Origin of the sequence: Spirillospora sp. NPDC048823 (assembly GCF_043198445.1) — a bacterium.
In the GTDB taxonomy this organism is placed as follows: Bacteria; Actinomycetota; Actinomycetes; order Streptosporangiales; family Streptosporangiaceae; genus Spirillospora.
This window is the reverse complement of the sequence record NZ_JBICUT010000010.1, coordinates 1-109932: the sequence shown is the minus strand read 5'-3', so window position 1 is coordinate 109932 and position 109932 is coordinate 1. Positions and strand designations below refer to the sequence as shown.

The following is a 109932-nucleotide window of genomic DNA, read 5'->3' as shown; positions in this document are numbered from 1 at the left end:
GTGGTGGGAGCCCGCGGTACCGGCGTGGTCGAGAGGCTGACCCTGGGGGCGACGAGCGATGCGCTGCTGACGCACGCCCCGTGCACGGTCGCCGTCGTGCCGAACCCGGCCGGATTCTGAAAGGCATGAGCGCGTCGGGGCCGGTGGCCCGGTTGCCCGGACCATCGACTCCTCGTCGGGTTCGCCGCGCCGGAGCGGCGCGATGACTCAGACGGCCGGCTTCGCCGCGGATGCCGGCCCACCGGACGCGAGTTCGCCGGCGACGGCCGACGCCCAGTCCTCGATCTCCGGCCAGTTCCGGTAGTCGCCGTAGCGCACTCCCAGGGCCTTGCAGGCCAGGTGTCCGGCGAAGGACATGTGCTCGCGCAGGAAGACGCCCGAGAAGAGCCGGTGTTGGCGGGCGCCGACCCTCGCATGGAGCTCGTCCGCCAGCAGGGCCTCCTCCTTGGGCCCGTAACCGCGCCAGGGGCCGCGGAGCGCGGCGGGCATCCCGACGCTGAACAGCCACACCGGGCGACCGGCCAGAACGTGGTGATGGCGTGTGACGAAGTCGCGTGCCTCGGGAAGCCACGCGCGGTTGTGGACGGCGCTGCCGAGCACGAATCCCTCGTATCCGCCGGCGTCCTCCACCTCGTCCATGGGGCGGACGTCGGCGCCGATGCCGCGTTCGGCCAGCGCCGCGCCGATCCGCTCGGCGATGCTGCGGGTGGACCCGTGCGTGGTCGCGTATCCGACCAGGATGGTCATGTCCTCACCTCCGGTCGCGGTTCTCACCACCAGGATCGGCCGGGGACACCGGGATCCGCCCCGGTCGTTGGCCCTCTATGGATAAGGACTTCCGGCCCTGAGAACCGGCCCGCTCACGCTCGAAGATGAAGGCCGGGCTCCTGCCTGGCGTCAGGAGCGGACCTGTGAGGAGGTGCGCGATGGCGGGGTCGGCGATCCGGACCGAGAGCCTGACCAAGCGTTTCGGCCGGGTACTCGCCGTGGACGGCCTGGACCTGGAGGTCGGCCGTGGAGAGATCTTCGGTTTCCTCGGGCCGAACGGAGCGGGAAAGTCGACGACGATCCGGCTGCTGCTCGGCCTCGCCCGGCCGACGTCCGGCAGGGCGTGGATCACGGAAGTGCCCGTCGGGGACGTCGAGCGCGCTCACCGCCACGTCGGCTACGTCGCCGGGGATGTGGCGGTGTGGCCGCAGCTGACCGGACTGGAGACGCTGACCTATCTGGGGAACCTTTCCGGGCGTGTCGACGTGCCGTTCCGCGACGAGCTCGTCGAGCGGCTGCGGTTCGATCCCGGGTTGCGGGCCCGTTCCTATTCCAAGGGCAACCGGCAGAAGCTCGCCCTGATCGCGGCGCTGATGACCCGGCCGGACGTGCTGCTGCTGGACGAGCCGACCTCGGGACTGGACCCGCTGATGGAGGCCGAGTTCCAGGCGCTGGCCAGGGAGGCCGCCGGCCGCGGGCAGACGGTCTTCCTCTCCTCCCACATCCTGGACCAGGTCCAGGACGTCTGCCACAGGGTGGCGATCCTTCGGGAAGGGCGGCTGGTGGAGGTCGCCGCACTGGACGACCTGCGCGGGCTGGGCGGCACGGTGCTGGAGGCGATCCTGGAGGGCCCGCCGCCCGATCTCGCCGGGGTGCCGGGGGTGACCGGAGTGGAGCCCATCGACGGCGGTGTGCGGGTGTCGATCACCGGATCGCCGTCCCCCGCACTGTCCCGGTTGAGCGCCTGCCCCCTGGTCCGGCTCCGCAGTCACGAGCCGACCCTCGAAGAGGTCTTCCTGAGCTATTACGAGGCGGAGAGATGAGCAGGACCATGCCGCTGCGCCGGGCCGCGGCGCGACCGCGTCCGGACGTGCGCCGCCACCGGGTGGACGCACGGCTCGCGTGGTTGACGGTCCGGCTGATCCGGCGCGGGGCGGGCTGGCTCGCCCTTGCCGTCGCCGTCTACGTCACGGTCGAGGTCGTCACCTACGAGCAGACGTATCCCGACACCGCCGCGCGGCAGAAGCTCGCGGTGCTGTCGGAGGATCCCGCCGTGCGGATGCTGCAGGGCGTCCCGCACGCCGTCGAGACGACCGGCGGTTTCGTCGTCTGGGACGCCGGCTGGATGCTGGCCGCGGTCGTCGGCATCTGGGCACTGCTGACCGCGGGTCGCCTGCTGCGCGGAGAGGAGGAGTCCGGCCGCGCCGAACTCCTCCTGGTGGCGCCGATACGTCCGTCCCGTGTGGTGCTGGTGCAGGTGGGCGTCCTCGCGGGTGCGGCGGTCGTGGCGGGTGCCGCGGCGGCCGTTCCCCTGGCCTTGATGGGGACCGGTGCGGCGGGCTCGGCCCTGTTCGGACTCGGGCTCGCCGGCTTCGCCGCGACGTTCGCGGCGGTCACGGCGGTGCTCGCGCAGATCTTCCAGGTGCGGCGCCGGGTGACCGCCGCTTCGGCCGCCGTCTTCGGGGCCCTCTTCCTGGTCAGGATGGCCGCCAACAGCGCCGACTCACGCGGGTGGCTGCGCTGGCTCACCCCGTTCGGGTGGCTCGACGACCTTCACCCGTACGGGGACCCGAACCTTGCGGCGCTCGCCGTCTCACTGACGGTCCCCGTCGTCCTCGGCGGCGCCGCCGTCGTGCTGCGGACCCGCCGCGACGCCGGGGGCGCGCTGATCAGCGAACCCGACCGCGCCCGGTCGCGGCTCCGGTCGCTCGGCGGCCCCGCGGCGTTCGCATGGCGCAGTACCCGCGGGATGCTGGCCGGCTGGCTGCTCGGCATCGCCGGATACGCGTTCGTGGCCGGCGCGCTGATCGCGACCGTCCTCGACCTCGTCGCCGACGACCCGACCTACCAGCGGGTCCTGGAGTCGCTCGGCTGGGACGCCGGCGACGTCTCCGACGGTTTCGTCGGCATCATGGGCATCCTCATCGGCCTGCTCATCGCCCTGTACGCGTGCTGGCGCATCGGTGCGGCCCGTGCCGAGGAAGCCGCCGGACGGCTCGACCACGTCCTCACCCGGCCCGTCACACGCCGCCGCTGGCTCGGCGGTCACGTTCTGCCGGCTCTGGCGTCGGCGCTGCTGCTCGCGCTGGCCGCCGCGCTCGCGATGTGGGCCGGCGCCGCCGCGACGGGCGCCGGCGTGAAACTCTCCGATACGCTCGCCGCCACCCTCAACCCGCTCCCGGTCGCCGCTCTGGCCATGGGGCTGGCGGTGCTCCTGTTCGGCGCCCGGCCCCGGCTGACCGTCCCCGGCTCGGTGGCGGCGGCCGTCATCGCCTACCTGATCGAGACGATCGGGCCCGCGCTGAACTGGCCGGACCCGGTTCTCGCCGTCTCCCCGTTCCACCACCTCGCGAAGGTCCCGGCGGAACCGTTCGAAACCGTCGCCGCCGCCAGCATGATCGTTCTGGCGGCGCTGCTCACCATGGCCGGGAACCTGCTCTTCGAACGCCGGGACCTCACCGGCGACTGAGTGGCCGCCGATGACGGCCGCGGCCGCCGATAGTGACATAAAGGTTGATAGTGGTCCAAGCATTCCGCCGTGATGACCTGGTGTCAGGCCAAAGGTCCCGACCACGGTTCGGCCGAGACCTTGGCGCCCGACCGCAACGGCTTCCGATCTGAATTTGACGTGGACCCGATGTCTGGGTAACTCGGGTCGATGACCCCGTCCTGATGGATGACGTTCCTGGCTACGAGCTGAAGCCCGATCCCCTCACGGCTCAGACGCTAGTTCGAGCCGGAGCGTACGCCGGGCGACGTGCAGGGCTTGAGCGCCGGGCCTTTGGCTGAGGCGGTACGGCCTCCGGGCGTTCCGCGATGGCGCCCGTCCGGGTGCGGTGCCGGCGCGGGTGGAGGCCGCTTGTCCCTACGTGGATTCGAGGCGGCCCAGGGTGTCGTCCACCGGTGCCGGCCAGGTGGAGTCCTTGAGGTCGAGGGCGTCGCGAAGGTAGGCCCACGTGACTCGCTGGATCAGTGCGACCCGCTCGGGGCTCTCGTCCGTCGTCTCCTTGGATTCGTGGCCGGTGATGCCGCCGAGCGAGTGCTCCGCGCCGAACAGTGTGAGCAGGCTCTTGCCGCCCGGGCTCAGGCGGTACGCGTCGGTGAACCAGTCCGGCCCCCGGACGGACATCGGGGAGTCGTCCCGGTCGCCCGCGACGACGAGGGCCGGGGTGGTCATGTCCGCGAAGCGCGGGCTCATGAAGGGGAAGTGCTCGGCCGCGAACGGAGAGAGGTCGGCTCCGCCCAGGCCGGTCACGGCCAGCAGGACGCCCGCCTGGACCCGCGGGTCGGACATGTCCTCTCCCGGGTCGCCGTCGGCGTCCAGGACTCGCGCCCCCAGCAGCGTGCTCGCGGTCTGGGCGCCCCAGGAGTGCCCCGCTGCGGCGATACGGCTGCGGTCAAGGCGTTCGGCCAGGCCGGGGACGGACGACTCCAGCAGGTCGAGATGATCGAGGGCGCGTTTGAGGTCCTCGACCCGGGACCGCCAGATCAGCGGCGTGCGGGGATCGTCGGATGGGAGGTTCAACGTCCGCGAGTCGAGGTGGGTGGGCTGGATGACGACGAAGCCGTGGGAGGCCCAGAAGCCGGCGAGCGGGTCGTAGCCGGTCGCCGACTGGCCGAAGCCGTGCGAGAAGACGATGACCGGCAGTTCGCGGCCGGTCGTGGGCGCGGAGACCCGAACCTGCAGATCGTCGCCTCGATCTGGGGCCGGCAGCGTGATGGGGTGCACCGAGACGACGGGCGTGGGGTCTGGCATTGCGTGCATGGCCGGTCCTTCGTTACTTGGCATTGGCCTGCCGTTCTGGAATCCTGTCAAGGCGGAACTTGGTTCCGGTAAATATACGGAACATGGTTCCGCTTTTCAAGGGGGTGACGGCGATGATGGCCGGCAAGGACGGCGAGCCGGGTTCCCCGCGCAAGCGGCGGGCTGATGCCAGGCGCAACGAGAAGGCGCTGCTGGAGGCGGCCGCCGCGGTGTTCGTCGCCTCCGGGGTCGATGCACCCGTGCGCGACATCGCCGCCAAGGCCGGTGTCGGCGTCGGCACCATCTACCGCCACTTTCCGACACGTGCCGAGCTCATCGTCGCGGTCTACCGGCATCAGGTCGAGGCGTGTGCCGCGGCCGGTCCGGCGCTGCTGGCCGAGAGCGCCACACCGCACGCCGCCCTGGCGGGCTGGGTCGACCTCTTCGTCGACTTCCTGGTCACCAAGCACGGCCTGGCCGAGGCGATGCAGTCCGACGATGCCGCCTTCCAGACGCTGCACGCCTACTTCCTCGACCGCCTCGTCCCCGTCTGCGCCCAGTTGCTCGCCGCCGCCGAGGCAGCGGGTGAGATCATCCCCGACATGGACGCCCTCGTCCTGATGCACGGCATCGGCAATCTCTGCATCGGCGCCGGCAACCCTGCCTACGACGCGCGCCGCATGGTCGGGCTCGTGATCGCCGGCCTCCGGCGGCGCTAGGGTTCCGCTCCGGGGCGAATCTTCCTCCATGACCGGGTGGGCGTCATCGCTCGCTCCGTCAGCCGGCAGGACCGAGCAGGTCCCATCGGTTGCCGGCGATGTCGAGAAAGACGGCGACCCGCCCGTACGGCTCGGTGCGGGGCGGAGTGACGAACTCGACGCCGCCGGCCGTCATGCGTTCGCGGGCGGCGTCGAAGTCGTCCACACGTAGAAAGAACCCCACACGGCCGGCGACCTGGTTTCCGATTGCGGCGGTTTGGTGTTGGCCGTCCGCGCGGGCGAGCAGAATGCCGGTCTGAGCGCCCGGCGGACGGACGACGACCCACCGTTTGGGGCGGCCGTCGTTGGTGCGTGAAGGCGAGTCTTCAACCAGGTCGAACCCCAGAGCGCCGGTGAAGTACTCGATCGCTCGGTCATAGTCGTCCACGACGATCGTGATCAGGTCGAGTCGCATCTTCGCGAGCGTATGGCCTGCCCGATGGCCTCGCCGGGGAACGAACCGCTCGTTCGCCTGAAGTTCGGAACTGTGGGAAGGAATGGGGCATGGTGGACGCGCGGCGGGCGATGATCGCGGACGAGTTCGAAATGCGGGGGTCGCCCCTGTGCGATTGCGCGCAGCGGGGGCCCGCGTACAGCCGGACGACGGGTGCGGCGATCGCGCATCACTGCGGCTGCGCGGCGGTGCGGGCGTCCGCTCTGGCGCGCCGCGCCGCGTCCGCCACCCGGCATGCGCGCGAGTGCGGGTGCGATGAGGCCGACCGTGAGGCCGCGCTGTTCTGGGAGGGGGAGTTCGCCGCCCGCCGCCCCGGTGGTCAGGTGCCGGGCTCCGGAGCCTGCTGACCTGCGCGGCCGGCGGCGAGGTGCGGCCCTACCCGGACCGGCTGCTCGACGGGCTCATGTGTCGAGTTCGGAGTTCAGTTTCGTGAGTTGCGCGTCGTAGATCCGCTGGAGGCCCTTGGGGGCGAAGGTCCGTTCGAAGAAGCCTCCGATGCCGCCCGCTCCGTCCCAGGTGGTCTGGACCTGGACGCGTGCGCCCTCGGCCGCGGGGGAGACCGTCCACGTGGTGACCATGGAGGAGTTGGCGTCCTGCTCCACCAGCCGGTCCTTGCCGGGTGTGCGGGCGGTGAAGAGGCAGTCGCGTACGCGTCTGCTGGTGGCCGCCAGCTTCCAGTGCACCACCGTGCCGTCGCCCTGGCCGCCTTCTCGCACTTCGTACTCGCTGAAATGCTCGGTCAGCATGCGGGACCGGACGCCCGTGTAGTCGCCGAGTGCTTCGAACACCCGTTCCGGGTTCGCGTTCAGCGTTCTTTCTGCGGTGACCACGACTTGTCCCATGCCGGTCATCCTTCCATGGCCCGCTCCTCCCCAGGACTTCTGCCCGGAGTCGTGCCCGGGAGTTGCCGATTGGCGGAGATCGCCGGGGTCCTGGTCCTACAATCGGGCGATCGGTACCCAGGCGGGAGGTCTGTCCGTGAGTAGTGAACATCATCCGGAGTGGGTGATAGACCCGGAAACCCCAAGCGTGGCCCGGATGTACGACTACTACCTCGGCGGAAAGGACAACTTCGCCTCGGACCGGAAGGCCGCCGATCAGGTGGTGGCGGCGATGCCGAACGTGCTGGAGTTCACCCGCGCCAACCGCAGGCTGCTCTCCCGGGCCGTGACGATGATGGCCGGACGGGGCGTGCGGCAGTTCCTCGACATCGGATCCGGGCTGCCGACGCAGGAGAACGTGCACCAGGTGGCTCAGCGCGCCGCCCCCGACTCCCGCGTCATCTACGTCGACAACGACCCGATCGTGCTCACGCATGCGCGGGCGCTGCTGGCCGACAACCCGCAGACCACGGTCGTGCAGGCGGACCTGCGCGAACCGGGGAGCGTCCTGGAACATCCCGAGGTCAAGGCCCGGATCGACTTCGACCGGCCGGTGGGCCTGCTGCTGCTGGCCATCCTGCATTTCGTGCCGGACGAGGAGCGTCCGGCCGAGATCGTGGCGAAGCTGCGGGCGCCGCTCGTCCCGGGCAGTTACCTGGTCATCTCGCACGGCCACCGGGGCGCGGTCAGCCGGGAGGTCGAGGAGCAGGTGCGGTCCGCGTACGGCAGGACGGGCGCCGGTGACCTCATCCCGCGCGGGGTCGACGAGGTGACGACGTTCTTCGAGGGCACCGAGCTGGTCGGGCCCGGCATCGTCCAGGTGGCCGACTGGCGGGAGGACGCCGAGCCGTTCGAGTCCGACATGTCCCGGCCCGGCTTCCTCGCCGGTGTGGGGAGAGTCGGCTGATGCTGCCGCTGGAGTTCCTGTTCAGCCGGACGTTCAGCGAAGACCCGTACGCCGCCTACGCGGAGCTGCGGGCGTCGGGGCCGGTCCACCCGATCGACTTTCCCCGCGGGGCCACCGCCTTCCTGGTGGTCGACCACGAGCACGGCCGCGCGGCCCTGAGCGATCCGCGCCTGTCCAAGGACACCGCGCACAGTTCCCTGCCCGTGAACGGCGAGCAGTTCTTCGGCGGGACGATGCTCGCCATGGACCCGCCCGACCACACCCGGCTGCGGGCGCTGATGGCCAAGGCGTTCACCGGCCGGCGGGTCGAGAAGCTGCGGCCCCGCGTCCAGGAGATCGCCGACGGGCTGCTGGACGGCATCGCGGCCCGGGGCGGGGCCGACCTGATCGAGGAGTTCGCCGTCCCGCTGCCGATCCAGGTGATCTGCGAGCTGCTCGGCGTCCCGGCGTCCGACCGGGCCCGGTTCCGGGCGTGGACGGCGGTGCTGACGGTGCCGGCGCTGACCGCCGAGGCCCGCACACGGCGCCGCGACGTCGCGCGGGAGTTCAACGACTATTTGACCGGGGCCATCGCCGAACGGCGGGCCGCCCCCGGGGACGACCTGATCAGCGGCCTGATCACCGCCCGCGACGGGGACGCCGCCCTCACGGGGGCCGAGCTGGTCAACGGCATCGCGCTGCTGCTCATCGCCGGGCACGAGACGACGGTCAACCTCATCGGCAACGGGGTGTTCGCCCTGCTCCAGGCGCCCGCCCAGCTGGAGCTGCTCCGGTCGCGGCCCGAGCTGCTGCCGTCCGCGATCGAGGAGCTGCTGCGGTACGACGGCCCGCTGGAACGGGCGAGCCACCGCATCGCGGTGGAGGACATGGAGATCGCCGGGACGCCCATTCCCAAGGGCGCCTGGGTGCACGTCTCGCTGGGCGCCGCGGACCGTGATCCCGCGGTGTTCGACGCCCCCGACCGGCTGGACGTGACCCGCGCCCCCAAACGGCACGTCGCCTTCGGGCATGGCCTGCACTTCTGCCTCGGCGCGCCGCTGGCCCGGCTGGAGGGCCAGATCGCCATCGGCGGGCTGCTGGAGCGTTTTCCCGGTCTCGACCTGGCCGTGCCGGCCGCCGAGTTGCGCCATCACCGCACCGGTTCGATCGTCCGCGGACTGATCTCCCTTCCCGTGCGGGTGTCGGCTTCTCGGCCGTGAACGTGCCGTCGGCGGCCGGGTTCCGGCCGGTTCGGCCGCGATCGGCCGGGTGACGCGGCGGTGATGCCGACGCCGCCGCGGATTTCGGCCTGGACGAGGACGACCTGCGCTCCCGGTTCGAGTTCTACGAGCCCTTCGTCACGGATCACTGAACGGCCGCCCCGCCGCGCTGCGGGCCGCCCGTGGCGGGCGGACCACCGCCTCCGGCGGTCGCCGGAAATCGGTGGGCGCCGGTGTCCGGTCGGGCCCTCCGCCGTTCGTCTTGCTGGTGAAGAGCGGAACCGTCCACCACCGTAAGGAGCGGGCCATGAACCCGACCCTCAACACCATCGACATCGTGGTGTCCGACATTCAGGCCACGATCGCCTTCTACGCCCGGCTCGGCCTGACGTTCACCATCGACGAGGCCTACCCCGACCACGCCGCCTGCGACCTGCCGGGCGGACTTCACCTGATGCTCGACACCGAGAAGTTCCGCGCCTCCGCGCAGACCTCCGGCTGGAGCCGCCCCTCGGGCGATCCGCGCAATTTCCTGGCCTTCGAGTTCGGCACTCCGGCCGATGTCGACGCCAAGTACGCCGAGCTCACCGGTGCCGGCTTCGCCGCCGTTCAGGAACCGTGGGACGCCTTCTGGGGCATGCGGTACGCCACCGTGCTCGACCCCGACGGCAACGGCATCGACCTGTACTGCCCCCTGCCCGCCGAGCAGGCGTCCGCGGGCTGACTGAGGGGTTGCATCCGGTACCGGGGTACAGGTTTATCGTCGGTGTATGGAACTGGAACAGGTACGACCCGGGCCGGGCGAGGCCGGGTGGGCGCCGCAGGCGTGCACCCTGCCGACGGCCGAGCGGCCGCTGCGGGAGGCCGAGTTCGACGCGCTGTTCGGCGAGGCGGTGACCGAGGTGCGGCCCGCGGGGCCGGGACGCGTCCGGCTGGTGCTGCGGTCCGAGCCGGACGTGGCGGGACGGGCGGCCGAGCTGGCGGTGCGTGAGACCGGCTGCTGCTCGTTCTTCACCTTCACCCTGACCGCGGCCGGCGGCGCGCTGACGCTGGATGTGAGCGTCGCGGGCCGGCACGCCGAGGTGCTGGACGCGCTGGCCGCCCGGGCGGCCGAGCTGGCGGGCCCGGGGAGCCGGCGATGACCGGGCCCGCCGTCACCGGCGGGCCCGGCGCGTCCGGAGGGTTGCGCAGCGGGCAGGTCGCCGAGGCGGCCGGCGTGAACCTGCAGACGCTGCGGTACTACGAGCGGCGGGGCCTGCTCGCCGAGCCCGAGCGGACGCCGGGCGGGCACCGGCTGTATCCGGCGGAGGCGGTGACGCTGCTGCGGGTGATCAAGACCGCGCAGCGGCTCGGGTTCACCCTGGAGGAGGTCGCCGAACTGCTGGACGCCGGGACCCACCGGCACCGCCGCGCCGACGCCGGGTTGCAGGCGCGGGCGAGCGCCAAGCTCGCCGAGGTCGAAGCCAAGATCACCGATCTGCGCACCATCGCCGACACGCTGCGCCGAGCCCTGGACGCCGGGTGCGACGACCTTGTCACGTGCGCCGGGGAACGGGGCTGCCCGCTGCCGTTCGCCGACCTGGCCGCCGGCCCCGGTGCCATGGGCACGAGCCTCTCAGGGCGGCACGGTCAGTCGTCCTGGCCGACGTCGAACTCCCAGTGCCACGGTTCGTACGGGTTGCTGTAGGCCCAGGCCGGGTGGATCCAGCCGTACTTCTCAGAGTTGTCCTCCAGCCACTTGAACTGGGGTGAACCGCCGTCCTGAACGCCGTCGCACAAGTCGACGGAGATGCCGATCCCGTGCTTGCTGTTGCCCGGGCGCGCGGCGTAGCCCGCCGGCATGGTCCGGTACAGCTCCTCCTGCTTCTCGTAGCCGCGGTAGGAGCTCCGCACGCACATCTCGTCGCCGAAGTGCTCCTGGTAGGCGGCGTTGAGCTTGTAGAACGCCACCGCGGCGTCGGCCCGCAGGTGCTCGTCCCGCTGGGGCAGCGGGCAGAGTTCGCCGACCGGAATCCGGCCGTTGGGGTAGCCGTGCTCGGTGGCCTCTGACGGCTTGCAGTCGTCCGGCGGTTCGCTCGGCGCTTCCTCGGCTCGCTGGGAACCCGTTCGTTCGGCACGGTCCGCCGGGTCCTTCGCCGAGACCTTCGCGGAGGCGGGGACGCCGGAGTCGCCCGAACCTCCGTCCAGCGGCATCAGCGCGAGGGTGCCGGCCAGGGCACCGGCGAGGACGGCGCCCATCAGCGGCGCGGGGTACTTGGCGTTCCTGACGTGCCGACCTGTCACGGCATCTGCTCCTTCCATACCGCCTACCGGGTTAGCTGACGGATTCGGACGTGGAAGTCGCCCTACGACGCTCCTCGAACATGGAGGGAAGGCGTCGATTCACCCCTGCGAGGCGGCACAGGCAGGTCGGCCTGGACGTCACTCGCGCTGGTTCCCCGGCTCCGCAGATAGCGGACTCGGCGCGGCCGCCCCCACCCTGGGCCGTGGGCTGAGGATGTGGCGGCTCACTGGTCGATGGCCACGGCGCCTGGCGGGCGCCGAATTCGGACAGAAGGTATCAAAAGCTCAAGAGAATGCAAACATGCCACAAACCGACGGCATCCCAGGTCAGAGCCGGTGAAGACCGGGTCTCCGTCCGACCGACCGTGATCACCGGATCTCACGCCGTGATTACACTTCCGTCACGCCGGGACCGGTCCCGGTGGATGACCCCCGACCATGGTCCAGTGAGTCCGGCGGCGGGAGGGGGACGGCGGTGGAGCCGCTTCGGCGTGGTGATCCGCACCGGGTGGGTCCCTACCGGCTCCTCGGCAGGCTCGGCGAGGGCGGGATGGGGGTCGTCTACCTGGCGCGGTCGGGGGCCGGCCGGCCGATCGCGGTCAAGATCGTCCGGCGGTCGAAGGCGGGGGAGCCCCGGTACGCGGCCCGGTTCCGCCGCGAGGTGGAGGCCGCCCGCCAGGTGTCGGGGGTGTTCACCGCGCCGGTGCTGGACGCCGACCCGGACGCGGCGCCGCCCTGGCTGGTCACCGCCTACCTGCCGGGGCTGTCGCTGCGGGAGGCCGTCGGCGGCTTCGGCCCGCTGCCGCCGGACGCCGTCCGCCCGCTGGCGGCCGGGCTGGCCGAGGCGCTCGCGGACATCCACCGCGCGGGCGTGGTGCACCGCGACCTCAAGCCGGGCAACGTGATGCTGACCGCGGGCGGCCCCCGCGTGATCGACTTCGGGATCGCCCGGCCGGAGGACGCGACGGCCGTCACGCGCGTGGGCACGCCCATCGGCACCCCCGGGTTCATGGCGCCCGAGCAGGTCCGCGGGGAGAAGACCGGGCCGGCGGCCGACGTGTTCTCGCTGGGCGCGACGCTGGCGTACGCGGCGACCGGGGCGGAGCCGTTCGGGTCCGGGCCGGCGCGGTCGCGCGACCTGCGGGCGCTGACCACGCGGGCGGACCTGGACGCGATCACCGAACCCTGGCTGCGCGGCCTGATCGGGGCATGCCTGCACGCCGACCCCGGGCTGCGCCCGTCCGCCGCCGGGGTGCTGGAACGGCTGGGACCACCGGATGCGGAGGGGCCGTCCCTGCTGGGCGCCCGGTGGCTGCCGCCGGCGATCGCGGAGGAGATCGACCGCCGGACCGCCGAGGCCGAGACGCTGACGCGCCCCCCGCCGGGCGACCCGCCGGACGCGGACCCCGCGGTCGGTCAGGCGCCGACGGAGGACCCGGACGATTCCGTCCAGGGCACGGCGCCCCCGCCGCAGGGCGTCACCCGGCGGACGGTCCTGGCCGGGGTGGGCGCGGGCGTCATGACGGCGGGCGGCCTCGGGACGTTCCTCTGGCGCCGGACCCGGGACCGGCAGGGCGGCGGCTCGCGGCCGCCGGAGGGGCGGGGCTCCCGCGCGCCGCAGGGGCCGCCACCCGAGGGACGCTCCCGGTGGACGCGCCGCGTCAGCGATGACTCCCTGGCCCTGGCCGCCGCCGACGGGGTGCTGCTGGCGGACGGGATCGAGAAGGACGGGGACGACAGCACCGGGATCGTCCACGCGCTGGATGCGCGCACGGGCGAGGTGCTGTGGAAACGCGACGGCGGCTTCTCCGCCGCGGGCGACGGCGGCGTGACGTACCTGACCCTGAACGAGGGCAGGGAGATCAGCGCAGTCCGCTCCAGGACGGGCGAGGTGCTGTGGACGCATCAGGTCGACTTCGACAGGCTCCCGACCGGGGAACCGGCGGCCGCCGGCCCGGTGGTCGTCTTCGGGCGCGAGGAGATCACCGCGCTGGACGTCGCCGGCGGCGGGCGGCGCTGGACGTCCGGGGCGTCCGCCCGGTCCGGGCTCTCCGCGGCGGGCGGGCTCGTGCTGGCCCTGTCGCCGGAGGCCCTGGCGGGCCTGGACGCCCGGACCGGGAACACCCGCTGGACGTATCCGCTGGACTACGGCGACTTCCAGATCACCGGCGAGGGCATGGTCTTCGCCTGCGACCGGTTCGGCACGCTGCACGCGATACGCGCCGGCGACGGCGCTCTCGTCTGGCGGCGGCGGAACGTCGGCGGCTGGGGCAGCCAGGTGGGCGGCGGACGCTTCTACGCCGAGGGACGTGACGGCGTCGTGCTCGCCCTGGACAGCACTACGGGGCGGCAGATCTGGTCGCGCACGCTGACGCGGCTGAAGGACGATCCGCGCCGCCAGGCGACGGCCTACCGCCTGTCCGGCACCACCCTCTACGTCATCTGCGCCGACGGAAACCTCTACGCGCTGGACACGGCCGACGGCCGCGTCCGGTGGACCTACGGAACCGAGAAATCCATCCGCGTCCAGCCCGTGAGCGCGAACGGGCTGGTCTTCATCGGCGCCGGGGACGGCAGCGTCCGCGCCGTCGCCGCACCAAGCTGAAGGGAAGGGACCACGTGCGACCCCTTGAGCCGGACGACCCACGCTCGGTCGAGACCATGGGACGGCGGTACCGCGTCCTGGCGCGCATCGGGTCCGGCGGGATGGGCGTGGTGTATCTCGGCCGCTCCGCCGCCGGTCGGGCCGTGGCGATCAAGATGGTGCATCCCGAGTTCGCCGCCGACCACGACTTCCGGGCCCGGTTCGAACGCGAGGCGAAGGTCGCGCGGTCGGTCGGCGGCGGCTTCACCGCCGCGGTGATCGACGCCGATCCGGGCGCGGAGGTCCCGTGGCTGGTGACCGAGTTCCTGCCGTCGGTGTCGCTGCGCGACGCCGTCCACACGGCTGGTCCGCTCGCGGCGGACGCGGTGTGGGCGCTGGCGGCGGGCGTGGCGGAGGCGCTCGTGTCGATCCACGGCGCCGGCGTCGTGCACCGCGACCTGAAACCCGCGAACGTCCTGCTGACCGCGGACGGCCCCCGCGTGATCGACTTCGGCATCGCCCGCGCGGTGGACTCCTCGTCCATCTCACGCCCGGGCGAGCAGGCGGGCTCCCCGGGGTTCATGTCGCCGGAGCAGGTGGCGGGGGTGACGGCCGGGCCGTCCGGCGACATCTTCTCGTTCGGGTCGACGCTGGCGTTCGCCTGCACGGGCCGGGAGCCGTTCGGTGAAGGCCCGTGGCACGCGAAGATGCTCCGCATCCAGTCCGAGCCGCCGCGGCTGGACGGGATCGCCGACGACGGCCTCCGCTCGCTGATCGAGTCGTGCATGGAACTCGACCCGGAGCGCCGCCCCACCGCCCGACGCCTGGTGGAGAACCTGTCGGGCCGGGGGGAGGGCGGCGTCCCCCTGCCGTCCGCCGTCGTGGCCGAGATCGACAGGCGCCGGACCGAGGCGGAGAACCCGCCGCCCGCCCCGCCGCCGCAGCCCGCCCCGGCCCCGCAGCCCGTCCCGCCGCCCTCCGGACCTGACCTGCGCCGCCGCGGTCCGGTGCTCGGCGCGGCGGGCGCGGCCGTCCTCCTCACCGCCGTCGTGATCCCGGTCGCCGGCTGGTACGCGTTCCGCGGGGACGGCGGCGCGTCGGCCGCCCCCGCGCCCACCGCGTCGGCCGCGCCCGCCTCACCGTCGGCGTCGCCCACCTCGACGGCGACGCGGGCCGAGATCACCTTCTCCATCGAGGGCGACGGCAGGATCGGCTCGCTGACCTACATGGTGAACGGGAAGTCCACGAAGCTGGAGAAGGTGCGGCTGCCGTGGCGGAAGACGGTCCCGATGCCCGAATGGCCGCCGCGGATCTCGTGGAAGCTGACGTACCGCGCACCGGCGGGCGGGGCCTCCCACACGGTCGCCGTGGACGGGAACGTGATCATCGCCGGCCGGGGCAGCGCGGGCAGCGACATGGCCGCCGAAGGCCTGTTCTGACGCGCATCGCCACACGGGCGCCGGGCCCCCTCCCGCAGGCCCAGCCCGTCCGGGAGGGGTCCCGCGCGGCCTGCACCAGGATTGCCGCCATGCGGGAGAGACTCAGGACGGAAGTCCACCAGATCGCGGGCGCCATCGCGTTCGAGACCGTGATGCGCTACGGCGACGCCCTCGCCAGATCGCCGCACGCCGAGCAGACCATGGAGACGACGGCGCGCCGCGTGGCCACCGAGGTCGCCGGCGCGATCGCCGACGAGCGCGTCGTTCAGGCCGACGAGGTCGTCCGGGCCGCCGCGACGGCGGCCGGGGACACGGCGGTCCGTGCCGCGCGGAAGGTCGCCGGGAAGACGGCCTCGGCGCTCGCGGCGGAGGCGGAGGCCAGGACGCTGAAGAAGGCGCACGAGGCGGTGGAGGAGGAACTGAAGGACGCGTGGGAGGCGCTGGAGGAGGCGCGGGAGGAGGTGACGCGGTCCGCCGCGCGGTTCGCCCGCGACGAGGCCGTCCGCGCGGTCGCCGAGACCGTCGCCGAGACGGTGCCGCCCGTCGTGGAGGTCAGGGTGGCGGGCACCCCCGGCCCGGTCCGCGTCGGCGGCCACACCCACGCGGTGTTCCCGGACGTGGTGCTCGCGCTCGGCGCCGGCTGCCACGTGCTGCTCGTCGGACCGGCCGGCACCGGGAAGTCGATGATGGCGCAGCAGGCGGCGGAGGCGTTCGGGCAGGAGTTCCACGCCCTGTCCCTCGGGCCGACGACGCCGATGAGCAAGATCTTCGGCTACTACGACGCGCATGGCCGCTACCACGCGACGCCGTTCCGCCGCGCCTTCGAGGACGGCGGGCTGATGCTGCTCGACGAGCTGGACAGCGGCCACCCCGGCCTGCTGGCGGAGCTGAACCAGGCCCTGTCCATCGGGTCCTGCGCGTTCGCCGACGGCATGGTCGCCGCGCACCCGGACTTCCACCTGATCGCCACCGCGAACACCTACGGAACCGGCGGTGACCGGCGTTACGTGGGCCGCCAGGCGCTGGACGCGGCGACGCTCGACCGCTTCATCGTCATCGACGTGCCGGTCGATGAGGAACTGGAGGAGCGCATCGCGCTCGCGCACGCGCCCGACCGGCCCGACGAGGCCCGGCAGGTGATCGGGGAGGTGCGGCGACTGCGCGCCACGGCGGCCGAGAAGCGGCTGCCGGTGATGTTCTCGCCCCGGGCCAGCATCGACGCGGCCAAGCTGCTCCAGGGAGGCGCGAGCGTGGAGCAGGCCGTCACGTGGCGGGTGGTGCGGGGCATGTCGGCGGCCCACCGTTCGGCCCTGGGCATCGCCGAGGGCGGGACATGAGCGCAAGGAGGCCGGTGCCGGGGGACACCGCCCACGCGCTGGACCCCATGTTGTCCTGGCAGGAGTTCGTGGACCGGGCCCGCGCGCCGGACAGCATCCCCGACGGGAGCGGGCGGCACGATGAGGGCGCGTGGTCGGGCGCGTCGTGGGAGGAGGCGCTGCGGCTGGCCGAGGACGGGTGGACGACGGTGCTGCCCGGGGTGGACGCGGAGGTGGCCGAGCTGCGTGAGCGGGCCGCGGCCGATGTGCTGACGACGGCCCTGGCGCCCACCTGGGACGTGACCGGCAGCGAGGTGGACGTCGGCGCGTACTTGAGCGGCGAGCCGGAGTGCATGGTGGACGCGGTGCCGCAGCGGATGTCGGCCCGGGGCCGGGTGGTGACGTTCCTGGTTCCGGCCGGGTACGTCAACACCACCCCGCACTCGGCCGTGCGCCACCGGGGGGTGGCGCTGGCCGCGTTGTGCTCGTCGATCATCTCCGCGGGGCACAGCGTCGAGGTCTGGTCCGGCTTCTGCTCCTACGTCAGCGTGACGGAGCGGTTCGCCGGGGTGGCGCGGGTGGTCTCGGCGGCGGAGCCGCTGGACATGGGGCGGCTGATGTTCGTGATGGCGCATCCGGCCATGCTGCGCCGCCTCTGGTTCGCGGTCTGGGACGGCGGCCCGCGGCGCGCGGCACGCCGCATGTGCGATGAGAACTACGGGCACGCGTCGTACGCCTGCCTTCCGGAGGACCTTCCCGAGGGCGTCGAGGATCCGTACGTCCTGCCGTATCTGTCGCCGGCGGACCCGCAATGGGCGACCGCGGACGCCGCGCTGGGGTGGTGCCGGGAGACGTTCACCAGCCTGGGCCTGCTGCGGTCTTCGTGACGATCGGCCGACGGCGTCAGAGCAGGGAGATCAGGAGGATGAGGCCGAGGACCAGGGCGACCCACAGGACCATGACGTCGGTCGACCACGGCACTCCCAGCCACCCCCGCGCCCGGAAGGGGCGGGAGGCGGCGGTGGAGACACGGCCCCCGTGCCGCTGGAGGGGCTTGGTGACCTCGTTCCGCATGCGCGTCACGCCGTGCAGTCCCATGCGCCAGGCGCGCGGGAGCAGGCGGCGGTAGATGACGTCGGCGTCCAGGTTCACCGAGGGCAGCTCGGCCGGGTAGAGACCGGTCCGCATCAGCACCGTGAAGGCCAGCGAGGCGAGCAGCAGCAGTTGCACCTGGTTGACGACGTGCGGAGTGGTGTAGGCGGAGTAGTCCATGTCGTACGGGAGCAGGCCGTACAGCAGGTTCGGCGCCACCCCGATGGCGATGGAGCCCGCCGCCGCCAGGCCCATGGCGAGACGCATGTTCAGCGGCGCCTCGTCGACCCGGTGCCCCTGGTCGTGGGCGAAGAAGGCGAAGAACGGGATCTTGATCCCGGCATGGTGGAACACTCCGGCCGAGGCGAACAGCAGCAGGAGCCAGACGGCCGTGCGGTGCTCCTCCGCGACCGCCTCCATGATGATCGACTTGGTGGCGAACCCGGAGAACAGCGGGAAGGCCGAGATGGACGCGGCTCCGATGACGCACAGCACCATGGTCTGCGGCATCGATTTGTAGAGCCCGCCCAGTTCCGAGCCCTTGGTCGTCCCGGTGCGCAGCAGGACCGCGCCCATGCTCATGAACAGCAGGCCCTTGAACAGGATGTCGGCGAAGGCGTGCGCGGCGGCGCCGTTGACGCCGAGCGTGCCGCCGATCCCGACCGCGGCGACCATGAAACCGAGCTGGTTGATCATGCTGTACGCCAGCACCCGGCGCAGATCGTTCTCGATCACGGCGTAGAAGATCGGGAAGCACGCCATCACGACGCCGACCCACACCAGCGCCCCGGTGCCGGGGAAGCCGCGAGCCAGGACGTAGACGGCGAACTTGGTGGTGAACGCCGACAGCGCCACGGTGCCGACGACGGTGGCCTCCGGGTAGGTGTCCTGCAGCCAGGCGTGCAGGACGGGGAAGGCGCACTTGATCCCGACCGCGAGCAGGATCAGCAGGCCGCCGGGTTCGGCCGCGCCGATGAAGCCGAACTCCAGGCCGGCCCCGGACTGCACGTGCAGGACGATCCCGCCCAGCATCAGCAGCCCGGAGGCGACCTGCGCGACGAGGTAGCGCATCCCGGCCCGGTAGGCGCGTTCGGTGCGCCGCGCCCAGATCAGGAACACCGAGGACAGCCCGGCCAGCTCCCAGAACACGAACATCGTGATCATGTCGCCGGCGAGCGCCCCGCCGACCGCGGACGAGGCGTAGACGGGGATCACCGCCTGCTGCATCCGGTCCCGCAGATGCAGGGCGTAGATCATCGAGATGAACGCCGCGACGAGGAACGCCGTCGCGAAGACCCGCGCGAGCGCGTCCACCCGCAGCGGCTCCAGCCGGAGGCCGAGCATCCCGAAGCCGCCGTGGACGCCCTCGGGCAGCGTCCACAGCGCCGCCATCGCGGCGGCCGGGAGCAGCATCATCCAGACCGCGCGCACCCGGCCGGCCAGCAGCGGAATGGGCAGCGCGCCGGCGATGAGCAGCAGCGCCGGGTTAATCGTCATCGTCGGTCCGCTCCGGCCGCTCGTAGTAGTCCTCGCGGCGCATCAGCACCCGGCGCAGCTGCTTGGCGGCCAGCACCAGGGTCACGCTGCCGGCGAACCCGTAGAGGGCGTAGAAGCCGAAGAGGTTCTCGAAGTCGAAGAACGGGTGCTTGGTGTAGAGCAGGTCGGCGAAGAACACCAGGGCGCACAGGATGTAGAGGCCGCGGACGACGCGGTCCACGTTGCGGGGCTCGTCCAGCCAACGATGATCGTCGTTCACGGTGACTCCAGGACCTCGTTGAGGGGGGCGATGACCGCATCGACTCCGATGAACAGGGCCGCGCAGGCCACGGCGGTGAGGACGAGGGGGAGCACCAGCGTCCACCGGGCCTCCCCGTCGCCCGGGCGGCCGGTGGGCGGGCGGAAGAACGCCCGCGCCGGGATCGGCATCAGGTACGCCAGCGACAGCAGCGACCCCGCCAGCAGGACCCCGAACATCACCGTCTGCCCGGCGTCGGCCGCGCCCAGCAGCAGCAGCCATTTGCTCCACACGCCGCCCAGCGGGGGCAGCCCGACGATGGACACCGCGGCGACCAGGAAGGCGCCGAACGTCCAGGGCATGGTGCGGCCGAGCCCGTCGAGTTCGCTGACCCTGGTCCGGTTCGTCGCGGTGTAGATGGCGCCCGCGCAGAAGAACAGGGTGATCTTGGCGGCGGCGTGGTTGGCGATGTGCAGCGCGCCGCCCGCGGCGGCGATGTCGTCGGCCAGCGTTGCGGCGAGGACGATGTAGGCGAGCTGGCTCACCGTCGAGTACGCCAGCCGTTCCTTGAGGTCGTCGCGCGTGACCGCGATCAGGCCCGCGCCCAGCAGCGTGACGGCCGCGACCCACATCATCGGCTCCGCGGCGCCGGTGACGTCGAGCGTGTCGATGCCGAAGACGTAGATCGACACCTTGAGGACGGTGGACACGCCCGCCTTGACCACCGCGACCGCGTGCAGCAGCGCCGACACCGGTGTGGGCGCCACCATGGCCCCGGGGAGCCATCGGTGGAAGGGGAACAGCGCGGCCTTCCCGATGCCGAACAGGTAGAGCGCGAACAGCACGGTCAGGGTGGCCGTCCCGGCCTTGCCGCCCAGGATCCCGCCGGGCACGAAGTCCGTGGTTCCGGCGAGGACGGCCGTCCAGACGATGGCCGGGAGCAGCAGGCCGATCGACGTGGTCAGCAGCAGCCCCAGGTAGACGCGTCCGGCGCGTTTGGCCTGTTCGTTGCCCGAGTGGATGACCAGCGGCCACGTCGACAGCGTCAGGACCTCGTACCCGATGAACAGCGTGGCCAGGTTCCCGGAGAACGCGATCCACAAGGTCGCCGCGATGGACAGGGCGAAGAAGAAGTAGAAGCGCGTCTGGTTGCGCTGGAGGTTGCCGCGCATGTAGCCGATCGCGTACAGGGTCGTCACCGGCCACAGCACCCCGGCGACGGACGCGAACAGCAGGCCGAGCGGTTCCAGGGTGAACACCAGCGAGATGCCCGGCAGCCACTCCCACAGGCGCAGGCGCAGCCCGTCGGCGACCGCCGGCCACAGTGACAGGACCATCGCCGCCGTCGCGACCGCGGCGATGAGCGAGGCCGCCTCGCGCAGGTTCGGCCGGCGCCGGAGGGCCATCACCGCGACGCCGCCCAGCAGCGGCACCGCCACCGCGGCCGGGAGGGCGAGCGCGGCGTCGGGGGACGTCCAGCCCGCTGACTGGGCGGTCATTCCGCGCCCCCCACCAGGACGGCGGCGGCGCCTTCGGCCAGGCTCATCGGCCAGTCGGGCGCGAACCCGAACACCAGGGACAGCAGGACGAGGGACCAGGTCGCGGCGGCCATGGACGGCGGCGGCTTCGCGATGGTCACGGGCTCGGCGGGCCGGCGGAACCAGCCGACCTCGATGACCCGCCCCACGTAGACCACCGACAGCAGGGAGCTGACGAGGACCGCCGCGAGGACCGCCCAGCGTCCGTCGTCGATGAGGGCCTCCGCGAGCACCCATTTGCTGACGAACCCGGCCGTCGGCGGCAGCCCGATGAGTCCGAGCCCGGCCAGCACGATCGCGGCGAACGTCCACGGCATGGCCCGGCCGAGCCCCGCCATCGCCGCCAGCCGCGCCGTGCCGAGCCGCAGCACCACGATGCCCGCCGCGGCGAACAGCGCGCCCTTGATCAGCGCGTGGTTGATGATGTGCAGGTACGCGGCGCTCACGCCGTCGGCGGTCGCGAGGCTGAAACCGGCGGCGATGTACCCCACCTGGGCGATGCTCGACCAGGCCAGCAGGTACTTGAAGTCCGACTGGAAGCACGCGACGGCGGACGCGACCAGCATCGCCAGGCACGCCAGCAGCAGCCCGACCTCGGTGACCGGCATCCTGCCGAAGACCAGCGCCGCCCCGAAGACGCCGAACGCGAGGCGCAGCAGCAGGTAGATCGCGACCTTGGTGTTGGTCGCCGACACGAACGCGGCGACGACCGACGGCGATTCGGCGTAGGCGTCCGGCAGCCAGGCGTGCAGGGGGAAGAGCGCCATCTTGATGGCCAGCCCCACGAACACGAAGATGACGGCGGCGGCCAGGGCGCGGTTGCCGTAGATCTCCGGCAGCCGCGCCGCCAAATCGGCCATGTTGAGCGTGCCGGTCACGGCGTAGGCCAGCCCGATGCCGATCAGCACGAACGTGGCGCCGATCGTCCCCACGATGAGGTACTGGAGCGCGGCCAGGAGGGCGCGTTTGCGGCGTCCCATGGCGACCAGCGCGTACGACGACAGCGAGGTGATCTCCAGGAAGACGAAGGCGTTGAAGGCGTCGCCGGTGGCGGTGATGCCGAGCAGGCCCGTGAGGTTCAGGCAGAGGCAGGCGTAGAACAGCGGGGCCTTGGCGTCCTCGATCTCCGACGCGACGCTCCGCCGGCTGTAGACGGCGGCGGCGAGGCCGATCGCCGACACCAGGATCAGCACCGGGACGTTGGCCTTGTCGATCACGTACTCGATGCCCGCCGGCGGCCGCCATCCGCCCATGGCGTAGCGGAGCACCTCGCCCCTGGCGACGTGCCAGGCCATCACGGACGCGCAGGCCAGGGATGCCGCCGCGGCGGTCAGGAACAGCAGCCAGGCGGCCGTCCGGGAGCGCAGCAGCACGCACAGCGGGGCGCACAGCAGCGGGATCACGACCTGCAGCGCAGGCAGATGGGCCGTCACGAGGCCGGCCCGTCGTCGACGTCGTCCCGCTTGATGACCTCGTCCTCCTCGATGGTGCCGTAGGCCTCGTAGATCCGTATCGCGAGCGCGAGGCCCAGGGACGTGGTGGCGACGCCGACGACGATCGCGGTGAGGATCAGCACGTGCGGCAGCGGGTGGGAGTAGGTCTCGACGCCCTCCTCGAGGATCGGCGCGGAGCCGCCCTCGACCTTGCCGAGGGCGATGTAGAACATGAACACGCCGATCTGGAAGAGGTTCAGGCCGATCAGCTTCTTCACCAGGTTGCCGTGGCTGATCACCGTGTACAGCCCGATGACCATCAGGATGAACACGAACCAGTAGATGTAGTGGCCCCCGGTCATCGGCGCGCCCCGCGTGCGGTGAAGCTGTAGAACACCGCGATCAGCACGGCCGCCACCGTGATCCCCACCCCGGTCTCGATGATCAGGATGCCGAGGTGCCGGCCCTCCGCCGGATGATCGGGTGTCAGGGTGCCGTAGTCGAGGAACGAGCCGCCCAGCAGCATGTTCGCGATTCCGAGACCGGCGTAGAGCAGGACGCCGACCGGTATCAGCCCCAGCATCACCGGCCACGGCAGGACGCGTTCGACGCTCCGGATGCCGAACACCAGGCCGTAGAGCACGAAGCCCGCCGCGAAGATCACACCGCCCTGGAACCCTCCGCCCGGGCCATAGTCCCCGTGGAAAAGGACGTAGCACGCGAAGATAAATATGAAGGGCATCAATATCTTGCTCGCCACCCGCAGGATGCGGTACTCGCTCATCACGACCGCGCGCGCCTCGTCGTGCTCGTCGTTCTCGCCGCGCCGCCGCGTCCGCATCAGCAGCAGCGGGACGGTGATGCCCGCGGTGAAGATCACGACCAGTTCGCCCAGCGTGTCGTAGCCGCGGTAGGACGCCAGCACGGCCGCGACCGTGTTCGGGATGCCGATGTCGTCCTGCGATTCGTGGAGATAGGTGTGGCCCACCGGATGGGTCTGGACGGGCGTGTCCGGATCGGCGAACGTGGGCAGGTCCTGGGCCGCGTACAGCAGCGTGGCGCCCAGCAGGACGGCCACCGCGCCGCCCGACCAGAGTTTGCGGCGGGGGGTGACCGCCTCCCGGGAGCGGGTCAGCGCCAGGGCGCCGAGGAACAGCACCGTGGTGATCCCGGTCCCGACGGCCGCCTCGGTGATGGCCACGTCCAGCGCGTCCAGGGACACGAAGAGGCTCGCCGACAGCAGGCCCGCCAGGGCGGTCAGCATGGTCGCCTCGTACAGCGCGCGCAGCCGGGTGACCGCGAGCGCCGTCGCCAGCAGCAGGGCGAACAGCGAGACGTTCATCAGCACCAGCAGGTCCATCAGTGCCGGTCCTCGCCTTCGGCCGGGAGCCGCTCGCCGTCCCGCCGCGCCGCCTGGGCGAGCGCGTGCGCGGCGGTCGGGCCCGTCAGCATCATGAACAGCAGGATCAGCACCAGCCGGACCGCGCTCTCCCAGTTCTCCGCCTGCAGGAGCAGGCCCGCGATCAGCAGGGCCGCTCCGGCGGTGTCGGTGAGGCTGCCGGCGTGCGTGCGGGTGTAGAAGTCCGGGAAGCGCAGCAGGCCGACGCCCCCGGAGACCACGAACACGCAGCCGGCCAGCACCAGCACGCCGCTCGCGACGTCGAGGAGCAGAGAGGCGCTCACCGCGCGTTCCCCTCGTCCGGTCCGGGCAGCAGTTCGTCGATGTGGGCCAGCCGCAGCACGGCGATGGTGGTCACGAAGTTGACCAGCGCGTAGAGCAGCGCGATCTCGAAGATGTACGGCCGCCCCGAGATGGCGCCGACCACCGCGATGAACAGGACGGTCTTCGTCCCGAACACGTTGATCGCCAGAACCCGGTTGTACAGCCTCGGTCCCAGGAACGCCCGGATGAGCGCCAGGGACATGGCGACGAGGAGGGCGACGACGGCCGCGATCAGCATCAGCCCGTCCCCAGGCCCTCGACCCGGGCCCGCATCGCACCGTCGCGCAAGTCGGAGATGCCCTCCCGCTGGATGCTGTGCACCTCGATGTCGTCATCGCGGAAGGAGACCGAGAGCGTCCCCGGCGTCAGGGTGATCGAGTTCGCGTAGACGACCTTCGACAGGTCCGGCAGGTCGGCCGCCGGCACCGTGCCTACGGCGGGACGGATCCTGCTCCGCGGCGACCACACCAGCCGCAGCACCGTCAGCGCCGACAGCACGATCTGCCCGCCCAGCCACAGCAGATAGCGCGGGAGGCGCGGCACGAGCCGCAGCGGAAGGCTTTCCTGATCGACGATCCGCATCCGCCAGACCACCCAGACCACCAGGACCACGGACGTTGCTCCGAGCGTCAGCAGCAGTGGTGTGTAGTGCCCGGATATCACCAGCCAGAAGGCCGCGAGCAGCGGCAGCAGCTTGAGCGCCGCGGCGCGGCGCCCGTCGTGACGGGCCTTGGGAGCGGCGGGCAAGCGCGTCATCGGTGCACTCCGAGAGAGTTCGGGCAGGACTTGCCGACCAGGCTTCCCGGCACACCAGTTCACGACACTAACGGGATTCAGCCCGGATGACCACACGGGCCCCATGTGTGCGCTGCCACATGGCCGGCCGGTTCGCCGCCCGGATCCGTCCCGGCGGGGCCGTGGACCATACGAACGTATTGCAGATTGAACGTTTGTATTGCATGCTGGGAGGCGTGGAAGGCCGGTCACGAGCGGACGAGGATCTGACCGCCCGCGCACGGATCCGCGAGGCGGCACTGAGGGTGTTCGCCGAGCGCGGTGTGAGCGGCGCGACGATCCGCGGGATCGCCGAGGCCGCCGGGGTGTCGGCCGGGCTGGTGCAGCACCACTTCGGGTCGAAGGAGGCGCTGCGCCGCGCGTGCGACGAGTACGCCATCGACGTCCTGACCAGCATGAAGTGGGACGCGCTCAAGGGCGGCTTCGCCACCCCCGGCTTCATGCCGAAGGCGCAGGCCGTGGGCCTGCCGGTCCAGCGCTACCTGGCGCGGGCCCTGGTGGACGGGTCGCCGGCGGCGGCGGAACTGTTCGACCAGGCGGTGGAGTTCTCCGAGGGCATGGTCGTGCTCGGCGCACCCGGCGTGTCCCCGGCGGAGACCTCGGATCCCCGCGCGTACGCGACGGTCCTGACCGCGATGATCTTCGGGGTGACCGTCCTGCACGAGCATCTGGCGCGGAACCTGGGCGCCGATCCGCTCACCCCGGACGGCCAGCCGCGCATGTCGCTGGCCATGCTGGACATCCTGAGCGACGACGTGATGAGCCCGGAGCTGCTGGCGCAGAGCCGTGCCGCGATCGAGCGGATGCGCCCCCCCGCGCCGGACGGCGCGGCCGCCGACCGGGAGCTGCGCATCCCGACCTCGGACGCCGCCGCCCGCAAGACCGATTCGGACCCGCCCGCCTGATCCCGCCGGCCCGCTCCGCGACGAGTCGTCCGACCGTGCGGCCCGCGCGGCCGCCGCACGGCACCTCTTCCCTCCGCATTCCCTTCGCACGCCCTCATGCCGCCACGGCACAGGGCGGCCGCTCCCATCCCTCACACCCTCACAAGGCGTAGCCATGTCCGAACAGACCACGTATCCCATCGAGGTGTCCGGCCTCGTCAAGACGTTCGGCCGGACCCGCGCGCTGGACGGGCTCGACCTGAGCGTCCGCGCCGGGGAGGTGCACGGGTTCCTCGGCCCGAACGGCGCGGGCAAGTCCACCGCCATCCGTATCCTGCTGGGCCTGCTGCGGGCCGACGCGGGCTCGGCCCGGCTGCTGGGCGGCGACCCCTGGAAGGACGCGGTGCGGCTGCACCGCCGCATCGCCTACGTGCCCGGCGACGTCGACCTGTGGCCCAACCTCACCGGTGGGCAGGCCATCGACCTGCTGGCCCGGCTGCGCGGCGGGCTCGACCGGGCGCTCCGGGACGACCTGTGCGACCGGTTCGACCTGGACACCTCCAAGAAGGGGCGGACCTACTCCAAGGGCAACCGGCAGAAGGTCGCCCTGGTGTCCGCGCTGGCCTCCGACGCCGAGCTGCTGATCCTGGACGAGCCCACCGCGGGCCTGGACCCGCTGATGGAGGCGGTCTTCCAGCAGTGCATCCTCGAGGCGAAGGCGGCCGGGCGCACGGTGCTGCTGTCCAGCCACATCCTCGCCCAGGTCGAGACGCTGTGCGACCGGGTGAGCATCATCCGCCTCGGCAGGGTCGTCGAGAGCGGGGCGCTCGGCCGGATGCGGCACCTGACCCGCACGACGATCGAGGCCGAGACCGCGCGGCCGCCCGCCGGGCTGGACGGGCTGCCCGGCGTCCACGACGTCCGCGGCGAGGACGGGCGGGTGCGGTTCGACGTGGACGGCGAGCACCTGGGCGCGGCCGTCCAGCGGCTGGCGGAGTTCGGCATCCGCGGCCTGGTCAGCCGGCCGCCCACGCTGGAGCAGCTGTTCCTGCGCCACTACGGTGAGGAACCGGCCGACCACGGCCTGCCCTTCGAGCGGGCGGCGGACGTCGGCGCCGCGCGGGACGGGAGCGAGAGGTGATGGCCGCCGTCACCGAGGCTCCCGCCACGGCGGCCCCCCGCGGCGACGGCACCCTGACCGGCACGGGGACGCTGGTCCGGTTCATGCTGCGCCGCGACAGGATCCGCATTCCGGTGTGGATCCTCGCACTGACCCTGAGCACGCTGATGACGGCGTCGAACCTGCGGACCACCTACGCCACGGCGGAGGGCCGCCGGTCCCGCGCCGCGCTGGTGGACGGTCCGGCGGGCATCGCCTTCAGCGGCCCCGGATACGGCCTGGACGACTACACCTACGGCGCGATGCTGGCCAACGAGGTCCTCGGCTTCGTCGCGATCTTCGTGGCGCTGATGAGCGTGCTGCTGTTCACACGCCACACCAGGACCGAGGAGGAGGCCGGGCGCGCCGAGCTGGTCCGGGCCGGCGTGGTCGGACGGCACGCGCCCATCACCGCCGCGCTGATCGTGGTCGGCGGCGCCAACGTCGTCCTGGGCGCGCTCATGGCGCTCGCCCTGGGCGGCAGCGGCATCGAGACCGTGACGTGGCCGGGTTCGCTGCTGTTCGGCGCGTCGCTGACCGCCGTGGGGCTGTTCTTCACCGCCGTCGCGGCGTTCACCGCGCAGGTGACCGAGTACGGCCGCGGCGCCGCCGGCATGGCGGGCGCGGCGATCGGCGTCGCGTACGTGCTGCGGGCCGTCGGCGACATCGGCGACGGCGTGCTGTCGTGGCTGTCGCCGATCGGGTGGGCGCAGGCCACCAGGGTCTACGTCGATGACCGGTGGTGGCCGCCGGCCCTCGCCGTGGTGGGGGCCGCCGCACTGCTGGCCGTGGCGTTCGCGGCGACCACGCGGCGCGACGTGGGCGCCGGACTGATGCCGCCGAGGCCCGGACCGCGCACGGCTTCACCGTTCCTGAGCACCCCGCTCGGGTCCGCGCTCCGGCTGCAACGCCCGAGCCTCCTCTGGTGGAGCGTGTCGATGGCCGCGCTCGGGGCCATGTACGGGGCGTTCGCCGGCGACGTGCAGGACGCGGTCGGCGGCAACGAGACCATCCAGGAGTGGATGCGGACCGTCCCCGGCTCCGGCATCACCGAGCGGTTCCTCGGCGTGATCATGGCCATGCTGGCGACGGTCTGCGGCGTCTACGCCGTCCTGGCGCTGCAGAAGCCGCGCGGCGAGGAGACCGCGGGCCGGGCCGAGCCGGTGCTGGCCGCCGCGGTGTCCCGGACGCGCTGGCTCGCCGCCCACCTGGTCGTCGCGCTGGCCGGCAGCGTCGTCGTCCTGCTGCTCAGCGGGCTGGGCGTCGGCGTCACCGCCGCGGTCTCGGCCGGCGACGCCGGGCTGCTGTACGCGATGCCGGGAGCCGCCCTGGCGTACGCGCCGGCCGTGTGGGTCACGGCGGGCGCGGCCGCGGCCCTGTTCGGGCTGGCGCCCCGGGCCGTCGGGCTGGCGTGGGCGGTGGTGGTGTACGCCGTCGTCGTCACCATGTTCGGCGGTCTGCTGCGGTTCCCCGGCTGGATGAACGACCTGTCCCCGTTCGGGCACGTGCCGCGGCTCCCCGGCGCCCAGATGAGCTGGCCGCCGCTGCTGATCCTCACGGCGATCGCCGCCGCGCTCATCGCGGTGGGCCTGGCCGCGTTCCGCCGCCGCGACCTGACCCTGCGCTGAAGGCGTCCGCTGTGACCCTCCCCACGATCAGGGGAGGGTCCGCGGATCCGGGGAAGTGTGGACGAGGTGGAACCGCTGGTGACGTTCGGTCATGGCACCGCCGGGCGGGAGGAGCTGGCCCGCCTGCTGCGCGGCGCCGGGGTGCCGGCCGTGGTGGACGTGCGCACCGCGCCCGGCAGCCGGCGCAACCCCGACGTGCAGCGCACCGCCTTGGAGGAGTGGCTGCCCGCCGAGGGGATCGGCTACCGGTGGGAGAAGCGGCTCGGCGGCTTCCGCCGGGCCGAGCCCGACTCTCCCGACACGTTCTGGCGCAACGATTCCTTCCGCGGATACGCCGCGCACACCCGCGACCCCGGCTTCGTGGCCGCCATGGACGAGCTGCTGGACGAACTGGGGGACAAGGCGAGCGGGGCCCGCACGGCCGTCATGTGCAGCGAGTCGGTGTGGTGGCGCTGCCACCGCAGGCTCATCGCCGACTTCGCGGTGCTGGCACGCGGCAGGCCCGTCCTGCACCTCGCCCATGACGGCCGTCTGACCGAGCATCCGCCCACGCCCGGGGCGCGGCTGCGCGGCGACGGGCTGCTCGTCTATGACGGGGAGTGACGAGCCCGCCCGCCGCGCCCGTGCCGCCCGGTTCGCGCCTTACTCGCCGCGCCAGACGGGCGGGCGCTTCTCGGCGAAGGCGGTGGCGCCCTCGCGGGCGTCGTGGGAGGTGAAGATCGGGCGGATCAGCTCCTCCTGCCGGGTGAACGCCTCGCCGGCGGACCAGTCGGCGGACGCGACGATGATCTCCTTGGTGGTGGCGACGGCGAGCGGGGCGTTGGCGGCGATGCGGGCGGCCAGGTCGCGCGCGGCGTCCAGGGCCTTGCCGGACGGGGTGACCTCGACGACCAGTCCGTGCTTCTCGGCGTCGGCGGCGGTCATGAACTCGCCGGTGAGGGCGAGCTTCATCGCGACGGCGTAGGGGACGCGCTGGGGCAGCCGGATCAGCCCGCCCGCCCCGGCGACGAGACCGCGCTTGACCTCGGGGATGCCGAACTTGGCGTCCTCCGCCGCGATGATCAGGTCGCAGGCGAGGGCGACCTCGCAGCCGCCCGCCAGCGCGTAGCCCTCGACCGCCGCGATCACCGGCTTGCGCGGGGGACGCTGCGTGAGCCCGGCGAGGCCGCGCCCCGGGATGCTGACGTTCTCGCCGGCGACGAACGCCTTGAGGTCCATGCCGGAGCAGAAGGTCCCGCCGGCGCCGGTGATGACGGCGACGGTGAGGTCCTTGCGCGACTCGAACTCGTCCAGTGCGGCGGCGACGCCGTCGCTGACCGCGCGGTTCACGGCGTTGCGGGCCTCGGGCCGGTTGATGGTGATGACGGTGACCCCGTCCGCGTGCTCGACCAGCACCTCGTCTGACATGCCGCCCATGTTAACGATCGCCCGTTCCCGGCCGGTGATGCGGTCTCACCCCGGCCGGTGGCCGCGCCGGACGGCGTCCCGGACCGCACGGCCGAGGCGGAGCGCCGACGGAAGACGGATGTCCGGGAGCAGCGGAGCGGCCGAACGCGCGCGGGCGGCCGCGGCGGTGACCCCGGTCCCGTAGGCGACGTCCTCGGTGAGCCGCAGGACGGTGTAGCGGACGGGGTCGATGGAGGGACGCTGCCGAAGCCATTCCAGCGCGATGGGTGCGAGCATGGCCACGGCGGCGGTGCGGGCGAGTCGGCTGCGCGGGGACGCGGCCAGCGCGAGCAGCCCGGCGGGCCACCATTCGCGGCGCAGCGCGTGCCCGAGACCGGCGGCGTCGGCGACGACGCCCTTGCCGACGAGCGCGACGGCGAGGCTCCAGTCGGCGGGCAGCGGCGCCAGGCGCCTGGCCAGCAGCGCCGCCGAGACGCCCCCGCACGCGGCGGCGGCGCCGGGCCGTCCCCGCGCGAGCAGCCCGAGGACGGCGAGGTTCCACGGGGACGGCCGGGCGGGGGCGAGCCTGCCGGGGTGACGCAGGGCCAGGTCGGCGGCGGACGTGCCGTACTCGTGGCGCCGCCGTGCCCAGTCCGCCGGACGCAGCCGTCCCGTGTGGGTGACGTGGGCGGCGGGCTCGTAGCGGACGTTCCACCCGAGGTCGGACAGCCGCCAGACGAAGTCGACGTCCTCGCCCAGCCGCAGGTCCTCGTCGAACGCGTCGCCCTCCACCGCCGCCACGCGCACCAGCAGCGTCGCGGTGGGCACGAAGCCGAGCCTGCCCCCCGGCCGGACGAGCGCGGACCGTGCCCCCATGTCCAGGGCGGACCGGGCGGCCTCGTAGCGGGCCAGCAGCGGGGAGCCGTGGCCGCCGCCGGGCAGCACCCGCGGGGCGACGGCGGCGACGCGGGGGTCGTCGAAGTGCGGGACGAGGGCGTCCAGCCAGCCGGCGCCGGGCCGGCAGTCGGAGTCCACGAACGCGGCGAGCGGTGTCCCGACGAGCCGCAGTCCGGTGTTGCGCGCGGCGGCGGGGCCCCGGTTGCGGGGGTGCCGGACCAGCCGCGCGCCGTGCGCGGCGGCCGCGCGGCGCAGCGGCTCGGGGTCCGGTGACCCGTCGTCCACGACGATCACCGGCACGTCCGCGATGGCCGCCAGGCACCGCTCCAGCTCGGCGGCGCGCCCGTACGCGGGGATGACGACCGTCACGCCGTGCGGGCCGGGACGCGGTGCTGGGACGGGATGGGCCATGCCGAGGTCGAGGAGGCGGCGGGCCACCGCCCGCCCGGTGGGCGTGGCGTCGGCCAGGCCGCGCGTCCCGGCCCGGCGCAGCGCCGCCAGGTGCGGGCGGGCGGCGTCGGCCAGGCGCACCACCTTCCAAGGGGACCCGCCGGTGGCGACGCGCCCGCCCGACCAGAACGACGTCTCCCGGTCCAGCGCGACGGCGAAATCGGCCGGGAGCCTCATGCCCGCGCCTTCCCGCCGGGGTCGAGGAGGAGGCCGCGGCCGTCCACGCGCCCGGCGCCGATCCGGCGCACGACGGACGCCACGACGGCGTCCACGATTTCGCGGCCCCGCTCCCCGGACGCCCCCGCCGGGTCACCGAGCACACCGGACGGCGACACGGCCCGCACTCCCCGCGCGACCAGCTCGGGCATGATCTCGGTGATCGGACGGGTGTCGCCGGTGACGCCGCCGAAGGGCCGCACCAGGCCGGGAGCCAGGTAGAGCATCACGGACGTCTCGGTGACCCCGGCGTGCGCGTCGCCGCCGGGAACGCCGCAGCCGGCCCAGGCGGCGTCGTGCCCCTCGCGGCGCAACCGCGCCACGGCCGTGTCGAGCGTGGCGACGTTGCCGCCGTGCCCGTTGACGAGGACGACGCGCCCGGCCCACGCCGCGAGCGAGCGCACGGTCTCCACGATCACGGCGTGCAGCGCCTCATGCCCGATGGAGATCGTGCCGGGGAACCCGGCGTGCTCGCCGCTGGCGCCATAGGCGATCGCCGGCGCGACGAACACCTGCCCGTCCGCCACCGGCCGGGCCGGCTCCGCGCGCAGCGCATCGGCCGCCCGCTCGGCGACGGCCCGGGCGATCACCGTGTCGGTGGACAGCGGCAGATGCGGCCCGTGCTGCTCGGTCGACCCGAGCGGCACCAGGACCAGGGGCGCCGCCCCGGCGTCCGGCCAGGCCGCCTCCGCAAGATCACCGCCCCCGGTTCCCGTCACGTCAGTCCGCCGTGTCGCCGCCCAGCGTCAGGCGGAAGCCCGGCGGGACGACGAGGTCGTCGGGGGACAGCTCGTGGACGCCGGCGTGGCCCAGGCCGAGGACGGCGGAGTCGAGGCCGCTGCGCAGGATGTCCAGGACGTTCTCCACCCCGGCCTGCCCGTTGGCGGCCAGGCCCCACAGGTACGCGCGGCCGATCAGCACGGCCCGTGCGCCCAGCGCGAGCGCCTTGGCGACGTCTCCGCCGCGCCGCACGCCACCGTCCAGCAGCACCTCGACCTGGTCGCCGACGGCGTTCGCGATGGACGGCAGGACGCGGATCGTGGCGGGCGTGGTGTCCAGGTTGTTGCCGCCGTGGTTGGACACCGACAGGGCGGTGACGCCGGCGTCGACGGCCTTCCTGGCGTCGTCCACGCGGGTGACGCCCTTGAGCATGAACGGGCCGCCCCACTCCTTGCGCAGCCACGCCACGTCCTCCCAGGTGGGGGGCGGTGTCTGCATCCACTCGCCGTAGGCGCCGAAGAAGGTGGGGGCGGTTCCCTGCGGCGGCTTGAGGTTTGGCGTGGTGAGGTCGGGCAGGCGGCCCGTCCTGGCGAACTTCCACAGCCAGCCCGGGTGGGGCAGGACGCCCGGCGCCAGCTTCGCCATGGTCCTGACGTCGATCTTCTCCGGGATCATGGGGCTGCCCCAGTCCCGGCCGTGGGAGAACGACCAGTCGAGCGTGGCGATCAGCGCCTTGGCCCCGGCGTTCTTCGCGCGTTCCATGCGCTGGAGCATCGCGTCGCGGTCGCCGCTCCAGTACATCTGGAAGAAGACGTTGGGGTTGGCCTCCGCGACGTCCTCCACGGGTTTGCTCGCGAACGAGCTGAGGCCCATGATGACGCCCCGGTTGGCGGCGGCCCGCGCCACGGCGACCTCACCGTCGGGATGGACGGCCTGGACGCCGGTGGGGGAGATGAGCACGGGGAACGACGACTCCACCCCCATGACGGTGGTCGACAGGTCGCGCTCGGCCTTGTGCCCGACGACGCGCGGCGCGAAGCCGAGCTCGCCGAAGGCGCGGGTGTTGTCGCCGACCGTCCGGCCGCGCTCCGACCCGGCGACCAGCGCCCCGTAGACCATGTAGGGCAGCCGCCTCTTGGCCCGGCGCTGCGCCTCGGCCACGGTCTCGAACCACGGGTTCCTGAACATCGTGCTCCTGGATTTCGTTGATCTGGGGCGAGTCGCCCTTGTCGGCGGCCCCACAAGGGCGACGCGCCGCAGGTGGCGTGGGCAGGGCGCCGCCGGTGACCGGTCAGGGGATGCGCAGGCCGGCCAGGGGGTTCTCCTCGCAGGCGCTCACCGGCGGGCGGTCCGGGGGGCGGCTCGACAGCGTCACCGGGACCGGCCTCCGGCGGGGCGGGGCGGTGCGGTGCGAATGGTCGGCGCCCGGCCTGGGGATGCCCGACCGGTCCTCGGGACGCCCGGCCAGCAGCTTCTCGCCGTGCCCCTGGACGCATTCGGGGTCGGGGCCGTCCAGCGGGAGGCCGGTGAAGAACTTGGCGGCCATGCATCCGCCCTTGCACGTGTCGTAGAAGGCGCAGGAGGTGCACGCGCCGCCGTTCTGCGGCTCGCGCAGATCGCGGAACAGCTCCGACTCGCGCCAGACGCCGGTGAAGCCGCCCGGCCGCCGGATGTTGCCCGCGAGGAACTCGTCGTGGATCGCGAAGGGGCACGCGTACACGTCGCCGACCGGGTCGATCAGGCACACCACCCGTCCGGCGCCGCACAGGTTGAGCCCCGGGAGCGCCTGCCCGTAGGCGGACAGGTGGAAGAAGGAGTCGCCGGTCAGGACGCTGTCGCCGTGCGCGACGAGCCAGTCGTACAGCTCGCGCTGCTGCCCGCTCGTGGGGTGCAGCTCGTCCCACACGTCGGCGCCGCGGCCGGACGGGCGCAGCCGGGTCAGCCGGAGCTGGGCGCCGTGCTCGTCGGCGATCGCCTTGAACGCGTCCATCTGCGGGATGTTGTGCCGGGTGCACACGACGGAGAGCTTGAAGTTCTTCATGCCCGCGTCCGCGAGGTTGCGCATCGCGCGCAGGGCGGTGTCGTACGAGCCGGGGCCGCGCAGTGCGTCGTTGACGTCGGCGGTCGCGCCGTCGAGGGAGATCTGGACGTCCACGTAGTCGTTGGCCGCGAGCCGCCGCGCGACCTCCGGGGTGATCCGGACGCCGTTGGTGGAGAACTTCACGCCGACGTGGTGCGCGGTGGCGTAGTCCAGCAGCTCCCAGAAGTCGGGCCGGACGGTCGGCTCACCGCCGCCGATGTTGACGTAGAAGACCTGCATGGCCTCCAGCTCGTCGATGACGGCCTTGGCCTCGGCGGTGCTCAGCTCGCGCGGGTCGCGGCGTCCCGAGCTGGACAGGCAGTGCGCGCAGGACAGGTTGCAGGCGTAGGTGAGTTCCCAGGTCAGGCAGATCGGCGAGTCGAGCCCGTACTCGAACAGGTCGACCAGCCGCGTCCCGGGCCCCGTGGTGGCTGACGCCGTGGTGGCTGACGCCGTGGTGGCTGACGCCGTGGTGGCGGGCCCCGTGGTTGCGGATCTCGTGGTGGCGGTCAAGATGCGGTCCTTTCGACGAGCATCGAGGACCGGACGAGCGCGCCGAGGGCCGCGCGGTACCGGGCCAGGTCGGAGTCCGGGACGCCGGCGGCCGTGCAGGCGTCCCGGGCCGTGGGCGCGTCCTCGAGGGAGCGCACGACGTCCAGCAGGCGGCGGTCCTTGAGGAACGACAGCTTGCGGGTGCCGAAGTGGTAGAGGAGCGCGCCGAAGGGCTCGGGCCGCACCGAGACCTGCGGGTGCAGGTCCCAGGCGCGGTCGAGGTCGATGCCTGGCATGCCGGTCTAGTAGACGCCGCACATGCCGTCGATCGAGACCTCCTCGATGAGGGACTCGGCGACGTCGAACTCCTCGGCCGCGTCGTCGGCCTGGTCCGTGACCTGGGTCTCCGGGGCTGTGGTGTCCATGTGTCCTCCTTTGCCGGGCTTGGTCGGATACTAAATGCATCGAGTGCCAAAAAGATAGGGTCCGACCATGATCCGGCATGCCGACGTGCTCGTGATCGGGGCGGGAGGCAGCGGCGCCGCCCTGGCGGCCAGGCTCAGCGAAGACCCCGGCCGCGACGTCCTGGTCGCGGAGGCCGGGCCGGTCCCGCGCGCCCTGCCGGAGTTCCCGGCGGACCTGCTGGACGCCCGCCTCGTCCCGGGCGCCCGGCCGGGAAGCCCCGCCGTCCGGACGGTCCCGGCCCTCCTCACGTCCGGCCTGCCCTACATGGCGGCGCGGGGGCGCTTCCTCGGCGGTTCGACCACCGTGAACGGCGGCTACTTCATCCGGGCGCGGCGCGCCGACTTCGACCGCTGGTCCGCCGCGGCCGCCGACGACCTCTGGTCCTATGACCGGGTGCTGCCCCTGCTGCGCGCACTGGAGAGCGACCTCGACCACGGCGCCGCCCCGCCGCACGGCGACCGCGGCCCGATCCCCGTCCGCCGGACCGGACTGCGGCATCCCGCCGCCGCGGCGTTCCAGGCCGCGGCCCGCGAACTCCGGCATCCGGACGAGCCCGACAAGAACGCCCAGGGCGCGCCCGGCTTCGGCCCGGTGCCGTCGAACACGGTGGACGGCCGGCGCGTCAACACCGGGATCGCCTACCTCCTCGGCGCGGCGGCGCACCGCCCCAACCTCACCGTCCTCGGCGACTGCACCGCGCTGTCCGTGGTCGTCGGCCGGGGCAGGGCGACCGGCGTCGTGGCCGAGCACGGCGGCCGCCGGACGGTCCTGGAGGCGGGCGAGATCGTGCTGTGCGCGGGCGCCCTCGCCTCACCGCACCTGCTGCACCTGTCGGGCATCGGCCCCGCCGGCGACCTCGCGCGCGCCGGCATCCCGGTCGTCCACGACCTCCCCGCCGTGGGCGCGGCGCTCAGCGACCACCCGCAGGTCGCCGTGGAGTGGGTTCCCAGGCGGCCGATGCCCGAGCCGTCCGGCTCATGGCTCGGCGGCGCCCTGCACCTTCGGTCCACCGGCGGCGCCGAGGCGGGCGACCTGGAGATCCTCCAGTCCCTCGTGCCCGTCAGCGGGCTGGTCACCGGGACGACCACGGTCCCCGGCGCGTCGCTGCCCTTCCTCGTGTCGGTGCTGGCCCCGCGCACCGCCGGCGGGCTGCGCACGGTCTCGGCCGACCCCGGCGTCCCGCCGCACATCGAGTACGGGTACCTGGAGACGGGCGCCGACCGGCGCCGGATGCGCGAGGCGGTGCGCGCGGCCGCGGCCGTGGCGGCGACGGACGCCTTCGGCGAGGTCTCCCGGAGCCTGGCCGAGCCCGCCGCCGGGACTCTGGACGACGACCGCGAGCTGGACCGCTGGATACGCGCCCGGCTCGGCACGTCCCAGCACACCTGCGGCACCGTCCCGATGGGACCGGCCGCCGCCGTCGACGGCCACGGCAGGGTCCACGGGCTGGACGGACTCCGCGTCGCCGACACCTCGATCCTCCCGACGGCCCCGCTGCGCGGCCCGGCCGCCACGGCCGTCCTCATCGGCGAGGTCATCGCCCAGGCCATCCGCAGCGAGCGCTGAAGTCAGGACCCGCGCCGAGTCAGGACCCGCGCCGAGTCAGGACGAGGGCGGGGCCCCGCCGTCGTCCAGCACCGCGGCCAGGCCGGTGCCCAGGTGGCGGATGGCCTCGTCCAGCAGGCCGGACAGCGCCGTCCGCCCCTCGCACGCCAGCCAGTGCTCGTAGGCGGAGACGGCGGCGGCGAGGACGAGGTGGCCGGTGAGGCGGGGGACCGGCGCCGACGCCGGGACGCCGGTGCGCTCCGCCACGAACTCGGTGATGACCGTCCGCCAGGACGCGTACCGCAGGGTGGCGTCCGCCTGGAGGGTCGGCACCCGGAGGATCAGTTCCATGCGCTGCCGGTGCCAGGGCACCTCCTGCGGGTCGAACCGGTTGAACTCGACGACGGCGCGGCGCACCGCGTCCATCATCGGCGCTTCCGGATCGGCGTCGTCCAGCAGTCCGCGCAGCCTGCGCAGCTGACCCTCGAAATCGCCCCACACCAGGTCGTTCTTGGACGAGAAGTAGCGGAAGAACGTCCGCCGCGCGATTCCCGCCGCGGCCGCGATGTCGTCCACCGTGGTCTTGTCGAACCCCTGCCGGGCGAACAGTTCGAAGGCCAGCCGCTCCAGGGCGGCCGGCGAGGTCGCGCGCGGCCTGCCCATCGCCCGGCGGCCACCGGCATCCAAGGTCACGCGCACCAGGCTCCCACGATCCGCGCCGCCCCCGCGCCGGGACCGCGCGCCGCCCTCGCGCCGGGATCGCGCGCCGCCGCCGGGCCGGGAGGGCGCCGCGCGCCCGGGTCAGCGCCAGCCGAGGGCGTGCTTGGCGGCGTCGGTCATCATGTCCGGCTCCCAGACCGGTTCCCACACGAACTCTGTGTCGACGTCGTCCACGCCCGGGGTGCCCCAGAGGGCGGAGCGGATGGTGTCCTCGAAGTAGCCGCTGAGCGGGCAGGCGGGGGTGGTCATGGTCATCCGCACCCGCGCCACCCGGTCGGTCACCTCCACGCCGTAGACGAGGCCGAGGTCGACGATGTTGACGCCGAGTTCCGGGTCGATGACCTCGTACAGCATCTCGCGGAGCAGTTGCGCGTCGGCGTCGCCGCCGAGCCAGGACGCCACCGGCGGGCTTTCCGCCGCCGGGTCTGCGGTGCCGCGCTCAGTCATGGGTGCATGTCCTTCCTTCGGCGGGCTCCGGTTCGATGTGGGCCCGGCAGGTGTGGGGGGTGACGAACGGCTCCAGCCGCGCCGCGCTCTCGGGCGCCCCGAGTTCGGCGAGGGCGCCCTGCATGAGCCCGAGGTGCACCGCGCAGGTCACGTCCGGGTGGTGCTCGGCGACCTCGCGGAACGGGCAGGCGCGCAGTGTGATCCCGGTGCCCGCGGGGTCCGGTTCGGGGGCGAAGCCGAGGTCGGCGAGCAGCGCCGTGACCCGTCCGGCCGCCTGCTGCGGGGTGAGCCGGGTGAAGGGCGCCGGTCTGCCGATCAGGTAGCCGCCCCAGGCGCGGCCGGCCCGTCCGGCGGCGTCCGCGGGGTCGGGGCTGGCGTCGGCGAGGTGGCCGGCGAGGATGTCGGCGAGCAGCCGGTATCCGCCCCCGGGTTCGCCGCCGCCCTGCGGGGGGACGGGGGCGTCGGGCCGCGCCGTGTAGAGCAGCCGGGGCCTGCCGGGGCGGTGCCTGATCTCTGTGGTGCGCGTGACCTGGCCCGCCTCGGTCAGTTGGTCGAGATGCCATCGGACGGTGTTGCGGTGCAGCCCGACCCGGGCGGCCACGTCGGCCACGGGGAGCGGGACCCGCGCGGACCGCAGGGCGTCCAGCACCGCGCCGCGGCTGACCCCGCCCAGCACCGCGCGGCGGCCGTCCGGGTCGGCGGCGGTCGTTCGGCGCGCTGGCTGGTTGGTCCGCACGCTTTACATTTTCACCGAGAGTTCTTATAAAAACAAGAGCTGCCTGTTTAAAAGCCGTATCGTGGTGGTGCGACAAGGAGGGGACACATGGGGAGTGAGGCACTGTCCGCGGCGCTGGAGCGCGAGCACCGCGAGATCGACGAGGGAATCGAGTCCTTCGCCGCCATGGCGGAGGGCAGGGCGGACACGACGCCGCTGAAGCGCGCGATGGAGGGGCTGCGCCGCCACATCTACCTCGAAGAGGAGTTCCTGTTCCCGCCGTTGCGGGCGGCGGGCCTGATGGCACCGGTCTTCGTCATGCTCCGCGAGCACGGCGAGATCTGGCGGACGATGGACGCCCTGGACGCCGCGGTCGCCCGCAACCTGGCGGACCGCCGGGTGCGGGAGCTGTGCACCGAGCTGCTGGAGCGGTTGGACCGGCACAACTCCAAGGAGGAGCCGATCCTCTACCCGCAGGCCGACTCGGTGCTGACACCCGAGGCGACCGGCCGTCTCCGGGAATTCCTCGCGTCGGGCCGGCTTCCCGACGGCTGGGTGTGCCGGCAGATGGAGGCCTGACCCGCCGCCCGCGTCAGGTGGGCGCGGCGCCGTCTTGTTTTTTCACAGTACTTCTTGTAAAAACAAAACGGGGATGCGGAACTGAACAAACGATGCGGAGGCAGGAATGTCCGATGAGGTCGAGGTCGCCCTCGCAGGCGTCCTCATTCTCGCCACGTCCGTGTGGACCGGCGGGTTCGTCGCGATCGCCGTCGTGGCGCGGGTCGCCGCCCGGACGCTCGGCCCCGCCGAGCGGGTCGCGTTCTTCCGCGCCCTCGGCCGCGCCTACGTGGTGGTGGGCGTCGCCGCGCTGGCGCTCGCCCTGGGCAGCGGAGCGGTCCTGGTCTCCGACCGGGCGTGGGACGGTGTGCTCACCGCCGCCGCCGTGGTGGCCGCCGCTCTCGTGGCCACCCTCGCGGTCGGTGTCGTCCAGGCGCGGCGGATGACCCGCCTGCGCCGCAGCGCGCTGGCCGACCCCGATGACGCCCGGCAGGCCGCCCGTGTGCGCCGGGGAGCCCGCGGCGCCGGTGTGCTGCGCGCGTTCATCGGCGCCCTGACCCTCGCGCTGCTGGCCCTCGGGGTCGTCCTGGCGGCCTGACCGCGAACGCGGCGGCGGGCGGATCCGGATCCGCCCGCCGCCACGTCCGATCAGATGACCGGCCCCATCGCGGTCCGCCTCAGCCGGCGGCGTTCTGCACGGGGCGGCCGATGCGCACCCGCCAGGTCTCGGGGCCCTGCTCCAGGTAGTCCCAGCTGAACTCGCCTTCGTGCTCGGCGGCGAACTGGTAGTAGAGCGGCTTCGGGTCGTGGTCGTTGACGAGCACGAAGCCCTCTCCGGCGCCGAGTGCGGAGTAGGTCTCGAAGATGAGGTCGTGGCGGCGCCTGGGCACCTCGGTGCGGACGTCGAGCTGGCGGTCCTCGCTGGGCATGGTGATCTCCTTCGCATGGTCGGCCGGCCGGCCCGCCTGCCCCGCGGGGGCATTGGGCAGGCGGGCCAGGTAGTGCAGGACGCCGTTCAGCCGCTCGGCCTCGGCGGGGTGCGCTCCGCGGAGCGCGACCCAGCCGTCGGCGGCCAGGCGGCTGGCGTCCTCGGCGTGTCCGGCCTGCCCGAGAGCGCGCAGTGCGCGGGCGAGCAGGCGGGTCAGCGGGGGCACGGCGGAGGCGCCGCGGTCTCCCTGTGCCGTCTCGGTCATCGACCCACTCCCACTAATAAACACAACCGTCGATTGTTTATACAAGGAGAGTAGTGCAAAATGGAGGACGAGACAACGGGCCGACCGAGGAGACTGCCGTGACGTACGTGATCGGTGAACCGTGCATCGACGTGATGGACCGCGCCTGCGTGGACGAGTGCCCGGTCGACTGCATCTACGAGGGGGAGCGCGCGCTGTACATCCACCCCGACGAGTGCGTCGACTGCGGTGCGTGCGAGCCGGTCTGCCCGGTGGAGGCGATCTATTACGAGGACGATCTGCCCGCGTCGCTGGAGCCGTACCGGGACGACAACGCCCGGTTCTTCACCGACACGCTGCCCGGCCTGGACGCGCCGCTCGGCACGCCCGGCGGCGCGACCAAGATCGGGCACCTCGGCGTCGACACCGAGCTGGTCGCCGCCCACCCGAAGCCCGAAGAGGCGTCCCGGCCGTGAACACGACGCCCCGACCCCCGGTAACCGGGTAAATCTTGTGGAAAAGGGACGTTCGTCCCTTGGGTGGCCGGAGTTTCCGAGGTTCACTGTCAGTGGGTGAAGGAAGCCCGTCGAACGGCACGGAGAAGTGGCACCACGCACCACGCACCGTGCACCTTGTGACGTCGCCTAAGCGACGCAGGACTTCCTTCACCTTTCTTCTTGCGCGGGCTGGATCTCGTGCTGTGCCAAGTCGCGATCGTCCCGCAGCCCTCACCCGCGCAGGCCGGCGGCCGAGCCGCGGCCCGCGTTCAGGGACCGATGCGGTGGTTGTCGAGACGGGCCCACGCGGCGTCCCAGAGCCGGTCGCGGCGCCGGTCGCACCGCCGCCGCACGAGCCCGTACAGGCCGAACAGCGGCAGCCCCGTCGCCAGGACGACGCCGGTGCCCGCCGCCACCGTGTTGAGGACCGTCTGCGTGTGCGAGTTGGGCGGCATGAACGAGACGCGGCCGGGTCCCACCCAGGCCCGGACCCGGTCTCCGGCGCGGACGCGGCTCCAGGTGGTGAGGTCGCCGGTACGCCGCGTCCCGTCCGGCTCGGTCCAGGTCACGGTGACCTGCCGGCCGCCCCGCAGCTGTTCGGCCTTCACGACGGTGGCGTACACCCGGTGCCAGACGTCCGACTCATGCCGTTCGTTCCGCTTGCCGGAGTCGTGGACGGCCTGCGCGGTGTGGACGCTGAGAGGCGGGGTGACGACGAGGAAGAGCGCGAGCAGGAAGAGGCCGAACCTCCATTGGGTCCGGTCCACGTCCCGGCGCATGTCGTTGGCGTCGAAGCCGAAGGTGCGGCGCCAGCGGTCCGCGCGCGTCGGCATCTTCATGGGCTCCTCCTCTCTCACGCTCGGTGCCTCGCTCCGGTGTCAGTCGCCGAGCAGGAGCAGCTCGTGGGCCTCCCGCGCCGCCCGCGTCGTGCCGCCGCCGTCCGGCGGGTCGAGCGGATTGCCCTCCAGGGCGGCGGCCAGCGTGCGGATCGCGTCGGTCAGCAGCGCGACACGCCGTTCCAGTACCGCGATGCGGTGCTCCAGTACCGGGACGGAAAGTCCCGCGGACGCGGTGGTGATCTGCCTAGGCATCGTGGAGTTCCTTCGACTCGTCGTGCCGCGCGGCGGGCACGGTGGCGGTGCCCCCGGTCGTGGTGGTGCGGCGGTGCGGCCTGCGGCGCGCCTCCCAGTACCCGGCCATGTGGTCGACGCGTGCGCGCAGCCGGGCGCCGGCGAGGCCGACGGCCTCGGGCATCGTGGTGGCGGCGGCGTAGGCGTTGACCGGCCGGCCGTTGAGGTCGACCCGGACCGAGACCAGGTTGGGACGCGGCACGGCGGGGTCCCGCAGCACGTTGAGCGTGACCTTCGCGTACAGGACCGGGAGCCGCGTGTGGGCGAGCGCGCGGGCGACGGCTTCGCGGGCGCGTTCCACGTCGTCCGGCGCCACGTCGTTGATGGTGGTGAACTGGATGTCGAACTGCTCCGGGGCGGTGCCAGGCAACGTGGGCCTCCTTCGACCGGGATGTCCTGCCACCATCCAGCGTGGGCGATCAGCGCACGTCCCATTAGGGACCTTGGTCACTCCACGCCGAGCCGGACGGCCTCTCTTGCGCCGGCGTGAGTTAGAGCCGCCCGGATGGGGACTGTCGCATTGAGGGGTCTACGAGAAGGAGGGCGCGATGTCCGAACCGATCGTCGTCGGCACCGACGGGTCCGGTGAGTCGGACCGTGCCGTGGAGTGGGCCGCCGCCGAAGCCGTCCTGCGCCGGCGTCCACTGCGCATCGTGCACGCCGTGGAGAGCTGGCCGTTCAAGGTGCCATTGTTCGCGCCGCCCGAGAAGGCCGAGCGCCTGGCCCGCGTGGGGAACGCGCTCCTGGAGGAGGCGGCGGCGCGCGTCCGCGAGCGGTGGCCGGACCTGGAGACGTCGACCGCGCTGCTCGCCGAGGAGACGCCGGACGCCCTGCGGCAGCAGTCGGAGGACGCGTTCGAACTGGTGCTGGGCAGCCGCGGCCGGGGCGGGTTCGCCAGCCTGCTGCTGGGGTCGACGAGCCTGTGGGTCGCCTCCCGCTCCACCGTCCCGGTCGTGATCGTGCGCGGGGACGTCACCGATCGCGGCGAGGTCGTCGCGGGCGTCGACCTGCGGCGGGGCACGGACGCGGTCCTCGACTACGCCTTCGACGCCGCGGCGGTCCGGGGCGCGCGGCTGCGGATCGTGCACGCGTGGCAGATGCCCACGACGCTCATCGACGCCGGCTACACGGCCGAGGAAGAGGAGGGGGCCGGCCGGGAACTGCGGGAGCGGATGGCCGCGGCCTGCGACCCGCACCGGCGCGGGCATCCGCAGGTGGAGGTCGCCGACGAGGTCGTCCTGAAGCATCCGGTGACCGCGCTGACCGGCCCATCGCGCGACGCCCGCCTGATCGTGGCGGGCGCCCACGAACGCCGCTGGAACGCGCCGCGGCTCGGGTCCACCGGCCACGGGGTCATCCACCACGCGCAGTGCCCGGTCGCCATGGTCCCGCCCCGCTGACCCCCGTCCACGCCGTCGGAGACGGTAACCGCGGCGCAGAGGCCGGGTAATGCCGGCCGGGCATTCGTAACGTCCTTCCCATGCCGTCCTGCGCCGCCGAGTTCAACGGGGACGGCCGGGCATAGGGCACCCGTGGCCGAGTCGAGAGTGCAGGAGACGGACGGCGGTGACCGGAAGGCGGGCGGGCGAGAGTTGCTGGCGCCGCTGCTGCCCGGCGGTGAGCCGGTGGAGAAGCTGCTGCGCCGGGCGCAGTTCTTCGTTCCGGGCACGCCCTCGGAGGATCACCGCGAGGTGCACCGGAGCGACGGGCGAGGTGCGGAGGAGTTCTACCGGGAGCGCTGGCGCCATGACAAGGAGGTGCGGTCCACCCACGGGGTGAACTGCACCGGGTCGTGTTCGTGGAAGGTCTTCGTCAAGGACGGGATCATCACGTGGGAGACCCAGCAGACGGACTATCCGTCGGTCGGCCCGGACTCGCCCGAGTACGAGCCGCGGGGCTGCCCGCGCGGCGCGTCCTTCTCCTGGTACACCTACTCGCCGTCCCGGGTCCGCTACCCGTATGTGCGGGGCCCGCTGCTGGAGATGTGGCGGGAGGCACGGGACCGGCTCCGGGACCCGGTGGACGCGTGGGCGGAGCTCACCGCCGATCCGGAGCGCGCCGGCCGCTACAAGAAGGCGCGGGGCAAGGGCGGCTTCGTCCGCTCGACGTGGCCGGAGGTCTCCGAGCTGATCGCCGCCGCGCACGTGCACACGGTCAAAACGTACGGCCCCGACCGGGTGGTCGGGTTCTCCCCGATTCCGGCGATGTCGCAGGTGTCGTACTCGGCGGGCACCCGGTTCCTGTCGATGATCGGCGGGACGATCCTGTCGTTCTACGACTGGTACGCGGATATGCCGATCGCGTCACCGCAGGTGTTCGGTGACCAGACCGACGTCCCCGAATCCGGCGACTGGTGGAACTCGTCCTACCTGATGATCTGGGGCACGAACCTGCCGATCACCCGCACGCCGGACGCGCATTTCATGGTGGAGGCGCGCTACAAGGGCCAGAAGGTCGTGGTCGTCTCCCCGGACTTCTCCGACCACACCAAGTTCGCCGACGACTGGCTGGCCGCGCGGCCCGGCACGGACGGGGCTCTCGCCATGGCGATGGGCCACGTCGTCCTGACGGAGTTCTTCCGCGACCGCCAGGTGCCGTACTTCACCGAGTACGTCAAGACCTACACGGACCTGCCGTTCCTGGTAACGCTCAAGCGACACGGCGACGCTTACGTACCGGACGGTTTCCTGACCGCCGCCGACCTGGGCGACGAGAACGAAGGCGCCCCTCACAAACCCGTCCTCCTCGACGCCCGGACCGGCGAACCCGTCGCCCCGAACGGGACGCTGGGCCACCGCTTCACCCCTTCCGGCGAAGGCCGCTGGAACCTCGACCTCGGCGAGACCGACCCCGCCCTCTCCCTCTACGGCCGCCACGACGACGCCGTCCCGGTGGACCTGCCGCGCTTCGACATCGGCGACACGGAAGGCGGCGGCGCGATCCGGCGCGGCGTCCCCGCGACCCGGATGGCCGGACGCCTCGTGACGACCGTCTTCGACCTGCTCATGGCCCAGTACGCCGTCCACCGCGACGGCCTGCCCGGCGAGTGGCCCACGGGCTATGACGACGCCGGCCAGCCCTACACGCCCGCCTGGCAGGAGAGGATCACCTCGGTCCCGGCCGCCGCCGCGACCCGCGTCGCCCGCGAGTTCGCCCGCAACGCCGAGCTGTCCCGGGGCCGGTCGATGATCTGCATGGGCGCCGGGACGAACCACTGGTACCACTCCGACCAGATCTACCGGACGTTCTTCACGCTCACGATGCTGTGCGGCTGCCAGGGCGTGAACGGAGGCGGCTGGGCGCACTACGTCGGGCAGGAGAAGGTCCGCCCGCTGACGGGCTGGCAGACGACGGCGTTCGCGCTGGACTGGCAGCGTCCCACCCGGCACATGACCGGCACCTCGTTCTTCTACCTGCACACCGACCAGTGGCGGTATGAGAGCTTCGGCGCGGGGGAGCTGTCGAGCCCGCTCGGCCGGGGCCTGTTCGAGGGCCGCGGTTTCGCCGACTGCATGGCGCAGGCGTCCCGCCTCGGCTGGACGCCGTCGCATCCGGCGTTCGACCGCAACCCCCTCGACCTCGCCGATGAGGCCGCCCGCGCGGGACGGACGGTCGCCGACCACGTGGTCGACGAACTGAAACAGGGCCGTCTGCGCTTCGCCGGCGAGGACCCCGACGCCCCGGAGAACTGGCCGCGGGTGATGACGATCTGGCGCGCGAACGTCCTCGGCTCCTCGGGCAAGGGCATGGAGTACTTCATGCGCCACCTTCTGGGAACCGACGACGCCGTCCGCGCGGACGAGTCGCCGCCCGGACTCCGCCCGGCGGAGGTGACGTGGCGGGACGAGGCGCCGCGGGGCAAGCTCGACCTGCTCACCACCATCGACTTCCGCATGACCAGCTCATGCACGTACGCCGACATAGTCCTGCCGGCGGCGACCTGGTACGAGAAGCACGACATCTCCACCACGGACATGCACCCGTTCGTGCACTCGTTCAACCCGGCCATCGCGCCGCCGTGGGAGGCCCGCACCGACTTCGACGCGTTCCGCCTCATCGCCGAGGAGTTCTCCAGGCTGGCCGGAACCCATCTCGGCACCCGCACCGACGTGCTCGCCGCCCCGCTGACGCACGACACCCCCGACGAGACGGCGCAGCCGGGCGGCCGGGTACGCGACTGGGCCGCGGGCGACGGCGAGCCGGTGCCGGGCCAGAACATGCCGAAGCTCGTCACCATCGAACGCGACTTCACGGCCGTGGCGGCGAAGATGGCCGCGCTGGGCCCGCTGGTCGACACCCTGGGCACCACCACCAAGGGCGTCACCGTGGTCCCCTCCGGCGCCGTCGACCACCTGCGCCGGGCGAACGGCGCGGTACGCGGCGGCGTCGCCGACGGCCGCCCGTCCCTGGAACGCGACGTGCACCTGGCCGAGGCGATCCTGGCGCTGTCGGGCAGCACGAACGGGCAGGTCGCCCTCCAAGGCTGGAAGGCCCTGGAACGGCGAACGGGCACCACCCTGGCCGACCTCGCCGAAGAACGCGCCGGCGAGCGCATCTCCTTCCGCGACACCCAGATACAGCCGCGGTCGGTCATCACGAGCCCGGAATGGTCGGGCAGCGAAACGGGCGGGCGCCGCTACTCCCCGTTCGTCGTGAACGTCGAACGCAAGAAGCCGTGGCACACCCTCACAGGCCGGATGCATTTCTTCCTCGACCACGACTGGATACACGAATACGGAGAGGCGCTCCCCACCTACCGCCCGCCGCTCGACTACGTCCGCCATTTCGGTGAGCAGGGCCTCCGCGAGGACGGCCGCCCGGAGATCACCGTCCGCTACCTCACGCCCCACTCGAAATGGTCGATCCATTCGGAGTACCAGGACAACCTGCACATGCTGCGGCTGTTCCGCGGCGGCCCGGTGATCTGGATGAGCCCCCTGGACGCCGAGCGGATCGGTGTCCGCGACAACGAGTGGATCGAGGCGTACAACCGCAACGGCGTGGTCGTCTGCCGGGCGGTCGTCACGCACCGGATGCCGCAGGGCACGGTCTTCATGTACCACGCCAAGGACCGGCACCTGATGACGCCGCGTTCGGAGATCTCCGGCTGGCACGGCGGCTCGGACAACTCCCTCACCCGGCTGGTGATCAAGCCGACCCACATGATCGGCGGATACGGCCAGCTGACGTTCGCGTTCAACTATCACGGGCCTACCGGCAACCAGCGGGACGAGATCACCGTGATCCGCAAGCGGCCCCAGGAGGTGCGGTTCTGATGCGGGTGATGGCCCAGACGGCGATGGTGATGAACCTCGACAAGTGCATCGGCTGCCACACCTGCTCGGTCACCTGCAAGCAGACGTGGACCAACCGGCCGGGCACCGAATACATCTATTTCAACAACGTCGAAACGAAACCGGGCCTCGGCTACCCGAGACGCTACGAGGACCAGGAACAGTGGAAGGGCGGCTGGAAACTCGACGGCAAGGGCCGCCTCCAGCTCAGGGCCGGCGGACGCCTCCGCAAGCTCCTGTCCATCTTCTACAACCCGGATCTCCCGCCGATCGACGACTACGGCGACCCGTGGACCTACGACTACCAGACGGTGATCAACGCCCCGCTCGGCACGGAGAACCCCAGCGCGCACTCGATCTCCGCCCTCACCGGCCGCAAGATGGACATGAGCTGGGGCAGCAACTGGGACGACGACCTCGCCGGCTCCGGTGAGCACGCCGCCACCGACCCGGACCTCGCGGGACTCGAAGACCGCGTCAAGATGGAGTTCGAGCAGGTGTTCATGTTCTACCTGCCGCGCATCTGCGAGCACTGCCTCAACCCGTCGTGTGTGGCGTCCTGCCCGTCGGGCGCGATGTACAAGCGGGAGGAGGACGGCATCGTCCTGGTCGACCAGGACCGCTGCCGGGGCTGGCGGTACTGCGTGTCGGGCTGCCCCTACAAGAAGGTGTACTTCAATCACCGCACCGGCAAGGCCGAGAAGTGCACCCTCTGCTATCCGCGCATCGAGGCGGGCCAGCCGACGATCTGCTCGGAGACGTGCGTGGGCCGCCTCCGCTACCTCGGCCTGGTCCTCTACGACGCCGACAAGGTCACGGAAGCTGCCGCGACCCCCGACGAACAAGACCTCTACGAGGCACAGCTCGGCGTCTTCCTCGACCCGCACGACCCGGACGTCCAGGTAGAAGCGGCCCGCGCGGGCATCCCCGCCGACTGGATCGACGCCGCCAAGCGGTCCCCGGTCTACTCCCTCGCGGTGCGGCACCGGGTGGCGCTGCCGCTGCATCCGGAGTACCGGACGCTGCCGATGGTCTGGTACATCCCGCCGCTGTCACCGGTCGCGGACGTCGTCCACGCCGCCGGCTACGACGAGACCGACCCCGACCGGGTCTTCGCCACCATCGACGCTCTCCGCATCCCCGTCGAGTACCTCGCGAACCTGTTCACCGCGGGCAAGGCGGAGACCGTCCGGACGGTCCTGCGCAAGCTCGCCGCCGTCCGGGCCGTCATGCGCGCGGGTCAGCTCGGCCTCGACGTGGCCGACGACCTGCCGGCGTCGGTCGGCTCCGACCTGGACGAGCTGGACGACCTCTACCGCCTCCTCGCCATCGCCAAGTACGACGACCGCTACGTCATCCCGATGGCGCACGCCGAGGACGCCGGACGCCTCCAGGCCCAGCACGAGCAGCTCTTCTGCAGCCTCGACGGCGAGGGCGGCCCCGGCATGGGCGGCACGGGCCCGCCGCCCGGTTCGGTCGAGTCGTTCCATCCCGCGGGCGAGCCCGGCGGCAGCCACCGGTTCCGCGCCGGCGACGGCAGCACACGCTTCAACCTGCTCGGCTGGGACGGACGGGGCAGCGCCCCGGGCCTGTTCCCGGAAGCGGACGAGTCATGACCCGGGACGCCGTCAACCCGTACAAGCTGGCCTCGCTCCTGCTCCAGTACCCGACGACGTCCCTCTTCCAGGGCCTCGGCCACCTGGACGCGGCCGCGGCCGCGACATCTCCCAAACCGTCGGCCGAGGCGTTCGCGAGCTTCCTGGCCTGGCTGCGCGCGACCCCGCCCACCGAGGTCGCGCAGCACTACGTGGAAACGTTCGACCTGCGCCGCCGCTGCGCGCTCTACCTCACCTACTACCGCTACGGCGACACCCGCAAGCGCGGCATGGCGATGCTCACGTTCAAAACGGCCTACCGGTCCGCCGGATTCGCCCCGTCCGAGGAAGAGCTACCCGACTACCTGCCGCTCGTCCTCGACTTCGCCGCGCTCACCCCCCGCGGCGAGAAGCTCCTGCGCGGCCACCGAGCCGACGTCGAACTCCTGCACCGCGCACTGGACGAGGCGGGCACCCCCTACGCCCACGTCGTGGACGCGGTACGCGCACGCCTCCCCAAGCCGGGCCGCCGGGACCTCACCCTCATCCGCCAGGCATGGGAGAAGGGACCGCCCGCCGAGGACGTCGGCCTGGAGCCGTTCGCCCCACCCGAGTACCTCACCGGACAAAGGACACGCCCGTGATCACCGCCTGGTCGTACTTCTGGTGGGTCATCCTGCCCTACATCGCGATGGTGGTGTTCATCGTCGGCCACATCTGGCGCTGGCGCTACGACCAGTACGGATGGACGAGCTACTCGACCGAACTCCAGGAACGCGGCTGGCTGAAATGGGGCGCGCCGCTGTTCCACTACGGGACGTTCGCGGCGATCGGCGGCCATGTCCTCGGCATCCTGGTCCCCCGGGAGTGGACGGCGGCCGTCGGCGTCTCCTCGCACACCTACCACCTGTTCTCCGCCGTCGCGGGTCTGATCGCCGCGGTCCTGGTGCTCATCGGCATGGGAATCCTCGCGTCCCGCCGCCTGTTCGCCCCGCGCGTCCGCGCCACGACGAGCCCCGTCGACTGGGTGGCGCTCGTCCTCCTCGGCATCATGGTCGCGCTCGGCATCGCCACGACGGCGTTCAACGTGCCGCTCGACCACGAGTACCGCGAGACGATCTCGATCTGGTTCCGGGACCTGTTCACCGGCGACCCCGATGTCGCCGTCGCGCTGCAGGCGCCACTCATCTTCCAGGTCCACGCCGTCGCGGCCTGGGCGTTGTTCCTGGTGTGGCCGTTCACGCGGCTCGTGCATGCGTGGAGCTACCCGGTGTGGTACCTGTGGCGGCCGTTCGTCGTCTACCGCTCCAAGCGGGCGACGCCGCCCCCGGAACCAGGAACCGGGGGACGGAAGTGGCGGAAGATCGGAGTACGGTACTGAGGTGATTCTCAGCCGCGCCGGTGCCCATTTCGACGCGGCGAAACAGGCGGTGGCCACGCTCAACCCGGGCTATTTCGCGTTCGTCATGGGCACCGGGATCCTGTCGATCGGGGTCTCCACCCACGGCCTCACCACTCTCTCCACCGTGCTGCTGTGGCTCGCCGCGGCGGGCTACGCCGTCCTGGTCGTCCTGACCGCCTGGCGGGCCGTCGCCTTCCGCGCCGAGCTGAAGACGGAGTTCACCGACCCGAGACGCGGTTTCGGGTTCTTCACGTTCGTCGCCGCCACGAACGTCCTCGGCACCCGCCTGGTCGCCGCCGACCACGAGACGACCGCGTTCGCGCTGCTCGTCGTCGGCTTCCTGGCCTGGGTCGTCCTCGGCTACGTGGTCCCGTGGACGGCGGTGCTCGGGCACGCCGAACGCCCGGTCGTGGCGGGGGCGAACGGAACCTGGTTCATCTGGGTGGTGGCCAGCCAGTCCGTCGCGGTGCTCGCGTCCGTCCTGGAACCGGTGGTCGGTTTCGGCCGCCACGAGCTGTCCGTGCTGGCGGTGGGGTCCTGGTCGGTCGGGATGTTCCTCTACGCGGGGGTCGGCGTGTTCGTCGCCGCCCGCATGCTCCTGTACCCGCTGCGCCCGGCCGACCTCACCCCGCCGTACTGGGTGGCGATGGGCGCGACCGCGATCACCGTCCTCGCCGGCGCCCGGATCGTGCAGATGGCCGACACTCCGATGGTCACCGCCACCCGCGGCCTGATCGCCGGCACGTCCGTCGTGGTGTGGGCGTTCGGCACCTGGCTGATCCCGCCGCTGGTCGCCGCCGGCTGGTGGCGCCACATCACCCACCGGGTCCCGCTGCGCTACGACGCGACGCTGTGGAGCGTGGTGTTCCCCCTCGGCATGTACGGCCTCGCCGGCCACTACCTCGGCACCGCCGACAACCTTCCCATCGTCCGGGTCATCGGTGAGACGGAGATCTGGGTGGCCCTCACCGTCTGGACGGTGACGTTCGCCGCGATGCTCGTCCACCTGGCCGACACCCTGGGACGCCCACGCCCCGCCTCCGGCTGACCGCGCGTCACGTTCGCGTTCTTCGCGCTGCGTCCAGGACTCTGCGCGAAGTTCTGCAACCGGCCCCTGACCAGGGGCGCGATCCTCAACTGACCAGTTCGCGCTCGACCAGGCACGCGAGGCCGCCGGTGACCGCGCCGTCCGCATCGCGGGCGGCGGCGCGACGATCCTGGAGTATGTGAACGCCGGCCTGATCGACGAGTTCTCGATCGCGCTCTCACCGGTGCTGTTCGGCTCCGGAATCCGCCTGTTCGAGGGCGTGGACGCGGGCCGCGTGGCCCTGGAGCAGGTCCGCGCGGAGCCCTCCCCGAGGGTGACGCACCTGACCTACACCGTCCGGGAGCGGTAGGCGCACGACGGCGACCGCGGACGGCGGACGTGATGCGCAAAAAACCGTTGGCGGACCATGGCGGCCACTGCTACCTTGCCGGAGGCCGTGCCGGCAACCGAGGAGGTGGTACCCGTGAACGTTTCGACATGGGTGCTCCCCTCCGGGGTCACGGTCGGGCGATAGGTCGTCGTCCGGGAGCGCCGTTCAAGTGCACTCCCGAAAGGCACGACCATGCAGTTCACCTCCGAGCAGCGCCTCGACGACGGCGTCCTCGAACGCGACTTCACCCTCGGCGAGATCCCCGGCATCCTGTGGACGCCCGCATCCGCCTCCGCATCCGCACCGGCGCCGCTGATCCTGGTCGGCCACCCCGGCGGACTGAACAAGATGCGCCCCCGGCTGGTGGCGCGGGCCCGGGACACGGCGGAGCACGGCTTCGCCGCGGCCACGATCGAACTCCCCGGAGGCGGTGACCGGCCCCGTTGGGCCGCCGTCGAACAGGCCCGCGCCGACCTGCGCCGGGCGCTGGAGGCCGGCGAGCCGGTCGGCGAGGAGATCGTCGACCGGCTCGTCCTGCCGCTGGTCGAGAAGGCGGTCCCGGAATGGCAGGCCGCCCTGGACGCCCTCCTGTCGCTGCCCGAGATCGGCGGCCCGGTCGGGTACTCGGGGGGAGTGATCTCCATCGGCGTGCGGCTGGCGGTGGTCGAGCCGCGCATCTCGGCCGCCGTTCTGTACGCCGGGAGCTTCGTGCCCCGCATCATGTTCGAGGAGGCCCGGCAGGTCACCATCCCGCTGCATGTCCTGCTGCAGTGGGACGACGAAGGAAACGACCGGCAGGCCGCTCTGGACCTGTTCGACGCCTTCGGCGCCAAGGAGAAGACGCTGAACGCCAACATGGGCGGGCACACCGGCGTCCCGCAGTTCGCGGGGGACGCCGCGGCCCGGTTCCTCACCCGGCATCTGAGGTAGCCACCGACCACCGCCGCCGTCCGGCGGGCGGTAGGCGGTGCCGGCCTGGACGCCGCTCATCAAGGGCAGGCCCCGGCCCTCCTCGATCTATCGGATGATGTCACCTGGGCGAGTGGGAGCCGCGCGGCGGGGAGTCGAGGGGCACCTCCCGGCCGCGCGGCGGCTTGTGCGTCACCCGTTCCGCCGCGCCTTGAGGACGGCCTGGATGAGGTCGTCAGGGTCGGGTGCGTTGACGATCTTCCATTGCGTCCCGCCGGGGATGAGTGCCCACCACTCCTTGGTGGAGATGCCCCACCAGCAGACGACGCCGTGGAACCGCTGTTGCAGTTCGGCGATGGTCACTGCGTGAGAGGGGTCCGCCATGGAGGGGATGTCGGGGCAGGTCGCGTCGATCGCCGTTTCCTGGTGGGTCCGTGCGGCGAGGGCGGCGGTGACGAACGGCGTCAGGATGCGGGTGATCCTCGTGGCCGCGAGTCCCGGCCGGTGGTACGGGGCCAGGTTCTCGCCCGCGCTCGACTGGTACCACCATGTGCGGGACGTCGATTCCCGGACGAGGCCGATGCTTTCGCCGAAATGGGGCACGGCGGGATCGAACACGCGGAGAAGTGGACGCGGCCCGTCGTAGCGGGGGAGTGCTTGCCAACCTTCCCGGGTGACTTCGGTTGAGAGCCTGTCGAGATGAGTCGTCACAGAGGAAGTGGGTTCCGAGGTAGAGCGGCCTTGGGGCTGGTTCCATCGCATTACCATCGGTCCCACCTACTGGGCTGGCTCGTGGGTCGATTGGTTACGCGATTGAGTTCGAGGGTTAGCGCCCTGCGAAGTTCTTCTGCGCTGTTGCGTACAAGGGTTGGTTCTACGCCGGCCTTTGGATCGTGCAGAGTGGCGACCCAGTCGCCGAGCTTGCCGTCGTAGCGTGTCGCGCGCCAGATCCGATGTCCTTTGAAGTCCTGGCGGAGCTGATCCAACGCCTGGTCAGCGGGGTTGACGGGCGTGTCCATGATGAGTCCGAGCCTTCAGGTCGATTTCTCTCCGTTATCGCTTCCCATCTTGCTGTGATCGGATATCTTCGGGAAGAGCGAGAAGCCCACGCATAGGAAAGGGCTCTTGCGTCGTCAGAAAGTCACCCCCGCTTTCGATTCCTTGGAGGTCCCTGTGCCTCGTCGCCCCCGCGATCCAGGCGTTCCGTCCTCGCCCGCCGAGTACTTCGGTGTGGAATTGCGTCGTTATCGTGAAGCGTCCGGTTTGTCTCGGCCACAGGCGGCCGAGAGGCTCGGGTACACGCCACAGTGGATCGGGCAGATCGAGTCAGGTAAGAGCGCGCCATCCGAGGACTTCGCCAAGGATTGCGACTCCTTCTTCGAGACGAATGGGACGTTCCATCGCCTTTGGACCTGGAACCAGCAGCTTGATCACATACACGTCCTGCCGCCTGGGTTCCGCCCGTTCATCGAGGTCGAGCCAGACGCGACCTACATGAGGCTCTTCGAACCTCTCCTCATCCCTGGCCTGCTCCAGACGGAGGAGTATGCCCGGAAGGTACTCAATGTCGGCCATCGTCAGGAGAAGATCGACGAGCTCCTCGCGGCGAGGATGGCGCGGAAGGTGATCTTTGAGAAGGAGCATCCTCCGTGGTTGCTGATCGTCCTGGGTGAGACCGCAGTCAGAAGCGTGGCTGCGGGTGCCGAGGTGATGCGCGGACAACTCCAGTACCTGCTTGATCTTGCAGATCTGCAACACGTCACGCTGCAGATCTTCCCTGCTGACGCGCCGGTTTTTCAGGCCGGAGGGATTGTCCTCATGAGCTTGGACGATCGACCCGACGTCGGCTTCGTTGACGCGGCGGGAGGTCATGGCAGGCTGATCGAGGCCCCACGTGATCTTGATGAGCTTGTCGTACTCTTTGATCAAGTGAGGGCGACGGCGTACTCGGCCGAAGAGTCCGTGCGCATCATCAGATCGGTGATAGAGGAGTTGTGACCATGGGGAACACCAACGTCATCCGATGGCGCAAGAGCAGTCGCAGTGACTCGTCCGGTGGCGCCTGCGTCGAGGTGGCGGACTTGAGGGCGGCGGCCTCGGTGGCGGTGCGGGACTCGAAGGACCCGGACGGGCCGAAGTTGATGTTCGGAGCCGGTGCTTGGGAGGCGTTCACGGGCCGCGTGAAGGACGGCGCCCTGGACCTGGCCTGAACGGACCGAGCAGAGCCCCCGAACCGTGAACCGCACGGGCCGGGGGCTTTCGCGTCCCGCGCCCCCCGGCGCCACGTCGGACACTTCTTCCGCAAGGGTTCAGCGGAGGAGGCGGTTCACCATCTGCTCGATGAGGTCGTCGGTCGAGGAGGACTCCAGGAGGGCGGGGGCGGTGAGGTCGTCCAGGATCAGTCCGGACATGGCGAAGTAGAGCAGGGCGACGCCGGTGCGGTCGCCGGGCAGTCCGGCGTTCACGTGGTAGTCGACGATCTCCCGGTTCTCCTCGGTGAGGAAGCCGCTGAGCTCGGCGTCCAGGTCGGCGCGGCGGGTGGCCTCCAGGCGCAGTTCCAGCATGGCGAGGTTGCCGGCGCGGTCGCCGCGCATCCGGGTCAGCAGCTGGCGCATGAGTTCCGCGACCAGCTCGTGGGACGGCGCCTGCTTCATGGTCTCGGCGAGCGCCTCGGGGTCGGGGGTGAGGCGCTCGCGGGTGCGGCGCATCACCTGGGTGAGCAGATCGTCGCGGTTGGCGAAGTAGTTGGAGGCGGTGCCGGTCGGCACGCCCGCCCGCTTGTCGATGGCGCGCAGCGTCAGGCCGCGTGAGCCCTCGCCGGCCAGGACGTCGATGGCGGCGTCGAGGAGGGCGGTGCGCCGGGCCGGGTTCTGCCGCATGGGAGCCTCCACGAGGAACGTTGACACCACTGCAAGTGCAGTACTATGTTCAAAACACTTCGAGCAGAGTACTACGGTTGCAGTCATTAGGAGACGTCTTCATGCGAAAGCTCGTGTACTACATCGCCACCACCCTCGACGGCTTCATCGCCGGCCCGGACGGCGCCGACCCCACCGGCCCGGACGGCTTCTGGCCCATCCCCGCCGACTACATCGAGCACCTCGTGGCCAACTACCCCGAGACCCTCCCCGGCCCGGCCCGCGCGGCCCTGTCGGTCACCGCCGAGGGCACGTGCTTCGACACCGTCGTGGAAGGGCGCCGCTGCTACGAGATCGGCCTGAAGGCCGGGCTCACCGACGCATACCCCCACCTGCGGCACCTGGTCTTCTCCCGGACCCTCGCCGAGAGCCCCGACCCCGCCGTCGAGGTCGTCTCCACCGATCCGGCCGAGAAGGTGCGGGAACTCAAGCGGGAGCATGGCAAGGACGTCTGGCTGGTCGGAGGCGGAGAACTCGCCGGCGCCCTGTACGGCGAGATCGACCGGCTCATCCTCAAGGTGGGCCCGCTGACCATCGGCACCGGGATCCCGCTGTTCTCCCGCACGGCCGCGTTCGACCCGCGCACCTGGGAGCTGACCGACCACACCGTGCTCGGCAGCGGCGCCGCGTTCCTCACCTACGACCGGCCCGCCAACCCCGGCGACACCGGCAGGTGAGGTACCCCATGTCCCCGCCGACCGGCGCGTCCACGTCGCGCACCGAGTACCGGGCTGGGTGCAGCCCATGAACTCGACGAAGGGGGCCACCTCGTCCCACGGGCCCGTGGTCAGGACGGCGAACGAGACGGGTCCGACGACCTCGGCCGTCCCGTCGAACTCCACCATCGGCAACCGGCACGGGCGGCGGCGAGAGCGTCGCCCTCGCGGGTGTGGGCCTTTTCGCGGACCAGGAGCTCGTTCCGGGCTGCCAGGTGGCCGGGTCGACGACGGGCGGGCGGGCGACCGGCGCGGTGGCCGGGTCGTGGGGAGCGTTCGCCATGGCGTCCTCCGCAGTGTGTCGTGGCGGTCAGCGTCGTAGACGTCCTGCGACTCCGGAACAGACTCGACACACGCACCGGCCGAGGCGCTCGGCTCCACGCCGAGGGTCGAGTACGCCGCGGCCGGTCACGAAAGCCGGCGGGCCAGTTCGCCGAGCACGTCCGGCCAGGCCGCCGCGAACTCGTCGCGGGTGGCCGCCGTGGGAAACCCGCGCTGCATCAGGCGGATCCGATGGCCGTCCTCCGCGGCCTCGATCGTGACCTCGACCGTGGTGTCGAAGCCGGCCTCGTCGTCGAACACCGCCGCCATGTCGTAGGCGAGCCGGTGGGGGCACTCCAGCGCCGTGATCACGCGCTCCTCGCTGAACGCCGGGCCGTCCGGCACCTGGAACGCCACCGACCAGCGTCCGCCGCACCGCAGATCGAGCCGGGAGTCGGTCACCCACTCCGGCCGCCTGCTGTCGTACAGCGCGATGAACGCGTAGAAGATCGCGTCCGGTGGGGCGTCGATGACGCGGGCGACGTCGAGTGCGTGCCCGGCACGTCCGCCCTCCGTGGGCCGCCGGTGATCGCTCATGGCATCCTCCTGCCGCTGGGTGTCCGCCGAATACGACCCGGCCGGACGCGCGAGCTCATCGGTGCCCGGCGTGGACCGTCAGCCTTCGGCGATGCAGAGGGGATGCCCCTCGGGGTCGGTGAGGACCGTCCACTCGCCCTCGCCGGGCTGGAACTCGGGCCTGGACGCCCCCAGCGCCCCGACCTCGGCTTCGCCGACCAGGCCCACCTGACCCGCACCGTCCGCGCCCACCTGGGGCGAACCCCCACCGCCCTCCGCCACCTCCTCACCGGCACAGCGCGCAGTGGGTGATCCGCGACGGGCGCGGGGGCGGCGCCGGTGCGACGTACGATGTGGGATGTGACCAGCAGATCCGCCTCGGCGCCGCAGTTGAGCGACCTCGCGCGGCTGCGCCGCGTCCGCGACCGGATCGACCGCGAGTACGCGCGGCCGCTGGACGTGGAGGCCCTCGCCCGCGGCGTGAACATGTCGTCCGGGCACCTCAGCCGCCGGTTCCGCCAGGCCTACGGCGAGTCGCCGTACTCCTACCTGATGACGCGGCGCATCGAGCGGGCGATGGCGCTGCTGCGCCGCGGCGACCTCAGCGTCACCGACGTCTGCTTCGAGGTCGGCTGCCAGTCGCTGGGCACCTTCAGCACGCGCTTCACCGAACTGGTCGGTGTGCCGCCGAGCGTCTTCCGGGCCGAGGGCGCTCAAGCGACGGCGGGGATGCCGCCGTGCGTCGCGAAACAGGTGACCCGGCCGATCAGGAATCGAGAAGCGCCGGCCGGTGGCCCCCGCCTAGCGTGACGGCCATGGAATTCACCATTCATTCGAGCTTTCTCCCGCACGACGACCCGGACGCCTCCCTGGCCTTCTACCGCGACGTCCTCGGCTTCGAGGTCCGCGGCGACGCCGGTTATGGCGGGAATCTGGCCACCGCCGACCTGGACGGCGCCTTCGAGCGGCTGCGGGCCGGCGGCGCGGAGATCGTCCAGGAGCCGACCGATCAGCCGTACGGCGTCCGCGACTGCGCCGTCCGCGACCCGGCCGGCAACCTGATCCGCATCCAGGAACAGCAGCGCTGCTCCGTCCGGTGACGGCTGCCATAACCGTTTCAAGCGGCTGCCTGGAATGGATGGAGGCGCAATGGACACGGGACGTAAGATCGGCGGGTGCCTCGAACTCTAAGGACGAGCCGGCTGGTTCTGCGTCGCTGGGAGGACGGCGACCGGGAGCCTTTCGCCGCGCTCAATGCCGACCCCGAGGTCATGGAGCATTTCCCGGCCCCTTTGACCCGCCGTGAAAGCGACGCCCTCATCGACCGGATCGAGACCCGATTCGACGAAGAGGGCTTCGGCCTCTGGGCTCTGGAAGTCGCCGGCACGGGCCGATTCATCGGGATGACGGGCCTGGCCGTCGTGCGTTTCCAGGCGCACTTCGTCCCCGCCGTGGAGATCGGCTGGCGGCTCGCCCGCTCCGCCTGGGGCCGCGGCTACGCCGCCGAAGCCGCCCGCCGCGCCCTTCGCGCCGCGTTCGACGACTTCCACCTGGACGAGGTGGTCTCCTTCACCAGCACCACCAATCTCAGATCACAGGCCGTCATGACACGCATCGGCATGACCCGCGATCCCGCCGGTGACTTCGACCATCCTCTCGTCGGCGACGGCCACCGGCTGAAACGCCACGTCCTCTGGCGCACGACCGCCGCGCCCGGCAGCGAGGGGTCGGCTTGAGGCAGCTCTTCCCCGGGCCGCCGGTCCGGACGCCGGTGACCGATCCCGGGCCGACATGACCGACAGCTTTCGAGGGCGCAGCGGCATCGCGGTGGCATGGTGTGCCGTGCTCCTCAGCCTCGTCATCGGCTCGGCCGCCCTGCAGATCGCGGAACGCCCGGACACCGGCGTCCGTCCCGTCCGCGCGCCGGTCGTCGTCATCGGCGTCGCCGGGCTGGCGTGGGGCGACATCCGCGCGGACCAGACCCCGCACCTGTGGCACCTCCTCACCGGCGGCGCCGCCGCCGGCGCCGCGACGGTCCGCACCACCGGCGGCCCCGCCTGCGCGTCCGACGGCTGGCTGTCGCTGTCGGCGGGACAGGCCGCCGCGGGACCCCGCACCGACGACCACGAATGCGTCCCGCTCCCACCCGTGCGGGACACCGGCGGCGGAGCACGCGTCGACCGGTGGGACCGGCTCGTCGACGCCCAGCGCCGCTCCGAGTTCTCACCGCGCCCGGGAGAACTCGGCAGGGCACTGTCGGAACACGACGGATGCGAAACCGCCGTCGGCCCCGGCGCCGCCATCGCGCTGGCCCGCCCGGACGGAACCGTCGAACGCTACAGCCCCGCCGTCGGCTCCGCCGCACTCGACTGCCCCGTCACCGTCGTCGACGCCGGGCAGGTCGTCGAATCCGGCTCCGGCCGGCTCGACTCCCTGGCGAAGGTCGACGCGTACGCGGGCCGCGTCCTGGAACGCGTCCCCGCCGGCGGCACCGTCGTGGTGCAGGGCGTCACCGAACCACCGGGCGGCACCCCGCATCTCGCGGTCAGCATGGTCAGCGGCCCCGCGACGGCGCCCCGCCCGGCTCTGCTCACCGTCGCCTCGACCCGCTGGGGCGGGGTGGTGCGCCTCCTCGACGTCCCCAGCACCCTCCTGGACGCGGTCGGCGCGCCCGAACCCGCCGAGTTCAGCGGCGCCCCGATCTCCCTCGGCCGGACACGCCCCACCGACTCGAACAGGACCGTCCACGAACTGGGCGCCGTCACCACCACCGACCAGACGCTGCGGCGCTGGGCCGGGACACTCCTGCTCGTCGTCGCAGGCGCACAACTCGCCCTCTACATCGCGGCCGGGATCGCGTGGCGCCGCCCGGACGCGTGGCGCCGCCCGAGTGCGTGGAGGCGCCGATTCCTCCGCGCGGCGCTCGTGTTCTCGGTGCTGCCGGTGTCGATGTACCTGGTGTCGCTGACGCGGTGGTGGCACGGCCCGTTCCCCGACGCGACCCTCCTGCTCGCCCTGGCGGCCACCGCAGCCGTGGCGACGGTCCCGATCCGGCTGCTGCCCGCACGTCCGCTCTGGCGGGTGCCTCTGGCCGTCAGTCTCCTGACCTTCACCGTCCTCGTGGTGGACGCCGCGAGCGGCACGCTCCTGCACCGCGCCAGCCCGTTCGGCCCGTCCGCCCTGTACGGCGGGCGCTACTACGGTTTCGGCAACTCGACCTTCGCCGTCTTCGCCGTCGCCGCCCTCGTGCTGGCCGGGACGACGGCGGCCGAGTTGACCTCCCGCGGACGCCACCGCGCCGCCACCGCCTCCGTGGTCGCCGTCGGCGCCGTGGCGGTGGCCGTCGACACCTGGCCCGCCTGGGGAGCCGACGTCGGCGGCGGCCTCGCCCTGATCCCCGGAGTCGCCGTCCTGGCCTTCGCCGTCGCCGGGATACGGCTGACCCCGCTGCGCCTCCTCGCCGTCGCCGCCGCGGCCGTGGCGGTGGTCGCCGCCGTGGGAGTCGCCGACTGGACGCGCCCTCCCGACTCCCGCACCCACGCCGGACGCTTCATCCAGGAAATCCTCGAAGGGCAGGCGTGGCAGCTCATCGAACGCAAAGCCGGCTACGCCCTGAGTTCCCTGTCGGGCGGCCCCCTGGCCTGGGGAACGGCGGCCGTCCTGATCCTCCTGATCCTGGCCTTGGCATGGCCGCACCGCTTCTCGCCGCCCTACCTCGACGCGGCCCAACGAGAATGGCCGACGCTGCGTCCCATTCTGATAGCGGCCCTGACCACTTGCGGGGTCGGCGCGGTGGTGAACGACTACGGCATCCGCCTGATCACCTTCGGCCTGATCACGCTGCTGCCCCTGCTCGCCTTGAGCATCGCCGTCGCCGCGAACGCCCCGGCGGCACCCGCTTCACCGCGGCCTGGGCCGGACGAACCGTCCCGGCTCAGATGATGTCGAACAGGTTGGGCCGGCCCGCCCGGCCTGATCTGGATGGTGGAACGGACCATCCAGGCGCACTGCCACCACGACGAGGGCCCCGGCGACGACCGGATCGCCCGCACCCTGGCCCGCTCGATCTGGCTGACGGTCTACGGCACGCTCCCGCCCCCACCTTGATCTGGACAACTGTCCAGACTAAAGTCCGCTTATTCGCGAAGCGGCCGGGCCGACGCCCCCTGAACCGAGGAACAGCCCATGGACGACCTTCCGGAACTGGGCTTCTATGGTCTGGCCGGCCATTCGGCCACACCCCGCGACCTGCTCGCCGAGGTCGCCGAGGGCGAACGCCTGGGCCTCGGCTCGGTCTTCCTGTCCGAACGGTTCGCGACCAAGGAGGCGGCCACCCTCTCCGGCGCCGCCGCCGCCGTCAGCGAACGGATCGGCATCGCGACCGCCGCCACCAACCACAACACCCGGCACCCCCTGCTGACCGCCACCTTCGCGACGACCATGCACCGCCTCTCCGGCGGCCGCTTCGCGCTCGGCCTCGGCCGCGGCTTCGACATGCTCTTCGACGTCATGGGCCTGCCCCGCGTCACCACCGCGCAGCTCGACGACGTCACCGGCGTCCTGCGGCGCCTCTGGCGCGGCGAGGCGGTGGCCGGCCACGACGGCCCCGCCGGGAACTTCCCCTACCTCGTCCAGGACCCGTCGTTCGACGAGGACATCCCGATCATCCTGACCGCGATGGGCGAGCGGACCCTGGAGTTCGCCGGCCGCGTCGCCGACGGCGTCGTCCTGCACACCTTCTTCACCGACGAGACCCTCGCCAAGGCCGTCGCGACCATCCGCCGCGGGGCGCTCGAAGCGGGCCGCGACCCCGCGTCCGTCCGCGTCTGGTCCGTCCTGGCCACGGTCGGCGACCACCTCGACGAGGAGCTGCGGCTGCGCAAACTCGTCGGCCGCCTCGCCACCTACCTGCAGGGGTACGGCGACCTCCTGGTACGCGTCAACGGCTGGGACCCCGCCGTCCTGGCCCGCTTCCGCGCCGACGACCTCGTCACCGGCTACCCCGGTGCGTTCGACGCGATCGGAACGGCCGGCGACCTGCACCACGTGGCCGGCCTGATCCCGGACGAATGGCTCGCCGCCTCCGCCACCGGAACCCCCGGCCAGTGCGCGGCCCGCGTCCTCGACCAGTTCACCGCGGGCGCCGACGGCGTCATCCTGCACGGCGCGACCCCCGCCGAACTCGCCCCGATCCTCGACGCCTACCGCCGCGTCCGCCCACCCGGCCGCGCCGCCCACCCCCGCAACCCGGGCCGCTCATGAAGATCATCGCCGCGCGGGAGGACCTGACCCCCGCCCGGCTCACCGAAGTCCTGAACACCAGGATCGACGAGGTCGATGTGGAGCCCATAGGCACCGGCCAGATCGGCTCCTGCTTCCGACTGACCCTGACCGGCGAGGCCCCCACCCGCCTGATCGCGAAACTCCCCGCCGCCGACCCCGCCGCCCGCGCCCTCCTCGGCGGCGCCTACCGCACCGAACTGCTCTTCTACCGCGAGATCGCCGAAACCGTCACGATCCGCACCCCGCACTGCCACCACGCCGCGATCGACCCGGAAACGTTCGACTTCGTCCTCCTCCTGGAGGACCTCTCCCCGGCGGCCCAGGGCGACCAGCTGGCCGGCTGCTCACCCGGCCGGGCCCACGACTGCATGCGCGCCCTGGCCGGCCTCCACGGCCCCCGCTGGTGCGACGAAACACTCCTGGCCGTCGACGGCCTGCACCACAACACCGAGACCGACGCCTCCACCCTCGCCGAGGTCTACGCCCCCGCCGTCGAAACGTTCATCGGCCGCTTCGCCGACCGCCTCCACCCCGCCGACCAGGACACCCTCCGCCGGACCACCGAGACCATCGGCCCCTGGCTGCTGGCCCGCCCCGAACGCTTCGGCCTCGTCCACGGCGACTACCGCCTGGACAACCTGCTCTTCCCCCCGGACGGCACCACCGCGACCACCGTCGACTGGCAGACCCTCACCATCGGCCTCCCCGCCCGCGACCTGTCCTACTTCCTGGCCACCAGCCTCACCACCGAAGACCGCCGCGCCCACGAACGCGACCTCGTCGCCCGCTACCACGACGCCCTCCTGGCCCACGGCGTCACCGACTACCCCCTGGACCTCTGCTGGGACGACTACCGCTTCGCCCTCCTGCAGGCCCCCCTCATCACCGTCCTGGGCTGCGCCTACGGCACCCAGACCGAACGCGGCGACGCCATGTTCCTCACCATGGCCACCCGGGCCTGCACCACGATCCGCGACCTCACCCCCTAGAACCAGCCTGGCGGATTGTGGTCTTCGGAGAAGGTCCTCCGGTGGTCGGAGGGTGTGTATAGCCTGCGGTGAGCTGGTGGGATTCGTGTGGCCTGGGTGGGGTGTATGGGTGAGACCGCTGAGCGCGGGCCGGTCGTCGGGCGGGTGCTGGGGACGCAGTCGGCGACGCCGCTGTCGTTCTGGGTGGGGCTGGAGCCCGGGACGGTCGTCCAGCTGGACGAGGTGATCGCCGCGCGGCGGGAGGTGCCCGGCCGGGGCGAGGTGCTGATCGCCGGGGTCGTCACGAACGTGGAGGCCCGGCATGAGGGCGCCGCCTACGACTCGGACGTGTTCCTCATCGCGCAGGGGGTGCTGCCCGCGGCGGTGGTCGAGTCGGCCGAGGTCACGGTGACGCGGGTCGAGCCCGAGGTGTACGTGCCGCCGCTGCCCGGCACGCAGGCGCGCCGGGCGGGCGCGCTGGACCGGGAGCGGGCGCTGTACTTCGACGTGATGGAGCGGCGGGTACCGGTCGGGCTCGGACGCGACGGGGAGCCCATCCACGTCAACCTGGAGTTCCTGGACGGGACGCGCGGCGCACACGTCTCCATCTCCGGGATCTCCGGGGTGGCGACCAAGACGTCGTTCGCCACGTTCCTGCTGTACTCGATCTTCAACTCGGGGGCGCTGGGCGCGGAGGCGCACAACACGAAGGCGCTGATCTTCTCGGTGAAGGGCGAGGATCTGCTCTTCCTCGACCACGCCAACAACCGGCTGGACGAGAACGCGCGGGCGGCGTACCGGCGGCTCGGTCTGCGGCCGGGGCCGTTCGAGAGCGTCCACGTGTTCGCGCCGCCCCGGCCCGGTGACCCGAACGGGACGCCGCACGTGACGGCCCGCACCCAGGACGTCAGCCCGTTCTACTGGACGCTCGCCGAGTTCTGCCGAGAGGAACTGCTGCGCTACGTGTTCGCCGACACCGAGGACGAGCGGGCGCAGTACACGATTCTGGTCGGGCAGGTCGCGGCGAGGCTCGCCCGTGACGCCGAGCCCGTCGGAGGCGGCGGGGCGGTACGCCTGGGGGACGGCGGGCAGGTCTGCCGCACCTACGAGGACCTGGTGAGGTTCATCGAGGAGACCCTGACGGACGAGGACACCCGCCGCGCCTGGGGCGCGCAGCTGATGGGGCTCGGCACCGTCAACGCGTTCCTGCGGCGGCTCCGTTCGTCGGTGCGTCCGCTGTCGCCGATCGTGCGGGGCGACCTGCCCGCGAGGAGCGGCAGGTCGATCGACACCGACGCGCAGGTCACCGTGGTGGATCTGCACAACCTGCCCGAGCGGGCGCAGCGGTTCGTCGTCGGGGTGGTGCTGCGCGGCGAGTTCGCGCGCAAGGAGAGCACGGGCAGCGCGCGGCCGCTGCTGTTCGTGGTGCTGGACGAGCTGAACAAGTACGCGCCGCGCGAGGGCGACTCACCGATCAAGGAGATCCTGCTGGACGTCGCGGAACGGGGCCGGTCGCTCGGGGTGATCCTCATCGGGGCGCAGCAGACGGCGTCGGAGGTCGAGCGCCGCATCGTCGCGAACTGCGCGGTGCGGGTGGCGGGGCGGCTGGACGCGGCGGAGGCGTCCCGGGGCGAGTACGGCTGGCTGCCGCCGGCGGCGCGGGCGCGGGCCACGATCGCCAAGCCCGGGACGATGTTCGTCGGGCAGCCGGAGCTGCCGGTGCCGCTGGCCGTGGAGTTCCCGTTCCCCGCCTGGGCCACGCGTCCCGCCGAGGCATCCCCGCGCGCGGCGGCGCGTTCCGGGCCGGCCCGCGACCCGTTCGACGGTCTCGGCGAGGCCGACGACGAGGTACCCCCCTTCTGATCCACCGGGAGCGAACATGAAGTTCCTGCACACCGCCGACTGGCACGTCGGCAAGGTGCTCCGGGGCCGGTCGCGGTTCGACGAGCACGCGAAGGTGCTGGGCGAGCTGGTCGCCGTCGCGCGGAAGGAGGACGTCGACGCGGTCATCGTCGCGGGGGACGTCTTCGACGGCGCGGTCCCGACGCCGCCGTCGCAGGCTCTGGTGATGAAGACGCTGCTGGCGCTCCAGGAGGGCGGCCGGGAGGTCGTCGTCCTCGCCGGCAACCACGACGATCCGCGCCTGCTGGACGACGTGTACCGGCCGGTGCTGCGGCAGCTCGGCATCCGGGTCGTCGGGAGGTTCCGGCGCCCGGACGCGGGCGGGCTGCTGTCGTGGACGGCCCGGACCGGGGAGCCGGTCAGGCTCGCCGCCATGCCGTTCCTGTCGCAGCGGTACGTCGTCCGGGCCCTGGAGGCGCTGACCGACACGCCCGACCAGCACAACCGCGACTACGCCCACCGCTTCGGGCGGCTCGCCGAGGCGCTCACGGCAGGGTTCACCGCCGACACCGTCAACCTGGTCGCGGCGCACGGCACGCTGCCGGGCGGCAGGCTCGGCGGCGGCGAACGCGAAGCGCAGACGATCTTCTCCTACTACTTCGAGTCGTCGGCGTTCCCGCCGGCCGCCCACTACGCCGCGCTCGGCCACCTGCACCGGCGGCAGCGGATGCCCGGCCCCTGCCCCATCTGGTACAGCGGCTCCCCGATCGCCGTCGACTTCGGGGAGGAGCAGAACACGCCCGGCGCGCTGGTCGTCGACGTCGCGCCGGGGCGTCCCGCCGACGTGCGGGAGGTGACGCTGACGGGCGCCCGCGTCCTGCGCACGGTCACCGGCCCGCTCGGCGCGCTGGAGGCGATGGCGGACGACCTCGGGGACGCGTGGCTGCGCGTCGTCGTCGCGGAGAAGCCGCGCGCCGGGCTCGCCGACGACGTGCGGGAGATCCTGCCGAACGCGCTGACCGTCGACATCGACGAGGCGTTCCGGCCCACCTCCGCGCCGCGGCCAGCGGCCGTCACCGGGCGAAACGCCCCCACGCCGCGCGGGTTGTTCCGCACCTACCTCGAACAGCTCGGCCACGAGGACGAGCGGGTCGAGGCGCTGTTCGACCGGCTCTACGACGAACTCGACGGGCACGGGGGAGAGGAGGACTGATGCGTCCGCTGTGCGTCCACATGGACGGTTTCTGCAGCTACCGCACACCGACCTCGGTCGGCCTGCACGACGTGGACTATTTCGTCCTCGTCGGACCCACCGGATCGGGCAAGAGCACCGTCATCGACGCGATCTGCTTCGCGCTGTACGGGTCGGTTCCCCGCTGGGGGAAGGAGAACGTGATCCGGCTGGCGCTGGCGCCGTCCGCCAACTCCGGGAAGGTCGCGCTCGTCTTCGAGTCGGCGGGCCGCCGCTACGGCGTCGTCCGGGCGCTGGCCCGCAGCCCCCGGGGCGCGGTGACCACGAAGGAGGCGCGGCTGGACGAGCTGGACCCGTCCGTCGACCCCGCCGGGGGCATCGAGGAACTGCTGGCGGCGCAGGTCCGGACGATCGCCGACGGCGACGGGGTGACGGCCGCCGTCCAGCGCATCACCGGGCTCGAGTACAGGTTCTTCATGCAGTGCGTCGTCCTCCCGCAGGGACGGTTCGCGGACTTCCTGCAAGCCGAACCGAGCAAGCGGCAGGACCTTCTCGTCCAGCTCCTCGACGCGAAGACCTTCGAGCTGATCAAGCAGCGGGCGGGGGAGGAGGCGAAGGCCGCCGAGGTCCGCGCGCAGGCCGCCGAGGCGCAGCGGGCCAAGCTCACCGACGCCGGCGAGGCCGCCGAGAACGAGGCCGCGCGGCGGCTGGAGGGCATGCGGGCCCTCGGCGAGAGCGTCCGCGAGGCGCTCGACGAGCTTCAGCGGACCGACGGCGAAATCCGGGACAGGACGACGGAGGCCACCGAGGCGGAGCGTGCCCTCGCCGCGCTGTCCGCGCTCGCCATGCCCGGCGACGTGCCGACCCTCGCGGACGACCTCAAGGCCGCCGCCGACGAGGCCGAGCGCCTCACCCGGGAGGTCGCCCGGCACGAGGAGGCGGAGTCGGCGGCCCGTGACCGGGGCGCGGACCTCGGCGACAGGACCGTCCTCGACCAGGCGATCACGGCGCACCGCGACCACGCCCGCCTCACCGGCGAGATCGAGGACGCCCGGACCGGGGCGGACGAGGCCCGCCGGGAGGCGGACGCCGCCGCCGCCGACCTCGCCGCCGCCCGCACGAACCTCGAACGGGCCGAGGCCGAACGGCAGCGCGTCCGCGACGCCGACACGGCCGCCGACCTCGCACGGCGGCTGTCCGCCGGCGAACCCTGCCCGGTCTGCCTGCGGGACGTCACCGACCTGCCCGAGCACCATGCCCCGCCCGCCCTCGGCGCGGCGGACCGGAACGTCCAGGCCCGCAAACGGGAACTCGACGCCGCACAGGCGAGACTCCAGGAACTCGAGCGCGAACTGTCCAGGCGCGAAGCGGGCCTCGCCGCTCTCGGGCGGCAGCTCGGCACCGAGGCGGAGCGCATCCGCGCCCACCCGGACCTCGACGACGCGCGGCGGCGCCGCGACGCCATCGACCTGGCCGACCGGGAAGCGGCCGGCGCACGGCAGGCCCTGCTCACCGCCCGAGCCGAACTGGCCAAGGCCGAGGAAGAGCGCACCGAACTGAACCAGGAGGCCGGGAGGGCGCTCGCCGAGCTGGACGGCGCCCGCGACACCGTGGTCGCGCTCGGTGCCCCACCGGTCGGCCGCGCCGACCTGCACGCCGCCTGGACGACCCTCCTCGACTGGCGCGACCGGGAGTCAGGACGTCGCGAACAGGCGGCCGGCGCGCTGGAGAACGCCCTGCGCGACCTGCGCCACCGGCGGGACGAACGGCACGAGGCGCTCGCCGCCGAACTGGGCGCCCACGAGATCGCCGTGCCCGCGTCCATCGAGCCCGAGACGGTCCGCGAAGCCGTCCTGACCGCCCGCAACCAGGCGGAGAACCGGCTGGAGCGCATCCGCCGGGACCGCCGGACGGCCGCCGAACTGGCCGGGGAGATCAGCCGCCACCGGCAGGACGCCCGGGTCGCGGGCGAGCTGGCGCGGCACCTGCGGGCCAACAACTTCGAGAACTGGCTGTGCGGCGAGGCGCTGGCGCTGCTCGTCGACACCGCGTCCGGGACGCTGCGGGAGCTGTCGGACGGCCAGTTCGAACTCGTCCTCGACGGCAGGAACGCCATCGAGGTGATCGACTACGCGGAGGCGGGGCTGCGGCGCAGCGTCCGGACGCTGTCGGGCGGCGAGACGTTCCAGGCGTCGCTCGCGCTCGCGCTGGCGCTGTCGGACCAGGTCGCCCGGTTCGGCGGCGGCGCGGCCCGGAGCCTGGACTCGATCTTCCTGGACGAGGGCTTCGGCACGCTCGACCCCTCCACCCTCGACACGGTCGCGACGACGCTCGAGCGGCTGACGTCAGGGGGTGATCGTATGGTCGGCATCGTGACCCACGTTCCGGCGCTCGCCGAGCGCGTCCCCGTCCGCTTCGACGTGTTCCGCGACAACACCGGCTCGCATCTGGAGAAGAAGAGCACGTGACCACGGCACCGGCGGCCGCGACCGCCGCCATCACCGTCGACCCCTGGGACCCGGGGTACGCCACGTCGCTGACCGCGGAGGCGATCGGCGAGCTGGACCCCTCGTCCGTCAAGCTCGACCTCGGCGTGGAGCTGCCGCCGGACCGCTGGCGCCCGGTCTCGCCGCCCGCGGCGGGGCCGCCGCCCGGCGGGCTGATCGTGGCGGACGGCGTCCGCCGCATCGAGGCCCGGGTGTGGGTCGGCGACCCGTCCGGGGGGATGCCCGCCCCCGGCATCGCCGCGTCCTGCGCCGCCGGCCTGGTGCGCTGCGCGCCCGGCGGGCTCGCCGAACTCGCCGAGGTGGAGGTGCGCCGCTCGCTGTTCACCCCGTCCCCGCACGCCGCCGACCTGGCCACCTGGGCGGGCACCTACGTCGCGGCGCGGGCCCGCGGCGGCGCCGCCGAGCAGCTGTCCCTCGCGCTCCAGGGGCAGCTCAGCGACCTGGAGGTGACCCTCGCCACCCGGTACCGGACCGCGTCCGGCCCCGACGACCTGCTCATCGTGGACGGCCCCCTGCGCGGCCGCGCCCACCTGCCGCGCACCATCGGCTACGTCAAGACGCACCATGCCGCCTACCTGGCCGACCCGCAGACGGCCGTCCTCACGGCGCTGGGGCCGGGCCAGCGCACGCCCGTCTTCCTCATGACGACGAGCTGGGCGCGGCATTCGTGGTACCTGCGGCTGCCGACCCCGTCCACCGCGCCCTGGGCGGGCATCGCCCGCTGCGAGGCCGCCGCGGACCTGACCCGCGACGCGGTCGTCGAACTCGCCGACCACAGCGCGGCGATCATCCCGGGGCTGGCCGGGATCGGCTACAAGGATCCGCGCGCCCCGCAGAACCTCGTCCCGATCGGCGGCCTGGAGAAGGTCCTCCGGCACCGGCTGGGCGACCCCCGCCTGCTCTACCGGGCGCTCCGGACGGCCACCCGGCCCCAGGGCGGCTGATCTAGGGCCGGATGCCGCCGGTCCAGGTGCTTTCGAGGTCGCCGCCGTCGGCCGGGGCCATGCGGCGCAGGGCGGTGCGGGCGTCGCCGCCGCCGGTGGCGAGGCGCACGGCGATCTTGTCCTCGATGTCCTTCGGTGCCCCTCCGGAGTAGCCGTTGAAGACGCTGGAGAAGATCAGCGTCCGGCCGCCAGGGTCCTTCACATAGCCGGACAGGGCGGTGACGCCGGTCAGCGTCCCGGTCTTGGCGTGTACGTTGCCGTCGGCCGCGGTGCCCCTCATGCGGTTCGCGAGCGTCCCGCCGGCCAGCGGGTCCGGTCGCCCGGCGATGGGCAGAGCGGCGTACCAGGCAGGGAACCACGGCCGCTTCCGGACGTTCCTGAGCAGGGTGCTGAGCTGCACGGCCGTCGTGCGGTTCCCGCGGGACAGGCCCGAGCCGTCCGTCATGGTCACCTGGGAGGTGTCGACGCCGAGGCGCCGGAGGTGGGCGGTGATGGCGGGCAGCCCCGCCGCCCAGGTGCCTTCGCCCCGCACCTCGCGTCCGATCGCCTTGACGAGGGTCTCCGCCATGACGTTGTTGCTGAGCTTCAGGAACGGCGTGGCGAGCCGCGACAGCGGCATCGAGGTGCGGGTGGCGATCGTCTTGGCGCCCGGCGGCGTCCTGCCCCGCTCGGTCGCGCCGGACACCTGGACGCCGTGCGCCTTGAGCGCCTTGCGGAAAACGTCCGCGGCGTACAGCGTGGGTCCCTCGACGGTCCGCAGGACGCCGGCGGGTGCCGCGCCCGCCGGGTGGGAGCCGGTGACGACGATGGTGTTGGTGCCGTTGCCCCGGTTCACCGCGAGGGTGGACGACGACCCGGGCGGCCCGGTGACGGCCCTGTTGTCGATCTTCACGACGTCGGTGTCCGGGGTCAGCCCGACCCGGACCGGCCGCCCTTCGCGGGCGGCGGGAGTGAGGGAGACCTTGATCGAGCCCGCGTCGAAGTCGTCGTTGGGCGAGACGGTGAGCGCGGACGTCTGCCCGGCATAGGCGTACTGGAGGTCCGCGGGGTCCCAGTCGTCCGGGGTCCGCTTGGCGCCGAACCAGGTGTCGTCGGCGACGAGGTCGCCCTTGATCCCGGTGATGCCCCGGGCCGCGACGGCGGCGGCGAGGCGGTCGTACTCGGCGGCCCGCATGGTGGTGTCGCCGGTGCCCCTGAGGTAGAGGTTTCCGCCCTTGACGCTCACCGTCGTGCGGAACCGGTATCCGGGGCCGAGGATGCCGAACGCCGCCGCCGAGGTCTGCAGTTTGTTGTTCGAAGCGGGCGTGACCTGGCCGTTCCCGTTACGGTCGTAGAGAACCTCGCCCGTCTCGGCGTCACGGACGACGACGTCGACGGCCGCGCCCTGGAGGCGGCCGTCGCGGAGTACGGCGTCCAGATCCTCCGGCAGCCCTCCGGCGGTGGCGGCGTGGGCGGGGACGGCGGCGGCGCCCCCCAGGACCATGCTTCCGCCCAGCAGCAGGGCGGCCCCGAAGATCTTGATCATGACATCCGAGTCTAGGAAGGCGGTGCCGGGTCCCCAAGCACCTCCGCGACCTCCTGACGTCGGCACAGGTGGGGGCAGAGTGATCTTAATCACATTAATATACAAACAACCCTTGACGCGCGACACTACTTTGTCTAGCGTTCCTCGCGGTCGAGGTAAGCGTCCCGATTTCCCCGCGTGGAGGGAAGGCCTCATGCCCACCAGATCCGAACCTGCTCGGGACACCGTCACCGTCCCCGACGATCCGCTGCTCACGGTCGAGGGTCTCGACGTGAGTTACGACGGTGCGGTGCGCGCCCTGCGCGGAGTGTCCCTGCAGGTCCCGAGGGGCGGCGTCGTCGCCGTGCTCGGCGGCAACGGCGCCGGGAAGACCACCCTGCTGCGCGCCGTCTCCGGATCGCTCGGCTCCGTCGGCGGCGGCATCACCGCGGGGACCGTCCGCCTCGACGGACGGGACATCGGCGGCCTGCCGACCGCGGAGATCGTGCGGGCGGGCGTGGCGCAGGTCCCCGAGGGCCGGCGGGTGTTCCGCGACCTCACGGTGGAGGAGAACCTCCGCGCCGGCGGTTTCACCGCGGCGGAACGCGTCAAGCGCGAGGCCCTCGACCGGGTCTTCGAGCTGTTCCCCGATCTGGCCGGCCGGCGCCGGCAGCGGGCGGGGCTGCTGTCCGGGGGCCAGCAGCAGATGCTCGCCATCGGACGCGGGCTGATGAGCCGGCCCCGGCTGCTCCTGCTGGACGAGCCGTCGCTCGGCCTCGCGCCGCAGCTGGTCACCCAGATCGGGGAGATCATCACGGAGATCAACCGGCAGGGCACGGCGGTGCTGCTGATCGAGCAGAACGCCGTCATGGGACTGCGGGTCGCGGGCAGCGCCTACGTGCTGGAGGTGGGGGCGGTCGCCGCGTCCGGCCCCGCCGAGGTGCTCGCCGGCACCGACGAGATCCGCAGCCGCTACCTGGGCGGCGGCACGACCGAAGCCGCCGCCGCCGAAACGGAGACCGAGCCCGGCGCCGGAACGGACGCCGGAACGGACGCCGGCACGCGGGACGGCGGGCTGACCGGCCTCGCCAAGGCCATGCACGCCGGCGCGGGCGACCGCGCCGTGCGCGCGGAGGCGCTGCGCGTGGACGGGGTGACGGTCCGGTTCGGCGGCGTCACCGCCCTCATGGACGTGTCCTTCGAGATCGCGCCCGGCACGGTGCACGCCCTCATCGGCCCGAACGGGGCCGGAAAGTCGACCTGCATCAACGTCCTCGGCGGCGCGTACAAGGTCGCCGAGGGCACCGTCCGCTACGGCGACCGGGTCCTCACCGGGCTGCGGGCCGACCAGATCGCCGGGCTCGGCGTCGCGCGGACCTTCCAGAACATCTCGCTGTCGCTGGACGCCACGGTCGCCGACAACCTGCTCACCGGTCGGCACCGCCTGATGCGGTCCGGCGTCCTCGGCGGCGCGCTCGGCCTGCCGCGCACCCGCCGGGAGGACCGCGAGCACCGCGCCCAGGCCGGCCGCGTCGCCGAACTGCTCGGCATCGACGGGCTGCTCGGCCGAGCCGTCCACACCCTCTCCTACGGCGACCGCAAGCGGGTCGAGCTGGGGCGCGCGCTGTGCGCCGAACCGACCCTGCTCCTCCTGGACGAGCCGGTCGCCGGAATGAACCACGGCGAGTCCGTCGAGATGGCGGCGACGATCATGGCGGTCCAGCGCGAGCTCGGGATCTCCATCCTGCTCGTCGAGCACGACATGCCGTTCGTGATGGGCCTGGCCGAGCGCGTCACCGTCCTGGACTTCGGCCGGCTCATCGCCGACGGCACGCCCGCCGAGGTCCAGCGCGACCCCGAAGTGCTCCGGGCCTACCTCGGATCGGAGGCCGCATGAGTTATCTGCTCACACAGCTGGTGAACGGCGTGTCGCTCGGGCTGGTCCTCGGGCTGATCGCCGTCGGCTTCGTCGTGGTGTTCAAGTCCACCGGGGTGCTGAACTTCGCGCACGGCTCGGTGCTGCTGCTCGGCGCCTACCTGGTGGCCCGCCTGCATGGGCCGCTCGGGTTCTGGCTCGCGCTCGCGGCCGGGGTGCTGGGCGCGGCACTGGTCGCGGCGCTGATCAACGCGCTGCTCGTCCGGCACGTCGCCGAACGCGACCCCGGCGTGTTCGCGATCCTGACGATCGGCGTGGACATCCTGCTGCTCACCGAGCTGACCAGGCAGATCGGCAACGACGTCCTCAACATCGGGGCGCCGTGGGGCGCGTCGGTGGTCACCGTGGCGGGGATCAGCCTGCCGGCGTCCCGGGCGATCGCGGCCGGGGCGGCGCTGGTGCTGTTCGGGACCCTCGGAGTGCTGGCGGCCCGCACCGACTGGGGTGTCGCGATGCGCGCCGCCGCCGCCGACCCCGACACCGCGTCGCTGATGGGCATCCGGCTCAGCCGTACCAGCGCGATCGGGTGGGGGCTCGCCGGTGCGCTGGCGGCCGTCGCCGGGGTGTTCCTCACCTCCTACCCGACGCCCGGCGTCGAGCCGGGCATCTCCGTCATCGCCTTCGCCGCCATTCCCGCCTGGGTGCTGGGCGGTTTCGACTCCGTCCCCGGCGCCGTCGTCGGCGGCCTCGTCATCGGGGTCGCGCAGGCGCTCGCGGTGGGTTACGAGTCCGACCTGCACTTCCTCGGCAGCGGCTTCGGCGAGGTCGTCCCCTACGCGGTGATGGTCCTCGTCCTGCTGCTGCGCCCGCACGGGCTGTTCGGCCAGAAGGAGGCCATTCGTGTCTGATCGGCCGCACGCACTCGGGCTCGCCCGGTTCCGCCGGGTGGCGCCGTCCCGGGCCGCCGGCGGCGCACTGCTGCTCGCCGCCGTCGTCGGGCCGCTCTGGCTCACCGACTTCTGGCTCCAGGCCGGGCTGTTCGCGATGGCCGCCGTGGTCGGGGCGATCGGCCTCACCCTCCTGGTCGGTGTCGCGGGCCAGCTCTCGCTCGGGCACGCGTTCTTCCTCGGCGTCGGCGCCTACACCTACACCCTGCTCGCCGGCGGGCGGGAGGACGACATGTCCGGCTTCGGGCTGCCGCCGGTGCTGGCCCTCATCGCCGCCGCGGTGGTGTCGGGCGCGGCGGGCGCCGTGTTCAGCCCCATCGCGGGACGGCTGCGCGGCATCTACCTCGGCCTCGCCTCCCTCGGGCTGGTGTTCCTCGGCCGGCACGTCTGGCTCAACGCCGACGACGTCACCGGCGGGTACAACGGCCGCACCGTCGAGGCGTTCGCGGTGCCCGGCTTCAGCTTCAGCGACGAGAACCCCGAGTACCTCGCGGTGCTCGGGACGCCGTTCGGGGAGCTGCACCGCCTCTGGTACCTGTTCCTGGTCATCGCGCTGCTGGCCGCGTTCCTCGGCCGGGGCATCAAGGCCGGCCGGGCGGGCCGGGCGATGGCCGGCGTCCGCGACGGCGAGACCGCCGCCGCGTCCGTCGGGATCCAGGTCGCCAGGGTGAAGGCCACCGCGTTCACCGTCTCCTCGGTCTACGCCGGGATCGCCGGTGCGCTGACGGCCCTGGCGTTCGGCCGGATCGCGCCGGACTCGTTCGCGCTGATGGTGTCCATCGACTACCTGGTGATGATCGTGCTCGGCGGCGCGGGCTCGATCGCGGGCGCCTCCGCCGGGGCGGTGTTCGTCTCGGTGCTGCCGCTGCTGCTCGTGCAGTACAGCTCGCAGTTGCCCTTCCTGTCCGCGCCCGGCTCCGGCGGCCTCGACGCGGCCGCGCTCAGCCGGTTCGTCTACGGCGTCGCGATCATCGCCGTCCTGATCTTCCTGCGCGGGGGGCTCTCCGGGGCCTTGCACCGCGTGGGGGCCCGCACCGGACGGACCGGAGAGCCGGCCCGGTCCACACGTCCTGCCGATCGTTCCAGCCTGAAGGAGACCACCCCATGAACTTCCGTCCTCTCGCCGCGGCGGCGCTGTGCCTGGCGGCGATCACGGCATGCAGTACCACCGACCCCAACGCCGGATCCGGAGGCGAAGACGGCAAGGGCGTCCGCACGGGCAACGGCGTCACCGACTCCGAGATCAAGATCGGTGTGCTCACCGACCTGTCCGGGCCGTTCAAGGCCGGCGCCGCCGTCCAGGTCGCGGAGAAGAAGGCCTACTGGGCGGCCAAGAGCGCCGAGGGCGGCATCTGCGGCCGCAAGATCACGGTCGACGTGCGCGACCACGGCTACAACCCGCAGCGCGCCGTGTCGCTCTACCGGAGCATGTCGCCGGACGTCGTGGCGCTCCAGCAGGTGCTCGGCTCGCCCGTCGTCGCGGCCATCCTCCCGCTCGCGGAGAAGGACGACCTCTACGTCGGCGGCATGGGCTGGGCCAGCGTCGCCCTCGACCACAAGGTGGCGCAGATCCCCGGCACCACCTACAGCATCGAGGGCGCCAACGCCATCGACTACCTCGTCGACACCCTGAAGGTCCCCGAGGGCAGCACGATCGGGCACGTCTACTTCGAGGGGGACTTCGGCGGCGACTCCCTCGCCGGCGCCCAGCACGCGGCCAAGGAGCGCGGGCTGAAGATCCACCCGATCAAGATCACCCCGCAGGACTCGGACATGTCCGCCCAGGCGACGGCGCTGGAGCGGGCGAACGTCAAGGGCGTCATCCTCGGCGCCGCCCCGTCGCAGCTGTCCTCGCTGGCCAGCGTGCTCGCCTCCAACGGGGTGAACGTCCCCCTCATCGGGAACACGCCCACGTTCAACCCGGCGCTGCTGGACACCCCGGCCAGGGAAGGGCTGGTCAAGAACTTCTACACGGTGACCAGCGTCGCGCCGTACAGCGGTGAGGGCGCCGGGGTGAAGAAGGCCACCGCGATGTTCGAGAAGGCCGCGCCGGACGGCGCCAAGGGCTGGGAGGTCCCGCTCGCCTACGGGCAGGCGGAACTGCTCGCCAAGGCGCTGGAGGCGGCGTGCGAGAGCGGTGACCTCACGCCTAAGGGCGTCGTCGAGGCGATGCGCAAGACGTCCGACCTGGACACCCAGGGCCTGTTCGCCGGGAAGCTGAACTTCACCGAGGTGGGCAAGCCCCCGTCTCGCACGGTGTTCGTCTCCAAGGTCGACCCGGAGGCGCCGGGCGGGCTGAAGGTGCTGGACACCATCGAGGGCCCGAGCGCCGTCAGCTACAAGTTCGACTGAGCGGACCGCCACCATGACGGACGTGCCCCGGCGGTCGGAACTGCACGGCGCGCCGAGCCCGCGGCTTGAGGAGGCGGTGGTCGGCGACGTGCTGCGCCGGGCCGCCCGGCTGGGACCGGACGACGTCGTCCTGACCGTCCCGGCCGGGCGGGGCCCCGAGGGCAGGGCGGCGGAGAGCTGGACGGCGGCGGAGCTGCTGGCCGACGCCACCGCCGTGGCGGGGTCCCTGCTGCTCCGCCATCCGCCCGGCACGCGCATCGCCACGTACCTGGCCAACGGGCCCGAGGCGGTCCTGCTGCAGTTCGGCGTGGCGCTGGCCGGCATGGTGCTGGTTCCGGTCAACCCGAAGGCCCGGCCCGACGAGCTGGCGCACGCGCTCGGCCTGTCGGAGGCCGCGCGCCTGTACGTCCGCGACGGGGACTCGGACGTGGCCGGCCGGGCCGTGGCGAGGCTGCCGCGGCCCGGCACGGTGGTGCGCCTCGGCGGGGACTGGCGGGAGCTTCGGGCGGGAGGACCGGCCGCGGTCCTCCCGCCGGTCGCCCCGGACTCGCCGGCGCAGATCCAGTTCACCTCAGGGACCAGCGGACGGCCCAAGGGCGTACGGATCCACCACCAGGGCATGGTGCTCACCTCCCACGCGTTCGCCCAGCGGATCGGCCTGCCACCGGGGGGTGTGTGGGTGAACCCGATGCCGCTGTTCCACACCGCGGGCAACGTCCTCGGGACGATGGGCGCACTGTGGCAGCGCGCCGAGCACGTCGTACTGCGATTCGAGCCCGCCGCCGTGCTGGAGGCCATGGCCGCGCGGCGGGCGACGCTGCTGTCCGCCGCGCCGACGCTGCTGCACCTGCTGATGGACCATCCGGACTTCCCCGGCACCGATCTGAGCGACCTGCGGGTCGTGTTCACCGGCGGGATGACCCTGACGCCCGCGATGGTCGACACGATCGAGGCGCGCTTCGGCGCGCCGCTGTCGGTCACGTTCGGCATGACGGAGACGTGCGGCTGCGCCCTGCAGACCGCACCGCTGGCCGACGACGCCGAGGTCCGGCGCACCACGGTCGGCACGCCCATCGAGGGCACCGACGTCCGCGTGGTGGACCCCTCCGGCGAGGTCGTCCCGATCGAGGGGGAAGGGGAACTCCTCCTGCGCGGGGCACGGCTGGCGCGGGGTTACCACGACGACCCGGAGGCCACCGCCCGCGCCATCGACGCGGACGGCTGGCTGCACACCGGCGACCTCGCCGTGATGGACGCCCGCGGACGCCTGCGCATCGCCGGGCGGCTCAAGGACATGATCAAGACCGGTGGCGAGAACGTCGCGCCGGAGGAGGTCGAGGAGGTCGTCACCGGCCATCCCGGCGTGGCGCGCGCGGCGGTCGTGGGCGCCCCGGACACCCGCTGGGGCGAGCTGGTGGTCGCGTTCGTCGTCCCCGAGCCCGGGGCGGACTTCGACGCGGACGCGGTCACCGCGTACTGCCGCGAGCGGCTCAGCCCGTTCAAGGTGCCCCGCCGCTGGACCGTCGTCGACGAGCTGCCGCTGACCGCCTCGGCCAAGGTCAGGCGCGCGGAGCTGCGCAGCCGGGCCGCGGCGGCGCACGAGGGCGGGGACGCGGGCTGACACGTCAGGCCGGGAGGATGCGGGTCCGGGCGGGCGGGGCGGTGACCCAGACCGGCTCGCGCCCGCCGTCCCGCACGCCGCCGGAGTCCGCCTCGCCGGACGACCAGACCCGCCAGGTCAGATCCCCGGCGGAGAGCCGGTGCTCGCGGTGCGGCCCGGCGAACATGGTGATCCCCGGCTCGGCCCGCCAGCGGTTGTCCGCGCGCGGCTCGTCCGGGCTCAGCAGGGCGTCCTCCGGCCGCCAGACGGCCACGGCCTCCTGCCCGGCCGCGAGCCCCTGGGCGGGGACGCCGGTGGCGCGGCCCAGCGGGCCGTCCAGGACGGCGTACTCCCCGCCGACGCTCGAGACGGTCCCGGGCACCTCGTTGGCGAGGCCGACGAAGTTCGCGACGTAGCGGGACGCCGGGCGCACGTAGACGTCACGCGGCGTGCCGAGCTGCTCGATCCGCCCGTCCGCCCGCCGGTACCGCTTGGTCAGGTCGCGCAGGCGGACCACGCCGGCGCCGGCCTCCGGCTCGCCCCCGGCGGCCGCCGCATCTCCGGCAGTCGTGCTCCTGCTCATCAACCGCATGTCGGCCTTCCTTGCGTCGTGGGGGGCGGGCACGGGTCAGCTCCGCCCGGCGTGCGGGACCGGCGGCCCGGATCGGTGGCGGCGCCGCGCGTACCAGGTCACGGGGAGGACGACGGTGATCGAGACCACCGTCAGCAGGATCGACAGCGAGCCGAGCATCGCGTAGTCGCCGTTGGCGAAGACCTCCAGGATGCGGAAGCCGACGACCTCGTTGCCGGTGCCCGCGAGGATGGCGCAGGCGCTGATGTCCCCGGCGATGGTGACGAACAGCAGTGCCCAGCCCGCCAGCAGGCCGGGCGCCTGGAACTGCGCACCGGGCTCGCCGCGCTGCTCGCCGCCACGTCCTCGTTCCGCCTGGCGGCCGAGCCCGAGCCGCTCCGCTGGCCGGTCCACGGGCCGGCGACCCTGCCGGCCGACCTGGCGGCCCCGCCGGACGCCGGGACGGGGAACGGGTGACGGCGGCCGGGTGGCCGGCCCGCCCGCCGCCCCGGCCGGCGTTCGCCGGCTTTCCGTCCGGACGTCGCGGAACCCCCGGGTAACCGGCACGGGCCGGGGCGGATAACGTTGTGCACACGCCGTTCCGGCCGTTCCAGCCGGTGTCGAATCTAGAATGGACGTCATGACCGTCGACAAGGTCCTTGAAGCCGGTGCGGATCTGGATCGGGAGATCCGGCTCCCCCGGATGCAGCAGGGGCCGCAACCGCAGCATCTGCTGATCACGCTGCTCGGCGACTACTGGTACGCGCGGACCGAGCATCTGCCGTCGGCGGCGCTCGTGGCGCTGCTCGGCGAGTTCGGCATCTCCCAGGTCGCCGCCCGCGCGGCGCTGAGCCGGCTGGCGCGGCGGGGCCTGCTGGAGGTCTCCAAGCAGGGGCGCCGCACCTACTACGCGCTGACCGGGCGCGCGACGCGGGTGCTGAGCGGCGGCGTCCAGCGGATCATGTCGTTCGGGATGACCGCCCGGCCCTGGGACGGGTCGTGGCGGATCGCGATCTTCTCGGTGCCCGAGGAGCAGCGGGACCTGCGCCACTCAGCCCGCGCCCGGCTGCGCTGGCTGGGCTTCGCGCCGCTGTACGACGGGGTCTGGATCTCCCCCAACGACGTCGCCGCGGACGCGGCCGCCGCCTTGGCGGGTCTCGGCGTGCGCAGCTACAGCGTGATGGCCGCGCAGGCCCCGGTGGGCGTCCCGCAGGGCCAGGACCCTCTCGACGCCTGGGACCTGGCCGAACTCCGGGACGGATACGAGCGGTTCGTGAGCGAGCGCGAGGACCTGCTCCGCCGCGCCAGGGACGGGGCGGTCAGCACGTCCGAGGCGCTGCTGGCGCGCACCGACGTCATGGACACCTGGCGGCAGTTCCCCAATCTCGATCCCGAACTGCCCGCGGAACTGCTGCCCGAGGATTGGCCGCTGCAGCGCGCCCACGACATGTTCGCCCGGTTGTACGACAACCTCGGGCCACTCGCCGAGATCCGCGTACGGCAGATCGTGACGCGTTTCTCGGACGAACTGGGGGCGCTGGTCCGGCATCACACCACCGGTTCAGTGCTCGATCGTGCTCGCCTGCCGATCGCAACGGATAGTGTCTAACGTGTCGGGCGCGAGGTGGTGCGCCGGAGCCCGTATACTCCGCCGGTGAGCGAGAGGACCCGGGCGGTGAACATGCCCCGCCTGCAGGCGGGCGCCCATCCGCAGCATCTGCTGGCGACGCTGTTCGGCGACTACGACTTCGCCGAGCGCAACCCCGTCCCGTCCGCGGCGATCGTGCGCCTGCTCGCCGAGTTCGGCATCTCCGCCGTGAGCGCGCGCAACACGCTGAGCAGGCTCGCCAAGCGCGGGCTGATCCTGCCGGTGCGCGACGGCCGCCGCACCTCCTACCGGATGGCCGACGCGGCGAAGGAGACCCACGGCCGGCGGCTCCGGCATTTCCTGACGTTCGGTGCAGCGCCGGTCCCCGACACCGGCGAGTGGACGGTCGTGGTGTTCTCGCTGCCGGAGTCCCAGCGCGACCTGCGCCGCGTCCTGCGCACGCGGCTCCAGGAGATCGGCATGGCGTCCCTGTTCGACGGGGTCTGGGTGATGCCGGGCGACCGCCGTGAGGACGCCGCGCGCGTTCTGGACGAGCTGTCCATCGGCCCGGCCGCGTCACTCATGGTGGCGGGGTTCGCGTCGGCGCCGGCGGGGGGCCGCGACCCGGTCTCCGCGTTCGACGTCGACGGCCTCCGGGCAGGCTACGAGGGGTTCGTCGAGCGCTATTCGCCGCTCCTGGAGCGCGTGCGCGAGGGGGCCGTCGGGCTTGCCGAGGCCCTGGTGGTGCGCACCGAGATCATGGACGCCTGGCGCGTGTTCCCGGACGCCGACCCTTGCCTGCCGACGGCGCTGCTCCCGGACGACTGGCCGCTCGGCGCCGCCCGCGGCCTGTTCCTGGAGACCTACGACGCGCTCGGGCCGCTGGCGGAGCTGCGCCTGCGGAGCCTGCTGAAGGAGTACATCGGCGAGCGGGTGGCCGACGTCCGCGCCTACGTCTCGGCGGACTACCCGCCCGCCTGACGTGCCGGGCGGTCCCGGACGCTAGCGTGCGCCGGGTTCCGTCGGCGGCAGCGGGGTCTCCTTGGTCGGCGGCTGCAGGTAGTTGTGGGCCGCCGCGGCGAGGACGGCCCCCGCCGCCGGGGCCACGATGAACAGCCACACCCCCTCCAGGGCCGAGCCGCCGCTGACCAGCGCCGGGCCGAGGCTGCGCGCCGGGTTGACCGAGGTCCCCGTCATCGGGATCCCGATCAGGTGGACGGTGGTGAGCGCCAGCCCGATGGAGACGCCGCTGACGGCGGGGATCGCGGCCGTGCTCGTCATGGACAGGACGATGAACACGAACAGCGCGGTCAGGATCGCTTCGGCGAGGAACGCGCCGCCCGCGTTGATCTGGATGAGGCTGTCCTCACCCCATCCGTTGGCGCCCAGGCCGGTCGTGGACCGGCTGTAGATCGCCGAGCCGGAGAAGGTGAGCCAGAGCAGGAGGGCGCCCAGGATCCCGCCGACGAACTGGGCGATCCAGTAGCGGCCCGCGTCCCCGGGCGTGATCCGGCGGGCGAGCAGCACGCCCAGCGTGACGGCGGGATTGATGTGGCAGCCCGAGATCGGGCCGATCGCATAGACCAGCACGAGCAGCACCAGCCCGAACGCCAGCGCCGTCGCCACCACGCCCGCGGAGGGGCTGCCGCCGGCCACGCCGAACCCGAACGACAGGGTCGCCACCCCCACCGCGAAGTAGACGAGGAGCAGGGTGCCCACGAGTTCCGCCGCGACTCTTCTGACCACGCGTCCCCCTTTTCGATGTGCCGGTTCCCTCCGCCCTATCCCCGGGCGGCGCGGAGGATCAGCCCCGAATGATCATTTCTGCCGGAGATTTTGCCTCCGGTTGACCCTCCGCGCCGGTGCCGGGACCTCCGCCTCTTCTGGAGCGCGCCGGATGCGCGCAGACTGGACGGAGGAGGGCAGGTACATGGACGGCTCAGAGGGGATGCGAAGACCGCACGTCCTGTTCGGCTACGACGGGTCGGCGGAGAACGACGACGCGTTGCGCTGGGCCGTCGAGGAGGCCCGGCTGCGCGGACTCGACCTGGTGATGTGCCACTGCTGGCACTGGCCCTATGCGAGCGGCCACCAGGACCCGGGCGTTGAGGCGATCATGAAGCGGGCGGGGGAGAACCTGCTGGAGCGGGGCGTCCGCCGCGCGCGGAGGCTCGGCGCGCCGGACACGGTGCGCCGGCGCCTGATGCGCGGGCCGGCGATCGAGGCGCTGCTGCGCGCGTCCGGCGCGGCGGAACTTCTCGTGATCGGCTCCCACGATCGGCTGGACGACGGGGCGGCGGCACTGGAGCTGCCCGCGCGGTCGGAACGGCCGGTGATCGTCGTGTCCGGCGGCCGGCCCCGGCCCCGGCTGGTCGTGGTGGGCACGGACCGGACGGCGGGCTGCGACCCGGCGCTCGGCTTCGCCTTCGGGGAGGCGGCCCTGCGCGGCTGGGCCCTGCACGTCGTCTACGGATGCTGGGAGCCGGCGGCGGTGAGCGAACAGGAACTGGCGCTGTTCAACGACCGGGACCTCCTGGAGAAGACGCGCGCCGCCGAACTGGAGGACGCCGTCGCGCCGTGGCGGAGGCGCCACCCCGCTACCGACGTGAGGGTCTCGCTGCTGCTGGAACGTCCGTCCGAGGCGCTGCGGGACGCGGCGGACGACGCCGGGCTCCTCGTCCTGGGCGACCGTGGAACCGGCCCCGGGCCGCTGGGCGCGACCAGTTCCGGGATGCTCCGCGAGGCGCGGTGCCCCGTCGCGGTCGTCCCCGGCCGAAGCTCCCGGGACGACCGGGCCCACGGCTCCGACCCGGACGCGGCACCCGCCGCGGCCGGCGGCTGAGGGCACGCCGGCCTCCGGCCCGGCGAAGAACGATCATGGTTTCGCGACCAGCGCGGCGGTCGCGTCCAGCGCCGGGTCGGTCGGCAGGTCGGGATCGAGGATCAGCTGGAGCAGCAGTCCGTCCAGGACGGCGGTGAGCAGCATGGCGGTGCCCTCGCGGCGTTCCGCCGGCCAGTCCGGGCACAGCTGCGCGAGCCGCTCGGCGATCCGGCCGCGCAGGGCGCGCGACCAGTCCCGGCGCTCGGCCCCCATCCGCGGGTCGCGCAGGGCCCTGACGAGCAGTTCGGCGGCCAGCCTGAGGTTGCGTTCGCCCGCCACCATGTCCGGGACGAGGTCACGCAGCGCCCGCACCGCGGCCGGGGTGTCCGGTGCCGCCAGCAGCGCGTCCACCACCGGATCGATGATCATTTCGCTGGCCCGCTGCGCGACGGCGACGTGCAGCCCCGGAAGCCCGTTGAAGTAGTGGTGGAGCAGGCCCGGACGGGTGCGGGCGCGGTCCGCGACGGCCCGGGCCGTGATCGCCGCCCAGCCGCCCTCGGCGAGCAGATCGAGGCCGATCCGCACGAGCTGTTCCCGGCGCGCCCGCCCGCGAGGAGTCGACGCGCGATGGTCCTCGTGGGTCATCCCGCCAAGCTATCCCAACGGTTGCATCGTGCAAAGATCATCAGCGCGCACTACCCCGGCGCCTGCGCGGGATTCCCGGGGCGTGCCGTCCTGGAGACCCGCCCCACCGTCCAGGACGCCATCCGCGAACTCCACGACCGGCGCCTGTGAGGGCCGGACGGGAGCCCCCGCACCCGAGCTGGCTCCCGTCCGGCGCCGGCTACGAGGCGCGCTCGCGTTCGGCGGCGAGCTGCAACGCCACGTCGATGATCATGTCTTCCTGGCCGCCGACGTAGCCGGCCTCGCCGACCTTCTGCAGGATCTCGTGCGCCGGGACGCCGTAGCGTTCGGCGGCGCGCTCGGCGTGCAGCAGGAAGCTGGAGTACACGCCCGCGTACCCCTGCGTGATCGCGCCCCGGTCCGCGAACGGCAGCCGGTGCAGGAACGGCTTCACCACGTCGTCGGCGGCGGCCATCACGCCCTGCACGTCCACGCCGGTCGGGACGCCGAGCCGCTCGAACGTCGGGACGAGCACCTCGGTGGGGGAGTTGCCCGCCCCCGCGCCCAGCGCGCACAGCGCCCCGTCGATCTGGAGGGCGCCGTTCTGCTGCGCCAGCACCGAGTTCGCGACGCCCAGCGACAGGTTCTGGTGGCCGTGGAACCCGACCTGCGCCTCTTCCCCGATCTCCTTGACGAGCGCGCTGATCCGCTCCTGCGCCTCGCCGAGGACGAGGGCGCCCGCGGAGTCGACGACGTAGACGCACTGCGCGCCGCCGTCCACCATGATCCGGGCCTGCTTCGCCAGTTCCTCCGGCTCGACCCGGTGCGCCATCATCAGGAACCCGACGGTCTCCATGCCGAGGTCGCGGGCGGCGGCGAAGTGCTGGAGCGACACGTCCGCCTCGGTGCAGTGCGTCGCGATCCGGGCGACGGCCGCCCCGGCGTCGTGCGCCAGCTTCAGGTCCTCGACCGTGCCGACGCCCGGCAGCATCAGCACGGCGATCCTGGCGCGGGTCGCCTCGTCCACGGCGGCGGCGACGAGCTTGACGTCGTCCTCCAGCGAGAAGCCGTAGTTGAACGACGAGCCGCCGAGGCCGTCGCCGTGCGTGACCTCGATGACCTCCACCCCGGCGCCGTCGAGGGCGTGCACGACCCCGCGGACCTGCTCCTCGGTGAAGCGGTGCGCCATCGCGTGGCTGCCGTCCCGAAGCGTCGAGTCGGTGATCCTGATCTTCTGCTTGTCGCTCATGAGGTGGCCTTCCTGCGCGCGAGCTGCTCACCGACGCGGGCGGCGGCCGCGGTCATGATGTCGAGGTTGCCGGCCCAGGGCGGCAGATGGTCGCCGTTGCCGCGGACCTCCAGGAAGACCGCGACGCGGGCCATCCCGTTCCAGATCTCGCGGGGCTCGTCGAACTGCGGCTCGGCGCGCAGCGTGTAGCCGGGCACGTAGGCGGCGACCTCGGAGACCATCTTCTCGACCGACGCGGTGATCGCCTTGGTGTCGGCGTCCGCCGGGATCGCGCAGAACACCGTGTCCCGCATGATCATCGGCGGGTCCACCGGGTTCAGGATGATGATCGCCTTGCCGCGGCCGGCGCCGCCGACCCGCTCGATCGCGTCGGCCGTGGTCACGGTGAACTCATCGATGTTGGCGCGGGTGCCGGGCCCCGCCGAGCGCGACGCGATCGACGCGACGATCTCCGCGTACGGCACCGGCACCACCGACGAGACGGCGTGCACGATCGGGATCGTCGCCTGCCCGCCGCATGTGATCATGTTGAGGTTCGGGGCGTCCGACAGCGTCTCCAGGTTCACCGGCGGGCACACCAGCGGCCCCGTCGCCGCGGGCGTCAGGTCGACCGCGGTGATCCCCGCCTCCTCGTAGCGCGGGGCGTTGGCCAGATGCGCCTTCGCGGACGTCGCCTCGAACACGATGTCCGGGAGGGTCGGCTGCGACAGCAGCCAGTCCACGCCCTCCGCCGACGCCGGGACGCCCAGCTTGCGGGCGCGCTCCAGGCCGTCCGACCCCGGGATCACCCCCACCACCGAGTGGACGTCGATCAGCTCACTGCGCATCAGCTTGACCAGCAGGTCGGTGCCGATGTTGCCGGGACCGACGATCGCGGCGCTCAGCTTGCCCATGCCTGCTCCTTGCGGGGGGACGACCCCCCGCGCCCCCCGGGTCGCTTCGCTCATTGCGATGCCTCCTTTCCGAACCGGGCAGTAACGGAACCGATCCCGGCGAACGTGGCGGTGAGGGTCTCACCGGATGCGACCGGCACCGCGGCGGTGATGGAGCCGGGCAGCACCACATGGCCCGCCTCCAGCGTCACGCCGCGTTCGCCGAGGACGTTGGCCAGCCAGACCAGCGCGTTGATCGGCGAGCCCAGCACCGCGCCGCCCGCGCCGGTGTCGATCAGATCGCCGTCGCGGCGCAGCAGGCAGCCCATCAGCGACAGGTCCAGGCCGTCCAGCCGGACGGGGCGGGTGCCGAGCACGACACCGCCGCTGGAGGCGTTGTCGGCGATGGTGTCCGGGAGCGTGATCTTCCAGTCGGCGATCCGGGAGTCGATGACCTCCAGCGCCGGCAGCACGTACTCGACGGCGCCGACCGCGTCGGCCGCCGTCGCGCCGGGACCGGCCAGCGGACGGCCCAGCACGAACGCGATCTCCGGCTCGATCCGGGGCTGCAGGAACCGGCCGGTGTCGATGGGTGCGCTGTCCTGGAAGAACATCGAGTCCAGCAGCACGCCGAAGTCCGGCTGGTTCACCCCCATCTGCCGCTGCATCGCCGCCGAGGTCAGCCCGACCTTGTGGCCCTTGATCCGAGCGCCCGCACCCGTCCACGCCTGCACCTGCGCGAGCTGGACCGCGTACGCGTCGGAGACCGACATGTCCGGATGGTTCGCCGTCAGCGGCGGGATGGGGGTGCCGGTCGCGTACGCGTCGAGCAGCGCCGCCGCGCCCTTCTCCACCGAGCCCGGGTCCATGGCTGTCCTTTCATCGTCCGCGCAGGTCGTCGCCTGCGCAGGCCCGAGCCTCCCCCGCCGGGGGCCCCGCGGGCAACGCCGCCGTCCCGCGTGGTGGGACGGCTCTTCTACATTGGGGCCATGTCGTCCGACGACACCTTCCTGCGCCGCGCCGTCGCGGTGCTGACCGCCTTCCGCGCGGACGACGACGGCCTCGGCGCAGCCGAGCTCGCCCGCCGCAGCGGCCTGCCCCGGTCGACGGCGCACCGCATCGCCGCCGACCTCGTCGAGGCCGGCCTGCTGGAACGGCAGGGCACGCGGGTCCGGCTCGGCCTGAAGCTGTTCGAGATCGGGCAGCGGGTGCCGCGCCAGCGGGTCCTGCGGGACGCGGCCGTCCCCTACATGTCGGACCTGCGGGAGGCGACCCGGCAGACCGTCCACCTCGCGGTACTGGAGGGCGGAGAGGTCGTCTACGTGGAGATCCTCGGCTCGTCCGGCGGGCCCCGGCTGCCGTCCCAGGTGGGCGGCCGCCTGCCCGCGCACGTCACCGGCGTCGGCAAGGCGATCCTGGCGTTCTCGCCGCCGGAGGTGGTGAAGGCCGTCCTGGACGCGGGTCTGGTCAAGACCAGCGAACGCAGCGTCGTCGCGCCGGGGCTGCTGGTGAGGGAACTGGAGACGATCCACCGCGAGGGCGTCGCCTACGACCGGGAGGAGTCCGGCCACGGCATCGTCTGCGCGGCCAGCCCCGTCCTCGGCCCCGACGGCCTGGTCCTCGGCGCCCTGTCGGTGTCGGGGTGGTCGAGCCGGATGCGCCTGGCCGCGGTCGCCCCCGCCGTCCACACCGCCGCCCTCACCCTGTCCCGCACCCTCGGCCAGCGGCAGCGCGGCGGCTAGGGCAGGTGGCGGGCCAGCAGTTGCGCGAGGTGCTCGCCGTCGCGTCCGGCCAGCTCGCGGAGCTGGGTGCGGCAGCTGAAGCCGTCGGCGAGGACGACCTCGTCCTCCCCGGTCCTCCGCACCGCCGGGAGCAGCTGGTACTCGGCGACGGCGACGGACACGTCGTGATGGCCCTTCTCGACGCCGAAGTTGCCCGCGAGCCCGCAGCAGTTCCCGAGCCTGCCGACGTCGGCGCCCGCCCGCTCGAGCAGCGCGGCGTCCTTCGTCCAGCCCATGACGGCGTGGTGGTGGCAGTGCGGCTGCGCGATCCCGGTGACCTCCGACAAGTCGGGCGGCGTCCAGTCGCCGGTCTCGGCGAGCAGCTCGGCGAGGGTGCGCGTCGCGGCCGCCACCTCGCGCGCCGCGGCGGCGTCCACGCCCCTCAGCAGCTCCTCCGCGTCGGACCTGAGCACACCCGTGCAGGACGGCTCCATCCCGACGACCTTCGCGCCGCGCCGGACGTGGGGGAGCAGCGCGTGCACGGTGCGGCGGACCTGCGCGCGGGCGCCGTCCAGCTGCCCGGTCGAGATCCACGTGATCCCGCAGCACACGGGACGTTCGGTGACGGTGACCCGGTATCCGGCGTGCTCCAGCACCTTCACCGTGGCCTTGCCGACGTCCGGTGAGAACGCGTCGGTGAAGCTGTCCACGAACAGGACGACGTCACCGTGGCGTCCCTGCTCCTCGCGATGGGGCACGGCGCTCGGACGCGACGCGAACCAGCGCCGGAACGTCACGGGGGCGAAGGCGGGCAGCGTGCGCCGCCGGTCGATGCCCGCGCTCCAGGCGACCAGCGGCCTCAGCAGCGGCGCCCGCATCCCGGCGTTCGCGACCTTGATCATCGCGGGGGCGCGGCCGAGCAGCCGCGTCCAGCGGGGCAGCCACCCCAGCGCATAGTGGGCGCGCGGCCGGACCCTCCGCCGGTACCTGCGGTGCAGCGCCTCCGCCTTGTAGGACGCCATGTCGATGCCGGTCGGGCAGTCGGACGCGCACCCCTTGCAGGAAAGACACAGGTCGAGCACATCGTGCAGGGCGTCGGACTTCCAGCCGTCCGGGCCGAGCTTCCCGCTGACGACCTCCTGCAGCACCCGGGACCGCCCGCGCGTGGAGTCCTTCTCCTCCCGGGTCGCCAGATACGACGGGCACATGACGCCGCCCGACGCGGTGTTGTCGGCGCGGCACTTGCCCACCCCCGTGCACCGGTGGACGGCCCGCGACAGGTCGCCGCGGTCGTCGCGGTGGGCGAGCCCCAGGCCGCGCGTCAGCGGGACGGCCTGCACCGCGCGCAGATCGGCGTCCACGGGCGCCGGACGGACGATGATGCCCGGATTGAGCACGTCATCGGGATCGAAGACGTCCTTGACGGCCGAGCACAGCGCCAGCGCCTCGGCCGAGTACATGTGCGGCAGCAGCTCACTGCGGGCCCGCCCGTCGCCGTGCTCCCCGGACATGGTGCCGCCGTGCCGGGCCGCCAGCGCCGCCGCCTCGCCCAGGAAATCGCGGAAGACCGCCCGCCCATCGGTGCGCCCGAACGGGAAGTCGATGCGGACGTGGATGCAGCCGTCCCCGAAATGCCCGTACGGGACGCCGAAGAGCCCGTACTCGCCCAGCAGCGCCTCGAACTCGCGCAGGTACACGCCCAGCCGCTCCGGCGGCACCGCGGCGTCCTCCCACCCGGCATGGGCCTGCTCGCCCTCGGGCGTCCGCGCCACGAGTCCCGACCCGTCCTCGCGGATCCGCCACAGCGCGTCGGCGAGCGCCATGTCCTCGACCAGCATCGAATCGACGCACCCGGACTCGCCGGCGACCTTCTGAGCCGCACTCCGCAACGCCCTCGCCTCGGCCCCGGCGAGTTCCACGAGCAGCCACCCCGACCCGCGCGGCAGCGGCGGCACGGCGTCGGCTCCCCGCCGCTCCCGCACGACGCCGGTGATCCGCGAATCGAGCCCCTCGCACGCCACCGGCCCGTGCGGCAGGATCGCCGGGACGGCGTCGGCGGCCTCCGCCATCGACCCGAACCCGAGGACGGCCAGCAGCCGGCGTTCGGGCTCGCGCACCATCCGGACCCGCGCCGCCAGCGTCAGCGCGAGCGTCCCCTCGCTGCCGACCAGGGCCCGCGCGACGTCGAAGCCCTTCTCCGGAAGCAGATGCTCAAGGGAGTAGCCGGAGACCTGCCGGCCGAACCGCCCGAACTCCGTCCGGATCAGGGCGAGGTCGTCGCCGACCAGCCCCCGCAGCCGCTCGAGCAGCGCGGACTCTCCGCCGCCGCCGGGCACGTCCCCGAGCCTCAGCCGCTCGCCGGAACCGGTGACGACGTCCAGGCCGAGCACGTTGTCGCTCGTCCGCCCGTATCCGAGCGCCCGCGACCCGCAGGCGTTGTTGCCGATCATGCCGCCGAGCGTGGCCCGCGTCCGCGTGGACGGATCGGGCCCGAACCGCAGCCCGTGCCGCGCCGCCACCTGATGCAGCCGCGCCTGCACGATCCCCGGCTCGACCAGCGCCGTCCCCGCGTCCGGGTCGATCTCCAGCACCCGGTTCAGGTGCCGGCTCACGTCCGCCACCACACCGGCCCCGACCGCGTTGCCCGCGATGGACGTCCCGCCGCCGCGCATCGTCAGCGGCACCCCGAACTCCCGGCACACCCCGAGCACCGCCGGCAGCTCGCCCGCCTCCCGCGGCGTCACCACGACCTGCGGCGGCACCCGGTACAGCGAGGCGTCCGACGAGTACATCGACCGCGCGAGCGCCGAATCGTCGACCCCGCTCACCCCGGCCCGCCGCAGCGCCCCCACCAGTTCGCGATGACCGCTCAAGCCGCCGCCTCCGTCTCCTGGGGCCGTGCCGCCGGGACCCCGCGATCGCCTCATGATGGACGGTGATAACGGTAGGTCATGGCCGCGCGAGCCATGCGGCGGCCGTGCCCGCATGTCGTTCCGCGGAGCTCATCCGGCGGGTGGGGGCCGGGCATCGAAACCTCCTTCCGTTTTCCGGGACGAAGGTCCCTATCTGGGGATGTGAGCGTCGGCCAGGGTGATAACCGACGGAAGCCGATCATGGTTACGTGGTCGGCCTCGGGGAAGATGCAACGGAAATTGGGCTGCTATGACGGAAGTGGTGCGTGACGTGACGGAGACGCGCCGGGACGCCGGGCGAGGTCCGGCCGGGCCGGGACGCGGCGGAGACGGCGGCCGGCCGATGGTCATGCTGGCGGTGGCCACCCTCGGGTTCGCGGTGAACTTCTGGGCGTGGGCGCTGCTCAGCCCCCTCGCCCCCCGTTTCCTCGAAGAGCTGGCGCTGACGTCGTTCCAGCAGTCGCTGCTCGTGGCCGTGCCCGTGGTGGTGGGATCGCTGGGGCGGATCCCGGTGGGGGCGCTGACCGACAGGTTCGGCGGCCGGGTGATGTTCCCGGTGCTGTCCCTCATCACGATCGTCCCCGTCCTGTATCTGGGGCTGGCCGGGCAGTCGGCACTGTCGTCGCTCCTCGTGGGCGGGTTCTTCCTCGGCATCGGCGGCACCGTGTTCGCCGTCGGGATCCCGTACGTCAACGGGTGGTTCCCCCCCGAGCGGCGCGGGCTGGCGCTCGGGATCTTCGGCGCCGGGATGGGCGGCACCGCCATCAGCGCGCTGACCACCGTGCAACTCGCGGACGCGGGCGGCGCCGCGACCCCGTTCCTGCTGACGGCCGCGCTGCTCGCGGTGTACGCGGTGGTGGCGTGGTTCGTCCTGCGGGAGGCGCCGGGGCGCACGGCGCCGGCGGGGTCGCTGGCCAAGCGGCTGGCGGCGACGGCACGGCTCGGCGTCACATGGCAGATGGCGGCGCTGTACGCGGTGGTGTTCGGCGGATACGTGGCGTTCTCGGTGTACCTGCCCACGTACCTGAAGGCGGAGTACGGGCTCTCACAGGCGGACGCGGCGGCCCGGATGGGCGGGTTCGTGGTGCTGGCGGTGCTGATGCGCCCCCTCGGCGGCTGGCTGTCGGACCGGGTCGGCGCGGTCACGGTGATGATCGGCTCCCTGAGCCTGACCGCGGCGGGCGCGGTGCTCCAATCGTTCGCTCCGGCGCTGATGCCGCTCGGCACGATCGCCTTCCTGTCCATGGCCGCCGCTCTCGGCGCCGGTACCGGTGCGACGTTCGCGCTGGTCGGGCAGCTCGCCCCGGCGAACAAGGTCGGTGCGGTCACCGGGGTGGTCGGCGCCGCGGGCGGTCTGGGAGGATTCGTTCCGCCGCTGGTGATGGGGGCCCTCTGGGGCAGCCTCGGGTCCTACCGGATCGGCCTGCTGCTGCTCGCGATCGTGGCGGCGTCGGCCGGGCTGTTCACCGCGACGGTCGTCCGGCGCGAGGTGGCGACGCGCCAGGACACCTGAAATGGCACCTTCCGTCGGAGGTGGACGGAATGATGCGCCTCGCAGTGGTTTGTCCCCAATGATGTGGAAGAAAGGGATTCGAGCGTGAGTTCGACCAAGGGGCGGCCAGGCTTGGACGGGCCGCTGGAAGAGGCGCTGGTGGGGACCCGCAGGTTCTTCACCCGCGCCCGCGTATCGCCCGACCTGCGCACGATGACCAAGGCGGGCGGGCGGGAGGCCGACGCCTTCTACCGGGACCGCTGGTCGCACGACAAGGTGGTGCGTTCCACGCACGGGGTGAACTGCACCGGGTCCTGCTCGTGGAAGGTGTACGTCAAGGACGGCATCATCACCTGGGAGGCGCAGCAGACCGACTACCCGTCGGTGGGCCCGGACCGGCCGGAGTACGAGCCGCGCGGCTGCCCGCGCGGCGCCTCGTTCTCCTGGTACACCTACTCGCCCACCCGGGTTCGGTACCCGTACGTCCGCGGCGTCCTGCTGGAGATGTACCGGGAGGCCAAGGCCCGGACGGGCGACCCCGTGGAGGCGTGGCGGGAGATCGTCTCCGACCCGGAGAAGGCCCGCACGTACAAGGCGGCGCGCGGCCGCGGCGGGCTGGTGCGGGCGACGTGGGACGAGGCGACGGAGATGGTCGCCGCCGCCCACGTGCACACGATCGCCGAGCACGGGCCGGACCGCATCGCCGGGTTCTCCCCGATCCCCGCGATGTCGATGGTGTCGCACGCGTCCGGTTCGCGGTTCATGTCGCTGATCGGCGGGACGATGCTGTCGTTCTACGACTGGTACGCCGACCTGCCCGTCGCGTCCCCGCAGGTGTTCGGCGACCAGACCGACGTCCCCGAGTCGGGGGACTGGTGGGACGCCGGATACCTGATCATGTGGGGATCCAACGTGCCGGTGACGCGCACCCCCGACGCGCACTGGATGACCGAGGCCCGCTACCGGGGCCAGAAGGTCGTGGCGGTCTCCCCGGACTACGCCGACAACGTCAAGTTCGCCGACGAGTGGCTCGCCGCTCAGCCCGGCACGGACGGCGCCCTCGCGATGGCGATGGGGCACGTCGTCCTCAAGGAGTTCTTCGTCGACCGGCAGGTCCCGTACTTCACCGACTACGTCAAGCGCTACAGCGACCTGCCGTTCCTGGTGCGCGTGGAGAAGCGCGGCGACGGGTACGTGCCGTCCAAGTTCCTCACCGCGGCCGACCTGCCGGGCGCCGAGGCCGGCTCCGAGAACGCCGCGTTCAAGACCGTGATCCTGGACGCGAACACCGGGCATCCGCTCGTCCCGAACGGGTCGCTCGGCTTCCGGTACGGCGAGTCGGGCGAGGGCAAGTGGAACCTCGACCTCGGCGACGCCGACCCGATGCTGTCCCTCGACGGCGGCGAGGGCGGCGAGGCCGTGGAGGTCGAGCTGGCCCGCTTCGACGCCCCCGACGGCTCGCCGGGGACGCTGCGGCGGGGCGTACCCGTCCGGAACGTGGGCGGCCACCTGGTCACGACCGTCTTCGACCTGCTGCTCGCCCAGTACGGGGTGGGACGCGACGGGCTGCCCGGCTCGTGGCCGTCCGGGTACGACGACGCGTCGGAGCCGTGCACCCCGGCGTGGCAAGAGGGCATCACGGGCGTTCCGGCGCAGGCCGCCGAGCGCATCGGACGCGAGTTCGCCGCGAACGCCGAGGAGTCCCGCGGCCGCTCGATGATCATCATGGGGGCGGGCACCAACCACTGGTTCCACTCCGACACGATCTACCGGGCCTTCCTCGCGCTGACGACGCTGACCGGCTGCCAGGGCGTGAACGGCGGCGGCTGGGCGCACTACGTCGGGCAGGAGAAGGTCCGCCCGATCACCGGGTGGGCGCAGCTCGCGGGCGCGCTCGACTGGGGGCGGCCGCCGCGCCAGATGATCGGCACCGCGTACTGGTACCTGCACACCGACCAGTTCCGCTACGACCAGTTCGGCGCCGACACCCTGTCCGCGGCGACGGGCGGCGGGCAGCTGGCCGGGCGGACCACCGCCGACACCATCGCGCAGGCGGCGCGGCTGGGCTGGATGCCGTCCTACCCCACGTTCGACCGCAACCCCCTGGACCTGGCCGACGAGGCGGAGGCGGCCGGCAAGCAGGCCGGCGACCACGTCGTCGACGAGCTGAAGGCGGGACGGCTGAAGTTCGCCTGCCAGGACCCCGACGCCCCGGAGAACTTCCCCCGCGTCCTGACGGTCTGGCGGGCCAACCTGCTCGGCTCGTCCGCCAAGGGCAACGAGTACTTCCTCAAGCACCTGCTCGGCACCGACAACGCCGTCCGCGCGGCCGAGACCGCACCGGAGGACCGTCCCAAGGAGGTCGTCTGGCACGACGAGGCCCCGGCCGGCAAGCTCGACATGCTGCTGTCGCTGGACTTCCGGATGACCAGCACCACGATCTATTCCGACGTCGTCCTGCCGGCGGCGACCTGGTACGAGAAGCACGACCTCAACACCACCGACATGCACCCGTTCGTGCACTCGTTCAACCCGGCGATCTCGCCGCCGTGGCAGACCCGCAGCGACTGGCGGGCGTTCCAGGACATCGCGGTCGCGTTCAGCCGGCTCGCCGGGCGGCACCTGGGCGTCCGCAAGGACCTCGTCGCGGTGCCGCTGCTGCACGACACCCCGGACGAGATGGCCACGCCGCACGGGCGCGTCGCCGACTGGGCGAAGGGCGAGTGCGAGCCGGTGCCCGGCGTGACGCTGCCGAAGCTCGTGACGGTGGAGCGCGACTACGCCGCGGTCGCCGCGAAGATGATGGCGCTCGGCCCGCTCGCAGAGCGGCTCGGCGGGACCACCAAGGGCGTCACGTTCGACTTCGGACGCGAGGTCGAGTACCTGCGGCAGAAGAACGGCGTCGTGCGGGGCGGCCCGGCGGACGGCCGGCCTTCGCTGAAACGCGACGTGGAGGCCTGCGAGACGATCCTCGCGCTGTCCGGCACGACGAACGGGCATCTGGCCACGCAGGGTTTCCGGGCCGTGGAGAAACGCACCGGCACCCGGCTCGCCGACCTCGCCGCCGAGCACGAGGGCAAGCAGATCACGTTCGCCGACACCCAGGCCCGTCCCGTCCCGGTCATCACCTCACCGGAGTGGTCGGGGTCGGAGAGCGGCGGGCGCCGCTACTCCCCGTTCACCATCAACGTCGAGCGCCTCAAGCCGTGGCACACGCTCACCGGCCGGCAGCACTTCTACCTCGACCACGACTGGATGGAGGAGATCGGCGAGCAGATGCCGACGTTCCGGCCGCCGCTCAACATGACCGCGCTGTTCGGCGAGCCGCAGGTGGGGGAGACGGGCGAGCTGGGGCTGGCCGTCCGGTACCTCACTCCGCACAACAAGTGGTCGATCCACTCCGAGTACCAGGACAACCTGTTCATGCTGTCGCTGTCGCGCGGCGGCCCGGTGATCTGGATGAGCGGCGTGGACGCGGAGAAGATCGGCGTCCGCGACAACGACTGGATCGAGGCCGTCAACCGCAACGGCGTCGTCGTCGCCCGCGCGATCGTGTCCCACCGGATGCCGGAGGGCACGGTGTACATGTACCACGCGCAGGACCGGCTGATCGACGTCCCGCGCTCGGAGACGTCCGGCCGCCGCGGCGGCATCCACAACTCCCTGACCCGGCTGCTGATCAAGCCGAGCCATCTCATCGGCGGGTACGCGCAACTGTCGTTCGCGTTCAACTATCTCGGCCCGACCGGCAACCAGCGCGACGAGGTCACCGTGATCCGCCGCCGTTCCCAGGAGGTGACCTACTAGGTGCGCGTCATGGCCCAGATGTCGATGGTGATGAACCTCGACAAGTGCATCGGCTGCCACACCTGCTCGGTCACCTGCAAGCAGGCGTGGACCAACCGCAGCGGTGTCGAGTACGTGTGGTTCAACAACGTCGAGACCCGTCCCGGGCAGGGCTACCCCCGCCAGTACGAGGACCAGGAGCGCTGGAAGGGCGGCTGGACGCTCAACCGGGCCGGCCGCCTCACGCTCAAGGGCGGCGGCCGGTTCCGCAAGCTGCTGACGATCTTCGCGAACCCGAAGCTGCCCGGCATCAGCGACTACTACGAGCCCTGGACCTACGACTACGAGAACCTGACCAACGCCCCGCTCCAGGAGCACACCCCGGTGGCGCGGCCGAAGTCGCTGCTGTCCGGCAAGGACATGCAGATCACGTGGTCGGCGAACTGGGACGACGACCTCGGCGGGTCGATCGAGCACGGAGACAAGGACGTCCTGCTCAAGGACATCTCCGACAAGGTGAAGATGGAGTTCGACCAGACCTTCATGTTCTACCTGCCGCGGATCTGCGAGCACTGCCTCAACCCGAGCTGCGCCGCGTCCTGCCCGTCCGGCGCGATCTACAAGCGGACCGAGGACGGCATCGTCCTCGTCGACCAGGACAAATGCCGCGGCTGGCGGATGTGCGTGTCGGGCTGCCCGTACAAGAAGATGTACTTCAACCACCGGACCGGCAAGGCCGAGAAGTGCACGTTCTGCTTCCCGCGCATCGAGGTCGGCCTCCCCACCGTGTGCGCGGAGACGTGCGTGGGGCGGCTCCGCTACATCGGCCTGGTCCTCTACGACGCCGACAAGGTGCTGGAGGCCGCGTCGACGCCCGAGGACACCGACCTGTACGAGGCGCAGCGCAGCGTGTTCCTCGACCCGAACGACCCGCAGGTCATCGCGGCGGCCGAGCGGGACGGCATCCCCACCGACTGGATCGAGGCCGCGCAGCGGTCCCCGATCCACGCGCTGATCAACACCTACAAGGTGGCGCTGCCGCTGCACCCGGAGTACCGGACGATGCCGATGGTCTGGTACATCCCGCCGCTGTCGCCGGTCGTGGACGTCGTCCGCGACACCGGCCACGACGCCGAGGACCCCGGGAACCTGTTCGCGGCGATCGACGCGCTGCGCATCCCCGTCGAGTACCTGGCGGAGCTGTTCACCGCCGGGGACACCGCCCCGGTCGACGCCGTCCTGCGCCGGCTGGCCGCGATGCGGTCCTACATGCGCGACCTCAATCTGGGCCGCGACGCCGACGACTCCATCCCCGAGAGCGTCGGGATGACCGGCGAGGACATGTACGACATGTACCGGCTGCTGGCGCTCGCCAAGTACGACGAGCGGTACGTGATCCCGACGGCGCACGCCGAGCAGGCGCACGGCCTGGAGGAGCTCGCCACCGACTGCAGCCTGAACTACGAGGGCGGACCCGGCATGGGCGGCTCCGGCATGGGCGGCGGCTCGGGCCCGTTCGGTGAGGGGTCCGGCGGCCCCAACCCGGTCGCCGTGGAGAACTTCCAGATGCTCCAGCAGCGCCAGACCGCCGACAACCCCGTCGACCCGGAGAACAAGAGCCAGCGCGTCAACCTGCTCAACTGGGACGGCAAGGGCGCCCCGGCAGGGCTGTTCCCCAAGTCCAAGGACGGGGCGGAGGGACCGGGGCCGGACGGCACCAACCCGCCCGCCGACTCCGGCGACGCCGAAACGGAGCCCAAGCCGTGAGACTCAACTCAGCCAAGCTCAAACCGGCCGGTCTCAAACCGGGGCGCAGGCCGGGGCTCAGCGAGACCGAGGCGGCCACGGCCTGGCAGGTCGCGTCGCTGCTGCTCGGCTACCCCGACGCCGAGCTGCTGGAGCGGCGCCCGCTGCTGCGCCGGGCCGCCGAGGGGCTGCCCGAGTCCGCCGGGGCGCCGCTCGCCGGCTTCCTCGACCATCTGGACGCGACACCGCTGCCGGACCTGGAGGCCGACTACGTCGCCACGTTCGACCACCGCAGGCGCTGCTGCCTCTACCTGAGCTACTACGCCTACGGCGACACCCGCAAGCGGGGCATGGCCCTGCTGCGGTTCAAGCAGGCGTACGAGGCGGCCGGGCTCGTCCTGGAGGACGGGGAACTGCCCGACCATCTGGCCGTGGTGCTGGAGTTCGCCGCGACGGGAGACTTCCGGGAGGGGCGGCGGCTGCTGCTGGAGCACCGCGCCGGCCTGGAGCTGCTGCGTCTCGCGCTCACCGAGGCCGGGTCGCCGTGGCTGGCGATCCTGGACGCGGTCTCGGCGACGCTGCCGCCGCTGACCGGCCGCACCGAGGACGCCGTCGCCCGCCTCGTCGCCGAGGGGCCGCCCGAGGAGGAGGTCGGCCTCGCGCCCTACGGAAGCGACGCGACGGCCTCCGGTCCCGTCTTCCTGCCCGATCCGGTCCTGGAGGCCCGTTCATGACCAGTCAGCTGCCCGTCCTCGCCGCGGAGAACGGCGGCGAACCGGGCGTCGCCGGCATCCTGCTGTGGGTGGCCCTGCCGTACGTCACCATCGCGGTGTTCGTCCTGGGGCACATCTGGCGGTACCGCTACGACAAGTTCGGCTGGACGACCCGTTCGTCGCAGCTGTACGAGCGGCGGCTGCTGCGCATCGGGAGCCCGCTGTTCCATTTCGGGATCCTCGTCGTGGCGCTCGGCCACGTCGGCGGGCTGGTGATTCCCGACGGCTGGACGGAGGCCGTCGGCGTCACCGAGCACATGTACCACATCGTCGCCGTCGTCCTCGGAACCATCGCCGGGTTCTGCACCCTGGCGGGCCTTGCGATCCTCATCTACCGGCGCCGGACCGTCGGCCCCGTGTTCGCCGCGACGACCCGCAACGACAAGATGATGTACGCGGTGCTGGCGCTGACCATCCTGCTCGGGCTGGCCGCGACCGTGGCCGCCAACATCGTCGGCGGCGGCTACAACTACCGGGAGACGGTGTCGCCGTGGTTCCGGTCGGTCTTCTACCTGCGGCCGGACCCGGACCTGATGACCGGCGTGCCGATCCTGTTCCAGCTGCACGCGCTGAGTGCGCTGGTGCTGTTCGGCATCTGGCCGTTCACGCGGCTCGTGCACATGCTCACCGCACCGCTCGGTTACCTGACCCGCCCCTACATCGTGTACCGCAGCCGCGACGAGCAGCTGGGCATGCACCGGCCGCGCCGCGGCTGGGAGCGGATCGGCTGAACCCTGTAGCCGAATGGTCCTGCCCGGAAGCGGACTTTCGGCCCTGTTCCGGGCGGTTCGCCCGGGGAAGGCTGGAAGCGCAGACCGGGAAGGAGTGATCATGCGAACCACACCGATGGAATCCGAGCGTGTCGCGGCCGACGTCCGGCGCGCCGTCGAGGACGCGATCTGGGCGCCCTCCGTGCACAACACCCAGCCGTGGCGGTTCGGGGTGCGCGGCGCCCGGATCACCTTGCGCGCCGACCCCGACCGCCGGCTGGGCGTCGCCGATCCGATGGGCCGGGAGATGCTGATCAGCTGCGGCGCCGCGCTCTACACGCTGCGGCTGTCGCTGCGCATGCTGGGGTACGACCCGGTGGTCCACCTGCTGCCCGACCCGGACCGGCCGCACCTGCTCGCCGACGTCGACCTGCGCCCCGGGGAGCCCGCGGACGCCGCCGTCGAGCTGGAGCACGCGCAGATCCGGCGGCGGCACAGCCACCGGGGCGGGTTCCTGCCCGATCCCGTCCCCGCCGGGGTGCAGAGCCTGCTGCGGCACGCCGCCGAGCGGGAGGGGGCCAGGCTCGTCCAGGCGGTCGACGCCAACGTCAAGGGCGCGCTGGCCGCCCTGACCGACGCCGCCGAGCACATCCAGCGCCGTTCGCCCGCCTACGCCACCGAGATCGCCCGGTGGGCGCCCGCGCCCGGGACGTCCCGCAGGGACGGCGTCCAGGAGGGCGCCTACCCGCAGCGGACCCCGCAGACCGCGCCGTACTTCCCCGCCCGCGACTTCGCGCGCGGCCAGGGCTGGGGCACCGAGCCCGACCCCGACGACGGGACGGCGCGGAGCGGGCTCGTCGTGCTGCTGGTCTCCGGCGGCGACACGCCCGCCCACTGGCTGAAGTCCGGCCAGGCGCTCCAGCGCGTCCTGCTGCGCGCCGCCGAGCACGGCCTGTCGGCCGCCTATCACACCCAGGCGCTCCAGATTCCGGACCTGCGGGCGTTCATCCGCACCCAGTTCTGCGCCGACGCCGACCCGCAACTGCTGCTGCGGCTCGGGGCCGTGGAAGGCGAGGGGCGGTCCAGCGTCCGCCGTCCCGTCGAGGAGGTCCTGACCGGCGAACCGGGCTAGCCGGCACCGGCGGCGTCACTACCGGCGGCGCCGCCGACCCGGCGGCCGGTGATGAGCTCGGGGCGGATGCGGATGAAGTGGTCGCGTTCGCCCGGTGCCCACGTGTGCAGCGGCAGGGCCTCCAGCCCGGCGACGGCGGCGGGATCGGCGACGTGCCGGGCGCGCCCGACGGCGACCACCGACCAGCCCGTCCTCGCACCGGTGTCGAACTCGTCGATCTCGAACGCGACGACGGTGTCGGTGGCGGCGGTGGCCAGCCTCGACTTGCGCGACGTCCTGATCACGATGTCGCCGTCGCTGAACGCGAAGTTGACCGGCTGGATGGCCGGAAGCGCCTGATGGGTGAAGACGATCCGCCCGATCGCGGCCCGGGCTAGTAGGTCACGGCACTCGTCCTCGTCGAGGATCTCGAGCCCGCTCTGGTCGAGCTTCATTCGTCCAGCCTGGGGCACCGGCGGGCGGAAGCGTTAGGGACCAAGGTCCCTTTCCGGGCAACCCGCGGGGTGGTGCGCGATCCGGCCGGGGCAGGCGGTAGCGTCCCGGTGAACCGATCCCGATCAACGTCCGGTCCGTCCAGGGAGGCACTCCGTGCTCGAGGTCACCACCGCCGATGTGCGGCTCTTCCTTCACGTGCTCGCCGCGACGATCTGGGTCGGCGGGCAGATCACGCTCGGCGCGCTCGTCCCGGCGCTGCGCGGCTTCGAGGGCGTCACCAAGGTCGCCGCCCGCCGGTACAACATGGTCGCCTGGCCCGCGTTCGCCGTCCTGGTCCTCACCGGTGTCTGGAACATCACCGCGGGCGACATGGGCGACGCGGCGCAGCGCACGCTGGAGGTGAAGCTCGTCTTCGTCCTCCTGTCGGGAGTGGCGGCGTTCCTGCACACCCGCGCCGGTTCCAAGGCGGGCCTGGCCGTCTGGGGGGCACTCGGCGCGGTGGGTGCCCTGGCCGCCCTGTTCTTCGGCGTCCAACTCGGCTGAGTGCACCCGGTTTGCCTTAAAGTATCCCGTAATGTCCGGGACTTTCGTCCCTGCCGGTGATGGCGCGGCCACGCGCATACTGGTGTCGTTGGCCCCGCCCAGCGGCGAGGGATGGGCGAGACCTTGCCCGGCTCTCCCTCGCAGCCGCCCATCGGGGGGACGACATGAGGCAGATCATCATCGTCGCGGCCGCCGCGCTGATCGCCGCGGTCCTGGCGATCGCCGGCGCGGTCGCGTTCATGGAGCTGAACCCGGGGGAGACGCGCGACGCCGGACGGGTCGGCGAGACCCGGACGTCGGCGCCGCCCGCTCAGGAACCGGAGCAGAGGCGGGCGCCGCCCGAGACGCGGCCCACCGTCACCGTCACCGAACCCCGGAACCCGGCCCCGGCGCAGCCCGACCACGGCTCCGCCGACGCGAACTTCCTGGCGCTGATCGCCGCCGACGGCATCACGGCCCCGGACGGCTGGGCGATCGAGGCGGGGCGGGCGACCTGCGGCCTGGACTACGCGTCCGCGCGCGGCTACCTGACCGACGGCGGTCTCTACGACCACCACGTCCAGGTGTTCCTCGACGACTGGATGATCACGCACGGCGGCTGCTGACGCCGGCCGCGGCCCGGCCCGACGAGATCGTCCGGTGGACGGAGTTCGACCGCGCGGCGGCCACTTCGCCGCCCTGGAGCAGCCCGGCCTGCTCGTGGCCGACATCAGGGACTTCTTCCGTGAACTGACCGACGGGTAGATCGTCTAGGTTTGCCCCATGAGCGATTCTGTTGCGGTGGGGCTGGTCGGGGCGGGCCCCTGGGCCGGGATGGTGCACGCACCGACGCTGGCGGCGGGGCCGTCCACCCGGCTCGCCGGGGTGTGGGCCCGGCGGCCGGAGGCGTCCGCCGAACTGGCCGGCAGGCACGGCGCGCCCTCGTTCGAGCGGATCGAGGACCTGTTCGACGCCTGCGAGGCCGTGGCGTTCTCCGTCCCGCCGGACGTCCAGGCCGAGCTCGCCGCGCGGGCCGCCCGCGCGGGCAAGGCCGTCCTGCTGGAAAAGCCCCTCGCCATGGACCTCGACGGCGCCCGCCGGGTGGCCGGCGCCATCGCCGAGGCGGGCGTCGTCTCCCAGATGGTCTTCACCCTGCGCTACTCGCGCGCCGCCCGAGCCTTCCTCGGCCGGGTCCGCGACCTCGACCCGTTCGGCGGCTACGGCTCGTTCGTCTCCTCGGTGCTGAGCGGCGGGCCGTTCGCCACTCCGTGGCGGCTGGAGAAGGGCGCGCTGCTCGACCTCGGCCCCCACATCGTCGACCTGCTGGACGCCTCGCTCGGCCGGGTCGCCGGCGTCCGCGCGCACGGCGACCCCCTCGGCTGGCTGGGCCTGACGCTGGAGCACGAGGGCGGCGCGGTCAGCCAGGCCTCGGTCTCGATGGCGGGGACGGGGGAGCTGCCGCCCGCCCACGTCGAGGTGTACGGGCGGGAGGGACACGCCCGGCTCGACTGGTCCGAACTCGGCGACGACGCGTTCGCGACCATGGTCGCGGAGTTCGCCGGTGCGGTGCGTGGCGAGCCCGGCGAGCCCGGCGGCACCCTCGACGCCGCGCACGGCCTGCGGATCCAGGAGATCCTCGCCTCCGCCGAGGCGCAGCTCGCGGCGCGATGACGTCTGCCATGCTGGATGCCATGGCTCGTACGATCGATGAGATCCTCGCCGACGCGCGCGTCCGGCTGGAACGCCTCGACCCCGGTCAGGCCCACGCCGAGACGCGGGACGGCGCGCTGCTGGTCGACATCCGGCCCGCGGCCCAGCGCGCGGACGAGGGCGAGGTGCCCGGCGCGCTGATCGTGGAACGCAACGTCCTCGAATGGCGCCTCGACCCGGTGTCCGCCGCCCGCCTCCCCGTGGCGACCGGCCACGACCTGCGCGTCATCGTGCTCTGCTCGGAGGGCTACACCTCCAGCCTCGCCGCCGCGTCCCTGCACGACCTCGGCCTCACCCGCGCCACCGACGTCGTCGGCGGGTTCCGGGCGTGGCGGGCCGCGGGCCTGCCGACGACCGGGGGATCGGGCGCATGAGCACCGTCGTGCTGGCGGGCAACCCGCGGCCGAAGTCGCGCACCCTCGGGGCGGCGCTCCAGGCCGCCGAGGCGGTCGACGAGCGGATCGGGGTCACCACCGACGCCGCGACCGTCGACCTGTCGGTGCTGGCGCCCGACCTGCTGAGCGCTGTCCCGCCGCCCGGCGTGCAGCACGCCCTGGACACCGTCGGCGGCGCGGACGTCCTCATCGTCGCGAGCCCGACCTACAAGGCCACCTACACCGGCCTGCTGAAGGTGTTCCTCGACCGTTTCGGCGCAGGCTCGCTGGCGTCCGCGGCCGCCCTCCCCCTCATGGTGATGGGCGACCCCAGGCACCACCTCGCCGTGGAGACGCATCTGCGGCCGCTCCTCGTCGAACTGGGCGCGAACGTCCCGACCCCCGGCCTGGCGCTGCTCGAATCGCAGCTCGCCGACGCCGAGGACATCATCGGGGCCTGGGCCGACCGCGTCGCCCCGCAGGTGGCCGGCTTCCTCGCGAACAGGTCCGCCATCACCTGACCGGCCGCGAGGGCCCGCCATTTCCTGGGCTTTTCTCCTAGTGCGTTCGGTCGATTTCACAGAGTGAGTTCACGTTCGGTTTAGTGATTTCCTCCGCCACTTTGACGAAATATTATAAGACGTGAATCAATTTCTGATCGGGTCTTTGTTTCTCCGGATCACTCGGGTACAAACAGGTTGTATTCCGCGCGGTCATGTCTCCCCGCTCACCGCGCGAAAAGGGGGCCGTGTGCGGGCCTGCCGCACACGGAAGCACAAAGGCCTCTCCCGAGGAGGAGACCCCGTGAAAGCTCCCATCAGACTCGCCGCTCCGGTGGTGGCCGCGTCCGCCGCGCTGGCCCTGGCGGCGGGCACCGCGTCCGCCGCCACCACCACCGTCCGCGAGGAGACCGCCGCCGGAGCGCCCTACTCCGGAAACTGGCAGGTCTCCACGGTCGGGCCGCTCAACTTCTCCGTCGACTTCATGGGCTCGGAGGTGACCGGGTCGTGTGAGAGCGCGACGCTGCAGGGCACCGTCGTGCCCACGGGCGCCGGCGAGCTGACCGCGGCGTCGATCGGCGCCTGCGAGACCTCCAACGGGCTCAGCTCGCCCGCGACCGACCTCGACCTGAGCGAACTGCCCGACAAGAGCGGCCAGGTCGCCCACGACCCGGTCGACGGCGGACGCGACGGCACGCTGACCATCAACGCCGGCCTCAACTTCAAGATCGAAGGCAAGATCCTCGGCTTCACCGTCACCTGCTACTACGGCTTCCAGACCGGCGACGCCCCCGGGCTCGCCTTCGACGTCTACAACCGCGACAACCCGAACCGGCCACTTCCCGGTCTCGACGACGCGCAGGGTGCGGCGGACGACATCACGCTCGTCCGGCAGTCGGGCAGCAGTTTCCTCTGCCCGTCCAACGGCACCGGCAGCGGCGCCGCCATCGCCCGCGGTGAGAGCACCCCCGGCTCCGGCGTCTTCGACCGCAAGCTCTACCTGACCCCGTAACGCCCCGGCCACCCCGCGGAGAAAAGGGAAAGGCGGCCGGGCCCCGGGGCCGGTGCAAGGGAGTGATCATCCTCCTCGGGGCCCGGCCGCCCCCTCTTCCCCCGCGATGCTGGGTCGCCGTGTCGGAACGACCGGGGGCGTACGGCCGGAATCCTTCTGGACGAACGCGAGGGAATCCGAGCGTAACTCCGCAGCTCAGCGCACGGTAATGACAGCATGCTTACAGTTGTTTCCCACCGGTGTCCGAATCCCCGCGTGGCAAAATCACTCGCCTCGCGACGTTGATGTGGCCTGAATCACGTCCCGGTACGTCACGACCGGCGCCCCTGACCCGTCCTGATGCCGAACCGTCGTTTCCCGGCGACGCCGCCGGGACGGATCAGGGGAGGTCGTCATGCGAGTTCTCGTCGCCGGGTCCACCGGGGTCATCGGGCGCCGGCTCGTCCCGCTGCTGGAGGCCGTCGGGCACGAGGTGACCGGCCTGTCCCGCACCCGCCGCCCGGCCACCGCCGGACGCACCGTGACCGCCGACGCGCTCGACCGGGACGCGCTGACCGGCGCCGTCGCGGACGCCGCGCCGGACGCGGTCGTCAACCTGCTCACCGCGATCCCCGCCGCGCCCGACCCGAGGCGCCTGGCCCGCGACTTCGCGGCCACCAACCGGCTCCGCACCGAAGGCGCCCGCAACCTGTACGCCGCGGCCGCGCAGGCCGGCGTCACCCGCGTCCTCGCGGAGGGCCTCGCCTACGCCTACCAGCCGGGGGACGGCCTGGCCGACGAGGACGCCCCCCTCTGGACCGGCCGGACGCCCCGGCAGTTCACCCCCGTCCTCGCCGCCCTCATCGAACTCGAACGGCTGACCGCCGAGGCCGGGGGACTGGTCCTGCGGTTCGGCCACCTGTACGGGCCGGGCTCCGCCTTCGCCGGGGACGGGGCGTTCACGGCCCAGGTCCGCGCCGGCAAGCTGCCCGTGGTCGGCGGCGGGACCTCCACCCTGTCGTTCACCCACGCCGACGACGCCGCGACAGCCCTCGTCGCCGCGCTCGACAAGGACCTGACCGGCGTCCTGAACGTCGTGGACGACACACCCGTCACCATGGCCGAGTTCCTGCCCGCATTCGCCCGCACACTCGACGCCCCCGCGCCCGGACGCGTCCCCGCCGCCCGCGCCCGGCTCGCCGTCGGCGGCTGGGGCGTCGCGTACATGAACGAGCTGCGCGGAGCCCGCAACTCCCGAGCCCGGCTCCGCCTCGACTGGCGCCCCCGGCACGCGTCCTGGGCGGACGGCTTCCAGCCGGGCCGCGAACGGACGGGCGCCGACCCCGCCCGCCCGTCTCCGGCCCGACCGACGTGTACGGGACGATGGGAGGTGTGAAAGCGGTGGCCATCTCCGACACCCACGCGCCCCGGCGCTGGAAGGCGTGCCCGCCGCAGGTGGCCGCGCACCTGCGGGACGCCGACGTGATCCTGCACGCCGGCGACGTGTGCGTCGCCTCCGTCCTCGACGAGCTGGCCGAATACGCGCCCGTCCACGCCGTCCTCGGCAACAACGACGGACCGGACGTCGCCGCGTGGGGCGCCCCCGAACGCCTCGAACTCGACCTCGGCGGCCTCGCGGTCGCCATGGTCCACGACAGCGGCCAGGCCCGCGGCCGGACCGCACGGATGCGCCGCTGGTTCCCCGGCGCCGAACTCGTCGTCTTCGGGCATTCGCACATCCCGCTGGACGAGACCGGCGACGGAGTCCGCATCTTCAACCCGGGATCGCCCACCGACCGGCGCCGCCAGCCCCACGGCACCCTCGGCCTCCTCGACATCCAGGCCGGCCGGCTCGCCGACGCGAGAATCGTTCCCGTCACCTGACCGCAGTCCCGCGAGAATGCGTGAATGGACGCTGCACCGAATGCGCCGAACTCGCGTCCGCCATCACTCCGGCGCCCATCGACGCGCCCACCGCCGCTCCCGGGCCCGCCCTGCGCGCCTTCCAGAGAACCCGAGGTGACGCGGCCCTCGACTGGCTGCGGCGGCGCATGGAATCGTCACCCTGAGAAGATCGCCGACAGATGAGGACCCCGGCATGACCGACCGCGTGACCGTGCACGTCCACGACGGAGTCGCCGACGTGCGGCTCAACCGCCCCGACAAGCTGAACGCCCTCGACATCGCCACGTTCGAGGCGCTCGCCGAGGCCGGGGAGACGGTCGGCGCGGACCCGGCCGTCCGGGCCGTGGTCCTGTCCGGCGAGGGCCGCGCGTTCTGCGCCGGGCTCGACTTCGCCAACTTCGCCGCCATGGCCGGTGACTCCGCCGCCGGCGAGGGCAGCGCCCGGTTCCGGCGGCTGGCGCGCGACATCACCGCCCGCGAACCGGGACGCATCACCAACCTCGGCCAGCAGGCCGTGCACACCTGGCGGGAGATGCCGCAGCCCGTCATCGCCGCCGTCCACGGCCACGCCCTCGGCGGCGGCCTGCAGATCGCGCTCGGCGCCGACATCCGCATCGTCGCCCCCGACGCGAAACTGTCGGTCCTGGAGATCCGCTGGGGCCTGGTGCCCGACATGACGGGAACCGCCGCCCTGATCCGTCTCATCGGTGAGGACGTCGCGAAGGAACTCACCTTCACCGGCCGCATGATCAGCGGCGAGGAGGCCGCCCGCATCGGCCTCGCCACCCGCACCGCCGCCGACCCGCACGCCGCCGCCACCGAGCTCGCCCGGGAGATCGCCGGCCACAGCCCCGACGCCGTCCGCGGCGCGAAACGCCTGCTCAACCGCGCGTCGGACGACGACCTGGCCGGCCAGTACCTCGAAGAGTCACGGACGCTCGGCGAACTGCGCGGCACCCCCAACCAGGTCGAGGCCGTCCGCGCCTACTTCGAGAAGCGCCCGCCGGCCTACACCGACCCGGCCTGACTCCGCCTGCCGGCGATGTGACGGCTACGAGCCGTCCGGTACGTCCGGGCCCCAGAACCGGGCGATGCCCGCGGCCAGCGCCAGGCCCTGCTTGACCCCGGCGTCCGCCGCCGGTGTACGGGTGGACGGGGACAGCGGGTCGGTGCCGAACGCCTCCAGCGACGCGCCGTCCGGATTGATCACCTCGACGCGCCCGCCCCGGTCGTTCACCACGGCGATGTCCGCGTCCAGCCCCGGGTCGCCCATCGGAGCGATGACCAGCACACGTTCGTGGCCGGCGGCGAGGTCGGCGTTGTTCACCGACCGCACGCCGCCGTCCACGTACCGGACGGCGTCGATCGTCACCGGCGGCCAGATCATCGGGACGGCGCAGCTCGCCGCGACCGCGTCCACGAGCCCGACGCCCGAGTCGCGGTCGAAGACCCGCAGATCACCCGTCAGGGCGTTCACCGCCGTCACCTTCAGGGCCCGGGACGGCCACTCGTGACTGGGCAGCCGCCCCTCGATCACCGCCCGCCGCTCGGCCTCCGCGACGGTGCCGGCGGCCAGCGCCCGCGCACCGAGCGCCCGCCTGACCAAGGCGGGATCGTCGTTCTCCTCGGCGAGCCGCATCCAGATCTCCGCGACCTCGGCGACGGACACGCCGCCGGACGGAACCAGCTCGCGGTTCTGCAACGCCGGGTCCGCCTGCCGCGCGAGCAGCTCCCCGATCGGCAGGCCGCTCCCGAGCTGCGCGCCCACCGCTGCGCCGGCCGATGTGCCGACCAGCAGATCGGCCTCGGTCACGTCCGTCCCCTCCTGGGCGAGCCCGGCGATGACGCCGGTCAGCCACGCGATGCCCGCGACACCGCCACCGCCGAGAACCAGGGCACGTCCGTTCACCGGCGACCTCCGGGCGAGTACCCGCCCACAGGCGGGACGACGTGGATGCGCACAAGGTGCGGGAGTGTCACCAGGAAGATTCCGCGTTTCACCCGGGAGAGCGTAAAGGGGCCTGGTTCGGTCCCCGTCGGCCGGGGTCAGGCTGCGAGGAAGGAACCGAACGGCAGGTTCCGCACCAGCCAGAAGAGGAGGACCGCTCCGAAGAACGCCCAGATGAACGCCGGGTGAGCCGCCTTCGTGCGGGTGGGGCGGTCCTGGACCAGGGCCCTCGCCCACCGGAACCAGAAGAACGCCAGTACCGGGACCATCGTCACAGCGAAGACGTTCAGCCCCAGCGCGTCATCGACGCGACCGTGCGCGAGGGCGTGGATGGTCCGCATCGCGCCGCAGCCCGGGCACTGCAAGCCGGTCAGCGACAGGAACGGGCAGGTCGGATAGTGACCTTCCTCATTCGGATCGACCGCGCCGATGTAGGAGACGACCACGGCGGTGAGGACCAGGACACCGCCCGGCCGGAGCAGCCGGACCGCCACCGCGGCCGCGGAACGGCCGCGGTGGCCGCTCCGCCGCCCGGTGGGTGGCCCGCCCGGCAGAACCAGGGCGGACCGGCGCTCACTCGTCATGACTCGGGAGCCGTCAACTCGCGAGGGACAACTGGATGACGAAGGAGATGATGCCGCCGATGACACCGACGACCGCGGCCACGATGGCCCAGGTCTTCGCGTTGCCGGACGCCTTCATGGCGCCGGCCTGGTCACCGGACTGCCACTTGGAGTTGACCTGCGCGGCGAAGACGATGGACACGACCCCCGCGGGCAGGCAGCAGAAGATCGTCGAGAGGATCGCCCACACCAGGTGGTTGGGGGGCGGGCCGCCGGCGCCGTAGGCGTTCGGCGGCGGGGGAGCGGGCGGGTAAGCCATGGTCGTACCTCCGTGCATATGGGCTGGGTAATCCAAGAAGATAGATGGTTACCAGGCCCGGTGGGTTCCCGCCTAGACCGACCGTTCGTCTCGATGTGGAGCCCACGGCCCTCCGAGTTGACGTGGCCGCCCTGATACCCGTAGGTTAGCCCCTCGTCCCCACACGGATGCAGGACGCCCGCACGGCGGCCGGCCGACACCGGGGAAACCATCACGAACCAGCCGACACGGCTTCGCCGTGCCCGGCGAGCTGTGATGGGTCGGAAAAGGTCGGTTTTGACAATCGGGCCGGATCTGATGAAATAGCTTCACCGCCTGGAAGGTGCCGCGCAAGCGGCAGTGGAAGGGCGTTATCGGAAAAGGGCTGAAATTGACAGTCCGCCCGGATCCGGTAAAGTAAGACGAGTCGCCCCGAGGCTGGGGCCCGCGGAAGCGGGTCCGGCGCGGTGGGTGTCCGTTTCTTGAGAACTCAACAGCGTGTTAAAAGCCAGTGCCTTTATCGGTTCGGTCGTTATTTGGCCGGGCCGCCCCGTG

Annotated in this window: 113 protein-coding genes, 1 pseudogene and 1 riboswitch (1 of these 115 only partly in view); of the genes and pseudogenes, 69 read left to right on the top strand and 45 right to left on the bottom strand. The window is 72.5% G+C overall.

Annotated features, from left to right (window positions below):
• Positions 1-120, top strand: partial view of a universal stress protein gene (locus ACGFK0_RS23110; protein ID WP_392907898.1) — the 3' portion only. 735 nt of this gene lie to the left of the window's left edge; the window shows 120 of its 855 coding nt (coding positions 736-855); its start codon lies off the left edge, out of view; its stop codon occupies positions 118-120.
• Between the two features lie 87 nt (positions 121-207).
• Here ACGFK0_RS23110 and ACGFK0_RS23105 read toward each other — a convergent pair whose 3' ends face one another.
• Positions 208-747, bottom strand: coding sequence for a flavodoxin domain-containing protein (locus ACGFK0_RS23105; RefSeq protein ID WP_392907896.1), 540 nt, complete (start codon positions 745-747; stop codon positions 208-210).
• Positions 748-926: 179 nt separating this feature from the next.
• Here ACGFK0_RS23105 and ACGFK0_RS23100 point away from each other — a divergent pair, with 179 nt between their 5' ends.
• Together ACGFK0_RS23100 and ACGFK0_RS23095 are read left to right on the top strand one after the other, a co-directional pair.
• The gene (locus ACGFK0_RS23100; RefSeq protein ID WP_392907894.1) at positions 927-1811 is read left to right on the top strand and encodes an ATP-binding cassette domain-containing protein; all 885 of its coding nucleotides are present in this window, start codon (positions 927-929) and stop codon (positions 1809-1811) included.
• Entirely contained in the window at positions 1808-3457 is a 1650-nt protein-coding gene (locus ACGFK0_RS23095) for a hypothetical protein (RefSeq protein WP_392907892.1), read from the top strand. Before ACGFK0_RS23100 ends, ACGFK0_RS23095 begins: the two co-directional genes overlap by 4 nt.
• 396 nt (positions 3458-3853) lie before the next feature.
• Here ACGFK0_RS23095 and ACGFK0_RS23090 read toward each other — a convergent pair whose 3' ends face one another.
• Entirely contained in the window at positions 3854-4753 is a 900-nt protein-coding gene (locus tag ACGFK0_RS23090) for an alpha/beta hydrolase family protein (protein ID WP_392907890.1), read from the bottom strand.
• Between the two features lie 116 nt (positions 4754-4869).
• Here ACGFK0_RS23090 and ACGFK0_RS23085 point away from each other — a divergent pair, with 116 nt between their 5' ends.
• A complete protein-coding gene (locus ACGFK0_RS23085; RefSeq protein ID WP_392908266.1) occupies positions 4870-5451 on the top strand; it encodes a TetR/AcrR family transcriptional regulator in 582 nt (193 codons plus the stop codon).
• A gap of 58 nt (positions 5452-5509) precedes the next feature.
• On the opposite strand, the gene ACGFK0_RS23080 is transcribed toward ACGFK0_RS23085, so the two are convergent.
• Positions 5510-5905 carry a VOC family protein gene (locus tag ACGFK0_RS23080; RefSeq protein ID WP_392907887.1) on the bottom strand — a complete coding sequence of 132 codons (396 nt, stop codon included), beginning with the start codon at positions 5903-5905 and terminating at the stop codon, positions 5510-5512.
• 89 nt (positions 5906-5994) lie between these two features.
• Between ACGFK0_RS23080 and ACGFK0_RS23075 the strand changes: the two genes are divergently transcribed.
• A complete protein-coding gene (locus tag ACGFK0_RS23075) occupies positions 5995-6291 on the top strand; it encodes a hypothetical protein (protein WP_392907885.1) in 297 nt (98 codons plus the stop codon).
• Positions 6292-6345: 54 nt separating this feature from the next.
• Here the strand turns inward: ACGFK0_RS23075 and ACGFK0_RS23070 are convergent, their stop codons facing one another.
• Complete coding sequence (locus ACGFK0_RS23070) at positions 6346-6786, bottom strand: SRPBCC family protein (RefSeq protein ID WP_392907882.1); 441 nt, start codon at positions 6784-6786, stop codon at positions 6346-6348.
• Positions 6787-6922: 136 nt separating this feature from the next.
• Here ACGFK0_RS23070 and ACGFK0_RS23065 point away from each other — a divergent pair, with 136 nt between their 5' ends.
• The 5 genes from ACGFK0_RS23065 (at position 6923) to ACGFK0_RS23045 (ending at position 10618) form a co-directional block, all read left to right on the top strand.
• Positions 6923-7732, top strand: coding sequence for an SAM-dependent methyltransferase (locus ACGFK0_RS23065; RefSeq protein ID WP_392907880.1), 810 nt, complete (start codon positions 6923-6925; stop codon positions 7730-7732).
• Positions 7732-8931, top strand: coding sequence for a cytochrome P450 (locus ACGFK0_RS23060; RefSeq protein ID WP_392907877.1), 1200 nt, complete (start codon positions 7732-7734; stop codon positions 8929-8931). Before ACGFK0_RS23065 ends, ACGFK0_RS23060 begins: the two co-directional genes overlap by 1 nt.
• 307 nt (positions 8932-9238) lie before the next feature.
• Positions 9239-9655: a VOC family protein gene (locus tag ACGFK0_RS23055; protein ID WP_392907874.1), complete on the top strand. Its 417-nt coding sequence runs from the start codon at positions 9239-9241 to the stop codon at positions 9653-9655.
• Between the two features lie 46 nt (positions 9656-9701).
• A complete protein-coding gene (locus ACGFK0_RS23050) occupies positions 9702-10073 on the top strand; it encodes a hypothetical protein (RefSeq protein ID WP_392907872.1) in 372 nt (123 codons plus the stop codon).
• Entirely contained in the window at positions 10070-10618 is a 549-nt protein-coding gene (locus tag ACGFK0_RS23045) for a MerR family transcriptional regulator (RefSeq protein ID WP_392907870.1), read from the top strand. Before ACGFK0_RS23050 ends, ACGFK0_RS23045 begins: the two co-directional genes overlap by 4 nt.
• Here ACGFK0_RS23045 and ACGFK0_RS23040 read toward each other — a convergent pair.
• Positions 10561-11214, bottom strand: coding sequence for a D-alanyl-D-alanine carboxypeptidase family protein (locus ACGFK0_RS23040; protein ID WP_392907867.1), 654 nt, complete (start codon positions 11212-11214; stop codon positions 10561-10563). The genes ACGFK0_RS23045 and ACGFK0_RS23040 overlap by 58 nt on opposite strands.
• Positions 11215-11220: 6 nt before the next feature.
• Positions 11221-11406: riboswitch (cyclic di-AMP (ydaO/yuaA leader) on the bottom strand.
• 283 nt (positions 11407-11689) lie between these two features.
• Between ACGFK0_RS23040 and ACGFK0_RS23035 the strand changes: the two genes are divergently transcribed.
• The 4 genes from ACGFK0_RS23035 (at position 11690) to ACGFK0_RS23020 (ending at position 17440) form a co-directional block, all read left to right on the top strand.
• Complete coding sequence (locus ACGFK0_RS23035) at positions 11690-13819, top strand: PQQ-binding-like beta-propeller repeat protein (protein WP_392907865.1); 2130 nt, start codon at positions 11690-11692, stop codon at positions 13817-13819.
• Between the two features lie 14 nt (positions 13820-13833).
• A complete protein-coding gene (locus ACGFK0_RS23030) occupies positions 13834-15237 on the top strand; it encodes a serine/threonine-protein kinase (protein ID WP_392907862.1) in 1404 nt (467 codons plus the stop codon).
• Positions 15238-15326: 89 nt separating this feature from the next.
• The gene (locus ACGFK0_RS23025) at positions 15327-16574 is read left to right on the top strand and encodes an AAA family ATPase (protein WP_392907859.1); all 1248 of its coding nucleotides are present in this window, start codon (positions 15327-15329) and stop codon (positions 16572-16574) included.
• Entirely contained in the window at positions 16571-17440 is an 870-nt protein-coding gene (locus tag ACGFK0_RS23020) for a hypothetical protein (RefSeq protein ID WP_392907856.1), read from the top strand. Before ACGFK0_RS23025 ends, ACGFK0_RS23020 begins: the two co-directional genes overlap by 4 nt.
• Positions 17441-17456: 16 nt before the next feature.
• Here ACGFK0_RS23020 and ACGFK0_RS23015 read toward each other — a convergent pair whose 3' ends face one another.
• Genes ACGFK0_RS23015 through ACGFK0_RS22975 form a run of 9 tightly spaced genes read right to left on the bottom strand, consistent with a single transcriptional unit; the run spans position 17457 to position 24830 of the window.
• Positions 17457-19142, bottom strand: coding sequence for a Na(+)/H(+) antiporter subunit D (locus tag ACGFK0_RS23015; RefSeq protein ID WP_392907854.1), 1686 nt, complete (start codon positions 19140-19142; stop codon positions 17457-17459).
• Entirely contained in the window at positions 19132-19401 is a 270-nt protein-coding gene (locus ACGFK0_RS23010; protein ID WP_392907851.1) for a hypothetical protein, read from the bottom strand. The genes ACGFK0_RS23015 and ACGFK0_RS23010 overlap by 11 nt, the downstream gene beginning before the upstream one ends.
• Entirely contained in the window at positions 19398-20879 is a 1482-nt protein-coding gene (locus ACGFK0_RS23005; RefSeq protein WP_392907849.1) for a proton-conducting transporter membrane subunit, read from the bottom strand. The genes ACGFK0_RS23010 and ACGFK0_RS23005 overlap by 4 nt, the downstream gene beginning before the upstream one ends.
• Positions 20876-22351: a monovalent cation/H+ antiporter subunit D family protein gene (locus tag ACGFK0_RS23000; protein ID WP_392907846.1), complete on the bottom strand. Its 1476-nt coding sequence runs from the start codon at positions 22349-22351 to the stop codon at positions 20876-20878. The genes ACGFK0_RS23005 and ACGFK0_RS23000 overlap by 4 nt, the downstream gene beginning before the upstream one ends.
• The gene (locus tag ACGFK0_RS22995) at positions 22348-22713 is read right to left on the bottom strand and encodes a cation:proton antiporter subunit C (RefSeq protein WP_392907844.1); all 366 of its coding nucleotides are present in this window, start codon (positions 22711-22713) and stop codon (positions 22348-22350) included. Before ACGFK0_RS22995 ends, ACGFK0_RS23000 begins: the two co-directional genes overlap by 4 nt.
• On the bottom strand, positions 22710-23711 hold the full coding sequence (locus ACGFK0_RS22990) for a DUF4040 domain-containing protein (protein ID WP_392907842.1): 1002 nt from the start codon (positions 23709-23711) through the stop codon (positions 22710-22712). Before ACGFK0_RS22990 ends, ACGFK0_RS22995 begins: the two co-directional genes overlap by 4 nt.
• The gene (gene mnhG, locus ACGFK0_RS22985) at positions 23711-24034 is read right to left on the bottom strand and encodes a monovalent cation/H(+) antiporter subunit G (protein WP_392907839.1); all 324 of its coding nucleotides are present in this window, start codon (positions 24032-24034) and stop codon (positions 23711-23713) included. Before mnhG ends, ACGFK0_RS22990 begins: the two co-directional genes overlap by 1 nt.
• Positions 24031-24312: a monovalent cation/H+ antiporter complex subunit F gene (locus ACGFK0_RS22980; protein ID WP_392907837.1), complete on the bottom strand. Its 282-nt coding sequence runs from the start codon at positions 24310-24312 to the stop codon at positions 24031-24033. Before ACGFK0_RS22980 ends, mnhG begins: the two co-directional genes overlap by 4 nt.
• Positions 24312-24830 carry a Na+/H+ antiporter subunit E gene (locus ACGFK0_RS22975; RefSeq protein ID WP_392907835.1) on the bottom strand — a complete coding sequence of 173 codons (519 nt, stop codon included), beginning with the start codon at positions 24828-24830 and terminating at the stop codon, positions 24312-24314. The genes ACGFK0_RS22980 and ACGFK0_RS22975 overlap by 1 nt, the downstream gene beginning before the upstream one ends.
• A 215-nt stretch (positions 24831-25045) precedes the next feature.
• Here ACGFK0_RS22975 and ACGFK0_RS22970 point away from each other — a divergent pair, with 215 nt between their 5' ends.
• The 4 genes from ACGFK0_RS22970 (at position 25046) to ACGFK0_RS22955 (ending at position 29143) form a co-directional block, all read left to right on the top strand.
• Complete coding sequence (locus tag ACGFK0_RS22970; RefSeq protein ID WP_392907832.1) at positions 25046-25774, top strand: TetR/AcrR family transcriptional regulator; 729 nt, start codon at positions 25046-25048, stop codon at positions 25772-25774.
• Positions 25775-25928: 154 nt separating this feature from the next.
• Positions 25929-26894, top strand: coding sequence for an ATP-binding cassette domain-containing protein (locus ACGFK0_RS22965; RefSeq protein WP_392907830.1), 966 nt, complete (start codon positions 25929-25931; stop codon positions 26892-26894).
• Positions 26894-28540, top strand: a complete 1647-nt coding sequence (locus ACGFK0_RS22960; protein ID WP_392907827.1) for an ABC transporter permease — start codon at positions 26894-26896, stop codon at positions 28538-28540. Before ACGFK0_RS22965 ends, ACGFK0_RS22960 begins: the two co-directional genes overlap by 1 nt.
• A gap of 57 nt (positions 28541-28597) precedes the next feature.
• Complete coding sequence (locus ACGFK0_RS22955; protein WP_392907825.1) at positions 28598-29143, top strand: DUF488 family protein; 546 nt, start codon at positions 28598-28600, stop codon at positions 29141-29143.
• A 39-nt stretch (positions 29144-29182) separates the two neighbouring features.
• Here ACGFK0_RS22955 and ACGFK0_RS22950 read toward each other — a convergent pair whose 3' ends face one another.
• From ACGFK0_RS22950 to mftA, 7 genes are all read right to left on the bottom strand, one after another.
• Positions 29183-29947: a crotonase/enoyl-CoA hydratase family protein gene (locus ACGFK0_RS22950; RefSeq protein ID WP_392907823.1), complete on the bottom strand. Its 765-nt coding sequence runs from the start codon at positions 29945-29947 to the stop codon at positions 29183-29185.
• 45 nt (positions 29948-29992) lie between these two features.
• On the bottom strand, positions 29993-31450 hold the full coding sequence (gene mftF, locus ACGFK0_RS22945; RefSeq protein WP_392907820.1) for a mycofactocin biosynthesis glycosyltransferase MftF: 1458 nt from the start codon (positions 31448-31450) through the stop codon (positions 29993-29995).
• The gene (gene mftE, locus ACGFK0_RS22940) at positions 31447-32208 is read right to left on the bottom strand and encodes a mycofactocin biosynthesis peptidyl-dipeptidase MftE (protein WP_392907817.1); all 762 of its coding nucleotides are present in this window, start codon (positions 32206-32208) and stop codon (positions 31447-31449) included. Before mftE ends, mftF begins: the two co-directional genes overlap by 4 nt.
• Position 32209: 1 nt before the next feature.
• Entirely contained in the window at positions 32210-33397 is a 1188-nt protein-coding gene (gene mftD, locus ACGFK0_RS22935) for a pre-mycofactocin synthase MftD (RefSeq protein WP_392907814.1), read from the bottom strand.
• 103 nt (positions 33398-33500) lie between these two features.
• Positions 33501-34802, bottom strand: coding sequence for a mycofactocin radical SAM maturase (mftC, locus tag ACGFK0_RS22930; protein WP_392907810.1), 1302 nt, complete (start codon positions 34800-34802; stop codon positions 33501-33503).
• On the bottom strand, positions 34799-35077 hold the full coding sequence (gene mftB / locus ACGFK0_RS22925; protein WP_392907807.1) for a mycofactocin biosynthesis chaperone MftB: 279 nt from the start codon (positions 35075-35077) through the stop codon (positions 34799-34801). The genes mftC and mftB overlap by 4 nt, the downstream gene beginning before the upstream one ends.
• Positions 35078-35083: 6 nt before the next feature.
• On the bottom strand, positions 35084-35206 hold the full coding sequence (gene mftA, locus ACGFK0_RS22920; protein WP_392907804.1) for a mycofactocin precursor MftA: 123 nt from the start codon (positions 35204-35206) through the stop codon (positions 35084-35086).
• Positions 35207-35273: 67 nt separating this feature from the next.
• On the opposite strand from mftA, the gene mftG reads away from it, so the two are divergent.
• A complete protein-coding gene (gene mftG / locus ACGFK0_RS22915; protein WP_392907801.1) occupies positions 35274-36812 on the top strand; it encodes a mycofactocin system GMC family oxidoreductase MftG in 1539 nt (512 codons plus the stop codon).
• A gap of 36 nt (positions 36813-36848) precedes the next feature.
• Here mftG and mftR read toward each other — a convergent pair whose 3' ends face one another.
• The 3 genes from mftR to ACGFK0_RS22900 form a co-directional block, all read right to left on the bottom strand.
• On the bottom strand, positions 36849-37484 hold the full coding sequence (gene mftR, locus ACGFK0_RS22910) for a mycofactocin system transcriptional regulator (RefSeq protein ID WP_392907799.1): 636 nt from the start codon (positions 37482-37484) through the stop codon (positions 36849-36851).
• Positions 37485-37592: 108 nt separating this feature from the next.
• Entirely contained in the window at positions 37593-37958 is a 366-nt protein-coding gene (locus tag ACGFK0_RS22905; protein WP_392907797.1) for a metal-sulfur cluster assembly factor, read from the bottom strand.
• Positions 37951-38694 (bottom strand): helix-turn-helix transcriptional regulator, encoded by a 744-nt coding sequence (locus ACGFK0_RS22900; RefSeq protein WP_392907794.1) that lies wholly within the window; start codon positions 38692-38694, stop codon positions 37951-37953. Before ACGFK0_RS22900 ends, ACGFK0_RS22905 begins: the two co-directional genes overlap by 8 nt.
• Positions 38695-38781: 87 nt before the next feature.
• On the opposite strand from ACGFK0_RS22900, the gene ACGFK0_RS22895 reads away from it, so the two are divergent.
• Both ACGFK0_RS22895 and ACGFK0_RS22890 read left to right on the top strand, forming a co-directional pair.
• Positions 38782-39252: a hemerythrin domain-containing protein gene (locus tag ACGFK0_RS22895; RefSeq protein ID WP_392907792.1), complete on the top strand. Its 471-nt coding sequence runs from the start codon at positions 38782-38784 to the stop codon at positions 39250-39252.
• A gap of 106 nt (positions 39253-39358) precedes the next feature.
• Positions 39359-39829: a hypothetical protein gene (locus tag ACGFK0_RS22890; RefSeq protein ID WP_392907790.1), complete on the top strand. Its 471-nt coding sequence runs from the start codon at positions 39359-39361 to the stop codon at positions 39827-39829.
• Positions 39830-39908: 79 nt separating this feature from the next.
• Here ACGFK0_RS22890 and ACGFK0_RS22885 read toward each other — a convergent pair whose 3' ends face one another.
• The gene (locus ACGFK0_RS22885) at positions 39909-40424 is read right to left on the bottom strand and encodes a DUF2249 domain-containing protein (protein ID WP_392907788.1); all 516 of its coding nucleotides are present in this window, start codon (positions 40422-40424) and stop codon (positions 39909-39911) included.
• 98 nt (positions 40425-40522) lie between these two features.
• Here ACGFK0_RS22885 and fdxA point away from each other — a divergent pair, with 98 nt between their 5' ends.
• Entirely contained in the window at positions 40523-40879 is a 357-nt protein-coding gene (fdxA, locus tag ACGFK0_RS22880) for a ferredoxin (RefSeq protein ID WP_392907785.1), read from the top strand.
• A gap of 290 nt (positions 40880-41169) precedes the next feature.
• Here fdxA and ACGFK0_RS22875 read toward each other — a convergent pair whose 3' ends face one another.
• From ACGFK0_RS22875 to ACGFK0_RS22865, 3 genes are read right to left on the bottom strand one after another with little or no spacing between them, the layout of a single operon-like run.
• Positions 41170-41739 (bottom strand): hypothetical protein, encoded by a 570-nt coding sequence (locus ACGFK0_RS22875; RefSeq protein ID WP_392907783.1) that lies wholly within the window; start codon positions 41737-41739, stop codon positions 41170-41172.
• 39 nt (positions 41740-41778) lie between these two features.
• Positions 41779-41991: a hypothetical protein gene (locus ACGFK0_RS22870; protein ID WP_392907780.1), complete on the bottom strand. Its 213-nt coding sequence runs from the start codon at positions 41989-41991 to the stop codon at positions 41779-41781.
• Positions 41984-42400 (bottom strand): hypothetical protein, encoded by a 417-nt coding sequence (locus ACGFK0_RS22865; RefSeq protein WP_392907778.1) that lies wholly within the window; start codon positions 42398-42400, stop codon positions 41984-41986. Before ACGFK0_RS22865 ends, ACGFK0_RS22870 begins: the two co-directional genes overlap by 8 nt.
• A 178-nt stretch (positions 42401-42578) precedes the next feature.
• Here ACGFK0_RS22865 and ACGFK0_RS22860 point away from each other — a divergent pair, with 178 nt between their 5' ends.
• From ACGFK0_RS22860 to ACGFK0_RS22825, 8 genes and pseudogenes are all read left to right on the top strand, one after another.
• Positions 42579-43430, top strand: coding sequence for a universal stress protein (locus ACGFK0_RS22860; RefSeq protein ID WP_392907776.1), 852 nt, complete (start codon positions 42579-42581; stop codon positions 43428-43430).
• A 195-nt stretch (positions 43431-43625) separates the two neighbouring features.
• Entirely contained in the window at positions 43626-47306 is a 3681-nt protein-coding gene (locus ACGFK0_RS22855) for a nitrate reductase subunit alpha (protein WP_392908264.1), read from the top strand.
• Positions 47306-48940, top strand: coding sequence for a nitrate reductase subunit beta (gene narH, locus ACGFK0_RS22850; protein WP_392907773.1), 1635 nt, complete (start codon positions 47306-47308; stop codon positions 48938-48940). Before ACGFK0_RS22855 ends, narH (ACGFK0_RS22850) begins: the two co-directional genes overlap by 1 nt.
• The gene (narJ, locus tag ACGFK0_RS22845) at positions 48937-49563 is read left to right on the top strand and encodes a nitrate reductase molybdenum cofactor assembly chaperone (RefSeq protein ID WP_392907770.1); all 627 of its coding nucleotides are present in this window, start codon (positions 48937-48939) and stop codon (positions 49561-49563) included. Before narH (ACGFK0_RS22850) ends, narJ (ACGFK0_RS22845) begins: the two co-directional genes overlap by 4 nt.
• Complete coding sequence (gene narI / locus ACGFK0_RS22840) at positions 49560-50300, top strand: respiratory nitrate reductase subunit gamma (RefSeq protein WP_392907768.1); 741 nt, start codon at positions 49560-49562, stop codon at positions 50298-50300. The genes narJ (ACGFK0_RS22845) and narI (ACGFK0_RS22840) overlap by 4 nt, the downstream gene beginning before the upstream one ends.
• 1 nt (position 50301) lies before the next feature.
• On the top strand, positions 50302-51369 hold the full coding sequence (locus tag ACGFK0_RS22835) for a tellurite resistance/C4-dicarboxylate transporter family protein (RefSeq protein WP_392907766.1): 1068 nt from the start codon (positions 50302-50304) through the stop codon (positions 51367-51369).
• Between the two features lie 115 nt (positions 51370-51484).
• A pseudogene (locus ACGFK0_RS22830) lies at positions 51485-51718 on the top strand (dihydrofolate reductase family protein); the annotation flags it as partial.
• Between the two features lie 213 nt (positions 51719-51931).
• Positions 51932-52669, top strand: coding sequence for an alpha/beta hydrolase (locus ACGFK0_RS22825; protein WP_392907764.1), 738 nt, complete (start codon positions 51932-51934; stop codon positions 52667-52669).
• A 171-nt stretch (positions 52670-52840) separates the two neighbouring features.
• Here ACGFK0_RS22825 and ACGFK0_RS22820 read toward each other — a convergent pair whose 3' ends face one another.
• Positions 52841-53266 (bottom strand): hypothetical protein, encoded by a 426-nt coding sequence (locus tag ACGFK0_RS22820; RefSeq protein WP_392907762.1) that lies wholly within the window; start codon positions 53264-53266, stop codon positions 52841-52843.
• Positions 53267-53821: 555 nt separating this feature from the next.
• Here ACGFK0_RS22820 and ACGFK0_RS22815 point away from each other — a divergent pair.
• Positions 53822-54646, top strand: a complete 825-nt coding sequence (locus ACGFK0_RS22815; RefSeq protein WP_392907760.1) for a helix-turn-helix domain-containing protein — start codon at positions 53822-53824, stop codon at positions 54644-54646.
• Positions 54647-54648: 2 nt separating this feature from the next.
• Complete coding sequence (locus ACGFK0_RS22810) at positions 54649-54858, top strand: DUF397 domain-containing protein (protein WP_392907758.1); 210 nt, start codon at positions 54649-54651, stop codon at positions 54856-54858.
• Between the two features lie 99 nt (positions 54859-54957).
• Here ACGFK0_RS22810 and ACGFK0_RS22805 read toward each other — a convergent pair whose 3' ends face one another.
• Positions 54958-55527, bottom strand: a complete 570-nt coding sequence (locus ACGFK0_RS22805; RefSeq protein ID WP_392907756.1) for a TetR/AcrR family transcriptional regulator — start codon at positions 55525-55527, stop codon at positions 54958-54960.
• 101 nt (positions 55528-55628) lie between these two features.
• Between ACGFK0_RS22805 and ACGFK0_RS22800 the strand changes: the two genes are divergently transcribed.
• Positions 55629-56243, top strand: a complete 615-nt coding sequence (locus tag ACGFK0_RS22800; protein ID WP_392907753.1) for a dihydrofolate reductase family protein — start codon at positions 55629-55631, stop codon at positions 56241-56243.
• A 447-nt stretch (positions 56244-56690) separates the two neighbouring features.
• Here ACGFK0_RS22800 and ACGFK0_RS22795 read toward each other — a convergent pair whose 3' ends face one another.
• On the bottom strand, positions 56691-57140 hold the full coding sequence (locus ACGFK0_RS22795; protein WP_392907751.1) for an SRPBCC domain-containing protein: 450 nt from the start codon (positions 57138-57140) through the stop codon (positions 56691-56693).
• A 78-nt stretch (positions 57141-57218) separates the two neighbouring features.
• Positions 57219-57371 (bottom strand): VOC family protein, encoded by a 153-nt coding sequence (locus tag ACGFK0_RS22790; RefSeq protein ID WP_392907748.1) that lies wholly within the window; start codon positions 57369-57371, stop codon positions 57219-57221.
• Between the two features lie 99 nt (positions 57372-57470).
• Between ACGFK0_RS22790 and ACGFK0_RS22785 the strand changes: the two genes are divergently transcribed.
• The 11 genes from ACGFK0_RS22785 (at position 57471) to ACGFK0_RS22735 (ending at position 69855) form a co-directional block, all read left to right on the top strand.
• Positions 57471-57929, top strand: a complete 459-nt coding sequence (locus tag ACGFK0_RS22785) for a helix-turn-helix transcriptional regulator (RefSeq protein WP_392907746.1) — start codon at positions 57471-57473, stop codon at positions 57927-57929.
• 5 nt (positions 57930-57934) lie between these two features.
• Complete coding sequence (locus ACGFK0_RS22780) at positions 57935-58219, top strand: VOC family protein (RefSeq protein WP_392907743.1); 285 nt, start codon at positions 57935-57937, stop codon at positions 58217-58219.
• Positions 58220-58294: 75 nt separating this feature from the next.
• Positions 58295-58855: a GNAT family N-acetyltransferase gene (locus ACGFK0_RS22775; RefSeq protein WP_392907740.1), complete on the top strand. Its 561-nt coding sequence runs from the start codon at positions 58295-58297 to the stop codon at positions 58853-58855.
• Positions 58856-58910: 55 nt separating this feature from the next.
• Positions 58911-61061 carry a hypothetical protein gene (locus tag ACGFK0_RS22770; protein WP_392907738.1) on the top strand — a complete coding sequence of 717 codons (2151 nt, stop codon included), beginning with the start codon at positions 58911-58913 and terminating at the stop codon, positions 61059-61061.
• A gap of 39 nt (positions 61062-61100) precedes the next feature.
• A complete protein-coding gene (locus ACGFK0_RS22765; RefSeq protein WP_392907735.1) occupies positions 61101-61226 on the top strand; it encodes a hypothetical protein in 126 nt (41 codons plus the stop codon).
• Positions 61227-61304: 78 nt separating this feature from the next.
• Positions 61305-62381: a TIGR03857 family LLM class F420-dependent oxidoreductase gene (locus ACGFK0_RS22760; RefSeq protein ID WP_392907733.1), complete on the top strand. Its 1077-nt coding sequence runs from the start codon at positions 61305-61307 to the stop codon at positions 62379-62381.
• Positions 62378-63391 (top strand): oxidoreductase family protein, encoded by a 1014-nt coding sequence (locus ACGFK0_RS22755; RefSeq protein ID WP_392907729.1) that lies wholly within the window; start codon positions 62378-62380, stop codon positions 63389-63391. Before ACGFK0_RS22760 ends, ACGFK0_RS22755 begins: the two co-directional genes overlap by 4 nt.
• A gap of 105 nt (positions 63392-63496) precedes the next feature.
• Entirely contained in the window at positions 63497-65233 is a 1737-nt protein-coding gene (locus ACGFK0_RS22750; RefSeq protein WP_392907727.1) for an ATP-binding protein, read from the top strand.
• A gap of 16 nt (positions 65234-65249) precedes the next feature.
• Positions 65250-66425 (top strand): exonuclease SbcCD subunit D, encoded by a 1176-nt coding sequence (locus ACGFK0_RS22745; protein ID WP_392907724.1) that lies wholly within the window; start codon positions 65250-65252, stop codon positions 66423-66425.
• Positions 66425-68872, top strand: a complete 2448-nt coding sequence (locus ACGFK0_RS22740; protein ID WP_392907722.1) for an AAA family ATPase — start codon at positions 66425-66427, stop codon at positions 68870-68872. Before ACGFK0_RS22745 ends, ACGFK0_RS22740 begins: the two co-directional genes overlap by 1 nt.
• Positions 68869-69855 (top strand): hypothetical protein, encoded by a 987-nt coding sequence (locus tag ACGFK0_RS22735; protein ID WP_392907720.1) that lies wholly within the window; start codon positions 68869-68871, stop codon positions 69853-69855. Before ACGFK0_RS22740 ends, ACGFK0_RS22735 begins: the two co-directional genes overlap by 4 nt.
• A 1-nt stretch (position 69856) precedes the next feature.
• Here the strand turns inward: ACGFK0_RS22735 and dacB are convergent, their stop codons facing one another.
• Positions 69857-71380, bottom strand: coding sequence for a D-alanyl-D-alanine carboxypeptidase/D-alanyl-D-alanine-endopeptidase (dacB, locus tag ACGFK0_RS22730; RefSeq protein ID WP_392907717.1), 1524 nt, complete (start codon positions 71378-71380; stop codon positions 69857-69859).
• 193 nt (positions 71381-71573) lie between these two features.
• Here dacB and ACGFK0_RS22725 point away from each other — a divergent pair, with 193 nt between their 5' ends.
• From ACGFK0_RS22725 to ACGFK0_RS22705, 5 genes are read left to right on the top strand one after another with little or no spacing between them, the layout of a single operon-like run.
• The gene (locus ACGFK0_RS22725) at positions 71574-73256 is read left to right on the top strand and encodes an ATP-binding cassette domain-containing protein (RefSeq protein ID WP_392907714.1); all 1683 of its coding nucleotides are present in this window, start codon (positions 71574-71576) and stop codon (positions 73254-73256) included.
• A complete protein-coding gene (locus ACGFK0_RS22720) occupies positions 73253-74143 on the top strand; it encodes a branched-chain amino acid ABC transporter permease (protein WP_392907712.1) in 891 nt (296 codons plus the stop codon). The genes ACGFK0_RS22725 and ACGFK0_RS22720 overlap by 4 nt, the downstream gene beginning before the upstream one ends.
• A complete protein-coding gene (locus ACGFK0_RS22715; RefSeq protein ID WP_392907710.1) occupies positions 74136-75290 on the top strand; it encodes a branched-chain amino acid ABC transporter permease in 1155 nt (384 codons plus the stop codon). Before ACGFK0_RS22720 ends, ACGFK0_RS22715 begins: the two co-directional genes overlap by 8 nt.
• Positions 75287-76534 carry an ABC transporter substrate-binding protein gene (locus tag ACGFK0_RS22710; RefSeq protein ID WP_392907708.1) on the top strand — a complete coding sequence of 416 codons (1248 nt, stop codon included), beginning with the start codon at positions 75287-75289 and terminating at the stop codon, positions 76532-76534. The genes ACGFK0_RS22715 and ACGFK0_RS22710 overlap by 4 nt, the downstream gene beginning before the upstream one ends.
• Before the next feature lie 13 nt (positions 76535-76547).
• Positions 76548-78155 carry an AMP-binding protein gene (locus ACGFK0_RS22705; RefSeq protein ID WP_392907705.1) on the top strand — a complete coding sequence of 536 codons (1608 nt, stop codon included), beginning with the start codon at positions 76548-76550 and terminating at the stop codon, positions 78153-78155.
• A 4-nt stretch (positions 78156-78159) separates the two neighbouring features.
• Here the strand turns inward: ACGFK0_RS22705 and ACGFK0_RS22700 are convergent, their stop codons facing one another.
• Together ACGFK0_RS22700 and ACGFK0_RS22695 are read right to left on the bottom strand one after the other, a co-directional pair.
• Positions 78160-78717, bottom strand: a complete 558-nt coding sequence (locus ACGFK0_RS22700) for a hypothetical protein (protein ID WP_392907703.1) — start codon at positions 78715-78717, stop codon at positions 78160-78162.
• Between the two features lie 45 nt (positions 78718-78762).
• The gene (locus tag ACGFK0_RS22695) at positions 78763-79119 is read right to left on the bottom strand and encodes a hypothetical protein (protein WP_392907701.1); all 357 of its coding nucleotides are present in this window, start codon (positions 79117-79119) and stop codon (positions 78763-78765) included.
• 226 nt (positions 79120-79345) lie between these two features.
• On the opposite strand from ACGFK0_RS22695, the gene ACGFK0_RS22690 reads away from it, so the two are divergent.
• Together ACGFK0_RS22690 and ACGFK0_RS22685 are read left to right on the top strand one after the other, a co-directional pair.
• A complete protein-coding gene (locus ACGFK0_RS22690; protein WP_392907699.1) occupies positions 79346-80314 on the top strand; it encodes a PaaX family transcriptional regulator C-terminal domain-containing protein in 969 nt (322 codons plus the stop codon).
• A 45-nt stretch (positions 80315-80359) separates the two neighbouring features.
• Positions 80360-81274, top strand: coding sequence for a PaaX family transcriptional regulator C-terminal domain-containing protein (locus ACGFK0_RS22685; protein ID WP_392907697.1), 915 nt, complete (start codon positions 80360-80362; stop codon positions 81272-81274).
• A 21-nt stretch (positions 81275-81295) separates the two neighbouring features.
• Here ACGFK0_RS22685 and ACGFK0_RS22680 read toward each other — a convergent pair whose 3' ends face one another.
• Positions 81296-82039: an MIP/aquaporin family protein gene (locus ACGFK0_RS22680; RefSeq protein WP_392907694.1), complete on the bottom strand. Its 744-nt coding sequence runs from the start codon at positions 82037-82039 to the stop codon at positions 81296-81298.
• 184 nt (positions 82040-82223) lie between these two features.
• On the opposite strand from ACGFK0_RS22680, the gene ACGFK0_RS22675 reads away from it, so the two are divergent.
• Positions 82224-83135, top strand: coding sequence for a universal stress protein (locus ACGFK0_RS22675; RefSeq protein ID WP_392907691.1), 912 nt, complete (start codon positions 82224-82226; stop codon positions 83133-83135).
• Positions 83136-83168: 33 nt separating this feature from the next.
• Here the strand turns inward: ACGFK0_RS22675 and ACGFK0_RS22670 are convergent, their stop codons facing one another.
• Positions 83169-83759 carry a TetR/AcrR family transcriptional regulator gene (locus ACGFK0_RS22670; protein ID WP_392907688.1) on the bottom strand — a complete coding sequence of 197 codons (591 nt, stop codon included), beginning with the start codon at positions 83757-83759 and terminating at the stop codon, positions 83169-83171.
• Positions 83760-83780: 21 nt separating this feature from the next.
• Between ACGFK0_RS22670 and ACGFK0_RS22665 the strand changes: the two genes are divergently transcribed.
• The gene (locus tag ACGFK0_RS22665) at positions 83781-83909 is read left to right on the top strand and encodes a hypothetical protein (protein WP_392907686.1); all 129 of its coding nucleotides are present in this window, start codon (positions 83781-83783) and stop codon (positions 83907-83909) included.
• Positions 83910-83958: 49 nt separating this feature from the next.
• Here the strand turns inward: ACGFK0_RS22665 and dmpG are convergent, their stop codons facing one another.
• From dmpG to ACGFK0_RS22650, 3 genes are read right to left on the bottom strand one after another with little or no spacing between them, the layout of a single operon-like run.
• Complete coding sequence (gene dmpG, locus ACGFK0_RS22660) at positions 83959-84987, bottom strand: 4-hydroxy-2-oxovalerate aldolase (protein ID WP_392907683.1); 1029 nt, start codon at positions 84985-84987, stop codon at positions 83959-83961.
• On the bottom strand, positions 84984-85880 hold the full coding sequence (locus ACGFK0_RS22655; protein ID WP_392907681.1) for an acetaldehyde dehydrogenase (acetylating): 897 nt from the start codon (positions 85878-85880) through the stop codon (positions 84984-84986). Before ACGFK0_RS22655 ends, dmpG begins: the two co-directional genes overlap by 4 nt.
• Positions 85881-85930: 50 nt before the next feature.
• Positions 85931-86728 (bottom strand): 2-keto-4-pentenoate hydratase, encoded by a 798-nt coding sequence (locus tag ACGFK0_RS22650; RefSeq protein ID WP_392907678.1) that lies wholly within the window; start codon positions 86726-86728, stop codon positions 85931-85933.
• 120 nt (positions 86729-86848) lie between these two features.
• Here ACGFK0_RS22650 and ACGFK0_RS22645 point away from each other — a divergent pair, with 120 nt between their 5' ends.
• Positions 86849-87601 carry an IclR family transcriptional regulator gene (locus tag ACGFK0_RS22645; protein ID WP_392907675.1) on the top strand — a complete coding sequence of 251 codons (753 nt, stop codon included), beginning with the start codon at positions 86849-86851 and terminating at the stop codon, positions 87599-87601.
• On the opposite strand, the gene ACGFK0_RS22640 is transcribed toward ACGFK0_RS22645, so the two are convergent.
• Positions 87598-90453, bottom strand: a complete 2856-nt coding sequence (locus tag ACGFK0_RS22640) for an FAD-binding and (Fe-S)-binding domain-containing protein (protein ID WP_392907672.1) — start codon at positions 90451-90453, stop codon at positions 87598-87600. The two genes, ACGFK0_RS22645 and ACGFK0_RS22640, sit on opposite strands and share 4 nt — an antisense overlap.
• A gap of 289 nt (positions 90454-90742) precedes the next feature.
• Between ACGFK0_RS22640 and ACGFK0_RS22635 the strand changes: the two genes are divergently transcribed.
• From ACGFK0_RS22635 to ACGFK0_RS22610, 6 genes are all read left to right on the top strand, one after another.
• Complete coding sequence (locus ACGFK0_RS22635; protein ID WP_392907669.1) at positions 90743-92005, top strand: MFS transporter; 1263 nt, start codon at positions 90743-90745, stop codon at positions 92003-92005.
• 84 nt (positions 92006-92089) lie between these two features.
• Entirely contained in the window at positions 92090-95791 is a 3702-nt protein-coding gene (locus ACGFK0_RS22630; RefSeq protein ID WP_392907667.1) for a nitrate reductase subunit alpha, read from the top strand.
• A gap of 9 nt (positions 95792-95800) precedes the next feature.
• A complete protein-coding gene (narH, locus tag ACGFK0_RS22625) occupies positions 95801-97537 on the top strand; it encodes a nitrate reductase subunit beta (protein WP_392908262.1) in 1737 nt (578 codons plus the stop codon).
• Positions 97534-98250: a nitrate reductase molybdenum cofactor assembly chaperone gene (gene narJ / locus ACGFK0_RS22620; protein WP_392907664.1), complete on the top strand. Its 717-nt coding sequence runs from the start codon at positions 97534-97536 to the stop codon at positions 98248-98250. Before narH (ACGFK0_RS22625) ends, narJ (ACGFK0_RS22620) begins: the two co-directional genes overlap by 4 nt.
• Positions 98247-99020: a respiratory nitrate reductase subunit gamma gene (narI, locus tag ACGFK0_RS22615; protein ID WP_392907662.1), complete on the top strand. Its 774-nt coding sequence runs from the start codon at positions 98247-98249 to the stop codon at positions 99018-99020. Before narJ (ACGFK0_RS22620) ends, narI (ACGFK0_RS22615) begins: the two co-directional genes overlap by 4 nt.
• A gap of 100 nt (positions 99021-99120) precedes the next feature.
• Positions 99121-100131 (top strand): Acg family FMN-binding oxidoreductase, encoded by a 1011-nt coding sequence (locus ACGFK0_RS22610; protein WP_392907660.1) that lies wholly within the window; start codon positions 99121-99123, stop codon positions 100129-100131.
• On the opposite strand, the gene ACGFK0_RS22605 is transcribed toward ACGFK0_RS22610, so the two are convergent.
• The gene (locus tag ACGFK0_RS22605) at positions 100128-100565 is read right to left on the bottom strand and encodes a pyridoxamine 5'-phosphate oxidase family protein (RefSeq protein WP_392907657.1); all 438 of its coding nucleotides are present in this window, start codon (positions 100563-100565) and stop codon (positions 100128-100130) included. The two genes, ACGFK0_RS22610 and ACGFK0_RS22605, sit on opposite strands and share 4 nt — an antisense overlap.
• 154 nt (positions 100566-100719) lie before the next feature.
• Here ACGFK0_RS22605 and ACGFK0_RS22600 point away from each other — a divergent pair, with 154 nt between their 5' ends.
• The 9 genes from ACGFK0_RS22600 to ACGFK0_RS22560 all read left to right on the top strand — a co-directional run bounded on the left by ACGFK0_RS22600 (position 100720) and on the right by ACGFK0_RS22560 (position 107595).
• A complete protein-coding gene (locus ACGFK0_RS22600; protein ID WP_392907655.1) occupies positions 100720-101109 on the top strand; it encodes a hypothetical protein in 390 nt (129 codons plus the stop codon).
• 164 nt (positions 101110-101273) lie between these two features.
• Positions 101274-101714: a DUF732 domain-containing protein gene (locus tag ACGFK0_RS22595; protein ID WP_392907653.1), complete on the top strand. Its 441-nt coding sequence runs from the start codon at positions 101274-101276 to the stop codon at positions 101712-101714.
• 157 nt (positions 101715-101871) lie between these two features.
• Positions 101872-102759, top strand: a complete 888-nt coding sequence (locus ACGFK0_RS22590) for a Gfo/Idh/MocA family protein (RefSeq protein ID WP_392907651.1) — start codon at positions 101872-101874, stop codon at positions 102757-102759.
• Between the two features lie 20 nt (positions 102760-102779).
• Positions 102780-103172 carry a rhodanese-like domain-containing protein gene (locus ACGFK0_RS22585; protein ID WP_392907649.1) on the top strand — a complete coding sequence of 131 codons (393 nt, stop codon included), beginning with the start codon at positions 102780-102782 and terminating at the stop codon, positions 103170-103172.
• Positions 103169-103693 carry an NADPH-dependent FMN reductase gene (locus ACGFK0_RS22580; protein WP_392907647.1) on the top strand — a complete coding sequence of 175 codons (525 nt, stop codon included), beginning with the start codon at positions 103169-103171 and terminating at the stop codon, positions 103691-103693. Before ACGFK0_RS22585 ends, ACGFK0_RS22580 begins: the two co-directional genes overlap by 4 nt.
• A gap of 283 nt (positions 103694-103976) precedes the next feature.
• On the top strand, positions 103977-104684 hold the full coding sequence (locus tag ACGFK0_RS22575) for a hypothetical protein (protein ID WP_392907644.1): 708 nt from the start codon (positions 103977-103979) through the stop codon (positions 104682-104684).
• Positions 104685-105078: 394 nt separating this feature from the next.
• Positions 105079-106059, top strand: coding sequence for an NAD-dependent epimerase/dehydratase family protein (locus ACGFK0_RS22570; protein ID WP_392907641.1), 981 nt, complete (start codon positions 105079-105081; stop codon positions 106057-106059).
• On the top strand, positions 106047-106547 hold the full coding sequence (locus tag ACGFK0_RS22565; protein ID WP_392907638.1) for a metallophosphoesterase family protein: 501 nt from the start codon (positions 106047-106049) through the stop codon (positions 106545-106547). The genes ACGFK0_RS22570 and ACGFK0_RS22565 overlap by 13 nt, the downstream gene beginning before the upstream one ends.
• 214 nt (positions 106548-106761) lie before the next feature.
• On the top strand, positions 106762-107595 hold the full coding sequence (locus tag ACGFK0_RS22560; protein WP_392907636.1) for a crotonase/enoyl-CoA hydratase family protein: 834 nt from the start codon (positions 106762-106764) through the stop codon (positions 107593-107595).
• A 24-nt stretch (positions 107596-107619) separates the two neighbouring features.
• Here the strand turns inward: ACGFK0_RS22560 and ACGFK0_RS22555 are convergent, their stop codons facing one another.
• From ACGFK0_RS22555 to ACGFK0_RS22545, 3 genes are all read right to left on the bottom strand, one after another.
• On the bottom strand, positions 107620-108477 hold the full coding sequence (locus tag ACGFK0_RS22555) for a patatin-like phospholipase family protein (protein ID WP_392907634.1): 858 nt from the start codon (positions 108475-108477) through the stop codon (positions 107620-107622).
• Positions 108478-108614: 137 nt separating this feature from the next.
• A complete protein-coding gene (locus ACGFK0_RS22550; RefSeq protein ID WP_392907632.1) occupies positions 108615-109100 on the bottom strand; it encodes a DUF2752 domain-containing protein in 486 nt (161 codons plus the stop codon).
• Between the two features lie 13 nt (positions 109101-109113).
• Positions 109114-109398, bottom strand: coding sequence for a CD225/dispanin family protein (locus tag ACGFK0_RS22545; protein ID WP_392907630.1), 285 nt, complete (start codon positions 109396-109398; stop codon positions 109114-109116).
• Between the last annotated feature and the right edge of the window lie 534 nt (positions 109399-109932).

Excerpts from the sequence above, each read along its gene's own strand:
- ACGFK0_RS22885 (WP_392907788.1), bottom strand. The coding sequence starts at position 40,424 with ATGACCGAGACGGCACAGGGAGACCGCGGCGCCTCCGCCGTGCCCCCG.
- ACGFK0_RS22675 (WP_392907691.1), top strand. The coding sequence starts at position 82,224 with ATGGACGGCTCAGAGGGGATGCGAAGACCGCACGTCCTGTTCGGCTAC.
- ACGFK0_RS22650 (WP_392907678.1), bottom strand. The coding sequence starts at position 86,728 with ATGGACCCGGGCTCGGTGGAGAAGGGCGCGGCGGCGCTGCTCGACGCG.
- ACGFK0_RS22705 (WP_392907705.1), top strand. The coding sequence starts at position 76,548 with ATGACGGACGTGCCCCGGCGGTCGGAACTGCACGGCGCGCCGAGCCCG.
- ACGFK0_RS23075 (WP_392907885.1), top strand. The coding sequence starts at position 5,995 with ATGGTGGACGCGCGGCGGGCGATGATCGCGGACGAGTTCGAAATGCGG.
- mftF (WP_392907820.1), bottom strand. The coding sequence starts at position 31,450 with ATGAGGCTCCCGGCCGATTTCGCCGTCGCGCTGGACCGGGAGACGTCG.
- ACGFK0_RS22975 (WP_392907835.1), bottom strand. The coding sequence starts at position 24,830 with ATGACGCGCTTGCCCGCCGCTCCCAAGGCCCGTCACGACGGGCGCCGC.
- ACGFK0_RS22870 (WP_392907780.1), bottom strand. The coding sequence starts at position 41,991 with ATGCCTAGGCAGATCACCACCGCGTCCGCGGGACTTTCCGTCCCGGTA.
- ACGFK0_RS22580 (WP_392907647.1), top strand. The coding sequence starts at position 103,169 with ATGAGCACCGTCGTGCTGGCGGGCAACCCGCGGCCGAAGTCGCGCACC.
- ACGFK0_RS22755 (WP_392907729.1), top strand. The coding sequence starts at position 62,378 with ATGAAGATCATCGCCGCGCGGGAGGACCTGACCCCCGCCCGGCTCACC.
- ACGFK0_RS22560 (WP_392907636.1), top strand. The coding sequence starts at position 106,762 with ATGACCGACCGCGTGACCGTGCACGTCCACGACGGAGTCGCCGACGTG.
- dmpG (WP_392907683.1), bottom strand. The coding sequence starts at position 84,987 with ATGAGCGACAAGCAGAAGATCAGGATCACCGACTCGACGCTTCGGGAC.
- mftB (WP_392907807.1), bottom strand. The coding sequence starts at position 35,077 with ATGCCAGGCATCGACCTCGACCGCGCCTGGGACCTGCACCCGCAGGTC.
- narH (WP_392908262.1), top strand. The coding sequence starts at position 95,801 with ATGGCCCAGATGTCGATGGTGATGAACCTCGACAAGTGCATCGGCTGC.
- narH (WP_392907773.1), top strand. The coding sequence starts at position 47,306 with ATGCGGGTGATGGCCCAGACGGCGATGGTGATGAACCTCGACAAGTGC.
- ACGFK0_RS22750 (WP_392907727.1), top strand. The coding sequence starts at position 63,497 with ATGGGTGAGACCGCTGAGCGCGGGCCGGTCGTCGGGCGGGTGCTGGGG.
- ACGFK0_RS23105 (WP_392907896.1), bottom strand. The coding sequence starts at position 747 with ATGACCATCCTGGTCGGATACGCGACCACGCACGGGTCCACCCGCAGC.
- ACGFK0_RS22570 (WP_392907641.1), top strand. The coding sequence starts at position 105,079 with ATGCGAGTTCTCGTCGCCGGGTCCACCGGGGTCATCGGGCGCCGGCTC.
- ACGFK0_RS22690 (WP_392907699.1), top strand. The coding sequence starts at position 79,346 with ATGACCGTCGACAAGGTCCTTGAAGCCGGTGCGGATCTGGATCGGGAG.
- ACGFK0_RS22550 (WP_392907632.1), bottom strand. The coding sequence starts at position 109,100 with ATGACGAGTGAGCGCCGGTCCGCCCTGGTTCTGCCGGGCGGGCCACCC.
- ACGFK0_RS23020 (WP_392907856.1), top strand. The coding sequence starts at position 16,571 with ATGAGCGCAAGGAGGCCGGTGCCGGGGGACACCGCCCACGCGCTGGAC.
- ACGFK0_RS23055 (WP_392907874.1), top strand. The coding sequence starts at position 9,239 with ATGAACCCGACCCTCAACACCATCGACATCGTGGTGTCCGACATTCAG.
- ACGFK0_RS23090 (WP_392907890.1), bottom strand. The coding sequence starts at position 4,753 with ATGCACGCAATGCCAGACCCCACGCCCGTCGTCTCGGTGCACCCCATC.
- ACGFK0_RS22635 (WP_392907669.1), top strand. The coding sequence starts at position 90,743 with ATGACGGAAGTGGTGCGTGACGTGACGGAGACGCGCCGGGACGCCGGG.
- mftG (WP_392907801.1), top strand. The coding sequence starts at position 35,274 with ATGATCCGGCATGCCGACGTGCTCGTGATCGGGGCGGGAGGCAGCGGC.
- ACGFK0_RS23070 (WP_392907882.1), bottom strand. The coding sequence starts at position 6,786 with ATGGGACAAGTCGTGGTCACCGCAGAAAGAACGCTGAACGCGAACCCG.
- ACGFK0_RS23085 (WP_392908266.1), top strand. The coding sequence starts at position 4,870 with ATGGCCGGCAAGGACGGCGAGCCGGGTTCCCCGCGCAAGCGGCGGGCT.
- ACGFK0_RS23015 (WP_392907854.1), bottom strand. The coding sequence starts at position 19,142 with ATGACGATTAACCCGGCGCTGCTGCTCATCGCCGGCGCGCTGCCCATT.
- ACGFK0_RS22725 (WP_392907714.1), top strand. The coding sequence starts at position 71,574 with ATGCCCACCAGATCCGAACCTGCTCGGGACACCGTCACCGTCCCCGAC.
- mftA (WP_392907804.1), bottom strand. The coding sequence starts at position 35,206 with ATGGACACCACAGCCCCGGAGACCCAGGTCACGGACCAGGCCGACGAC.
- narI (WP_392907662.1), top strand. The coding sequence starts at position 98,247 with ATGACCAGTCAGCTGCCCGTCCTCGCCGCGGAGAACGGCGGCGAACCG.
- ACGFK0_RS22770 (WP_392907738.1), top strand. The coding sequence starts at position 58,911 with ATGACCGACAGCTTTCGAGGGCGCAGCGGCATCGCGGTGGCATGGTGT.
- ACGFK0_RS22890 (WP_392907790.1), top strand. The coding sequence starts at position 39,359 with ATGTCCGATGAGGTCGAGGTCGCCCTCGCAGGCGTCCTCATTCTCGCC.
- ACGFK0_RS22800 (WP_392907753.1), top strand. The coding sequence starts at position 55,629 with ATGCGAAAGCTCGTGTACTACATCGCCACCACCCTCGACGGCTTCATC.
- ACGFK0_RS22795 (WP_392907751.1), bottom strand. The coding sequence starts at position 57,140 with ATGAGCGATCACCGGCGGCCCACGGAGGGCGGACGTGCCGGGCACGCA.
- mftD (WP_392907814.1), bottom strand. The coding sequence starts at position 33,397 with ATGTTCAGGAACCCGTGGTTCGAGACCGTGGCCGAGGCGCAGCGCCGG.
- ACGFK0_RS22990 (WP_392907842.1), bottom strand. The coding sequence starts at position 23,711 with ATGGACCTGCTGGTGCTGATGAACGTCTCGCTGTTCGCCCTGCTGCTG.
- ACGFK0_RS22590 (WP_392907651.1), top strand. The coding sequence starts at position 101,872 with ATGAGCGATTCTGTTGCGGTGGGGCTGGTCGGGGCGGGCCCCTGGGCC.
- ACGFK0_RS22670 (WP_392907688.1), bottom strand. The coding sequence starts at position 83,759 with ATGACCCACGAGGACCATCGCGCGTCGACTCCTCGCGGGCGGGCGCGC.
- ACGFK0_RS22960 (WP_392907827.1), top strand. The coding sequence starts at position 26,894 with ATGGCCGCCGTCACCGAGGCTCCCGCCACGGCGGCCCCCCGCGGCGAC.
- ACGFK0_RS22875 (WP_392907783.1), bottom strand. The coding sequence starts at position 41,739 with ATGAAGATGCCGACGCGCGCGGACCGCTGGCGCCGCACCTTCGGCTTC.
- ACGFK0_RS22995 (WP_392907844.1), bottom strand. The coding sequence starts at position 22,713 with ATGACCGGGGGCCACTACATCTACTGGTTCGTGTTCATCCTGATGGTC.
- ACGFK0_RS22760 (WP_392907733.1), top strand. The coding sequence starts at position 61,305 with ATGGACGACCTTCCGGAACTGGGCTTCTATGGTCTGGCCGGCCATTCG.
- ACGFK0_RS22710 (WP_392907708.1), top strand. The coding sequence starts at position 75,287 with ATGAACTTCCGTCCTCTCGCCGCGGCGGCGCTGTGCCTGGCGGCGATC.
- ACGFK0_RS22565 (WP_392907638.1), top strand. The coding sequence starts at position 106,047 with ATGGGAGGTGTGAAAGCGGTGGCCATCTCCGACACCCACGCGCCCCGG.
- ACGFK0_RS23045 (WP_392907870.1), top strand. The coding sequence starts at position 10,070 with ATGACCGGGCCCGCCGTCACCGGCGGGCCCGGCGCGTCCGGAGGGTTG.
- ACGFK0_RS22785 (WP_392907746.1), top strand. The coding sequence starts at position 57,471 with ATGTGGGATGTGACCAGCAGATCCGCCTCGGCGCCGCAGTTGAGCGAC.
- ACGFK0_RS22780 (WP_392907743.1), top strand. The coding sequence starts at position 57,935 with ATGGAATTCACCATTCATTCGAGCTTTCTCCCGCACGACGACCCGGAC.
- ACGFK0_RS22810 (WP_392907758.1), top strand. The coding sequence starts at position 54,649 with ATGGGGAACACCAACGTCATCCGATGGCGCAAGAGCAGTCGCAGTGAC.
- ACGFK0_RS22740 (WP_392907722.1), top strand. The coding sequence starts at position 66,425 with ATGCGTCCGCTGTGCGTCCACATGGACGGTTTCTGCAGCTACCGCACA.
- ACGFK0_RS22605 (WP_392907657.1), bottom strand. The coding sequence starts at position 100,565 with ATGAAGCTCGACCAGAGCGGGCTCGAGATCCTCGACGAGGACGAGTGC.
- ACGFK0_RS23095 (WP_392907892.1), top strand. The coding sequence starts at position 1,808 with ATGAGCAGGACCATGCCGCTGCGCCGGGCCGCGGCGCGACCGCGTCCG.
- ACGFK0_RS22720 (WP_392907712.1), top strand. The coding sequence starts at position 73,253 with ATGAGTTATCTGCTCACACAGCTGGTGAACGGCGTGTCGCTCGGGCTG.
- ACGFK0_RS23080 (WP_392907887.1), bottom strand. The coding sequence starts at position 5,905 with ATGCGACTCGACCTGATCACGATCGTCGTGGACGACTATGACCGAGCG.
- ACGFK0_RS23025 (WP_392907859.1), top strand. The coding sequence starts at position 15,327 with ATGCGGGAGAGACTCAGGACGGAAGTCCACCAGATCGCGGGCGCCATC.
- ACGFK0_RS22610 (WP_392907660.1), top strand. The coding sequence starts at position 99,121 with ATGCGAACCACACCGATGGAATCCGAGCGTGTCGCGGCCGACGTCCGG.
- ACGFK0_RS22745 (WP_392907724.1), top strand. The coding sequence starts at position 65,250 with ATGAAGTTCCTGCACACCGCCGACTGGCACGTCGGCAAGGTGCTCCGG.
- ACGFK0_RS23100 (WP_392907894.1), top strand. The coding sequence starts at position 927 with ATGGCGGGGTCGGCGATCCGGACCGAGAGCCTGACCAAGCGTTTCGGC.
- ACGFK0_RS23060 (WP_392907877.1), top strand. The coding sequence starts at position 7,732 with ATGCTGCCGCTGGAGTTCCTGTTCAGCCGGACGTTCAGCGAAGACCCG.
- ACGFK0_RS22965 (WP_392907830.1), top strand. The coding sequence starts at position 25,929 with ATGTCCGAACAGACCACGTATCCCATCGAGGTGTCCGGCCTCGTCAAG.
- ACGFK0_RS22860 (WP_392907776.1), top strand. The coding sequence starts at position 42,579 with ATGTCCGAACCGATCGTCGTCGGCACCGACGGGTCCGGTGAGTCGGAC.
- ACGFK0_RS22655 (WP_392907681.1), bottom strand. The coding sequence starts at position 85,880 with ATGGGCAAGCTGAGCGCCGCGATCGTCGGTCCCGGCAACATCGGCACC.
- ACGFK0_RS22895 (WP_392907792.1), top strand. The coding sequence starts at position 38,782 with ATGGGGAGTGAGGCACTGTCCGCGGCGCTGGAGCGCGAGCACCGCGAG.
- ACGFK0_RS22700 (WP_392907703.1), bottom strand. The coding sequence starts at position 78,717 with ATGAGCAGGAGCACGACTGCCGGAGATGCGGCGGCCGCCGGGGGCGAG.
- ACGFK0_RS22980 (WP_392907837.1), bottom strand. The coding sequence starts at position 24,312 with ATGCTGATCGCGGCCGTCGTCGCCCTCCTCGTCGCCATGTCCCTGGCG.
- ACGFK0_RS22950 (WP_392907823.1), bottom strand. The coding sequence starts at position 29,947 with ATGTCAGACGAGGTGCTGGTCGAGCACGCGGACGGGGTCACCGTCATC.
- ACGFK0_RS22905 (WP_392907797.1), bottom strand. The coding sequence starts at position 37,958 with ATGACTGAGCGCGGCACCGCAGACCCGGCGGCGGAAAGCCCGCCGGTG.
- ACGFK0_RS23005 (WP_392907849.1), bottom strand. The coding sequence starts at position 20,879 with ATGACCGCCCAGTCAGCGGGCTGGACGTCCCCCGACGCCGCGCTCGCC.
- ACGFK0_RS22805 (WP_392907756.1), bottom strand. The coding sequence starts at position 55,527 with ATGCGGCAGAACCCGGCCCGGCGCACCGCCCTCCTCGACGCCGCCATC.
- ACGFK0_RS22765 (WP_392907735.1), top strand. The coding sequence starts at position 61,101 with ATGGTGGAACGGACCATCCAGGCGCACTGCCACCACGACGAGGGCCCC.
- ACGFK0_RS22585 (WP_392907649.1), top strand. The coding sequence starts at position 102,780 with ATGGCTCGTACGATCGATGAGATCCTCGCCGACGCGCGCGTCCGGCTG.
- ACGFK0_RS23050 (WP_392907872.1), top strand. The coding sequence starts at position 9,702 with ATGGAACTGGAACAGGTACGACCCGGGCCGGGCGAGGCCGGGTGGGCG.
- ACGFK0_RS22545 (WP_392907630.1), bottom strand. The coding sequence starts at position 109,398 with ATGGCTTACCCGCCCGCTCCCCCGCCGCCGAACGCCTACGGCGCCGGC.
- narJ (WP_392907770.1), top strand. The coding sequence starts at position 48,937 with ATGACCCGGGACGCCGTCAACCCGTACAAGCTGGCCTCGCTCCTGCTC.
- ACGFK0_RS22595 (WP_392907653.1), top strand. The coding sequence starts at position 101,274 with ATGAGGCAGATCATCATCGTCGCGGCCGCCGCGCTGATCGCCGCGGTC.
- dacB (WP_392907717.1), bottom strand. The coding sequence starts at position 71,380 with ATGATCAAGATCTTCGGGGCCGCCCTGCTGCTGGGCGGAAGCATGGTC.
- ACGFK0_RS22645 (WP_392907675.1), top strand. The coding sequence starts at position 86,849 with ATGTCGTCCGACGACACCTTCCTGCGCCGCGCCGTCGCGGTGCTGACC.
- ACGFK0_RS22825 (WP_392907764.1), top strand. The coding sequence starts at position 51,932 with ATGCAGTTCACCTCCGAGCAGCGCCTCGACGACGGCGTCCTCGAACGC.